Source organism: Brucella sp., assembly GCF_032066345.1.
GTDB classification, from domain to species: Bacteria; Pseudomonadota; Alphaproteobacteria; order Rhizobiales; family Rhizobiaceae; genus Brucella; species Brucella pseudogrignonensis.
In genome coordinates, this window is the sequence record NZ_DAMBKZ010000013.1 from 57672 (window position 1) to 147657 (window position 89986).

Here is an 89986-nt window from a genome sequence, read left to right on the forward strand (position 1 = left end):
GGACGAGTGTTTCGATAACCTTCATGCCTTCTTCGCTATCGTTGAGGCATGGTATATGGCTGAAATTCTCGCCGCCAGCCTCATGAAATTCTTCTGCCGCTTCGTGGCCAATTTCATCGACCGTTTCCAGACAATCCACCACAAATCCCGGATTGAGAACCGCAACGGATTTTATGCCCTGCTTTGCCAGTTCTACAAGAGTTTCGTCGGTGTATGGCTGCAACCATTCTTCCGGTCCGAAACGCGACTGGAAAGTCGAGCGGAACTGCTTGTCGTCCATGCCGAGGCGCGCGCGCAAAAGCCGTGAAGTTTCAAGGCATTGTGCGCGATACGGGTCGCCCTTGTCGGAATAGCTTTTCGGGATTCCATGATAAGAAGCGAGGATCACTTCCGGCTTGAAATCAAGCGTTGCCAGATGCTTCTCAATCGACTGCGCGAGCGCCTCGATATAGACCGGCTCCACTTCATAGGAAGGGATCGTGCGGACAGCTGGCATGAAACGCTTTTTCATCAGCACTTCAAAGAATTTATCATTTACGGTGGCGGTGGTCGTTGCCGAATATTGCGGATAGAGCGGGAACATCACGATGCGTTCGCAGCCCTGTTTCAGCAGCCGATCCGTCACTTCCTCAATCGAAGGCTGACCATAGCGCATGGCCCAGTCTACGATGACATTCGGATGATCTTTCAGCGCGACCGCAAGCTTTTCACCCTGCGCGCGGGTAAAGGTGCGCAGTGGCGATTCATTTTTCTCGCGGTTCCAGATGCGGTCATAGAGTGCGCCAGAGCGCTTTGGGCGTGTGTTGAGTACGATGCCATACAGGATCGGATACCAGAATAGACGCGGCCATTCGATCACGCGGCGATCCGAGAGAAACTCGGCCAGATAACGGCGCATCGGGGCATAGCTTGTGCCGTCCGGCGTGCCGAGATTAACAAGCAAGACACCGACTTTGGGTTGCTTTACAGCATGGCTGGCTGGGGTGGCGATCACTTTATCCGTCTCACTCATATTCCGACTCCTGCTTTGCCGGAAAACTAGAGAAAAAAAGGCAAATTACAATCCTAACAATGACTAAGGCAGTTGAATTGTCTGAAGATTACGGAAGTATCACATAAAAAAACGGCACACGCTAAAAGCGTATGCCGTCTGGAACGGGTAATCAGAAGGTTTTAGCCGCGACGGGTCAGCGAGAAACGCGATCCGGCGGACGAGGTGCAGTTCAGCTGGTTCTGTGCAACGAGAGCGCAGTTTACGCGGGACGACGTGCCACGCACGATCGAGCGCATGTCGATTTCGACAAGCTGTGGTGACTGGTAACGATAGTTACCTTCTGCGAGCTTCTCGTTGGTGTCGGTCGAGCGGGTTTCGAAAATGCCGCCATTGAAGGATGAAACGATACCGTTCGGATCAACCCAGGCACCGTCGATACCGGATGGCGCGCGATTGACGACAGGGACATTGCCACCACCGCCAGGGCCGGTTGCCACACAACCTGCAAGCGCGAGCGATACGATTGCCGTAGAGCCAATGATGCGGAAGCGTTTCATGTCCATTTTCTCCATAAGAGTGTTTCTCGTGTGATGTATGGAAATTTACACGATTACAAGCCCCTTTGACGACGATAGCCAAAATGTTGCGAAACTGCCGCAATCGAAATTGCCCGGCAAAGGCCGGGCAATCTGGCTCGTTTTAGCGAACCAGAATGTTGCGGAATTGCCAAGGGTCTTTGGTGTCGAGGTCTTCTTCGAACAGGACACCACGGCCTTCCAGCGGGTTCCAGTCTGTATAATAGCCTTTGACTGGTCCCAAATATGGCAGCTGCACTTCAAGGCAGCGGCGATAGTCCATTTCGTCGGTTTCGACGATGCCGCTTTCAGGGTTTTCCAAAGCCCAGACCATGCCCGCCAGAACAGAAGACGAAACCTGCAAGCCCGTTGCGTTCTGATAAGGCGCGAGTTTGCGGGCTTCTTCGACGCTCAGCTGCGAGCCATACCAATAAGCGTTTTTATCGTGACCATAGAGCAGGACGCCCAGCTCATCCGAGCCGTCGAGAATTTCGTCTTCTTCCAGCACATGCTGAACCGCCTGCGCACGTCCGCTGCCGCCAAACATTTCGTCAAGCGAGAGAATGGCGACATTGCTCGGATGATAGGCGTAGTTACAGGTCGGGCGATATTCGAGCTTGCCCTTCTTGCTGCGCACAGTGAAGAAGTCGGCAATCGAAATTGCTTCATTGTGGGTTACAAGCAGGCCGTACTGCGCGCCATGGGTCGGGCACCAGGTGCGAATGCGGGTATTGCCGCCGGGCTGTTCAAGGAAGATCGCAGCCTTGTTGCCCTTCTTCTGCTTGCGGGCGTTTTTAGGCTTCCAGTTTTCATGAGTGCCCCAGCCGAGTTCGGCAGGCTGCAAGCCTTCAGCAATGAAGCCTTCCACCGACCATGTGTTCCAGAAGGTGTCGAACGGCTTCGGCTCCTTGGCGCGCTGGGTGTCGCGTTCAGCGATATGAACACCCTTCACGCCGGCCTTCTTCATAAGCTTCGCCCAGCCCTGACGGTCATCGGCTGCGGGTTCTTCAAACTCAAGCTTGAGTTCGCCAGCGAGATCGATGAGCGCCTTTTTCACAAACCACGACACCATGCCGGGATTTGCTCCACAGCAGGAAACAGCGGTCGGGCCACCCGGATTTTTTTTCTTTTCAGCGCGAACGGTTTCGCGCAGCGCATAATTGGTGCGCGAAGCATTGTCTGCTTCGGTGTCAAAATAGAAACCAAGCCATGGCTCGACAACCGTATCAATATAGAGTGCGCCCTGTTCGCGGCTGTAGCGCATCAGATCGAGCGACCCGGTGTCGACCGACAGATTGACGATGAAAGGCTGGCCTTCGCCTTCCTTGATCAGAGGCCCAAGAATCTTCTTGTAATTGTCCTTGGTGATCGCGTTCTTGATGAAGCGGATACCCTTGTCATCCAGGATCTTGCGGTTCTTCTCAGATGGATCAATGACGACCAGACGGGATTTGTCGAATTTGAAATGGCGTTCGATCAGTGGCAGGGTACCGCGCCCGATCGAGCCAAAGCCGATCATGATGACAGAGCCGGTAATTTCGCCATAGACTGGCCATTTCGCTTTCGCCATTTTCTTTCTCTCTCCTGCTGTAAAGCTACAGCGTTGCACAATTCCCTGTTGAGGCTCAGGACCCACTAATTTGATGCAAATGGCACCCGAAATGACAAGATCTGCAAGGAAAGACGCGAAGAACGGGGTGGTTCCCCCGTCCGAGCGGCTTGACGAAACAGATCGCCTGTCATTTCGGTGTCCGGAGGATGTGGTCCATCCGCCCGGCTACTTTGTCGAAAAAGCTCGAAAATGAATCACATTTCCTTCACTTTTTCTCCTCGTATCCAAACGGATGGCCTCACACCATTTCCGTCAAATTAGTAGGTCCTGGACCTAAGAACTGCTAATTTCGCAACGATAGCACAGGTTCATAGAAAGAAAGAAACGTCACAACCCTATGACATGAATACGTGTTTAACGAATTTATATCGTAACCAGCTGAGCGCGGATCATTCCACGCAATGAATTGCCGACAAGAATGTTGCGCGCGCGGCTAAGATCATCCACCGTCACAACGCCTTCCTGAACCACGCTGTTGTTCAGAAGTTCGCGCCGCAGAACACCATCAAGCAGGCCGCAGGAAAGGGCGGGGGTGACACAGGTAGTGCCGCCAATATCTAGGAAAATCGATGTGATGGTGCCTTCGCACACTTGGTCGCGTTCGTTCAGCAGAATGACTTCATCCACCTCGGCTGACGAATATTCTTCACGGGCCGAAATATAGGCCTGACGCCGCGTGGTCTTGTGGCGTAGCAATGCATCATCGTGCTTCAGACGCGTTTCAGCCACTGCGATGCGCCAGACAGTCTGTGGCTGCAACGGCTCATAAGGAAAAGCCGCAATCTCGACGAGACCGTCCGGAGCAAGGGTCAGGCGCAGTTTGAGTGGGCTGTCCCCGGCACTGATCTCGGCGATCTTCTTATGCACCGTTTCCATGTTGTAACGGAAGCCAAGCTCTCTCGCGGAGTTTTCCAGCCGCGCCATATGAAGATCGCAACGCAGGATACCCGAAAGAGGCTCCCAGCGCATGGTCTCGATCAGCTGATAGTCTGGGTCCGCATGGCTGGTCGCTGTCCCGTCGCGAACCGTGCTTTCAGAAGACATTCCTCATACTCCGCTTGCGCTGTGGAATCGAAGACCACACCGCCCCCGACATTGAAGATTGCACGATTTTGCTCAAGAAGCGAGATCGTGCGGATGGCAACATTGAACCGCATACGTCCACCCGGCTCGATCCAGCCAAGCGAGCCGCAATAGATGTCGCGCGGGCCGGTTTCCAGCCTGCGCAGGATTTCCATCGCGCTTATTTTCGGCGCGCCGGTAATGGAACCGCATGGGAAAAGTGCCGCAAAAATCGCGCGCAGCGGCAGATTGCCTTTAAGCTTTGCGCGCACGCGGCTGATCATCTGGTGAACAGTTGGATAAGTTTCGACCCGGAAAGTTTCCGGCACATCAAGTGATCCGACTTCGCTGACCAGTGAAATGTCATTGCGCAGGAGATCGACAATCATGCGGTTTTCCGCCTGATTTTTGGGATCGTTCATCAAAAACTGGCGGTTCGCCTCATCCTCAAAACGGGTGGCACCGCGCGGCATGGTGCCCTTCATCGGATGGGTTTCGATAAAGCCTTCGCCATCCACTTCAAAGAAGAGTTCGGGCGAACGCGACAGGATGATCGGGCCACCGAGATCGCAATAGGTCGCATAGCGAACGGGCTGACGCTTTGCGAGCGTGTTGAACAGCACGAGCGGATCGCCGTCCCATTCAGCATGAACCGGAAAGGTCAGATTGCCCTGATAGCAATCGCCTTCGCGCAGATGCTGGTGAAGGCGTGCAAACTTCGGCTGGTAATCTTCAAGCGACCATTGGGCGATCGGTTCAGTTAAGTACGTGATGTTGTCATCGCTGCGCGTGTGCAAGGCTTGGTCTGATGGGCCATCGAAAACACCAAAGCATAAAAGCGGCGCTTTGCGACCTTCCGGCAGAAGCTCTTTCAGTTTGGGTTCAAGAAGATAGCCCGCCTCATAGGAGAGGTAGCCTGCAAGCCATTTGCCCGCTTCGTGGGCGCGTTGCATGGCCTTCCATGCTGCTTCGAACGTATCTGGCATATCGGCACGGATAATCGAAGACGGAGCCGCGAATAAAACATCGCGGCCCGCCTTGTCATCCCGAAAAAGGATTTGCGGCCTATTCAAACCCCTATTCAAACCCTTGTGGGTCACGAATTTGCTCAGTCTTCCATGGCTTCGAGTTCGTCGATGATGCCTTCCACCACCGACAGGCCCTTGCTCCAGAAATCCGGATCAGTTGCATCGAGGCCAAATGGCGCCAACAGTTCCTTGTGGTGCTTGGTGCCACCCGCTTTCAGCATGTCGAAATACTTCTGCTGGAAGCCTTTTTCCGAGTTCTGGTAGACGGCATAAAGCGAGTTTACCAGACAATCGCCGAAAGCATAGGCATAGACGTAGAACGGCGAATGGATGAAGTGCGGAATATAGGTCCAGAAGGTTTCGTAACCCGGATTGAGATTGACCGCACCGCCAAGGCTTTCGCGCTGCACGTCCATCCAGATTTCGCCGATACGCTCTGATGTCAGTTCGCCTTCGCGGCGCTCGGTGTGAACACGACGCTCGAACTGGTAGAAAGCGATCTGGCGCACGACCGTATTGATCATGTCCTCGGCCTTCTGAGCCAGCATGGCCTTGCGTTCGCGCTTGTTGGTGGTGCGTTCAAGCAGCGAGCGGAACGTGAGCATCTCACCAAAAACGGAAGCCGTTTCCGCCAGTGTGAGTGGCGTGGATGCCATCAGCGCACCCTGTTCGCCGGCTAACACCTGATGCACGCCATGGCCAAGCTCGTGCGCAAGCGTCATCACATCGCGCGGCTTGCCCATATAGTTGAGCAGCACATAAGGATGGGCGGAAGGCACGGTTGGATGCGCAAAAGCCCCCGGCGCCTTGCCCGGACGCACTGGCGCGTCAATCCAGTTCTTGTCAAAGAACTTCTTGGCGATTTCGGCCATTTCAGGCGCGAAGTTGCCATAGGCGGAAAGCACGGTTTCGCGCGCCTCATCCCACGAGATCAGCGCCTGCGGTGTTTCCGGCAGCGGCGCATTGCGATCCCAGTTCTCCAGCTTTTCGAGGCCGAGCCACTTGGCTTTCAACGCATAATAGCGGTGCGAAATACGCGGATAGGCAGCTTCGACGGCACTGCTGAGCGCATCGACAACTTCACGTTCAACGCGATTGGCAAGATGGCGGCTGTCGGCAATGTCCTGAAAACCACGCCAGCGGTCAGAGATTTCCTTGTCCTTGGCCAGTGTATTGGTAATCAGCGTGAAAGTGCGCAGGTTTGCGCCGAAAGTCTTGGCAAGCGCTTCCGATGCCTTTTTGCGCACGGCACCATCTGCATCCTGCAGCATGTTGAGCGTCTGCTCGATGGCAAGTTCTTCGCCATCGATTTCAAAACGCAGGCTCGACATGGTTTCATCGAACAGGCGGTTCCAGGCGCTGTAGCCGGTGATCGACTTTTCGTGGAAAAGCTGTTCCAGTTTGTCGTCAAGCTCATATGGCTTGTCGAGGCGCAAATCTTCCAGCCATGGGCGGTAGTGGCCGATCAAGGGATTGGAGGCCATCGCCTTTTCAAGCACGTCGTCATCGATGCGGTTGATTTCGAGGCTGAAGAAAATCAGCGGCGTGTTGGCGTCAGTCAGTTTCTGCTGCACATCACCGAACAGTTTCATGCGCTTGGAATCGGTGGTGTCGCCGTAGTAATAAAGGCCCGCGAAGGAAGCGATGCGGCCCATGAGTTCGCTTAGACCCTCATATTCCTTGATCGCATCAGCAAAATTTCCGCCATTGGCCTTTGCCGCTTCTTCACCGAGTTTGCCCTTCCAGCGGGTTTCAAAATCGGCTGCATCCTTTGCCGCCTTTTCGAGATCGGCTTTCAGTTCAGCGCTCTCGGCAGAGGGGTAGAGGTCAGCCAGGTTCCACTCGGGCAGCTTTCCAAGGTCGGCCTTCGTGGCAGTTCCGGTATCACCGGCTGGCATATGAGGCATAGTGTCGAGCGTGACAGACTTTGAAAAACGGTTCATGGCAAAGGTCATAGCATTCTCCTGTTGCCCTCTTCTCGCATGTCTTTTTCAAGACGCCAAGGGGCAAGGCGCTATCCTGGATCACAGAACTATTCTGAGGATGATGCGTAAATGTGTATGCATGAGGGCTTGCTTTCATAAGGAACGATGCTCCAAATGACGCGCCCGAAATATGACACATACTAGATATTGGGATGTTCCGAGACATATACCACTGGTAGTGAAGCACCCATGAGTACGCGTATTCTTATAGCGGATGATGATCCGATACAACGCCGCAGCCTTGAAACGGCTGTGCTGCGCATGGGGCATAGGACCATTCTTGCAGATGGTGGCACGAGTGCATTCGGTTTCATCAGCACCCGCAAAGACATTGCGCTTATACTTCTCGATCTGACCATGCCAGACATGGATGGCTGCGCTGTCCTGACAAAAATGCGTGAAGCGGGCATTAATATTCCCGTTATCGTGTTGGTGCAGAACGACGACCTCGAAAAAGCCATGCAGGCTATCAGACTGGGCGCCGTCGACTTTATGACCAAGCCCGTCGTGTTCGAGCGAATGCAGGTATCGGTTGCCAATGCTTTCAAACTCGATTCGCTGACACAGGAACTCAAGCGCACGCGTTCCTCGCAGAAATCACATATTCTGCTTTCCGATATGGTGACGAAGAGCCCGGAGATGGAGAAAGTGGCCATGCTGGCGCGTCGTGTGACGCCGCTTGATACGCCATTGCTCATCGAAGGCGAAGTCGGTACAGGCAAGGAAACTCTGGCGCGGGCTATCAGCAGTGGTGGAACACGTTGGCAGGGCCCATTTGTCGCCATCGATTGCCGTTCTCTTGCAAAAAGCAATGCCGACCAACTGCTGTTCGGGCATTCAGGAGCAAGACCAATCAATTCCGTTGAGACGCCAATCCAGATTGCGGGTAAAATCGCAGAGGCGCAGAGCGGAACTTTGTTTTTTGATGAGATCAGTGCGCTGCCTTATCGCACGCAGCTTCGTCTCTTTGAACTCATGCAAGCCTCGCAATATGTGACCGCTGGTGAAAGTGCCGATCTTTTGGCCAACACACGCGTCATTGCTTCAAACAGTCATTCCTTGGCCGAGCTTGTGCATATGGGCCGGTTTCATCCCGGGCTTTATCATCTCATTTCATCGTTTTCGATTGAGATGCCGTCGTTGCGAAATCGCATTGAGGATATTCCAATCCTCGCGCATCAGTTTCTGATGCATTTTGCCAGCGAAGAACGGCTGGGGCATATTACGGGCATCACACCCTATGCACTTGAGGGGCTGAAGACCTACGATTGGCCCGGCAATGTTCGGGAACTGAAAAATGCAATTTATCATGCCGTACTTCTGTGCGATGAACATGCATTAACGGTTCGACATTTCCGACATATGGGTCTCGATACAGGTATTGTTCGTGGACAGTCTACGGACGGTGGAACGTCGCTTCAGAACAGCAAAGTATCAAGTTCGGGCGCGATCAGCGGCACGACACGGGACGGCGAAGTTCGTACGCTTGCTGCAACCGAAGAAGAGATGATCCGCTTCGCAATTGCGCATTACGATGGCCAAATCAGTGAAGTCGCGCGCCGTTTGGGCATCGGACGGACCACGCTGTACCGAAAATTGAAGGAATATGGCATCGATGTGGCGTCAATAGCTGGCAAGGGTCGCGACGACGCAGATGACCATTTTGATGCCCAATCCGGCCGGTTTGCGAGCCGCTAAAACTCTTTAACTTATTGAAATTTAGTAATTTAAGAAGCAGTACCTGTTGGTGTTGCCAGAATGTTAGCATCGCGGAAGATTGTTAATAATTTTTTTACCATGACGAAAATAGATGCGCCTGTGTGTCTTTTTTGCCATGGTGTTTCCTCATTTGTTGTTCACTAAGCGTCCATTAACCATTAAATCCGACAATCAGGGCTCACGCATATTCGTTTCTACGATCTCTGATACGGCCCTTAGGGCGGACAACACGGTAAGGCGATATAATTCAATGAGCAGCATATCGACCATTAAAGCGCGCTTTGCGAAAGTCTGGACTGGATTGTCTGCTTCCGTATTTAAGGTTCGTTCTTCTGTTTCCGCCTCTCTGGTTGCAGCGGCGGTCGTGACTGCATTCGCACCGGCGCAGGCATCCGCCGAAACGCGCACGCTCAAGCTTTATTATGTTCACACCGGCGAGAAGGCCGAAATCACCTTCAAGAAGAATGGTCGCTTCCTGCCTGATGGTCTGAAGAAGCTGAACGTCTTCCTGCGTGACTGGCGTCGCAACGAGCCAACCAAGATGGACCCGCGCCTGTTCGATCTGGTTTGGCAGGTTTATCGTTCGACCGGTTCAAATCAGTATATCACCGTTGTTTCCGCCTATCGTTCCCCTGCAACCAATAACATGCTGCGCTCCAAGACCAGCGGTGTGGCCAAGAAGAGCCAGCACACGCTTGGCCGCGCGATGGACTTTTTCATTCCGGGTGTTCCGCTTGCAAAGCTGCGTGCCATTGGTATGCGTTATCAGGTCGGCGGTGTAGGCTATTACCCACGTTCCGGCTCGCCTTTCACCCATATGGATGTTGGCAATGTCCGCTCGTGGCCACGCATGAGCCGCCGCGAGCTGTTAGCGCTGTTCCCGGATGGTAAGACTGCTCACATTCCAGCAGACGGCAAGCCATTGCCGGGCTATGAGCAGGCACTTGCGATGATTGAAAGGCAGAAAGCCAGTGGCGGCAACGTCATGATGGCCAGCAACTCGGCACCACGTAAGAGCAAGACGCTGTTCGGCGCGCTCTTTGGTGGCGGCGGTGCTGACGAAGAAGAAGATAATGGCGATGTAGCGCCAGCTGCGGCCCGTCCAGCCCGCGCCGTTCCTGCACGTCAGGCTCCGGCACCTGCCGCACCAGTACAGACGCCACAGGCTGAAACCATGGTTGCAGCTCTGCCAGCCCGCGATGCGCCGGTGCCGATGCAGGCGCCACGTCCGGAAGCTGCGGTTGAAGCGCCGCAGGCTGAAGAAGTGCCAATGGCAGCGCTCAATGTGCCAATTCCAGCGCGCAAGCCAGCGACCGCTCCTCAGGATGCTGTAGCCCTTGCTGCCGCTGAACAGACTGGCGACGCAGCAGCTGCGGCGGCGCGTGCCGCGGTTGATGCAAACACGGCTCAAGTTGCTGATGCAGGTGCTTCGCCGCTGATGAACGGTTTTGTTCCAATTCCATCGACACGTCCTCAGCAGGCAGCCGATAGCGTTCAGCTTGCTTCTGCAGCCATCCCTTCGGCGCGGCCTGATCGTCCGCAGGATGCGATTGCCCAGCTCGTCAACAACCCGCAGGACGCGGCTCCAGCTGTCGCAGATGCAAGCGCAAGCGTGCCGCAGCCGGGTGAAACAGCAGCATTCCCGCTGCCAAAGACTGCCCCACGCGACGATACACAGCTTGCCATGCTTTCCCGCAAGGATGAGATTGGCGAGCTGATCGGACCGCCAGATGACGATTTCGACACGAAGCCTGTGGCCAATGCTGCATCAGAAGCTCCAGCTCCTGCAAAAGCTGCACATGATCGCATTGCTCCGGTGAAGACAGCTTCCGTTGCCAAGCAGGTCAAGGCTCCAACCCGTCAGCAGATTGCTGCTGCAAGTGATGCTGCAGCAACCGGCGTCCGAACGACTGCCAAGGGTGCTCGTCGCGTTGCAAAAGCAAGCGCTCGTCCAGGTGCTGTCGTGCAGCCGGCGGCGATGCCAACCTCGACCATTGCAATGTCGACAGATTCTGTCGCGCAGAATGCACCTGCAACCAATCCGGTTCTGCGCAACGATGCGATGCGATCGGCACCGGCAATGGTCTACACCGCTGGCTTCCAGCGTGGCGACCTGCCAAGCGACCGCTCAAATAAGTTCAGCGGCAATGCCGTTACCTTCCTGACGGTAGCGAAGTTCACCGAAACGAACTGATCGTCCGCGAGACCAAGATAAGAAAAAAGGGGCCGTAAAGGCCCCTTTTTTATTTGGCTGTTTAACGTTTAGCCCTTCAAGGCTGCGGCTTCCGCGGCAAGCTTGGTGATGCCGTCCCAGTCGCCCGCTTCCAGCAGTTCTTTCGGTGCAACCCATGAGCCACCGACACAGACCACATTTGGCAGCGAAAGATAGGTCTTCGCATTGGCAAGGCTGATGCCGCCGGTCGGGCAGAAGATTGTACCGGCCAGTGGCGAGGACAGGGCTTTCAGGAATGGTGCGCCGCCTGCCTGTTCTGCCGGGAAGAATTTGAGATGCGTGTAGCCTTCTTCGCGAAGGGCGAGCATTTCGCTCGGGGTGATGGCCGCAGGCAGCAGAGGCACATCACTGTCATCGGCTGCAGCGAGAATATACTTCGTCGCGCCTGGGCTTACGATGAAGCGCGAACCGGCCTTGGCTGCTTCCTCATATTGCTTTGCATTGAGAATGGTGCCTGCACCGACGATTGCTTCGGGCACTTCAGATGCGACTGCGCGAATGGCGTCGAGTGCCGCAGCCGTGCGCAGGGTGATTTCGATTGCTGGCAATCCACCCTTGGCCAGCGCGCGTGCCAGCGGAACCGCATGTTCAACCTTGTCAATCAGCAAGACGGGAATGACTGGTTGGCCTTGCAGGACGGGAACGAGAAGATCGGTTTTCTGCGGCATGAGCTTGCTCTTCTGCTTGAGTGTGCGGGTAAAAATCGATTTAAAGTGCATGGCCTTGTTTGTCTACCGCGCACATCAACACCGATGTGCGGGGCGGTAGCGTTATGCCGCTTGCAGTATATGACTGATGCTGCGGTTCCAGCGTTCAAAGGCTGCGGCCATGCGGCTATCATATTGATTGCGTGTGAAGGCTGGCCCGTTGTAGCGGCGTGCGAAATTGCGCCAGTCTTTCTGCTCCAGTGCTGTCTTCAACCCGGCTTTGTCGATGAAATTCAGCATCAGTCTGACCTGTCCACCGACAGAACTGCGTGCTTCCGCCACCAGTTCATCAATGCTGCTATAGCCCAGCCATTCCCAATGGGCGCCCATCACCTGACCAAGTCCCCATGAGGTGGATTCAAGCGCCGCCTTCTTATGGATAGACACGGCCCGCTCAAGCAAAAGCCAGCGTTCGCGCTGGGTCTTCGGATTGCGCACGCGCCCTGCCTCCGGCGCTGATAATCCGGCTTGACGCGCCTGATCACGAATACGGCCTGCAAGCCTGCGGTCGAAATAATGGCCTTCAAAGCGTATTGCCGGTTCTTTTTTGCCGTTAACGTCGAAAAGCGCGCGACCGCCACTTTCCACTTCAGCCACAGCCAGAAGCGCTGCCGGATCAATTCCGGCTTGCCTTGCCAATGAGATGATTTCTGCAAAACTTTCTGTATCGAACAACAGGTTTCTCCTCTTGCAAACCGCGTTTATCGAAGCCGGATTTTCGCTTGTCTTGAGAGGAGGGGGATAAATAACTTGAATTTGCCGCGTTCGAGGACTAGTTCGAAGGAAATTTGGAAGAGATCGAACGATGAGCAATCTGCCTTTTACTGTTGCTGCCCTTTATTGCTTTGCGCCGCTGCCGCAATATGAAAGCCTGCGCGAGCCGCTGGCCGAACTTTGCTGCACGAATGGCATCAAGGGGACGCTGTTGCTTGCAGCAGAGGGTATTAATGGCACGGTTGCAGGCTCTGCTGAAGCAATCGAAAAGCTCGTAAAATACATTACTGCAGTTCCCGGCCTTGCCAATCCGGAACTCAAATATTCCAATGCGACTGAAATGCCGTTCTATCGCATGAAGGTGCGTTTGAAGCGTGAAATCGTCACCATGGGCGTTGATGGCATTGATCCGCTGAAAAGCGTTGGCACATATATTGCGCCCAAGGATTGGAACGCGCTGATTGCCGATGAAGACACGGTCGTTGTCGATACGCGCAACGATTATGAATATGCCATTGGTACTTTTGAAGGCGCGCTTGACCCGAACACCAAAACATTCCGCGAATTTCCGGAATGGGTGGAGCAGAACCGCGACAAGCTTGAAGGCAAGAAGATTGCCATGTTCTGCACGGGTGGCATCCGTTGTGAGAAGGCAACGGCCTTCGTCAAGGGGCTCGGCTTTGATGATGTTTTCCATCTCAAGGGCGGTATTCTGAAATATCTCGAAGACGTGCCAAAAGAAGAAAGCATGTGGAACGGCGAATGCTTCGTGTTCGATGAACGCGTTGCAATCGGTCATGGTCTGACGGAAAGCGATATCGAGCTTTGCCGCGCCTGCCGCCGTCCGATCACTGCAGAAGACAAGCTTTCGCAGTTCTTCGAGGAAGGCATTTCCTGCGCTGGTTGTTATGACGAACGCACGCCGGAAGATCGCGCACGTTTCGCGGAGCGCGAAAAGCAGGTCAAGCTCGCCAAGCTACGTGGCTCAAGCCACAAGCACATCGGACGTTAAAATATAGGACGTTGCGGTTCTTTTGCCGCATCATTCTTATCAGCACTAGCCAAAGCTAATACTCCCCTTTAAGGTGGCCATGTTTTCGGAACGATATGAATTCGTTACGGAAATTCTGGGCGGCTTTTGGATGGACGCCCGTGTGAAAAGGGTCTGACGGCATCCGGGTCGCGTTTGCCTCCATCATACCCATCATCGCAAGTTGAGCATCTCGACAGGTCTTGATGCTCGAACAAACGGCGGCGGATTTTTTCCGGCGTGTGATGATGTTTGCCCGAAATACGGGCTCTATGGAGGTCGACAATGAAAAAACTTATCGCTGCGTTTCTTATTACGGTTGCAGCCGGTGCTGCATCGGTTGCTCATGCTGCCGAAAAGGTCACGGTCTTTGCTGCAGCCAGCATGAAGGATGTGATCGAGGAAGCCGCCAAGCAGATCAAGGCCAAGGACGGCACGGAAGTTGTGGCTTCCTTTGCTTCGTCTTCGGTTCTGGCAAAACAGATCGAGCAGGGTGCTCCGGCACAGATTTTCATTTCTGCTGATCTCGATTGGATGGATTATGTCGAGAAAGCCGACCTGATCGACAAGGCATCGCGCAAGGTGATTGCGGGCAACGCGCTGGTGATTGCAACGCAGAAGGAAACGCCGAAGGGTGAAGCCAAGGAATTGCTCAGCGCTGGCCGTTTTGCAATGGGTGATCCGTCGAACGTTCCTGCTGGCAAATATGGCAAGGCAGCGCTTGAAAAGCTCGATATCTGGAAAGACATCGAAAAGAACGCCGTTTTCACCGAAAACGTGCGCGTTGCGCTGCAATATGTGAGCCGCGCCGAAGTGAAGGCTGCAATCGTCTATGCATCGGATCGTGCGGCTGCGCCTGAACTCGTTGAAGCCTATCGCTTCCCGGCTTCGAGCCATGCTCCAATCCTTTATCCTGCAGCACTGATTGCAAAGAACGAAAATGATGCTGCCAAGGCATTCCTTGCGTTCCTTGAAAGCGATGCCGGCCAGGCGATCATCAAGGACAAGGGCTTTGTAGGCGCTGCAGAGGCCGCTCAGTAATGATGGAAGGCAATGTCTGGCAGATTGTTGCTCTGTCGCTCCGGGTTGCCGGGATCGCTATTGTTGTCGCTCTGCCAATTGCCTTTCTTGTTGCGTGGATTCTTGCCCGGTTTAATTTTCCGGGCAAGTCTCTGGTACAGGCTATTGTCACCATGCCGCTGGTTCTGCCGCCGGTGGTGACGGGTTATCTTCTGCTGATCCTGTTTGGATCGCGTGGTGCGCTTGGCGCGCCGTTGCAGGAATGGCTTGGCCTTTCCTTTTCCTTCCGCTGGACCGGTGCAGCTCTTGCTGCAGGCGTCATGGCGTTTCCATTGCTTGTTCGCCCTATTCGCCTTTCGATTGAAGGGCTTGATCGTGGGCTTGAGGAAGCGGCGCGCACGTTGGGCGCCAACAGGTTTATTGCTTTTTTCACGGTGATTTTGCCGCCCTTGCTGCCGGGCATTCTGGCGGGTGCGGTGCTTGGCTTTGCCAAGGCGCTGGGCGAGTTCGGCGCGACCATCACCTTTGTTTCCAACATTCCGGGCGAAACGCAGACCCTTTCGCTGGCGATCTATGCCCTATTGCAGACGCCCACAGGCGACGCCGAAGCTTTCCGTCTGATAGCGATTTCTGCAGCCATTTCCATTGCTGCCGTGGTGTTGTCTGAATGGTTGCAGCGCAGGCTTGCAGGAGAAGCGAAATGAGCGGTCTTGAAGTTTCCGTCGCTGGCCGCAATGGCAAATTTGCGGTTGAAGCAGATTTTGCCGCCCGTTGGGGCGTTACGGCTCTGTTTGGCCATTCGGGCGCTGGCAAAACAACGCTTCTCAAGATGATTGCCGGAACGCTGCGTCCGGAAAGCGGGCGCATCGCCGTCGGTGATTTCACGCTTTTCGATGCCGAAAAGGGTATCAACCTGCCACCTGAAAAACGCCGTATCGGCTATGTGTTTCAGGAAGCGCGGCTGTTTCCGCATATGAGCGTGAAGCGAAACCTCACTTATGCGCGCTGGGCCGGAAAACGCCAGAACAGCCGCAGCTTTGACGAGGTAGTAGCGCTGCTTGGTATCGATCATCTCTTGGATCGTCGTCCGGCAACTCTTTCGGGCGGCGAACGCCAGCGTGTGGCCATTGGTCGTGCGCTTTTGTCTGATCCGGCACTTTTGCTGCTGGATGAGCCGCTTTCCTCGCTGGATCATGCACGCAGGCAGGAGATTTTGCCCTTTATCGAGCGGCTTCGTGATGAAAGCCATGTGCCGATCGTCTATGTCAGCCACGAGATTGACGAGGTTGCGCGGCTTGCCGATGAAATCGTCCTTCTATCGGGGGGCAAGGTGAAAGCCAGCGGCGAGGCTGCCGAGATTTTCCCGCTGATTGATGGGGACGGCGAGGGCGCTGGTGTGCTGCTTGAAGGCTCGGTTTCAGCTTATGATGAGCGCTACAAGCTTGCCGAAATCGATCTTGGCGGGACGACATTCCAGCTCAGCGATGCCGGGCTTAAACAGAACATGCATGTGCGCCTTCGGGTTCGCGCACGCGATGTCTCCATTGCGCGCAAGGCACCTGATGCGATCAGTATCCGCAACGTGCTGCCGGTTTCCATTGTGGCGATTGAAGCGGGAGAAGGGCCGAATGCTCACGTCGCGCTCGACTTTCAGGGGCGGCGTCTGGGTGCGCGACTGACGCGACGTTCGGTCGATGATCTGGGCCTTGCAGTGGGCGATCATGTCGTAGCGCTCGTCAAAGCGGTCTCCGTGGATCGTGCCGCAATAAGAGAAAAATTAAACTGAGACAATAATCCGGTTTTCGTCATGCACCTTTTATGCTCCTGTCTCTATCAGATGGGAGCATAAAATGACTGATTTGCGAGATTGGACACCACGCCCGAAGCCTGAACGCAAAGTGCTGGAAGGCCGCTATGTGAGGCTTGAACCACTGGATGCCGCCCGGCACGGTGACGAGCTGTTTGCGGCCTCTTCCGTTGAAGATGCGGATCAGCGGTTTACCTGGCTGTTCGAAGTTCCGCCTGCAACGCGCGAAGCGTTTGAGCCGTGGCTCGAAAAGGTGTCGGGCAGCGAAGATCCTCTATTCTTTGCGGTCATCGACAAGGCCAGCGGCAAGGTTGCCGGTCGTCAGGCCTTGATGCGTATTGATCCGGTTCATGGTGCCATCGAGATCGGGAACATCTATTGGGGACCGCTCATCTCGCGTAAACCGGCTGCCACCGAAGCGCAGTTCCTGTTCATGCAGTATGTTTTCGATGAGCTTGGCTATCGCCGCTATGAGTGGAAGTGCAATGATAACAACGCGCCGTCCAAGCGCGCAGCGGAACGTTTCGGCTTCCAGTTTGAAGGCATTTTCCGCCAACATATGGTGACAAAGGGCAACAACCGCGACACTGCATGGTTTTCGATCATCGACAGCGAATGGCCAGCGCTGGAACAAGCTTATCAGGCATGGCTTGCGCCGACAAACTTTGATAGTGACGGTCAGCAGATCAGAAAATTAGAGGATTTTCGCATTGGCGGCTGAACCGAAGAAGAACAATCCGGCAATTGCCGCAGCCATTATCCTGGTTGGTTTTGGCGTGCTCGCTTATTACTTGCCAACCATCATGATCGCGCTTGGCGAACGCTCGCACATCGCCGCGGTTATTTTCGGGATACTCTTCGTACTCAGCTTCTTTGGCATATTCTGGCTGCGTTCGCGCCGCCAGAATAAGGACTAACCTACGAGTGCAGCACTAAGCAGCAGAGCGCCGGTCAGCGCTATAAACAGTGCTGCGCCTACTTCAATCGCCGCTTTCAAGCGACCGGACATGGCGCTGCTGCCTGCAAAGCGCAATGCCGTGTTCTTGGCGGTGACGGCCAGGGTTGCGAGAAATGCGACGGTCAGAAATGTGCCAAAGGCCATCGCAAAGACCGAGAGCAAGCCACCAACCATCAGACCATTGAGAAGCGCGAAGGTGAGCACGATCAGCGCGCCGGAACATGGGCGCAGGCCGACAGAGAAAATCGCAGACCATGCCGTCTTCCAGTTGAAATCGTCGCCGAGCGTCGATGGATCGGCAATATGGGCGTTCCCGCAATCGGCACAGATATCACCCTCACCGATGAAGACGTGATCGGCCGCGGCATTGGCAGGCTTGTAGTTGAGCTTGACCGTGTTGGTGGTGCCGAGCGCACGCGTGCTTTGTGAAACGCTGCCCTGCCAGGCTGGACCGCTGGCCATTGCCGTTTGAGGCGCTGCTGCAAAAAGCGCGCTCGTCGGGGAAGGCTCAGCACTGTCACGCTTCTTGAACAGAAGCGGCAATTTGCGTGCAAGCAACCACAGGCCAAAGAACAGCACCAGCGCGAAACTGGCAATTTCCATATAGCGCGCGGTCTGGTTCATCGAAATGCCGGTGCCACGCAGCACAAGCCAGGCCAGTCCCACGACAAACACCGCCATGATCGCCTGTAGCAGCGACGAGACGAAAGACAGGAAAATACCGCGTCTCAATGCCGTTTCATTGGCGATCATGTAAGACGAAATGACCGCCTTGCCATGGCCGGGACCAGCAGCATGGAAAATACCATAAACAAAGGAGAGGCCGATAAGCACGGATGCCTGCCATGGGTCTTCCCGCATGGCTTTGAGCGCGGTTGTCATGGCGAGATAGAAGTTGCGCTGCTGTTCATTCATCCACAGAATGATATGCGCAAAAGGTCCGGTCGGTTTCATGGCGACTTCATTGGCACCGATGCCCAGAGATGATTGCGCCCAAGCCTGGGCGGCGATCATCATGAGGCTGACTGTGAGAATGAAACGGACCGTTTTCTTCATAAGGCTGATTATCCTTTTTTCTCGCAGTCTATCTCAAGGCGCGTGGCGAAAATCTTCGACATGTCTGTGCCTGCCGGATCGTTGAAAAAGGCTTCGGTCAGTGTGCCCTGATTTTGCGCAAGCGCTTCATCGGGATTAGGGCGAATGACCTCAGACTTGCAGCCTGCAGGCAGACCTTTGACGACCAGCTCATTATCACTCACATAATCGATGGCCGTATAAAAGGTCGGATCGTAAACGCCGAAACTGACCTTGTGTCCGGGTTCAAGCTTGAGTGGTTTTTCAGGCTTGCTGGTGAAAACGATCATCAGATGATTGTCGGAGAAGTCAGCTGCCAGATCTTTCGGACGCGCCATTTTAACGTCCTTGCCATCGGCAAGCACGGTCTGAAAATATTTGAACTCGGCGATGGAGCTGTTGATGACATGGCCAAGGTCGATCAGCTCGTTCTTGTCGAGCTGCAAATCGCCATTCTTGTCAAACTCCATCAGAACCGTTGATGAAAACACATCATCAAAACGCCAGATATGGGCGAGCTGTTCAACCGTGCCGTCCGGTGCAATTGTCAGTTCCAGCCTTGCATCGGCAAAGACATGCGGGTGCGCTCTCGCGGCCAGAGGCGCAAACACTGTCGCCAGTGTTACGGCAAGGCCAAAGGGGCTTTTCAGCCATGAGCGCAAATCAAGCATATACGGGTTCCGTGAATTCATCTGCAAGGCATAAGGGTGAAGGCGGCAAAAGTAGGACAAGTGACGCAAGCGCCGCCTTTTATACCGTGATCTTTTACAGTTTTGTGTCGCCCTGCATTTCGCGTTCCTTGAACCACTGGGTCAGAAAGTCGACGAGAGCGCGGATTTTGGCTGGCAAATAGCGACGATGCGGATAGACCGCATAGATGCCGCCATCCCTTACGATGAATTCATCGAGGCAGGGAATGAGCCTGCCGCGCTCGATCTCTTCTTCCGCAATAAAGGCTGGAAGCGAGCAAAATCCAAGTCCGGCAATTGCGGCGGTCTTGGTCGCAACCGGACTGTTGACTTCGATTGGGCCATTGACCGTCACCGTCATCATCGAGCCGTCGGTATTGCGGAAATGCCAGTTGTTGCGTGAGCGGGCATTGGTGTCGATGATGCAAGGCTTGTCGTGCAGATCTTCCGGGCGTTCGGGCTTGCCAACGCGCGCAATCAGCTCTGGCGCACCGCACAAAACGGAATGGAACGGTGACAGCCTTTTGGCAATGAGCGAGGAATCCTGCAAACGCGTGATGCGGATTGCAAGGTCGAAGCCTTCTTCCACCATATCAACGAAACGATCATCCAGCCGCACGTCGAGCACGATTTCCGGATGGGCAAGACAGAAATCGATCAGCGATTGCCCGATCACCGCATCGGCAAAGGTACGCGGCGCTGAAAGCTTGATGCGTCCGCGCGCGTCTGAACTTGTTTCGCTGACGGCATCCTGAAGCGCGTCGATCTCGCGGATGATCTCGACAGCGCGGTGATAATAGGTGTGTCCGGCTTCTGTCAGCGAGAACTGGCGCGTGGTGCGGTTCAAAAGACGGGCGCCAAGCTCGTCTTCAAGTTCACGCACATATTTGGAAAGCAGCGCCTTGGAGCGTCCGATCTTTCGCGCCGCAGCCGAAAAACCTTCCGCTTCAACCACGTCGATGAATGCGCGCATACGTGTGAGGGTGTCCATGGTCTAGTCCTGCTTTTCGAGAATGTTTCGGCCAAGCGCAATAAGCGCCCGGTCGCTGCCGCGTGGGCCAATGAATGAGATGCCAAATGGCGCGCCGTGAACCTGTCCCAGTGGAACAGTAATCTGTGGCAGGCCGGATAGCACGGAAAGGCAAAGTAGGCGCAGAGCCTGTTCCCGATAGGCTTGCAGGCTCTCGAATGGTTCGTTTGCGAAAGGTGCTGCACCCGGTACGGTTGGCAGTGCCAGAACCGCGTTGTCACCGATGATTGTTCCCAATTCCTGTGTGAAACGCGCACGGCGGATGCGATGCCGGGCTACTGCTTCGTCGGAGATTTCCGAGCCGTACGCAAAACGGTCCGCAACGCCGGGGCCAAGCTTGCGATCACCGGATGAAATCCACGCACCATGCGTGTTCCATGCTTCCCAGCCCTGTATCTGGCGGAAGGTGAGATAGAGTTCGTCGATTGACAAGGTTGACTGGCTGGCAGCCTTAAGACTTGCAAAATGCGGACGCACTTTCGCAAACATGGCGCGATAGCTGTCTGTTTCAGGATGATCGAGCAGCAGATGCTCAAGAAGAGGCATATAAAGAAGCTGCGAGAAGCTGAAGTTCTGCTCATCATCGCCGAGCAGAACTTGCCCGACCTTTTCATAAAGCGCGATGTCGCGGGCAAACCAGCCGATTGTGTCGAGCGAAGGCGCAAGCGGCATGATGCCTTCAAGCGGAATGCGCCCATGTGTGGTACGCAGGCCGATCAGCCCGCAGAAGCTGGCAGGCGCGCGGATTGAACCGCCGGTATCAGAGCCGAGCGCTATATCTGCGATTTTTCCGGCGACCGACGCCGCAGACCCGGATGAAGACCCACCGGTAACGCGGTCGGGCGCTGCGGGATTGATCGGGTAGGGGAAATGCGAATTTTGCCCCATCAAAGAGAAGGCCAGCTCATCGGTCTGCGTTTTGCCGATCACTGTTGCACCCGCCGCGAGCAGCTTCTCGACGACGGGCGCCGATTTTTCGGCTGCAACTGATTCGGCCAAAATCTGCGGATTACCGCAGCCTGTTTTCATTCCTGCGACATCATAAATGTCTTTGACTGCCAAAGTTGCGCCCTGAAGAGCGCCATTGACCGAAGGTGCAGGTGCGATTTCAGCTTTTGTGATGAGGGCGTTGAAGGAATCGAGGCTGGTCATTGTTCACGACTTGCTGTCGAAATCAGCATTTATGGTTAAGAAAAGAGAAATTTATACGGTAGATTGTTTCACTAATATTGAACAATGGCAAGCACAGTGAATGCGTTGAGCCCCCTAAAAATTATTTTCGCTCGGCCCTGATTTGTCATTGAATGAACACATGTTTGGGATTATATCGCCCTTGCCCAAAGTCGCACGTGCCTGTGGGTGTCCGCCGATCCTCGAATGGTGAGGAATTCGGTACGGTACCTGGACCTAACCGCTCCAGTTGATCTGTAGGCCAACCGCCAGATCAAGGACATCTTGAAGCAACGACGGTGCGGGCCTTTCTAGTGTCTTTCGGCTGTCCAAAAGCCGGAATTACTGAAGAGGCACACCTTCATTGCCAGAAGTGCGGATGCGGTTCTCCAATTCCAATCCAAGGCAGACAAAGCGGAGTAACGCGGATTTAGCGTTGTTCCATCGCCGCATGAGTTTTCGCGTGACCTCAGCACCTCCAAAGGCTGGCCTCACCGCGGATGCGCTTATGCTTACTTTGTCTCTTAGAGAATTTTCGGGTCCATGGGGGACCCGGTCTGATTCCCTAAGTGTTTTTTCTGCGCAATTCCGAAAAGGGTTGCGCTCTAGATGCGGCCAATCAAGCCGCGCGGGAGAACGACCATGGCAACTCAGCGTATTATTGACTTCCTCAACACCCGCCGCCCAGATGGCCCTTGCCTCGTCGTGGACACTGACGTCGTGCGCGAAAACTATCAGAATTTTGAAAAGGCATTGCCTTACTCGCGCATTTTCTATGCTGTGAAGGCAAATCCTGCACCTGAAGTCCTGCGTCTTCTTGCATCGCTTGGCTCGTGCTTCGATACGGCATCGGTTGCCGAAATCGAAATGGCACTGGAAGCCGGCGCAACGCCAAACCGCATCTCTTATGGCAACACCATCAAGAAGGAGCGCGATGTTGCGCGTGCTTTCGAGCTGGGCATCCGCCTCTTTGCCGTTGATTGCGTTGAAGAAGTCGAAAAGGTTGCGCGCGCAGCTCCCGGCAGCCGCGTGTTCTGCCGCGTTCTGACCGATGGTGAAGGTGCTGAATGGCCACTGTCGCGCAAGTTCGGTTGCGTGCCTGCCATGGCTATCGACGTGCTGCGTCATGCAAAATCGCTCGGCCTCGACTCCTACGGTGTGTCGTTCCACGTCGGCTCGCAGCAGACGGACCTCACCGCATGGGATCGCGCTCTTAGCGATGCTGCATCGGTATTCCGCACGCTGGCTGACGAAGGCATCGTCCTTCGCATGGTCAATATGGGCGGCGGTTTCCCAACCCGCTACCTCAAGGATGTACCGACCGCACAGGCTTACGGCATGGCGATCTTCGATGCGCTGTCGAAGCATTTCGGCAACCGCATTCCAGAAACCATCATTGAACCGGGCCGCGGCATGGTTGGCAATGCAGGCGTGATCAAGACCGAAGTGGTTCTGGTTTCGCGCAAGTCGGACAACGACAATGTTCGTTGGGTCTATCTCGACATCGGCAAATTCGGCGGTCTGGCCGAAACCATGGACGAGGCGATCCGCTACCAGATCGTGACTCCACATGATGGTGGCGAAACCGAACCTTGCGTGCTGGCTGGCCCAACCTGCGACAGTGCGGATGTTCTTTATGAAAAGACGCCGTATCCGCTGCCGGTTTCGCTGACCATCGGTGATGAAGTTCTCATCGAAGGCACAGGCGCCTACACCACCACCTATTCGGCGGTGGCGTTCAACGGCTTCGAACCACTCCGATCCTACGTCATCTAACCGGCCGGGTTAGGTATGATCCCGAAAAGTGGGAACCGGTTTTCGGATTAGATCATACCGTTATAAGTCCGACCGATCCTCTCAATCTGCCCGGCGCTGAAAAGTGCTGGGCAGGATGTGCGGCTGCCCATTTTTAGGGTGCGATGTCATGAACGCAAATCTGGAAATTCAGGAAAATACCCTAGCCGGTCTTTCGCCGCTTTTTGTACCAGCTTTCACCATCGCGGGTGAAGCAGTGGAACACATCATTGCGCGTGAAGCTCTGCTTGATCGCGCGATGGGCGAAGGCCGTCGCAGGAAATCGTCGGAGAAACTGCGCCGTGGTCGTCTGCCCGCGGAAGGTCTGGCTTTTTCGGCGATTGATGACCATGGAATGCTGGCGGGCACTGTTCGGTTGTGGAATGTCCATACCGGTCTGGATGCGTTCGGCTTTCCGGTTTCAGCTCTGTTGCTCGGCCCGCTTGCAGTCGATCCATCAACTGCCGGTCGCGGTATCGGTTCGGCCTTGATGCAGCACGCAATTGCCGAGGCAAAGCGGCTTGGTCATGGCGCTATTCTGCTGGTCGGTGATCCGGAATATTACAGCCGTTTCGGCTTTACTGCCGAGAAGACCGGTGAACTTGCCATGCCCGGCCCGTTTGAAAAGCGTCGGTTTCTGGCGCTGGAGCTAAAGGTCGGTCATCTCGATGGCGCGCAGGGAATTCTGCGTGCCAGCGGACGCAAGATCTCGCGATCTTAACTGATACGCACCAGCCGTCCGAAGTTGCGGACGGCTGTTATTGCCAGACCCAGCATAAAGCCCGCAATCAGCCCTGCAATTACAATCAGCTTGCGTGTCGATCCGGCCGGATCAAGCGGCGGACGTGCTTCCGAAATCACACGAACATTGGTGGTCGTGATGCCTTCCTGTTCACTCGTTTCACGCGAGCGCAGGAGGAATGCTTCATAGACTGAACGCAACGTCGTTGCTTCGCGCTCCAGCTCGCGCAGCTTCACGCGATCATTGTTGCTATTGGCCTGTTGTGACTTGAGCTGCGCAAGTCGGGCGCTCAGGTCTTTCTCTTGCTGCACGGAACGCGCGACTTCGACCTGCAATGAAGCGCGAATGCGACGCAGTTCCGCATCAATATCATTGAGAACAGTCTGCTTCTGAGATTGAAGCTGAATGAATTGCGGATGGCGTGGGCCAAGCTGGGTGGACGCACCATTGGCGTTCTGGCTCGCCAGTGCATATTGCGCACGCAAGGCTGTCAGCGTGTTGGAACGCAAATCTTCCGGCAGGGTGCCGGAGATAACGCTGCCGGTATTGGCATCGCTAAGCACCTGTACCCGCGCCTGAAGCCGCATGGTTTCCGCGCGCTGATTGGTCAGCTGATCGTTGAGGCGCGACAAATCATTGTCACTGATAAGCTTGCCATCGACATCAACCAGATCGCGTGAGGCGCGATAATCTGCAGCTGCCTTCTCCGCATTCTCGACATTGCCCCGCATATCGGCGAGACGCTTTGAAAGTTCGTCCGCATTGCGGCGAGCCACATCTGACTGAAGCGAATCAAGCTCTGTCTGGAAAACGGAACCAATAAGATTGGCGATTTCAGCCGATTTCTCGGCATTTCGCGTCTTGACCGAAATCGAATAGATGAAGGTCTTGGCATCTCGACCGATGGTCAGACTATCATAGAGATTGTAGAGAACGCGGGTTTCAAGCGCCTGACCGTCACTGGCCGTTTTCGGCCGGAACATGGTTTTCAGCTGCGCGAAGAAACCGGCGACACCCGTAGGTACAAAACTACCATTAAACTCGGGGTCTTTGGTGAGATCTGCTTTATCAATAACTTTGAGAAGTACGCTGCTCGAATCAAGCAGGCGTGCCTGACTTTCAGCGATGGCCAAAGAGGCGTCGGTCGGTAATTGTCCCGGGGTGAGCTCGGTGCCAACAGACCGCACATTACGCGGATCGACGAGAATATCGGTGGAGGCCACAAACATCTGCGGAATGGTCAGCGCATAAAGCGTAGCCACTATGCCGCCGAGCAAGGTCGTGGCCAGTAGCAAGCGACGAGAACCCTTCACCACTTCGATCGCAACACGCGGATCGATCAGCGGTTTCCATTCATTGTCCGGTGCATCACGTCGGGCAGGCAGCGCAGTTTCGCCAGCGGCTGCTTCCTGTACTGGTTCAGAAGGCTGTGGCAGCGCATCTTTCGGTGACTTTTCACGCGCTTCACGCTCGGCAATCTTGCGCTCAAGCTCGGCTTTGATCGCGGCCATGCGACTGCGAAGCTCGGAAACTTCTTTCTCTTCTGCTGCTTTGTTTGCCTGCTGTGAGCGGAAAAGCTCTGCCCGTTCTTCAGGCGTTGCAGGGGGTGTCCATGGCGGCGCAATGGTCTGAGATTCGTTTTTGGACGCGTCAGATTCTTCGCGGCTCGTCTCGGGCGCGTCTGAAAATGCCAGAAGAGGCTTTTCTTCTCTTCCTTTGTTGCGCTTGTCGTCACCGCTCATCGTCAAAGATGTCCGTACCCCGAAATATCGCTTACTCGCATCGGACTATAGGTTTTTTATGGAGAACAAATGGTTAATTTGCATCGCGATATTCGCGTTAGTGCTTTTTAATTAAGTCTTTTTCGCTAAGTATCGATTTACGGTCGGCATGTACGACTAAACAAGCAACAGGTAATATAAAGACGAGGCCCTTGGGTGATCGCGAAAGCAGTCCAGAAATTATTGGGTAGCCGAGGCGGCATGGTGCGGGATTATTTCTCGCTGTTTTCGGGTTCCGCCGGACGGCTGGTGGTTTCGCTTCTTTATTTCATTGCACTTGCAAACACCTTGCCGACAGGTGACTTCGGTATTTTTGCCACTGCATCCGGAACAGGTGTGGTGCTTTCGCGTCTGGTCTCGCTTGGGTTCAGCTCGCCGCTTTATCGCATCTCGACCGTCAAGCCTTTGCTGCTGGGAACCTATACGGCGGGCTATCTGGTGGCGGTGCTGTTGTCGCTGCCGCTTTTCGCGCTCTGTTCCTGGATCGTCTATTTCATCTTCTTCAGCCGGGATATTTCATTCCTGCCCTTTGCTGTGGTGGTGGTTGCCGAAGCGTTGTTTTGGCGCTCAACCGAAATGATCATCATCGTCAATAATGGTCTGCGCCGCTTCGGCATCTCAGCGCTTCTGGTGATTTTTGGCACGACCACGCGTGCCATTGCTGCCGTGCTGTTCATGTTTCTGGCAGCTAACCATGATGTTGCCCATTGGGCATGGTGGTATCTGGCTGCCAATGCGGTGGCATTGCTTTTCGCGTTGCGCTTCTATCCGAAAGTGAAACTGCGTTTTGAGCCGCGCCTTTATTTGAGACGCGTTTCCGATTCCATCGCCGTGATGGGGGCGGAGCTGCTGTTTTATATCCAGAGCGAACTCGACAAGCTTCTGGTTCTGAGTATTGGCGGGCCGACCACGGCGGGTATCTATGCGATCATTATGCGCCTTGTGGACCTGACGGCACTGCCGATCCGTTCGTTTAATATGATGCTGGTGCAAAAGCTCATGCGCAATCCGAATATGCTGGCGTCGCTGCGCATCAGGGCAGGGCTGGAACTTGCGGTTTTTGCCGTGTCGGTTGCAGGTCTTGGCGCAATGGTCATCTTCCTGCAGTTCTTCCCGACAGCACTTGGTGCAAGCGTAGCGCCGATTGTCGGTCTTCTGCCACTGGTCCTGCTGGTGCCGGGCTTCCGCAATCTCATCGAGTATCAGACAGAAATTCTTTATGCGCGCGGTCAGTCTGGCCTGCGCACTATAAGCATGGTGCTGATGACTGCGGCCAAGGCCTTGTTCGTCTGGCTGCTGCTGCTTTATCACGGCGACAACAACGACTGGATTGCCGGGCTTAACTTCGTCTTTGCCGGCATCTACATCCTCTCGCTGGTTTTCACCTATACCAGCATGAGACTGCCTGCAAAGCGGGTATAAAAAAGCCCGGAGTTTGGTGCTCCGGGCTTTATTCTTCTGAATCCACTAGAGCGCATCCCGAAAAGTGCGAAGCGGTTTTCGGAAAAAGATGCGCGTAGAAACAAATGGATAGAGCATTTCCAATAACTCAATCAAAACAGGAAATGCTCTAGATCACGCGCCGATGATCCGGCGAATGTCATTCACTGACAGGCTCAGGAATGACTGCATACCAATGGCAACCTGATGCGGTTCCATCTCGGCAATGAAGGTGCGGAACTCTTCTTCACTCGGCGGTGGTGCAAACCACTGCATACGGCAGAGATCATGGGTATCGTGGAAATGGCCTGCGCCTTCCAGAACATCATCGACATAATGGCCGTAGATGAAGCATTCCGAGAAGCGGCGGACATTGCCGATTGCGGCAACCCAATGCTGACCGGTGTGCTTTTCGATCCGCTCGCACATGCCGACGACTGAATCTCTGCGCCAGGAAACAAGCTGGCCGATATAATCATTCAGCGCGCTTTTGCCGTTTTTAACGCCAAGCAGTTTTCCGGCATTTTCCGCCCAGACCGGATGTTCCGGCCATTCGGGATTGGCAAGTGCATTGGGCCGATAGAACAGGCGCAACTTATCGCCCTGCCAGAGTGTGCTGCAATCGAAGGGCTTCACGAAAGCAGTGTCTGAATCGGTATAAAGAAGACCGTCTTCTTCCACCTTGCTGGCCAGCGCAATGCGGCGCAACTGCTGCACATGCCAGCCGCGCAACGGCTTGGTTTTGAAAGAAAGCCAGACACGACGGCGACCGAGATAGGTGGGATCGGGAAATGGGCGGATCCATGAAGGCAGCAAATCACGCTCATCGATCACGATGCGGTTTGCGCTCTCAATCTGTCGGAAGAGGGCTACATCCTTGCTGTCGACAAGAATGTAATGCTTGGTGAAACCGGTGACATGCTTGTCCATGGTTTCGCACAAGAGCTTGCAGCGCTCAAAGTCCTGATCCCAGCTGGCGGTAACAATTGCTGTCTTCAAGGCTTACCCCCTGAGAGCTTTTCCTTAGCCACGCGCCAGAGGAAAACCGGATTGCCAACGAGGTAGCGTTTCGCAAGACGGCGTGGTTCCTGCAGCAGACGATGCACCCACTCCATCTTGACTGTGCGGACCCAATGGGGCGCACGCTGTACGCGGCCCGTATGCAGGTCGAACAAGGCACCCACAGCACTCGCAATGGTACAATGTTCTGCCGTGATATGCTTGTCGATGAACATTTCCTGCCGGGGAACGCCCATGGCGACCAGCAGAATATCCGGATGATACTCTTTAAGCTGGGTGAGAATGCCGTCGATATCGGCAGGCTTGAAATAACCGTCCGATATCACGCGGAAATCGTGCTGCGGGATCTGCTTCTTGAACAACTGTGCCGCATCTGCAGCAACGCCGGGACCGCCGCCCAGAAGCGCCACTTTCATCGGCCGCTTGATGTGCTGCATCAGGCCGGGAATGAAGTCCGTGCCGTTGAGATTGGCCGGGAATTTTTCACCGTAGGCGACCTTGCTTGCGATATCGACGCCAATACCATCCGGCAGGATCAGATAGTCTTTAAGCGCTGCCATATAGGCCGGGTCTTCATGCGCAATATTGGCATTGTTGGCATTCAACCAGCCCTGCTTCATGAATTCATGGTTTTCGATCCGCTTCTCAAAATAAGCGAATGAACTGTCCCAGTCGAAACAGACAACTTTGATGCCGAGAATATTTCGATATTCGAGTTTTTCGGATGAACTATTCGTCATATTCAGTCTGCTTTTCCTGTAACGTCCTGAAGTTTCTTTAAGCCTCGGGCGATAGCACTGTCCATGCCTGCGATTTGTGCCTGTTTGAAGGCTTTGCCATCAAGTCTTTGATCGTCACCTTCGTTGATCGCTTTTAGACGTTCAACGATGGCTGCGGCAAATTCTGCAGGCTTGTCGGCGATTGTGCAGTTCGCTGGAATATTGCCAATGCCGCGAACAGAATGCGCGGTCGCGACACTTGGCTTGCCCAACTCGAATGTTTCTATGGTTTTAAGCTGTACGCCTGTGCCAGCACGGCTGATAAGCGGTATCAGCTTGCCGCTTTCGACAAAGGCTGTGGCATCCGGCACTTTGCCGAGAAAATTCACGCCTGGCCATGCTGCAATCAGATCAGCCGGCGTGTTTCCGGCGATGGCGATTGAGACATCCTTTGGCAGAAGCGGCTTTACCTCACGCAGGAACCATTCAAGGCCAATGCGGTTCGGATGCCATGTCCATGTGCCGATCAGCGTAAGATCATATTTGGCTGCTTCTGGCTTTACGGTCTGGCTATTGCCGGGCATTACGAGGGGCAGGGTCGCAAACTTGTCGTTGTTGAGGCCCAGCGCCGGACCGTCATCTTCCGCAAAAGTGAAGACAAAGCTGGCCTGTTTGCAAAGCCTGTTCTCCAGCTTTTTGAGAATGCGCGCCTCTCGGCCAAACAGGAATTTCTGGACCTTGCCTTTGGCATCGGCTGCGTTTTCCTCTGCCGAGCGATACTCGACATTATGGGCAACGAAAAGCGACGGCTTGTCCTTAAAAATTCCTTCAAATGCGCCTGGTAGAGTAACGCCATTGAGCACGTAAGCATCGAATTCACCAAGTTCGGTGATCGCATTGTGCAATTCGATTGCCGGGATCACCCGTAACTTTGCCGAGGAAACTGTGAGGCCGGTCAGGAAAGATTTGAGCACCCATCCGATCTTGCGCTTGATGCCCGCACCTTCAGTGCGGACTTCGACTTCGCCGAGTACAATTGTGTCCTTGTCTTCCGCAGCCTTGTGGCCCGGCCATGTAAAGCCCAGAACGGTCACATGCGCGCCAGCACGGCGAAGCCCATCAATAACCGCGGCATTCGCGACTTCATAACCTGTTGAGGCGACTGCATGCGGAACAAGCGATGTCACGAAGACAAGACGAAACGGTTGCAATTCAACTCCTGACGGCTCTTAATGAATGTTTATTGAAGCTAGTGTCTACAGCCATGCGGTGAACTTTTCTTTAAGCGTTTATCAATAGTGGAAAGATAAACATAAAAACCTAAATCCTAGAAATAATCGGATGCTGTGATGCCAGATTTACCGGATCATATTGAAGTAATCGCTAAAACGCCTGGTCTTCCCTATGACGAGATCGACATCGTCGTTTCGCTCCCGACATTCAAGCGGCCAGAGCACCTGATACGCACACTCGACACGCTGAATGCGCAGACAACCAAGCGCAAATGGGCGGTTGTCGTGATCGAGAACGAAACCGAAAAGAAGGAAGGCGCAACCGTTGCCGCTCCGCTTTTCGAAGCCGGCAAATATCGTGGTATGCTGATCGGTGAATCCCACCGCGGCAACTGCAATGCCTATAATGCTGGTTGGTTGACTGCGACCAAATTTTTCCCGAACTTCAAATATGTCATCGTCATCGATGACGATGAGTTGGCCGATCCAGATTGGATCGAAAACATGGTTGCAACCGCTGAGCGTTACGACGTTAGCCTCGTTGGCGGTCCACAGTTTCCGATTTTTGAAAAGCCGAATTCGGAACAGTGGGCAAAGCACCCGGTCTTCCTGCCGCATTATACCAAGACCGGTCCGGTTCCGATCATCTACTCCTCGGGTAATCTGCTGATCGCACGCGCAGTTCTTGAGGCCCATAGCTATCCGTTTATGGATCTCAAGTTCAACTTCACAGGCGGCGGCGATTCCGACTTCCTGTCCCGCTCAATCGCCAAGGGCTTCAAAGTTGCCTGGTGTGCGGAAGGCATTGTGCGCGAAACTATCCCTGCACGCCGCCTGGAAAATGACTGGATCAGATCACGCGGTCTGCGCAACGGCGTTCTTTCGACGCTGATCGAACAGCGCAAGCGCAAGGATGAACCTTTCGGTCAGGTGCGCGTGTTCCTGAAGAGCCTTGCTCTGCTGGCTTACTCGCCGATCAAGGCAGTCAGAAGAGGTGTTGCTGCTGGCTTTGCACCTGTCGGCACCTACTTCATCCATATCGGTCTGGGCCGAGTGATGGCCCATTTTGGATATCTGAATGAGCAGTATCGCAACCCGGACAAGAACTAGTTCAGGTTCGTCCGATCCGATGCGGGTGACGATGCGCCAGATTGCGCTCGTCACCGCGACGGTTATTTTCTGCATTTTGCTGATTTCTTTCCGCCCGTTTTCCATGCCCGTCGCACCCGATGGGCCGCAAGCGGGCGACACCGTCAATCAGCTGGGCTTTGGTCTCGTTGGCGCAATAGCACTGGCTGCATTGGCCATGTTTGCTGATCCGCGCAAACTGATGCGGCTGGTCAGTCTCGGCTGGCTGCTCATGTTTGGCTTGTTGTTGGCATCTGCTTTCGTAAGTCCCGATCCGGGAACTGCCATTCGCGGGGTCATGCTGACACTGATCGGTGTTCTGGCAATTGTTGCAGTTCTCGCCCTGCCACAAGATGCTGACGGTTATTCCGTGATGCTGCTCACAGTAGCCTCTATCGTTATTGTCGTTTCTTATGCCGGTGTCGTGCTGCTGCCTAATCTTGGCACGCATGGCGTTGATGTGAGCGAGCCACAGAATTCGTTTCTCTGGCGTGGTGTTTTCACACACAAGAACATCGCCGGGCCAGTCATGGCGCTCTTCGCTTTTGGAGGCATCTATTTGTGGCGGCGCGGCTGGCGGGTCAGCGGTGCGGTTATTGCTTTGTTGGCGTTGTTCTTCGTGGCGCATACCGGCTCAAAAACTACGGTTGCTCTGGTTCCCTTCGCCATGCTTCTGGTCATTGGTCCGGGCGTGTTCGGTATCCGTGGACTGGCACCGCTCATGATCCTTGCCATTCAGGTGGTATTTGCGCTGTTTACCATCGGCACTGTTCTGTTCGAGCCGCTGCACCAGATCGTCCTGAAATTCTCCGTTGATCCAACCTTTACCGGGCGCACATCAATCTGGGCTTTTGCCGTCGAGGCGCTGCACAGCCGCCCTTGGATCGGCTTTGGCTATGAAAGTTTCTGGGGCACTGATCGCGTCAAGGAAGCAGCCCATCCTTATTATCTCGACTGGGATGTGCGTGGCATCGTGCATGGCCATAATGGCTATCTCGACATCACGCTTTCCATGGGCCTTATCGGTCTGATCTGCGCAATTTTCGTCATTATCATCATGCCGCTGGTGAACTACATGCGGTGCAGGCCGACACGCGAAAACCTGTTGCTGGCAGATTTCTTTCTGATGTTTGTGTTCTTCGGCACGCTCAACGCGATGCTGGAAAGCTTCTTCTTCCGTCGCATGGACCCGGTCTGGCTCATGCTCATCTTTGCGATTTTTGGCCTGCGCATGACGGCCAAAGTCACCATCCCAAAACGGTCTGTCTAGAGTTGTTCCTGTTGAAAGAGAATCGTAGGAACCGCTCTATCTTTATGTTTTTACGCATTATCCTAAGCAAAACCGCTTCGCACTTTTGCTGGAAATGCTCTAATCGGAGTTATCCATGAATATTGCGATCATTGGCACGGGCTTCGTCGCCGATTACTACATGACCACGCTGCGCAATTATCCGCAATTGAAGCTGCTCGGTGCCTTTGATCGCTCGGCTGAACGGCTCAAGGTATTTGCTGCGCATTATAAGGTGCGCGCTTATGAAAGCTTTGAGGCAATTCTTGCCGACAAAGACGTGCAGATCGTTCTCAACCTGACGACGCCGGAAAGTCATTATGCCATTTCACGCGCGGCTCTTGAGGCGGGCAAGCATGTCTATTCCGAAAAGCCGCTGGCGATGGATTTCAATGATGCCAAAGCGCTGGTTGAGTTTGCTGCGGCAAACGGACTGACACTGGCAGCCGCACCGGCCAATGGTCTCAGTGACGCGCAGAAATTGGTCTCACAGTCCATGGGCGAGATCGGTACGCCGCGCCTGGTCTATGCAGAAATGGAAGACGGCCCGGTTTTTCGCGATAAATGGGCGACATGGCGCTCGCAATCGGGCGCGCCTTGGCCGGGTCTGCATGAGTTTGAGATTGGTTGCACACTGGAACATGCAGGTTATGCACTCTCATGGCTCGTGTCGCTTTTTGGCCCCGTTGAAAGCGTGACCGCCTTCTCCTCGATCACCTTCCAGAACAAGGGACCGGGAACGGAGCATCTGCACATGGCACCGGATTTCTCCGTCGGTTGCCTGCGTTTCAAATCCGGTCTTGTTGCGCGTCTGACGTCCGGCCTTGCAATGCCGAAGGATCGCAGCCTGACAATCGTGGCCGACAAAGGTTCCATCACCGTCGATGATCTTTGGGATAACCGATCTGCTGTGCGACTTGAATCGACCACCAAAAAGCGTTCTATCCTGTCACGCGTCTTTGGTCGCGTGGAAGCAAAGCTCGGCAAGACTTTACCATGGAAACCGGCTGTCGGCAGCAAGCTCGCCTATCCAAAAGGCGCTGCGCTAAGCCTGCCGTCATTCCCATCGCAGATCGATTTCATGCGTGGCGTGGCTGATCAGGCGCGCGCCATTGAAACCGGTAAGACGGCCTTTTTTTCCGGTGCGGTGGCCCTGCACATCACCGAAGTAGCCCTCGCGCTCAATAATGCTGGCGAAAACGCTGCACCTTATAAGGTTCAGAGCAGCTTCTAATCAGGTTGCTTACTAAGCACAGTGCTGACGATGTTTGCCACCGCAGCACTGTGTTCAAGCGGCATGATCGGGCTTGAAATCTCGCCGCGTGTCACGGCATCGCGCACGGCTTGCGCCTGAAACTGCAATCCGTTTCCAGCAAAAGCATGGTGTTCAACCGTTCTGCCCGGCAAAGGCAGGCGGTTCAGAACCTTGCCAATCAACCCACCCGGTCCTTTCGGACCAAGGGCTGAATTCAGCACATTAGCGGAAAAAATCGTCAGACGCTGTGCTTTCAGAAACGGTGCGTGAATGAGGATCGCACCGTTTGTGCCTTCAATCAGCATCTGGTTCTGACCATCCCGATCAAAGCCGCATGAGAGCTCAGCTGTAGCATTTGCATATGTCAGCGTGATTTCCGTTCGCATGTCGACGCCGCTTTTGGCCTTGGTCCAGCGTCCGTTGACAGTGTCGGGCAGGCCGAGAAAACTCAACGCAAGCGAAACCGGATATACGCCGAGATCGAAGGCGGCACCGCCGCCAAGTGCCGGATTGAAAAACCGGCTTTGCGGATCTTCCGCACGGAAATAGGAGAGGTCGGCCTCGATACGCTTTACCGTCCCAATGCGACCGCTTTTGATATGCTCACGGGTGGCATGAATCGCCGGAAGGAACCGGCTCCACATCGCTTCCATGGCAAAGACATTATGCGCCCTGCTTGCGGATGCAATCTGGTTGCCACCATCTGCGTCGAGCGTCAGCGGCTTTTCCGTGAGACACGCTTTGCCCGCGACGATTGCCTGCAATGTCTGCGGCACATGCATGGCATTGGGTGTGGCAATGTAAACGGCATCGATATCAGCGCTGTTGAGAAATGCAGCGGCATCATCAAAGGCATTGTCCGCGCCGATGCGGGTTTTGAAGCTTGTCGCACTCTCCATCGAGCGCGAACAGACCGCCGTCACGCGCATGTCGCCGCTTGCCTGAATATCGGCTGCGAAGGCGCTGGCAATCGTGCCTGTACCCCAGATACCCCAGCGAAAATCCTTGCCGTCGCGCTGCTTACTCGTCATGGTTTTACCGCCAACCCCTTCGCGATACCCTTGTCATTCATCTGTTGTATATCGCATGATATGCGGGATTACGACCGGCTTTGCCTGCCGCGTCCTTCTTCATGTGATCAAGGTAAAAATATGGGTGGAATTGTTGTAGCCGTTGCGCGCGACGCCGAGCATCGTTTCTCGAAACAGCTGGTTTCAGAGATAAGCATTGTTGCAGGCCAGGGCGTTGAAGGCGACGCGCATAAGGGTGTTACCGTCAAACATCGTTCGCGCGTAAAGGCCGATCCGACTCAGCCGAACTTGCGTCAGGTCCATCTTATTCAGGCGGAGCTTTTCGATGAGCTCATCGAGAAGGGCTTTGACATTGCGCCCGCGCAGCTGGGTGAAAACATCACCACGCGCGGGATTGACCTGCTCGCACTGCCCAAGTCGGCCATCCTCAAAATTGGGTCCGATGTTGTTCTCGAACTCACCGGCCTGCGCAATCCATGTTCGCAGATTGAAAGCTTTGAAAAGGGGCTTCTTGGTGCTGTCCTCGATAAAACGGAAGACGGCGAACTGGTGCGCAAAGCAGGTGTCATGTCGATCGTTATTGCGGGCGGAAATGTGCAGGCTGGTGATAATATCGAGATTGAACTGCCACCGCTGCCACATGTGAAACTTGAGCGTGTTTGAGCATTTAAATCGGTTAGTATTTTAGAAAAAGGCCTATCAAATTTGCGTCATATGCCCTAGATCATCCAACAATAGGATACAGACTGTACGCGCTGGCGCTAAATACTGCGACAGCAGCAGCTAAGACAGTCCAGTCTGTCGGCTCTCTATTTCTGTATGACAAGCCAGTTGGCTGTGTTTCAAAAGGGCAAAAAATGGAAAAAGCAGATATCGGAATGGTCGGCCTCGGCGTGATGGGTTCGAACCTTGCGCTGAACATCGCCGAGAAGGGCTACACGGTAGCCGTCTATGACCGCGACGAGCCCGTCCTGCAAGCATTCATAGAAAAAGCTGGCGCGCTGCGTGACAAGATTATCCCTTGCGCCACTTTTGAAGAACTGGCTGACAATATCCGCAAGCCACGTCCAATCATCTTCCTGATCAAGGCTGGCGCACCAGTTGACGCTGAAACCACCCGCCTCAAGGCTTATCTTGAGCAGGGCGACATCATGATCGATGCCGGCAACTCCGACTATCGCGACACGATGCGTCGTCTGAAGGCACTTGGCCCGAACGATCCAACCTTTGTCGGCATGGGTGTATCGGGTGGCGCAGAAGGCGCCCGCAACGGACCATCGATGATGGTCGGCGGCACGCAGGAAGCCTATGATCGCATCGCGCCAATCCTTTTGGCTGCGGCTGCAAAATATAAAGGCGAACCTTGCTGTGCGCTGGTTGGCCCGGATGGCGCAGGCCATTTCGTGAAGACCGTTCACAACGGTATCGAATATGCAGATATGCAGATGATTGCCGAAATCTACGGCATTCTGCGCGATGGTCTCGGCCTTTCGGCGCCTGCAATCGGTGATGTGTTCGAGAAGTGGAATGCGGGTCCGCTCAATTCCTACCTAATTGAAATCACAGCAAAAGTTCTGAAGGCAACTGATCCTGAAACCGGCAAGGCGATGGTCGATATGATCCTCGATCAAGCTGGACAGAAGGGCACTGGCCGTTGGTCGGCGATTGAAGCACAGATGCTCGGCGTTCCTGCAACCGGCATTGAAGCAGCCGTTGACGCACGCTCGATTTCGTCGCTGAAAGCTGAACGTGAGGCCGCTGAAAAGGCTTATAAGCCTGCACCACGCACGCTTGATATTGCTGATCAGGCGCAGTTCCTTGCTGATCTTGAGCAGGGTCTGCTGGCGGGTAAGATCGTTGCCTATGCACAGGGCTTTGCAGTTCTGGCGGCCGCATCCAAGGAGCACGGCTGGAACATCCCGCTTGCAACCACCGCCCGCATCTGGCGCGAAGGCTGCATCATCCGTTCGCTGTTCCTCGACGATATTGCGCAGGCTTTTGAAGGCCAGGAAATCGAGAACCTTCTGCTGGTTCCTGCCTTTGTTGAACGTATGGGCAAGGCATCGAAGGGTCTTCGCAAGATCGTTGCACAGGCAGCACTTGCAGGTCTGCCGCTTCCCGCACTTGGTTCGGCATTGAGCTACTTCGACAGCTTTACGCAGTCGCAGGGTACGGCCAATGTCATTCAGGGGCAGCGCGACTTCTTTGGCTCGCACGGCTTCAAGCGCATTGACAAGGACGGTGATTTCCACGGTCCATGGGGCAACTAAGAGCTTAAACTTATGGCCCTGAGTGAGGATAATCACAAAAGGGCCATAATATTGACAGCGCCGGAACACAAGTTTCACAAAAAAGCCGCCCGTTTGGGCGGCTTTTTTGTGATGTCATGTAGCTTAATCGGCTAAGACGAGCAGATCATGCGATGCAAAATGCACCGTCACTTTGTCGCCACGCTGTGGTGGTGGCTGGGTGGGGTCATTGAATGTGTCGAATGACAACTGGTTCTTGCCAAGTGCCACACGCGTACGAATAACCGAACCGAGGAAGTGCACATCTTCGATGGTCGCATCGAGCGAAGTGTCGTGGCTCTTGCGCGCTTCCATGCTGACCGCTTCCGGACGCAGTGCGAGTGTGATCGCCTTGCCCTTCTGGTGATGGCTGAGCTCTTCATTCACCTTGATCGTGCGCCCGTCGAGGTCGATGCTGTTCTGGCCCGGTTCGGCAACCGATGCTTCAAGCATGTTGAGCGTGCCAACAAAGGAAGCAACGAAGCGCGATGCAGGACGGTTATAGATGTCGAACGGTGTTCCGATCTGATCAGCCCGGCCTTCATGCATGACGACGATACGATCAGAGATCGACAATGCTTCTTCCTGATCGTGCGTTACGAAAACCGTGGTGATGCCGAGCTTCTGCTGGATCGCACGGATTTCCTGACGCAGCGAGATACGGATCTTCGCATCAAGTGCCGAAAGCGGTTCATCAAGGAGAAGCACTTGCGGTTTGGTTGCAAGCGCACGGGCCAAGGCCACACGCTGCTGCTGGCCACCGGACATCTGATAAGGATAACGATCTGCAAGATGCTCAAGCTTGATGAGACTGAGCATTTCCTTGACCGTCGCGTCGATTTCGGCCTTCGACTTGCCCGAAACCCGCAGACCGAATGCCACGTTCTGGGCAACGGTCATGTTCGGAAACAGCGCATAGGCCTGAAAGACCATGCCGATATTGCGCTGGTTTGGCTTGAGATCGACAACATCTTTGCCATCAATTTCAATTGCGCCCTGATCGGCACTTTCAAAGCCCGCGATCATGCGCAGAACCGTGGTCTTGCCGCAGCCCGATGGGCCGAGGAAGGAAACGAATTCGCCCTTTTCGACAGCGAGGTTGAAATCGTGGACGACGGTAGTGGCGCCGAAGCTCTTTTTCAGGTGCTTGAGATTAAGAAAAGCCATGAATGTTACCCGGCGGTTGTCTTGAATTTGTTGAGGCGCGAAACGAGCTGCAACATGATGATGCTGAGCCACGTAATACCGAAGGAAATAATCGCCAGCGCGGAAGGTTCATAAGCGCGGTTTGCGCCGACGAGCTGGAGATAAGGACCAAAGGCAGGACGGTTGAGCAAGGATGCCAGCGTGAATTCACCAATGACGATAGCAAAGGTGATGAAAGCACCGCTCATGACGCCTGACATCACATTGGGGAAAATCACTTTGAACATGATCCGGCCCCAGCCAGCGCCAAGGCTCTGGGCTGCTTCGGTCAGCGTGCGAACATCAATTGTGCGCATAGCCGTATCGACTGCGCGATACATGTATGGCAGCGATAAAGTCATATAGCCGAACATCAACAACAGGTCGGTTGCACGCGTGGACGAGGTGAATGGCAGCCACGACGATGAGTTATAAATGCGCAGATAACCGAACACGATCACGATTGCCGGAATGACAAGCGGCATCAGCGTGATGAACTCGATTAGCGGACGCAGATGCGGCAGACGAAGGCGAACCCAATAGGCGGTCGGCACAACAAGCAGCACACCGAAGATGATCGTCAGGATGCCAAGCAGGATCGAATAGCCGAACGTTGCCTGGAAATTCGGATCGCTGAAAACCACGCGATAGGCGTCGAAGGAATATTCGCCACGACGCATACGCAGCGAAAATTCAAAGGTGCCGATCAGCGGAACGAGGAAGTAGATTGCGCCGATAAAGAAGGCGATCCATGCACCGATCTTCTGGAGGTTGAAGCCCTTTTTCATCGCTGCCACCTTTCGGCACGCATACGCAGCCAGATGTAAAGGAGGTTGGAAAGGCCAGTGATGACGATCATGCCGAGTGCCAGCGCGTAGCCCAGATTCTGGTTATGCAGAACGTCGCCTCTGATCTGCGCATAGAGCAGGATCGGAACGATGTTGAGCGACGAGCCGGTCAGCGCATAGGCGGTTGCAATGGCGCCAAAGGCGTTTGCGAACAGAAGCAGCGTTGTGCCGAGCAGGCTTGGCCAGAGAATCGGAAACGCAACCATGCGCCAATATTGAAGATTGGTCGCGCCCAAGATCGAAGAGGCTTCACGCCATTCTTTCTTCAGGCCGTCCAGAGCAGGCGTCAGAATGAGCACCATCAGCGGAATCTGGAAGAACAGATAGGTGATGGTCAGACCGAAAAAGCTCAGAAGGTTGAAGCCGGTCGAGTACAGATTGAAACCGAACCACTCACGCAACAGGATTGTTACGAAGCCGGTACGGCCAAGAGTCGCGAGAAACGCGAAGGCCAGCGGAACGCCAGCGAAATTCGATGCAACGCCCGAGAAGGTCAGAACTGTTGGACGCAGCCAGCGTGGCAGATTGCCAAGCACCACAGCCCAGGCCAGAAAGAAGCCGATCAATGCGCCACCGAGCGCCGATGCGAGGCTTACTTTGATCGAAATCCAGTAGGCACTCATAATTTGAGGCTGGAAGAGATCCTGAACATTCTGAAGCGTGAAATTGCCATCGGGGTCCTGAAACGCACCGATGATGAGATACATTGTCGGCCAAAGCAGGAACAGAATGGCAAACAAGAAGAAAGGCGCGACGCCAATCCACGATAGCGGCAACTGACGCTTTCGCACCCCGCTGACCGGTGCGGTTGTTTCGGCTGATGAACTCATGCGTTCTTTCTTTAAGGCATAATCCTGAAGAGCGGTTCGCTTTTTCGGATGTGATTATGCGTGAAGTAAAGAGACAATGATCTCTTTCGGTCCAGATTCAAAACAGTGTTTGCCGGGTCTAAAAGTTCAGGAAGCAATGCGACGACCATTTCTGGTCGTCGCATGCCATAACAGGGTGAGTTAAAGCGACTTTTGTGCGTCCAAGAGGGCGTACAGCGCTCTAAATCCGCTTACTGAACGTTTGCGCCAACAACGCTGTCCCAGTTCTTGGTGATTTCTGCCTGAGCGGCTTCAATCTGTTCAAGAGTTGGGAAGATAGCCTTTTCATAGGCTTCTGCTGGTGGCAGCTTGTCGAGCAGTTCCTGTGGGATCTTGCCAGCCTTCGCCATCGCATTGAAGCGGATCGGGTGGCAGTAGCCCTTCAGATAGCCAAGCTGGCCTTCGTCAGAATACAGGTGTTCCATCCACAGCTTTGCAGCGTTTGGATGCGGTGCATAAGCGCTGATCGCCTGAACGTAAACGCCAGCAACAACACCCGACTTTGGAATTACGGTTTCGATTTCCGGGTTGCCCTTCAGGGTGTCACGGTCTGCGAGAGCGTTGTAATCCCAACGGATGACGATTGGGGTCGAACCCTGTGCCAGCGAAGCGGCCTTGCCGATGACTGGAACGAAGTTACCGTTGGCGTTGAGTTCCTTGTAGAATTCAAGGCCCTTCTTGCCAGCTTCGGCACCTGGTTCTGCACCGCGTGCGATGCCTGCAGCGTGAACGCCGAGGATTGCCTGTGCGGAAACGCGTGGATCACCAGCCAGAGCAACCGAATTTGCGTAATCGCTCTTGAGCAGGTCTTCCCAATCCTGTGGGACGTCCTTAACGATGTCCTTGTTCACTTCGAAACCAAGAACGCCGTAATAATCGCCGTACCAGTAACCTTCAGGGTCCTTGGCGCTGTCTGGAATTTCGTCCCAGGTTGCGACCTTGTAAGGCTGGATCAGGCCGTCTTTCTTGGCGGTGGTGCCGAAAGCAAAGCCAACGTCGATAACGTCAGGAGCCTGTGGGCCCTTGTTGTCCTTGTTTGCCTTGATGGCTTCAATTTCGTCGCCCGAACCAGCATCAGGGTTCAGTTCGTTGACCTTAAGGCCGTACTTGTCTTTGAAGCTCTGGATGATTTCGCCGTAGCCGCACCAGTCGTGTGGCAGCGCGATGGTGGTCAGCTGGCCTTCAGCCTTGGCTGCAGCGATGAGTTCAGCTGATGGTTCAGCAGCAGCAATAGAAACCCCGCCAACAGCGATTGCAGTCGAAAGCGACAGCAGACGCGCAGTAAATGCAAGCATTGTTTGACTCCCCTGTTAAAGTCGGGCGAACGCTCCCGGTCGATTCCAGTGTTCGCGCACTCCCGATAGCCGTCCTAGATGACGGTTGGATGACAGTTTGCTTAATGTCACAAAATGTCAACGACAGAAAGTGAAACACGTTTTCAGGGACTTAGCAATTGATCCATAAGGTTGAACTGCATTTTTATGACAATAAATATGACAAAGGTTTCGTCACTGTCACAATTTAAAAAGACGCTTTTCCCAAAACGACAGGAGTTTGCCTGCGCGCGGCAAATGGCGAGCAGGGCTCATTCAAACGAAAATTTATGAAATACTCGCGAAGCAGATTCGGTTTCGTATGAAATCGAATCTGGATGCTTTATACCAAAGCTCCATGAGTATGACTCACGGAGCTTTGGTTAAGCCCGAGTGGCGATTGAACTTTTCAAGGCGTGGATAGCGTCAGCATCTTCGCGCCTTGGTATTAGTGACCGCCGCCACCGCCTCCGGCGGCTTGCTTTGGCTTGCGTAACATCACGGCACAAGCTGCGAGCGTGCAGAACATCATCGTGAGAATGAAGAATACGTCGATGAAGGACATGAGTGTTGCCTGCTGGCGCACCATGCCCGACATTTTGGAGATGGCGATTGTCGCACCATCCAGACCGGCCGCATTATACTTCGCAGTCAGGTTCGCCAGCATCTGTTCGGCTTCCGAATTGCCCCAGCGCACATGCTCGGCCAGACGCTCATAATGCATATCGCTGCGACGCGTGAGAATGGTGTTGATCACAGCCAGACCGACAGCACCACCGAGATTTCGGGTCAGGTTGAAGAGACCGGAAGCGTTTTTCAGCAGCGCAGGTGGCAAGGTTCCAAGCGCCAGATTGTTGATCGGCACCATGCAGAGCATCAGCGAACAGCCGCGCAGGATCTGCGGCAGCAGAAGTTCATAGAAATCCCAGTCCGCAGTCAGACCTGTGACCATCCATGTACCGGCAGCAAAGCCAAGGAAGCCGATCATCATCATCAGGCGCGGGTCCATGCGCGTGGACAGGAAGCCTGCGAGCGGTGCAGTGAAGAACATGGCAAGGCCGCTGACAAACAGCGCTTCGCCGATCATCAGGGCGTCGTAGCCGCGTATGCTACTGAGAAACAGCGGATAAAGATAAGTGAGGCCATAAAGGCCGACACCCATCACGAATGAGAACAGTGAGCCGAAGGCGAAGTTGACATTCTTGAAGGCACGTAAGTCCACAATGGGTTCTTCGGCTGTGAACGCTCTGAAGAAGAAGAGAATGCCGCCTATAACCATCACGCCGCTCAGAATGAAGATCGCTTCATCCTGCAGCCAGTCGTTGCGCGGGCCTTCTTCAAGCACATATTCCATCGAGCCTAAGAAGGCTGCCATACCAGCGAGGCCCCACCAGTCGAATTTGCTCAGAAGCGAGCTGTCGCCTTCGTCGAAGTCGATGAGGTTCCATGCAGCGATTGTGACGAGGATGCCGGGGCCGACATTGACCAGGAACAGCCAGTGCCAGGAAAACGCGTGGCTGAGATAGCCGCCGACGGTCGGGCCGATGGTTGGTGCAAGCGTCGCGACAAGACCGATCATCGGTGAAACGATGGAGCGCTTGGATGGCGGGAAGATCGTGAATGCGGCCGCAAACACGCTCGGGATCATGCCGCCGCCGATAAAGCCCTGAATGGCACGATAGACGATCATCTGATCGATATTGGTCGCAGTCGCACAGAGCATGGAGGCAAGCGTGAAGCCCGCGGCGGAAACGGTAAACAACACACGGGTTGACACAAGGCGTCCGAGGAAGCCTGAGAGCGGAATCATGATGACTTCCGCAATCAGATAGGATGTCTGAACCCAGGAGATTTCGTCGGAGCTGGCGCTGAGGCCTGCCTGAATTTCAGACAGCGATGCTGACACAATCTGGATGTCCAGAATGGCCATAAACATGCCGAACACCATCGCAAGAAAGGCAATCGCCTTCTTGGGATCGATGCGATCTTCTGCGGGAGCCATAGGCCCCATCGTGGTGTTTGCAGCCATGAAGGCGCACTCCGAATAGGAAGAGGAAAGGGGCGCGAAAGCTGTTCGCCGCGCCACCACATATTCTAATGAGCCGTTTTCACGCGCATACCGAAAGCTGTTTCACAATTTTCGGTATGCGCCCTCAAACGCAATCGCTTCTTTAGTTAGCCCTTAATTGGCCTTGTCTTCCGGTGCGGTGCGGGTGTCCACATCGACCGTCACGCTGAGACCTGCACGGATTTTGCCGGAATCGAGCGCGTCCTGTGGGATCATGATACGAACCGGAACACGCTGAACGATCTTGGTGAAGTTACCCGTCGCATTTTCAGGTGGCAGCAGCGAGAACACAGCGCCCGATGCCGGAGCAACCGATGCGACCTTGCCTTCAAAGTAAGGGCCGTCGATGGCATCAACATAGATACGTGCGGTTTCGCCGGTTTTGATGTGGCCGAGCTGCGTTTCCTTGAAGTTGGCATCGATATAGAGCGCGTTCACAGGAACGAGCGCTGCAATCTTCTGGCCAGCCGAAACGAGATCGCCCTTCTTGCCGGAAAGATTGCCGACAACACCATAAAAAGGTGCGCGCAGGGTGGTGAAGTTGAGGTCGCGTGCAGCCTTGTCGCGGGCGAGCTCCAGCGAACGCATGGTGCTTTCCGCTTCCTTATACTGCGCATTCAGCACTTCGATATTCGCATTTGCCGAAGCGATCTGCGCATTCGAACCGGCAAGCTTTGCCTTGGCCTGATCGAGCGCTGACTGTGCGTTGTCGAGTTCGGACTGTGCAGAGAAGCGCGTATCATGCAGCTTCTGAATTCGGACCATGGTGCTTTCGGCGTTCTTCAGAACGGCCTGCGAAGCCTGTTCGTCGGCCTGCGCCTGCTGCAAACTCGCCTTTGAAGCGTCAACCTGCGCATTGATGCGTGCAAGTGTCTGTTTCTGCGTGTTGAGCTTGGCTTCCGCATCGTCGAGCGCGATCTGATAATCGCCAGCATCGAGCTGGAAGATCACATCGCCCGCTTTAACGTGCTGGTTAGCGACAACTGGAATGTTTTCGATATAGCCGGTGACTTTCGGTGCAATCGAAGCAATGTCGCCCTGCACATAAGCATCGTCCGTTGAAACCATGAAGCGGCCAACGGTCCACCAGTCATAACCATACCAAAGGCCGCCAGCAACAGCGGCAATAAGAATGCCCGGAAGCAGCACGCGCTTTCCGAAGCCTTTTTTCTTGCCGTCCTTTGCGTCAGCAGGCGAGGCGCTTGGTGCTGCCGTATCCGGAGCAGTCTGCGGAGCGGGCCGTTCACCCAAGGGTTCGGCGTTCACTCTGGACTGTTCTCCCTGACCAGCAGGTGTAGGGCCAGCAGGGGTAGGGAATGGACGGATATCAGCCGTATCAACAGACTTGGGGGCGGACATAAGGCAAACTTTCTGTATAACCGCTTCAACGAACCGCTTGGTTCGATGTTGACTTAGAGCAATAAGTTGCCCATATCAAGTGACATCGAACCGCTTGGTTCGAAAAAAATGCGAGTTTTGTACAATGAATCGTGAATACCGCATATGTGAAGGTGCTGATGTTGCTGCAGAAGGCAGCGACACTGACGCGTTCGTGTGCGAACCTGATGCGGAAAGTGGGCGTACACGCCTTGCCGCCGGACAAGATCCAATCAAGCGTCAGCAAATTCTTGAAGGCGCGCAGAACGTCTTTCTGCGTATGGGGTTTGACGCTGCCAGCATGAACGATATCACGCGTGAAGCTGGCGTGTCCAAGGGTACGATTTACGTTTACTTCAACAGCAAGGAAGATCTGTTCGTCGCTCTGTGCGAGCATTACCGCATGACGACTTTCAGCAAGATGGTCGCCAAGATCGACAAAGGTTTCTCCACGCGAGAAGAACTGGCTGACTTCGGTGTAACTCTGGTTACACTCATTACATCAACAACGGCGATCCGTGCGCAGCGCATCATTCTTGGGGTCAGTGAACGCAAGCCGGAATTGTCGGCCCGCTTTTATGAACGTGGTCCGAAGCGCAGCCATCTGATCATGGCGGACTTCCTGTCCCGAATGATTGAGGCAGGCGAGCTTGAACCGTTTGACCCACTGGAAAAGGCCTACCAGCTGACGGACCTGTTTCTGTCCGGTCTCTATCGACCACGCCTTTTTGGCGTCTTGAGTGAGCCGCCATCAGAAGAAACTATTATCAAGAATGTCGAAAACGCGCTCGACTTCTTCTTTAGGGCTTACGGAAGTAAATGCCGGAATGTTTCAAAACAGAACATTCCCCCTGAAAGCTAAGAAATAGTTTTGCGGAAATTTCATTGGTAACGTAATTTTCACTTGCAAGAGCCTTTTTTCGACACGGTTCTTGTGTGTAATACATAGCAATCAATTTATTGCGGGTTGCATAGCGGCCCATTTTTTATGTGACTGATAAGTGATTGAAGGCCCGACGAAGCCGATTCGCCACCGATATTTTGTGGCGCCAGATGAAGCTCGTTTCGTGCTTTATTACCAAGGATATTATACAATGACTCTCGACTTGATTCATTTTCCGAATTTTAAAAAGACCTTTTTTGGCACATCTTTTCAGGGCGACACATTGGCGCTTTTAACGCGTATCCGGGATGAAATCGGATGCCGTTATATTATGCATACCTATCGCGGGCGTATGGGTGATTGCACGAAGATAAACTCATCGGATCTGACAGTTGTGATGACGTTTCCTTCCAGCTGGGCGACGCGATACTCGACAAAGAACTATTTTGTCATTGATCCTATTTTTCAGGAGGACGCCCCGTATTTCCGGAATGACACAAGTGGCATCGTCCGTGATCTCAAGGAAGATGCGAATGCTTGCCCTGATATTGCAGAAATGATGCAGGATGCCGAAAAGCACGGCCTTGGTAATGTGTTTATCGCTGTTTCCGCACGCAATACAAACGGCGCGGCCGGCTGTACGTTGTTTTGTTTTGAACGGGGTGAAGACGAAGCGCGTGACCAGTTTATTTCCAAGATGCGCCCGCGCCTGCTCAGTGTTTCCGGCATCATTCACAACACATTGTGCGGTTGTGAGCAGACAAAGCCTGTAGCATCGCTTCTGACGCCGCGCGAAATCGACTGCTTACGTTGGGCCGCAAACGGCAAGACAGATGGTGAAATTGCTGAAATTCTCAGTATCGCCCGCTGGACAGTGGTGACCTACCTTCAGAATGCGAAGATCAAGCTCAATTGTTCGAACCGGACGTCCGCGGTAGCGACGGCGCTTTCACTCGGCATTATCGAAATGCCTGAAGTCGCTCATTTGATGTAATGCTGCAATTGATGATGAATTTTTAACACCGGATGCCACAAGCGTCCGGTGTTTTTGTGCTGGCTGTATCATTGCCAGCAAAAGTGCGAAGCGGTTTTGCGTTGGACAATGCGTAAAAACAAACAGTTACAGCGGTTCCAACGATTCAGTCTTAACTGGAACCGCTGCAATATAAAATTATGCTTTAAATATAAAGTGTTAGATCGACCTTTGTGCGCCCGGAAGGGCACACGGTGCTCTAAGCAGTTTTCCGCAATGGAAGTCGGGCACTGTCGATCGCGTCGATCAGTCGGGTCGTATTCTGCGCAGGATCATCATCCGGGTTTTCAAATACAATATGGCTGAGCTCAACGCTCGCCGTCTTGCCTGAAAGCGTCAGCCGGAAATAGGCATAAACACCCTTGTTGCGGAACTCCATGTCGAGAACGATGGAGGGGGCGCTGAACCAGTCGCAGTGAAATTCGCCACCATGGCCCAGTTCAAGCGTACCAGGGAAGAAATATAGTTCGGTCGCCGAAGCAACAATGTCGGCAATGTTTGCAAACAACTCGCAGCGGATGAAAGCGATATAATCGGCAGGATCAACCAGCCGAAGTTCAGCAACGACTTCGCGGATGTTTTCGGCAATGATTGCCTCGCGTTCGTTTGAGAATTGAAGGCTCTTCATCGTGTCACCGCCGATCGGTAAGAACAGACTGATAATATATTAGAATATTCTAAAGTCATCTGAAAACCTATCATCGTATAGCATGCCGGGCATTGATGACGCGGATCAGTTCGGCGACCGCTTTATAGAATTCAGGTGCGATCATCTGGTCGACATTCACCTGCTTATAGAGGGCGCGTGCCAATTGTACATCCTCAAATACTGGAATGGAATTTGCGGTCGCTATTTCTCTTATCTTGAGCGCGATGAGATCTTGTCCTTTTGCAACAACGATTGGCGCTGCATCTTCATTGGGTCGATAGCGTAGTGCTACAGAAAAATGGGTCGGATTTGCGACAATCAGCGTGGCAGTTGGAACTGCGTTGATCATGCGGCGCCGAGCGCGGTCTCGCCCCAGCGAGCGCAGGCGTGCTTTAACCAGTGGATCGCCTTCCGACTGCTTAAGCTCGTCCTTCACTTCCTGCTTGGTCATGCGCAGTTCCTGCTTCCAGTGAATGCGCGACCATGCGAGGTCGAAGCCGGCAATCGCGGTGATCGCGAGGACATTGGCCACCAGAAGCCGCACCAGATTTTCACGCAGAAACTCGGGTAATGCACTCGGGTCGGTCGCTACCGCTTCGGTGAAGAGATTGTTGCCTTTGAAGAAAACAAAGAACACGATCACGCTTGCGGCAATGAATTTCGCCAATGATTTGAGAAACTCGACCTGACCGGCGCGACCGAAAATGCGCGACCAGCCTTTGAGCAGGGAAATGCGCGATGCTTGTGGGCGAATACGCTCACCGACAAATCGCGGCGCATTCTGGAAGGCGGATGCAGCAATTCCTGCAAGCGGAATGATGATGAAGACCGGAATGAGAGCTGCACCGACAGACAGCGCCAGAATGCCAAACAGATGGCTTGCATCTTCTGCGCTGTTAAGGGTCCAATCTTCCGGGCGGTCCATCAGTTCGCGCAAGAAGACAGCCAGTTTGGTTGTTGCGGGTGCCGCGACGAAGACTGCAATCACCAGAAAGGACGCGATACCAGCGAGGATCGGCGTTTCGCGAGAGAAGGGCATGTTACCCTTGTCCAATGCGTCGCGGATCTTCTTCTCGGTCGCGTCCTCGGTTTTGCTCTCTTTATCGGTATCGTCGGACATATGTCACACGCAAGATTAGAGCGCATCCCGAAAAGTGTGCAACGGTTTTCGGACAAGGATGCGCGTTAAAACAGATGATCAGAGCGCCGATTTGATCCAATCAGATTGGCGCTCTAATTCGGGTCTTCGCCTGAATCGAGGGTGATGATACCGCGCTCTGAAAGATCGATGGCGATGCGTGCAATTGCGCGCCGTGCGTCTGCGATGTTCTGGCTGGTGATGTTGCCTTGTTCGGCTGCCAGTTCGCTTTCGACCATGCGGCGACCGCGCGTGGAAAGCGAGGACAGCACCATTTCCTGAAGCGACGCATCGGCACCCCGCAAAGCGGTTGCGATCTGTTCGGTCTGGACTTCATCAAACAGCAGAAGACGGGCACGCTGCGAGAGGCGTTCAACATCTTCAAAGTTGAAGAGCTTCGCCTTGATGCGCGCGATGTCGTCCTGGCTGAGATCTTTGAGGCTCGACATGAGCTCTTCCATCTCCTGCCGGTCGAGCTGGTTGAAGATGTTGGCGATCTGTCCGTGATGGGCTTTGACCGGGCCTGCATCGCTGCGGCCAAGCAGATCGCGACGCAATACATCTTCCAGAAGATCGGCTGCAGCTGGCGCAACATTGCCAATATGCAGCGAGCGCTGCACGACGGCACTGCGCAGCTGTGGCGGCAGGCCTACAAACATGCGGGCGGCGAGATCCGACGGCAGTTTGGAGACGATATAGGCGATGATCTGTGGATGCTGATCGGCGAGATAGGCCTGCAGGCTCTCGACCGGCAGTCTCGCAAGCTGTACCCAGACGGATTCCTGAACGAGCTGCGGCTGAACGCGCTCTTCAAACACGGCATCGGCTTCGTCTTGTGGCAAGGCTTCGCGCAGCAGTCCTTCAAAGCGCTGTGCTGCTTCTGAAACGGGCGCGCCTTCGGCGAATGAATCTTCGAACTGCTTCACCAGATGTTCAAAATCGAGCGGAGAAATGGGTTCAAGCGTGCGGGCATGGCCTGCAAGCTTCCGCAAATCTTCGGCGTTGAAGTGTTTGAGCAGCCGTGAGGCGGAAGGGCGGCCGATTGCGACGAGGATCGCAGCCGCTTTCTGCGGACCGGAAAGAGTGTCAATCACTCCGCTTACGCTGTCATCGAGAGGCTTCTGCGATTCATTATCGGCCATGGTCGATCCGTTACTTACCGATGATTTCGGTGAGGCTGACGCCGAAGCGGGAGGAATCGTCTTCAAGAACGATCACTTCACCGCGCGCAATCACACGTCCATTGACGACGATATCGACCGGATCACCGATCTGCTTGTCGAGGGTGATAACAGCACCGCGACCAAGCTTCATCAGATTGGCAACAGGCATGGTCGTTCCGCCCAGCACGACCTGCACGTCGACCGGGATGCCCATGATGAGCTCGAGATTAGGCTTCGCTGCGCCTGTCTTTGCAGCGCGCGGCTTATCTTCCTGCAATTCTTCGATTGCCTCGTTGAGCTCATGCTGCATGTCTTCATCCTTGCTTTTCTTGCTCATGCCTGCCCCGCAATTTCAACGGTCGCCTTCTTGACGGCGCGACGTACGAAGACAGGTAGTGCGTTCTTTTCTTTTGGCGCAGGCTCGCTTACGGGAGCGAAAGCCTGCTCCTCAATACGGGCGACTGTTGCCGTAACATTGCGTGCCTGACGCACATCACGGGAAAGAGCCTTGCGCACGCGGTTCAGCTCCTCAATCGCTTCGTCCATTTCCCGACGAACGCGGGCGGTTTCAGCGAGACGGGCTTCAAGGCGGACGGTTTCATCTGCAAGATCGGTGCGCTGGTTCTGCAAAGATTTTGCAACGCGCTCCAGACCGTTGGAAGCCGCAGCCACGCGAAGCGTCAGCAGCTTGCCGAGCTTGATCGTCTCATTGGCCTTGCGCCCGACGATGATGAGCGCACCAAGCGAGCCGAGAGCCATCAGCGTGGAAAGTATGTTAGCCAGCAACAAGCTCATCGATGAGATCCTCTTCCTGATTGACCGGATCGCCAACCTTGACTGTAAAGTGAATGCCGGACTTGCCGAGCGTGCATTTGAAAAGCTGCTGATCACCGGCGCGCAGACGTACCTGTTCCATGGCGTCCATCGGGAGCTTCAGAACCTGACCAATTTCAAGCTTTGAAAGAGCGTCGAGCGTCAGGCTCCCCTGCTGGATGAAGGCTTCAAGCTCGATCCGTGCGCGGCTGACTTCGCTGCGCATTCTTTTGCTCCAGGCAGGATCTGCCTGATCCATCGGACGGCGCAGGAATGCAGCCACGGCATCTTGCATTGGCTTGTGCGTGCTGCGGGGCAGAAGAAGATGCACGGCCCCTGTCTTGCCTGCCGCGACCACATCGATCCGGCAAACGAAGAGGCGTGAGCGCTCGAATTCCTCGCTGTTGAACTCAGCCGCGTCTGCACATTCGCCAGCAGCAAACAGCGCCTGGGCGTTGTTTGAGAAAACCTGATCAAGCGCTGCTGCCATGTGGGATGTCAACAGGCTCGATATTTTGCGCTCCAGCATACCGAAAGGGCGTTCCAGATCGAAGCTTCCGAGATTTCCCTGTGCGCCAAACATGGCTTCAATCATGGAAAATACCAGTGTTGCATCGGCGGTTACATAGAGCGTGCAACCCCAGCGATCGGCTTTAAGCGGCGCGATAATCGCAGCCTTGTCCATGATGGCATTGAATGCTGCATCGTCCGCAGCCTCAACCTGGCCTGCTTCCGCATCAAATGCAGCAGCACTGCCCTGTTTGAGACGACCGCAAAAATGCGCGGATGCATCCTTGAACACATGCGCAAGCGACTTCAGATCGTCGCCCGACAATCCTGCCGCCCGCAACAGATTTTCAGCGAGCACGTCGTTTTTGCGGTTCTGGCCCAGTGTGGTCATATCAGGCTGCCTGCTGGATCGGCGTTGTCGCCATGGTTTCCTGCTCAACGACGTCGATGCTTGGACGTTCATAAGCGGAGATCGTCTTGCGGCCGTATTCGACGGCGATCTGCGGCAGCGAACCGTTCATATATGCAAGCAGGGTCTGCTTGACGACGGTGTAAAGACGGTTGTTCTTGTCACGCGTCGACTTGATCTTGGTAGCAATCGGACCAACGACACCATAGGAAAAGAAGATACCTGCGAAAGTACCAACAAGGGCCGCACCAATCAGATGGCCGAGCACTTCCGGGGACTGGTTGAGCGCACCCATCGCTTTAATAACACCAAGAACAGCGGCGACGATGCCGAGGGCAGGCAGCGCTTCGGAAATGCTGACCATCGCCTGATAAGGCTTGAGCTTGTCGCGTGAAAGGGTGTGGATTTCTTCATCCATAAGCGCTTCGATTTCATGCGAACGAACATTGCCAACGATGATGAGGCGGCAATAATCGCAGATGAAGTGGATGAGGTCGTCTTTCTTCAGGATGCTTGGATAGGCCTGAAAGATCGGCGATTCCTTGGGGTTGTCGATATGGACTTCCACCTCGTTGCGCGACTTGGCGCGCAGCTCACGCATCAGGCTATAAAGCAATCCGAGAAGATCGAGATAATCACGCTGCTTGGGCACTGCATTGGTAAAGGCCTCAACGCACGCTTTGCCCGTATCTTTCACAAGTGAAAACGGGTTGGCGATGAAGAATGTGCCAAGGGCTGCGCCCAGAATAATGACGAATTCCCACGGCTGAACAAGCACGCCGACGTGACCGCCCATGGCGATGAAACCGCCGAGCATACAGCCCAGTGTGATGGCGAGGCCGATGAGAATACCCAAAGCGCAAGACTCCCGTTGGTTCGAAGTTATTCTTACACTGTAGGGAATGCGCCTTGCGCGAAGCTTGTCACATGGCGCTTCAGCATAATTCCTTAAACTTAAATCAGTTTAAGGTAAAATTATGCTGCAAATATAAAGTGTTAGAGCGCGTTTGGGTCTGATTGGATCAGGGTGGTGCTCAAATCATTTGTTTTAACGCGTCTTGTTCCGAAAACCGTTTCGCCCTTTTGGGGATGCGCTCCAAAATGCATCAGCTTCGGACAAGCTTGAGACCGCATAAAGGGTGTGAAAAATCGCAGGGGGTTCTCGCATGGTCAACACGATGATGAGTTATCGGCTGATCGCGTCCGATATGACGCGGTCGTTGCAGCGCGTTTCGAAGGAACCGCTGGTCGAGCGAGAAACCGCCTATTACAAAGAGAATATCGGCAAGGTGAAATCCATTGATGATTTCATGTCCGATACGCGGCTTTATAACTACGCCATGAAGGCATTCGGCCTGGAAGACATGGCCTATGCCAAGGCATTCGTTCGCAAGATCCTGACCGAAGGCGTCAAAGATGATGACGCGATGGCAAACAAGCTGACCGACAAGCGGTATAAAGAATTTGCGACGACATTCGATTTTGCAGGCAAGGGTGAAAAAGCCACCGAAAGCACGGCTGCCCAGCAAGGTGTGATGGATAAATATATCCGTCAGACACTGGAGACCGAGGCTGGCAGCCAGAACGAGGGTGTCCGTCTGGCGCTCTATTTCGAACGCAAGGCATCCACCATTACCAATGCATACGAAATCCTTGGCGATAAAGCTTTGCTGACCGTTATGCAGACAACGTTTGGCTGGCCCTCGGTGATGTCGAATGCTGACATCGACAAGCAGGCCAAGATGATCGAGGCCAAGGTCGATTTCTCGAAAATGTCAGACCCTGACTATGTATCGAAGATGATCTCGCGTTTCACAGCCATGTACGAAATGAACAATCCAACCACGAGCAGCCCGGCATCAATCGCCTCGCTGTTGCTCGGTGGCACGTCGTCGGTCGGCATATCGTCGAGCATTCTGACCACTTTGCAGAACTTCAAGCCGGGCGGACGCTGATCGATGCAGAATAATTCCATCTATGTAGGCCTGTCTTCCCTCGTCACACTTGAACGGCGGATGGATGCCATTGCGCATAATGTGGCAAATATTTCGACGCCGGGCTTTCGCGGCGAAGGCACGAAATTCAATACAATCGTCTCGAACAAGGCCAGCGAAGACGTGAACTTCGCGACCGCAGGCAAGAGCTATATTCGCACAGAAGCAGGCTCAATGCTGGAAACCGGCAATCCTTTTGATGTTGCCGTTAAGGGCGATGCCTGGATGTCGGTCAACACCCCGCAGGGTGTTGTCTATACCCGCGACGGCCGCATGAAGATGATGCCAACCGGCGAACTTGTGTCTGTCACAGGCAATTCGGTTCTGGATGTGGGCGGTGCGCCTATCGTTCTCAATCCGGATGGTGGCGCGCCGAAGATTTCCAGTGACGGTGCGGTCTACCAGAACGGCGCACAGATCGGTGCAATTGGCCTGTTCTCGATCCCAGCAGATGCCGATCTCAGCTATGCAGGCAATTCCGGTGTCGTGCCAAGCAAGCCTGCACAGGCTGTCGTTGACGATATGAGTGTCGGCGTTGTGCAGGGGATGATCGAAGGTTCCAATGTTGATGGCATGACGGAAATGACCCGTCTGATCAGCGTCAGCCGGGCTTTTGAGCAGGTCAATAATCTGCTTTCACAACAGGAAAGTACAGTGGCTGAAGCCATCAGGACGCTGGGCTCCAAAAACGGATGACGCCTGATTTACCGCTCGCGCGGCTCGCCGCCTTTGCACGCCAACAATCGATAGCGCCAAAGTCTCTGACAGGTATTGGCGGTACGGTGAGCGATGTGTCGCGTTCGGCGATTGCGGTACGGGGTCTGTCGCGCAATGCGCGTTTGGGTGATGCGGTGGCTATCCGCGCCGACAGTGGTCAGAGCCTAGCCGAGATCATTCGTGTGGCTGATCATCAGGTGCTCGTGAAGCCGTTCGATGATCGCATAATTCCATCACTTGGCGCCGCTGTTTTTGAAGAAGGCCCGCTTCGCATTCGACCTGCGCCGGAATGGCGTGGCAGGGTCATCAATGCATTGGGTGAGGCGGTGGATGGAAAAGGCGCATTGCAACCCGGTTTGCGCCCCATGGCATCGGAAAACCTTGCGCCAGCCGCCTTGCGACGCGCACGCGTGGATCGCGGATTGCGGACCGGCGTCAATGTCATCGATATTTTCACGCCGCTCTGTTTTGGGCAGCGTATCGGCATTTTTGCAGGCTCAGGTGTTGGCAAATCCACCTTGCTCGCCATGATGACCCGCGCTGCCGATTTCGATACCGTCGTTCTGGCGCTGACCGGTGAACGCGGTCGCGAAGTGCGTGAGATGCTCGAAGAAACCATGGCGGGGCATCTCGATAAAACGGTAACGGTGGTTGCGACGGGCGACGAAAGCCCGATGATGCGCCGCCTTGCTCCCAATACTGCAACAGCAATTGCCGAATATTTCCGCGATCTTGGACAGAATGTCCTGCTGATTGTGGATTCCGTCACACGTTTTGCTCATGCTGCGCGCGAGGTGGCTATTGCTGCGGAAGAACCGCCGGTATCGCGGGGTTATCCGCCAAGTGTGTTCAGTCAGTTACCGCGTTTGCTTGAGCGCGCCGGCCCCGGCATTACCGAGGCGGGGGGCAGTATCACGGGCATTTATTCGGTGCTGGTCGATGGCGACGATCACAATGATCCGGTCTCCGATACCATTCGCGGTACGCTCGATGGGCATATTGTTCTTGATCGCGCAATTGCAGCTCAGGGACGTTTTCCGGCGGTCGATATTCCTGCATCGGTTTCACGTCTGGCAAAACATAACTGGACACCAGAACAGCGCAAACTTGCCACTCAGCTGCGCAGTATGGTTGCCCGTTTTGAAGAGACGCGCGATCTGCGTGCGATTGGCGCCTATCAGAAGGGCAATGACGGATTGCTGGATCAGGCTGTCGATTTTGTTCCGCGCATTTATGATGCGCTGCAGCAGTCGCCCGAGACAGGCCTGTCGGCTGACCCTTATCACGATCTTGCCGCGGCACTGCGCGGGGAAAAACAGGCATGAAGAACATGAAGACGGGTTCGCGCAAAACCATGGAAGAGGCCATTCTCGCTGATCTGGCAGCAGAGGTGGAAGCCGCGACTGTGAGCGAAACCAAAAAGCCGCAAAGTCAAGTTGACCGCTATCTCAAGATTGCAGCAATCACACTTGCTGTTGGCTGTGCGATGCTTCCCTTCGTCACCTATTTGCAACGTGTCGATCTGAGCCCGGATAAGAAGGCCGACAGCAAGATTGTTGATCCGCTTGACCGCTCCGAGCAGAAGACCGTGCGTCATTTTCCGTCCTTTCGCCCGAATGATCAGGTCGCCCCGAGTGAGGATATCGACACCACCACGACTGGTTCGGTCATGTCGAACGGCAAAGGCTTGCCGGGAACAGGCGCGGGTAATGGCGGTGAAGGCGGCGAGGGGCAGGCATTGCCAAAACCGGTATTCGCATTGCGCGAAGTGGTCGGCGGTATGGCGATGATCGAAGATACGTCGGGCTATTGGTTCGTCGAAAAGGGGTCGCTCCTGCCCGACGGCAGCCATCTGGTTTCTATCGGTCGCGGCAATCAGGCCGGTACGTGGAAGCTGACGACATCATCCGGCGATGTGATTGAAATGCGCAGATGAGGCCATGAGCTGGTCTTTATGAAGCTTGCGTCAGTCCGGCTTGCAAACAGTTTGGTTCATTTTTCAGAATCAAAACCACTGCTAATATAAGTATCTGATTTAAATATATTTTATGAGCGTTATCCGCATCTTGGAATGCTCTGCCCTTGCCAAACCTTGCTCCACGCAAGCTTGACGCAAGTTCCGACCTTTAAGTTAACGAACTATAAAGGCGGGATACTCAATGAGCTCCATTCATCTTTTCGATCTGGCTGCAAGGCAGGCGCAGTGGTTGTCGGTACGACAGGCCACGGTTGCGGGCAATGTCGCCAATGCGAATACGCCAGATTTCCGGGCGCGCGACGTTCAGCCCTTCGCTGATGTGCTGGACAAGACCCAGCTCACCATGGCTGCAACAAGCCCGCAGCATCTGGAAGTCGAGGCGAATGGCATCGCAGGCGCCCGGCTGCGCCCGGAGGATATCACCGAGCAGACCCATTCGGGCAATACGGTCGATGTCGAGCGGGAAATGATGAAGGCGGGCGAGATTTCGCGTGAATATTCGCTCAACACAAGCATCGTCAAAGCGTTTCACCGCATGATGTTGTCTGTGGCGAAAGGGTAAGCCATGTCGGATGCATTGCAAAATACCCTCAAGATTGCAGCGTCGGGGCTTTCGGCTCAGTCGACCCGTTTGCGCATCGTTTCTGAAAACCTCGCCAATGCGCAGGCGACTGCCAAGACTGCCGATGCCGATCCTTACCGCCGCAAGACTGTATCCTTCCGCACGGAAGTCGAGCAGGGCACGGGCGCTGCCGAAGTCCGAGTTGCTGAAGTCGGCAAGGATACCTCGGCCTTTATCGAACAATATGACCCAAGCCATCCGGCAGCGGATGCGCGTGGCTATGTGAAATATCCAAACGTCAACATGGTCGTCGAGATGGCGGACATGCGTGAAGCCAACCGTTCTTACGAAGCCAATTTGCAGGTCGTCAAACAGGCCCGCGAGCTGATTTCAATGACCATCGATCTCCTGAGGAGCACATAATGTACGACTCAATCATGAGTGTTTCGGCGCGCAACGCCCTGTCGCGTCTTTCTGAAACGGTTGCTGAAAAGAGCGTCGGCTCGACCTCGGCTCCGCAGGCTATTCCAACGACGCCCGGCGCGTCCTTCGGGGAAGTGCTGTCGCAGATGACGGATTCCGTTGGTCAGAAGCTGCAGGCAGCGGAAGCCAACTCGATCCAGGGCATCAAAGGCGATGCACCGCTGCGTGATGTGGTCAGTTCCGTCATGGAGGCTGAGCAGTCGCTTCAGACGGCAATCGCGATCCGCGACAAGATCGTGCAGGCCTATCTCGAAATCAGCCGTATGCCGGTCTGAGTGCTCTCACTGAATAAGGACCTGCTATGAAAGCCCTGACGATTGCCGCAACCGGTATGAACGCCCAGCAGCTCAATCTGGAAGTGATTGCCAACAACATCGCCAATATCAATACGACAGGCTTCAAGCGTGCCCGCGCCGAGTTTTCCGATCTTCTCTATCAATCGGAACGGACCGCTGGTGTGCCAAATCAGGCCAATCAGGCAATTGTTCCCGAAGGCGCGCTGGTCGGGCTTGGTGTTCAGACAGCGGCTGTGCGCAATCTGCATATTCAGGGCAGCTTCAATCAAACCAGCAATCCCTATGACGTGGCGCTGACGGGTCGCGGCTGGTTCCAGATCCAGAGCCCAACGGGCGAAACGCTTTACACGCGCGCTGGCGCATTCAACAAGAATGCCGACGGCCAGCTGGTAACGCTCGATGGTAATCCGGTCGAACCTGCGATCACCATTCCACCTGACGCCATTGAGGTCACGGTTACAGAGACCGGTCAGGTTTTTGCCAAGCTGCAGGATCAGGTCAACCAGGTTGATCTCGGTCAGCTGACACTTGCCAACTTCACCAATGAAGCGGGTCTGGAGCCGCTGGGCGGCAATCTCTACCGCGAAACGGAAGCCTCTGGCGGCCCATTGGTCGGCGTCCCGGGTGATCCTGGCTATGGCGCGATCAAGCAGGGTTATCTCGAAGCATCGAACGTCGATCCGGTGAAGGAAATCACTGATCTGATTACGGCACAGCGTGCCTATGAAATGAACTCCAAGGTCATTCAGGCAGCTGACGAAATGGCCGCGACTGTATCGAAGAATCTGCGCTAAAGCGTTAGAAATGCTCTCTTTTTGTTTCTACGCACATCTTGGTTCGAAAACCGGTTCCCACTTTTCGGGATGTGCTTCAACGGTGATGGCGATGAGTTATGCGAAGGCAATTTCCCGGAAAACAAGGCTGGCAGTCACTGCCGGCCTTCTGCTGTCCGCAGTAATGGGGGCTGCGACCACAGGCGTAAGCGCTGCCGACCGCATCGCTTTTGTCGTGCCTTCGGCAACCGTCTATCCCGGTCAGATCGTGAGCGATACCGCACTTCTGGAAAAGCAATTCTTCATCAGCGCACCGGCTGCAAGCCAGTATGTGCTGTCGCAGGATCAGGCGACAGGCAAGGTTGCCCGCAAAACGCTGCTTCCGGGCAAGCCGATCCTCGTATCTGCCCTTGGGGAACCATCGCTGGTCAAGCGTGGTGTTCCAGCTCCGCTGGTATTCACGTCTGGTACGCTTGTCATCACTGCGATGGGCACACCGCTTGAATCGGGTGCTGCTGGCGACTTTATCAAGATCCGTAATATCGACAGTGGGATCATCGTATCAGGCACAGTGCTTGCCGATGGCCGTATTCAGGTGGGGATGCAGTGAGAAAAGCACGCGCAGCCCTGATTGCCCTTCTGGCTATTGCACTGCAGCCTGTTGCTGGCTTTGCGGATGAATCTTCCAAGAACGCGCGCGAGTTTGGCTCGGCCGTGGAAGCCGACGCAGACTGGCTTGGTTCAGGTGGCGATCCGTCGAAAATGACTTATGCCGAACTGGGCAGAGGCAGCGCTGTTGCGCGCCTGAAAGACATTGCGACCATTCAGGGCGTGCGTGAAAATCAGCTCGTGGGTTATGGTCTTGTTATCGGCCTGAAAGGCAGCGGCGACAGTCTGCGCAATTCACCTTTCACCGAACAATCCATGCGCGCCATGTTGGACAATCTGGGTATTAGCGCACCGCGCAATTCGACCCGTTCCAAGAACACCGCAGCTGTTATCGTAACCGCCAATCTGCCTGCCTTTGCCGGCACCGGCTCCCGTATTGACGTGACCGTGTCTTCGCTGGGCGATGCAACATCGTTGCAAGGCGGTACGCTGGTGATGACACCACTGATGGGTGCAGATAATCAGGTTTATGCGGTCGCGCAGGGTAACATGATCGTCTCCGGTTTTTCGGCTGAAGGCGATGCTGCAAGCATAACGCAGGGTGTGCCGACGTCGGGCCGTATTCCGAACGGTGCGCTGGTTGAACGTGAAGTTGCGGGCAATTTCGGCAAGGACAGTGAAATGGTCGTCGAATTGCGCGATCCTGATTTCACCACTGCTGTACGTGCCGCCGATACGATCAATGTTTTTGCCAAGCGCCGTTATGGCCGCGGCGTAGCGATTGCACGCGATGCCAAGACCATCCGGCTTCAGCGCCCGAAGAACGTACCTGCCGCTCGCTTTCTGGCTGAGCTGGAAGGTCTGCCAATCACCACGGATGAAGTTGCGCGCGTCGTCGTGGACGAACGCACTGGCACGGTCGTCATTGGTGAGAAAGTACGCATTTCAAAAGTGGCGATCAGCCATGGCAGCCTGACCGTGCGCGTGACCGAAACACCGATGGTCGTTCAGCCCGATCCATTCAGCTACGGCGAAACTGAGGTTGAGCCGAATACTGATATTGCGGTCAATCAGGGTGACTCCAAGATCGGTATCCTGACGGGAGCCAATCTTGAGAACCTTGTCAAAGGTCTGAACCAGATCGGCGTTAAGCCAAATGGCATCATTGCCATTCTGCAGGCTATCAAGACGTCCGGTGCCCTTCATGCAGAACTGGTGGTGCAATGATTATGGCTAGAAACGTCATTCGCTTTGGTTCAGTTCTTGCCGTGCTTTTCGGTGCAGGTTTTCCGGCTTTCGCACAGCAGCCGCTTCCACCTGTTCCGGCACCTCAGCAGGCCGAAACGCCCGCCCCATCAACCGCTGCTCAGCAGTTGGCGGCTTCTGCACCAATCGGCAACCTTGATGAAATCCGCAAATTCTGCGGAAATATCGACGATCAGGCCGCTGATGCCCGCTATTCGCTGCAGGCCAAGCAGCTTGCCGATCTCAAGGCTGACGTTGAAGAGCGTATGCGCGCGCTGGAAGCCAAGCGCAAAGAATATGAGATGTGGCTGAAGCGTCGCGACGAGTTCGTGAACAAGGCACAGGATTCTCTTGTCGATATCATCTCCAAGATGAAGCCTGATGCGGCTGCAGCGCAGATGTCGCTGATCGGCGATGAAGCGGCAGCGGCTTTGATACTCAAGCTCAATCCGCGTGTTTCGAGCATCATCCTCAATGAAATGCCGCCTGAAAAGGCAGCCAAGCTCGCACGGGTCATTGTTGGCTCGCAGCGCACGACCGCAACGCCGCCGCCTACCAGGGAACAGCGCGCGCAGGCGGAAACCGGGAATTCGGTGCAATGACGAAAAGCATGAACAAAGCGCTCTTTGCAGCAGCAACCTTGGTCCTTTTGGCAGGCTGTGCCACACGGCCGGAAGAGATCGGCCGTGCGCCGGACCTTTCGCCGGTGGCGGCCAATCTCGGTGTCCAGAACAATCCGCAATATAGCGGCTATCCTGTCCGCCCAAGCAAGGCATCCTATTCGCTTTGGGATCAGCGTTCGACGAACTTCTTCAAAGACCCACGCGCCGCCGAGCCGGGCGATGTGCTGACGGTTATCATCTCGATCAATGATCGGGCGAACATGGATAACAAGACGGATCGCGAGCGTGTGTCGAAAGGTCTTTACGGCGGCGGCGCTTCGTTCGACACGAGCAGCCTTTCGGGTGCAGGAGCGGGTGGTACCATGGATGCGTCGGTCAATACGCGATCCAACAGTTCCTCCAAGGGCAAAGGCACGATTGAGCGCAGCGAAGATATCCGTCTTCAGGTCGCCGCCATCGTCACCGATACTCTGCCGAACGGTAACATGATTATTCGTGGTTCGCAGGAAGTGCGCGTTAACAACGAGTTGCGCGTGCTCAACGTTGTCGGTGTTGTGCGTCCGCGCGATATTTCAGGCAACAACACCATTTCCTACGACAAGATTGCCGAGGCGCGTATTTCTTACGGTGGACGCGGTCGCCTGAGCGAAATTCAGCAGCCGCCTTACGGCCAGCAGATTCTCGATCAGATTTCTCCGTTCTGAAGTTGAGCAGGTATGAGCGATACGGCAATCGATAAGGACGGCAAGGCAAAAGGCTCTATCGCGGGTCTGTTGGGCGCTGTTGCAGTTCTGACCGCAATCGCTGGCGGTGGCGGATGGTATCTGGGTGGTGTTATCTCCGCTGACCAGCAAGCCGCAGTTAAATCGACGACGAAGGAAGACAAGCCGAAACAGGGTGATTTTGAATCGCGTTCCATTGGTACAATCATCCCTCTGCAGCCGATTGTGACCAATCTTGGCATTCCGCAGACCACATGGGTCCGACTTGAGGCGGCGCTTGTTGCGAAGCCGGGTCGTGAAATTCCGCCTGCAGTTGCAGCAAGTGTGGGCGATGATTTTATGAGCTTCCTGCGGAGCGTCAATCTCATGCAGTTGCAGGGGGCCGCTGGTTTGGCCTATTTGCGTGCCGATCTTGAAGAGCGGGCGCGGATGCGTTCGGAAGGCGCGGTTGACCGCGTTTTCATTTCGACGCTGGTAGTAGAATGAAGAAGATTTTCGCCCTGAGTGGCTTGCTGACGCTGGCCTTTATTTCTGCTGCCCATGCACAAGCCTTGTCGCTGGATAATCTTCTGCCAGCCGGAAGTGGTGCAGCCAGCGGACAGATCGTTCAGCTGTTTGGCCTTCTGACGGTTCTGTCGGTGGCGCCCGGCTTGCTGATCATGGTCACAAGCTTCACGCGTTTTGCCATTGCGTTCTCGCTTTTGCGTTCGGGGCTTGGGCTTCAGACGGCTCCTGCAAGCATGGTGATGATCTCGCTGGCTTTGTTCATGACCTTCTATGTCATGGCACCAGTGTTTGATCGTGCCTGGAACAATGGCGTGCAGCCTTTGATGCGCAACGAGATCACGCAGGACGTGGCATTTCGTGAAATTTCTAACCCGTTTCGCGAATTTATGATGCGCGAAGTGCGCGATAAGGATTTGCGCCTGTTTGAAGATCTAGCAGATCCGGCATTCCGCACGGGTGAAGACGGCATTGTTGATTTCCGCGTGCTGGTTCCGGCCTTCATGATTTCGGAATTGCGTCGTGGTTTCGAAATCGGCTTCCTGATCGTTCTGCCGTTTCTGGTGATCGACCTCGTGGTCGCAACACTGACCATGTCGATGGGTATGATGATGTTGCCGCCGACGGTGATATCGCTGCCGTTCAAGATACTGTTCTTCGTGCTGATCGATGGCTGGAATATTCTGGTTGGAAGCCTGATACGATCATTTGCGTAAAATCGGGTGGACCCTATCAATTGCTTGTTAAGCATTCTGACTAGGTATCACCCCAGAAAATACCGTTCGTTAAAAACGATCGCATTATATTAATATATTCTTAACAATTGGGTTATAGTGCTAGCATCCATAGTAGGTCCCACGCGTTTCGTGGTGACAGGCATGATGCCGCTCTCCTATGCCGGTAATATTCAATCCGGCCTGTCCCTCAGTTTGTTTTCCCAAGGGGCAATTCAATGTCTAGCATTCTTACCAACTCTTCAGCTCTTACCGCTCTTCAGACCCTTTCCTCGACCAACAAGTCGCTGGAAACCACGCAGAACCGTATTTCGACCGGCCTGCGCATCGGTGAAGCTGCTGACAATGCATCTTACTGGTCGATCGCAACCTCGATGAAGTCCGACAACAAGGCCAACTCGGCTGTTCAGGACGCTCTTGGTCTCGGCGCCGGCAAGGTTGACACTGCATACACTGCAATCAACGACATCAAGGACCAGGTTGACAAGATGAAGTCGCTTCTGGTTAGCGCTCAGGGCGCCAGCCAGGAAGACCAGAAGAAGGTCGCGACCGAACTCAAAGCAATCCAGTCGCAGATCAAGTCGTCTGCCAGCAACGCGAACTACGCTGGTTCGAACCTGCTCGTGAACGACGCAGCTGCAACTTCGGACCTTAAGGTTGTTGCATCGTACAACCGTACCGGCACCACTGTAACGATCGACACCGTTGACGTTGCTGCTGCTGACGTACAGGTTTTTGCTGACGCTGCAGGCACCGGCGGTATCGCTGGTGATCTGGTCGCCACTGCTTTCTTCGATCCATCGACTGCAAAGCTTGACGACGCTGCAATCAAGACTGCTCTGGAATCGGTTGAAACCGCTCTGGACAAGCTCACCACCGGTGCAGCTTCGCTCGGTGCTGCAAAGGCACGTATCGACACCCAGAAGAGCTTCATTTCCAAGCTCAGCGACTCGGTTGAAAAGGGCGTTGGTACGCTCGTTGACGCCGACATGAACAAGGAATCGGCTCGTCTGTCGGCTCTGCAGGTTCAGCAGCAGCTGGGCGTTCAGGCTCTCTCGATCGCTAACTCGTCGAGCCAGTCGATCCTGTCGCTGTTCCGCGGCTAATCACTTAGCTGATACGGTTGATACTTTGAGGGGCGTGGAATTTATTCCGCGCCCTTCTTCTTTTCTAAAAAATCGCCTCCTCATTCAAGCCGACACTTTCGCGCAAGCTTCGCGATCTATTTTGTTCGCATCAGGATGGCGGTGGTATCGATGCAGCAGAATTTCCAGCAATTACTCGAACAGCTTAAGGGAACGCTCGGCAAGCTTGGCGCGCGAAAACTTATAGCGCTCGGACTTGTCGGAGCTGCACTGATGGGCGCTATTCTTTATACGAGCGTCTATCTGAGCCGCCCCTCCTATGAGACGCTTTATGTCGGCCTTTCGCGCGATGACGTGAACCGTATGGGGCTGGCGCTCGGTGAAGCTGGCATTGCTTTCGACGTGAAGTCCGACGGTTCATCGATCCTTGTTCCTGTCGGCAAGGCCGAACAGGCGCGTATGTATCTGGCTGAAAAAGGTCTGCCGACGTCAAACAACGCCGGTTACGAGCTTTTCGACAATATGGGCTCGCTTGGCCTGACATCGTTCATGCAGGAAATCACGCATGTTCGCGCACTTGAAGGCGAGATCGCGCGTACCATTCAGGCCATTCGTGGCGTAAAAGCTGCGCGCGTTCACATCGTCATGGCCGAAAAAGGCTCGTTCCGTCGCGGTGATCAAAAGCCGTCTGCCTCGGTTGTGATCCGCGCTGAAGGCGGCTTTGCCGCTGAATCCGCGCAGTCGATCCGCCAGCTGGTTGCTGCCGCTGTGCCATCGCTGGATGCTTCGTCCGTTACGGTTCTCGATACCAATGGTCGTCTGCTCGCATCTGCGGGAGAGGCTGCGAATGGTGCTGCTCTTCTGACCGCGTCGCTTGAACAGCAGGTTGCTGGCAATGTGGATGAGAGCATCCGCAAGGCGCTTGCTCCATATCTCGGTGTTGGTCACTTCCAGAGCAGTGTTCAGGCAACGCTTGATACCGACCGCCGTCAGACCAATGAAACACAATTCGATCCTGAATCGCGCGTTGAACGTTCTGTTCGTGTTGTGCGTGAAAGCGGAGACTCCCGCAACGCACGTAACGACAATGCCACCGGCGTTGAGCAGAACATTCCGCAGGAAGAAATTCAGAACCGCAACGGCGAAAGCTCGTCTGAAAAGACTGATCGTCGCGAAGAACTGACCAATTACGAAATGAACACCAAGACGGTGTCCACAGTCAGCGATGGCTACACCGTCAAGCGTCTGTCGATTGCGGTCGTCATCGATCAGGCGCGTCTGCTTGAAACGGCTGGCACCACGCCACCACCTGCCGATTTTGTCGATCAGCAGATCCTGAAAATCCGCGACCTCGTTGCAACTGCCGCCGGTCTCAATGCCGATCGTGGTGATGTGATCAACGTAACGGCTGTCAACTTCCTCAGCCCGGCAGGCGCAGATATGGAGCCTGTTTCGACGCCGTGGTCCGAGCAGCTGATGCGCCAGAGCGGTTCCTACGTCAATGCGCTGGCAATTCTTGCCGCTGTTGCGCTCCTGATCTGGTTTGGTGTCCGTCCTTTGCTCCGTGATCAGAACGCGAAGCCATCCGGAACAGAAGTTGCGCTGCGTGAACCGGGTGATGTCGCTGTGCCAAACTTTGTTGGTGATACACAGCAGGCCATCGCCGGTGAGGGTGCCAAGGCAGTGATCGGCGGACCAGAAGCCTATGCCGATCAGATGAAGACGAGCCTTAGCGATTTGCGTCAGCGTATGCGTATGCCTGCGAAGTTGCGCCTCGAACAGATGATCGAGATGGATGAAGAGCGCGTTGCCGCAGTTCTCAAGCAGTGGATCCACGAAACCGCCATCAAGCAGGAAGCAGCATCAAACCAGCGATCTGTAATGCCGGAGCTTGAGGCTGCCTGATTATGAGCACGCTCGCACTCAGCCGCTACCTTCCTGATTTCTCGACGCATCGTATCGCCGACGAAGCGGTGGAAATCATTGCGGCCCCCGTACAGCCGCAGCCTTTGTCGGAGCTCTTGCCGCACACCGATCCGCAAATGGCTGAGGCTTCGGAGAAGCCTCCATTTGCAGAGCAGGCGGAAGTCGCAAGCATCATCGCCATTGAAGAGGAAAAGCGGGCTGCATTTGAGGCCGGTCGCGAAGACGGTCACAAGGAAGCAGAAGCGCTTTATGAGGCCGAGAAGGCCAGATTGCTGCGTCAGCATGAAGCGGACATCGAAGCATTGCGTGCGAGTTTCTCTCGTGAGCAGGCCAATCTCCTGGCTGGTGCTTTGACGGAAGCTGTGAGCGGGCTTGAACAATCCATGTCCGCGCAGATTGCCGAGGTTCTCGCACCGTTGCTGGCAGCCAAAATCGAACAGGACGCGATTGCGGGTTTCGCACAGCGGATCAGCAAGCTGGCTCTGGAAGGCGAAGCACCTGAAATCTTCGGTCCAGCGCATCTGCTTGAGCCGCTCAAGGACCATGCCGACCTTCTGCCGCCTGGATGCCGTTTTACTGAGGATGCGTCCAGCGAACTCTCATTTTCCTTTGGCGATCGTGCGCTTGAAACACGCGTCGCGCCAGTTCTGGAAGAACTAAGGGCTGCTGCCAGATGAGCATCGATCCGGAAACCAAGCGCGAAATCATTATTGTCCGCCGTGGCAAGCACGATGATCATGACGGTCATCATGGCGGCGTCTGGAAGATCGCTTACGCTGACTTCATGACTGCGATGATGGCGTTCTTCCTCGTCATGTGGCTCATCAATGCGGCCAACGAAGAAAGCAAGGCGGCTGTCGCCAGCTACTTCAATCCCGTTAAGCTGATGGATCGTCATTCAAGCCCAAAGGGCGTGCAGGACATTGACGAACAGAACGGCAAAGTTCGCTTTGAGAGCGACAAGCAGATTGAAAACAGCACCAAGGTTATCAACGATAGCGCTGCTTCCCCGCCGATTGAGCAGGAAGAAAGCCGCATGTTCCGCGAGCCATATGCGGTCTTGTCCGAACTTGCGCATGAAACGGGCGTTCTGCAGAACCAATCCACGAAGGGCGATGGCGGCAGCGCACAGGCTGGCACGCAGACAGGCGCTGACGGCGGCGATGCCTATCGCGATCCGTTCAGCCCTGACTACTGGTCGAGCAAGGCTGCGGAAGAGCTGACGCCGCCGGAAGCTGCCCCTGCAACGCCGCCACAGCAAACAGCGGAAGCAAAAACCGAGGCAAAGCCCGAAGAAGCTGAAAAGCCAGCAGAGAACCAGGAAAAGCTGATTTCTGATTTGAAGAAGGCAGCAGACGGAGACGCATCGACCGATGGCAGCAAGGCGGCAAAGGCTGAGCCTATGCCGGATGTGACAGTCGTCCCGGTCGATGGCGGCGTCATGATTCAGCTGACTGATAAAGTCGATTTTGGCATGTTCACGATTGGCTCCGCCAAGCCGGATGCGCGTGTCGTGCAAATGCTTGAACGCATTGCGCAGGTTATCGCGCGTCAGCCGGGGGAGGTTGTCATCAGCGGTCACACTGACGCCCGACCTTTCAAGAGTGCGACCTATGACAATTGGCGCTTGTCTTCGGCTCGTGCGCAGATGGCCTATTACATGCTGGTGCGTGGTGGGCTGGATGAAAAGCGTGTCCTGCGTGTTGAAGGCTATGCCGACCGTCAGCCAAAGAACGCCGCCGATCCAAATGCCGCCGAAAATCGTCGCATCGACATCTTCCTCAAGTCCAACCCATGAAGAAACTGGTAAAGCGCTCCCTGCTGGCACTTGTTGCAAGCCTTCCGCTGGCAAGCGGAGGAGCGGTTTCCTATGGGCAGACACAAGCAGCAGAAGAGCCACGCAGCTTGCCGGTGCTTGAGCCTTATAAGCTCGTCCGTTCACTGCGCATGTTGCAGGATCAGCTGGTTTCCGGGAAGCCTGAAGCCGTTGTGATGCTCAACAGGCTGCTGATTTTTGTGAGCGCTGATATGGAGCGCGCTCCAAAGGAATTCTGGGACAAGCCTGAGAATATCTATGCGGCCATCATCTATCTGTTTAACGGCGGCAATCCTGATGCCGTGCGTAAGGTGCTTGCTGGTTTTGATGGCGAGACTGTTCCGCAAGAACTCGTCAAAGGTGCGCTTGCCTATGCATCGGGTCAGAATATTGAGGTGGTGAAGCTGTTCTCAGTGCCGCTCTCATCACAGCTGCCAGCCGAGCTGCGCTCTTCCATCGTGCTGGTAACGGCCGGCCAGATGACGGCTTTTGATCCGGCAACGGCACTTCTGCGACTTGATCAGGTGCGGCTCGATAGTCCGGGTACGCTTTTTGAAGAAGCGGCTATTCGTCGTTCGATGCCGATTGCCGCCAAGCTCGGTGACGCAGACAAGATCAGGATGCTATCGCGCAATTACCTTCAGCGCTTCCCGCGCTCGCCCTATATGCGCGATTTCATGAAGCAATTTGTGGATGCAGCGTTGAAACTCAATGATCGCATCGGCAATGCCGAACTGGTCAAGCTGATTGGTACAGCTGATCCGGTCATGCAATATTCGCTTTATCTGCAGATTGCGCGTGGCGCTCTGGTGGATGGGCAGACGGAGCGCGCGCGCTTCATGTCGGCCGAGGCAAGAAAGCTTGCCGATCATCTGAAAGCCGACCCAAGCAGAGCCAATCTTTATGCCGCGGCAAGTGATGTTGCTTCGGATTCCGCCAAAGATGCATTGCGTGAATTGTCTCAGATTTCGCCCGATCGTTTGCAGGAACGCGACAGGCAGCTTCTGCAGGCGGCAGAAGCGGTTGGCTCTGTGGTGACGCGCAAGCCTCCCGTTGAGGGCGCAACAAAGCCTGTCAGAAGCGAAACTGACATTCCGGCAATGCCGATTGCTGACGGTGATGAGGCGCCCGTCGTGCCCAAGGCCCCGGAGACCCCTTCGCCTGCTGCCGGTTGGAAGCCATCCCAGCCTGCAAAGCCGGAAGATGATGTGCAGAAGACCATGGATGATGCGCGGCGCAAGCTTGCGGAAATTGATGCCTTGCTAGGAAAGACTATTCAATGAGCGTAGATCTTTTGCTCACCACGGCTGGAAGACTGGCTTCACTTGCCAAAAGTACAGGCGCCCAACAGGGCGCTGTGGCAAAAGCCAATGGCGAAAATCAGGAACAGTCTGAACCGGCAAAGTTGTTTGGCGCATTGCTGGAAAAGTCTCAAAACAAGCTATCGCTTGAAGGCGAGCAGAAGGATGAGACGCAGTCGGAAGATAACGACAAAGCTGATCGCGATACGCCTGCTCAATCTTCGGTCTATGGTGTGTCGCAGAACCTGCTTGCACTTGCTGCAGGGTTCAACAATCCAAAAGATGAGGATCAGCTTGCTGCGCGTGATAATGCCACCAAGCAGTCGATGAATGTATCGGCGCTGGCCGATGCTGCTGAAGCTGCTGATCCCGCGCTGACGACTGCCGTTGCCGCTGACCTGCCTATGCCTGATGCAGAGCCAAAGAAGGATCAGAAGGAAAACGTTCAGGCAAACAAGCAGACGCAAGCAACAGCAGATTCCAAGGGTGCCGCAAAGCCTGAGAATTTGGCCAGCCACACTCCACCTGCTGCAACGAAAGATCAGCAGACTGAAAGCGCCACAGACGGATCTTCTGCATCGCCCAAGCCTGAGCTTACACTTCAATCCAGCAATGCCGCAGAAGCTGATCGTCCAAATGTTCAGCCGCAGCAGCAAACAGGAAAGTCTGCACCTGTTGCCGATGTAAAAGCGCCTACACCAGCAGCGCCAACTGCTGCTGCACGTATCGCGGATATCCAAGTCCTCTCTGAACGCAGCTTTGGTACTGTGAAAACTTTGCAGATCAGGCTTGATCCGGTGGAGCTTGGCGCAGTGACTGCTCGTATTCGTCTGGTTGCCGACAGCGTGGAAGTGCATCTGGTGGCTGACAAAGCTCATGCTGCCGAGGCGCTGGCTGCCGATCGTTCAATGATCGAAAAAGCTTTGAAAGTTGCAGGCATTACGGACGACACGAAAATTTCGGTCACGGTGACTGAACGCGGAGCAGTCAGTGCAGTTCAGCACAGCTCCGCAAGCCATAGTGCGGGGCAACAGCAGGCCAGCTCTCAACAGCAAGGCCAGCAGACTTTTGACATGCAAAATGGCTCGGATGGCCGGGGAAATGCGCAGGCGCAGTCTCAGGCGCAATTTATGGGTGGTGAGGGCAGGCAGAATGGCGAATCTGGCCAGGCAGACAGCAATAATGCACGCGCTCGCACATCGACTGAAGCCAATGAGCGCGAAATTTCTGGTCTTTCTGGCGGCCGGAATCGCGGCCTCGTCGTTTAGTTTAGCAGGCGCTAAAGCAGAGAATATTTGCGAACGGGAAATGCATCGAGCGTCCGCCCGCTATGATGTGCCACTCGGTATTCTTTATGCTGTTGGTCTGACCGAAACCGGGCGCAAAAACTCGCTCCAGCCCTATGCGATGAACATTGAAGGAAAGGCAGAGTTTTTCCCATCTCAAGCGGCCGCTTTAAGACGTTTCACCCAAGTACACGCCGAAGGTGCAAAACTGATTGATCTGGGCTGTATGCAGATCAACCACTATTATCATTCCAGCGAATTTCCGTCTGTCGGCGCGATGCTGCAACCAAGCCTCAATGTTGATTATGCTGCACGCTTCCTAAAGCGTCTGCGTGAGCGCGAAGGCAACTGGACAATGGCAGTCGCGCGTTATCACGCAGGTCCAAATAACGATCCTGCACAGAAGCGATATGTGTGTCGTGTGATGACAAATATGATCGCAACAGGCTTCGGAAATTGGACGCCTCAGGCAAAAAACTTCTGCGCAGGTTGATCGGGAATCCCGCAAAATTGCGGGTTGTAGAGCGATGCCATATACACGCAGTTTTTAGGTACTCAACCTGTAATTGCATATAGCTCGATAATGTATTTTAGAGGGTAAATTTTTAAGTCCTTGTAAAGAATCGTTAAACTTCGTGAGCGCGTTAACGACTTGTTAAGATTTTCAGACCAAGAGTGCCAGGCCGATGCAATCATGGCGATTCCTCTTAAATTAGATAATACTAAAATGCCTCCCAATTTATTGCGGGCAACTTTGTGTAATTGCCGCTGACTCCTCCTGCCAGTTACTTCTGTCTTGCTTGGGTTAACATATTGATTCGGAAGGCGGGCCGATGATCGTAGTCGTAGATGAGCGGAATATTGTGACTGAGGGGTACTCCTCTTGGTTCAGCCGAGAAGGCATCACGACAACCGGGTTCACGCCATCCGATTTCAATGAATGGGTCGAAAGCGTCCCCCATCAGGATATTATGGCTGTAGAAGCCTTCCTGATTGGCGAGTGCGAGGCTCAGAACGGTCTGCCAGCGCGTATTCGTGAACGCTGCAAGGCGCCTGTTATTGCCGTAAACGACCGCCCGTCACTGGAACACACTCTGGAGCTTTTTCAATCCGGAGTTGATGATGTCGTCCGCAAGCCAGTTCACGTCCGCGAAATCCTCGCCCGCATCAACGCAATTCGCCGCCGCACAGGTGCTTCGGCTGCATCAGGCAATGATGGAACCGAGCTTGGACCGATCCGCGTTTTCTCCGATGGCCGTGATCCACAGATAAATGGTGTGGATTTCCCGCTGCCGCGTCGCGAGCGCCGGATCCTTGAATATCTAATCGCAAACCGTGGTCGCCGCCTGAATAAGGCGCAGATTTTCAGCGCGATTTACGGCATTTTCGACAGTGAAGTCGAAGAGAATGTGGTCGAAAGCCATATTAGCAAGCTCCGCAAAAAATTGCGTGAAAAGCTTGGTTTTGATCCTGTTGATTCAAAACGTTTTCTTGGATACTCAATCAACATCGATTGAGATTCGTGTCCTTTCTATCGAGCTTTCAAAAGCTCAAATCCAGTAATTCGCGGTTTTTAAAGGTAGTCTTGTCCAGGCAACCCCTGAAACTGATTGTGTCCTCAGTAAAAGCGTAAAAAATCTTAAGGCTACAGTTTCACGCAAGCGTGGCCCGATAGCTTATCTGCGGATTCTCAAATTCTCAGGAGTTGCCAATGAGCCTCTACGGTATGATGCGGACCGGCGTTTCAGGTATGAACGCGCAGGCTAACCGCTTGTCGGCAGTCGCAGATAACATCGCGAATGCAAGCACGGTCGGCTATAAGCGCGCCGATGCGCAGTTCTCATCGCTCGTTCTGCCAAGCACCGCAGGCCAGTATAACTCCGGTAGCGTCGCGACCAATATCCGCTACGGCATTTCGGATCAGGGCGGCATTCGCTCGACAGCTTCCGCGACCGACCTTGCAATCGACGGCAATGGCTATTTCGTCGTCAGCAATGCTGATGGTACACCTTACCTCACGCGCGCAGGTTCGTTTGTGCCGGACCAGTTCGGCAATCTCGTCAATACGGCTGGCTATTACCTGATGGGTTATCCGGCGGATGCTAACGGCAATGTTAACACGGTCGCCAACAGCTTTGACGGTCTGGAACGTGTGAACGTCAAGCAGTCCGATCTTGTTGCAACACCTAGCACGTCCGGCAACTTCACCGTCAACCTGCCTTCGACGGACTCGGTTCCTGCTGCCGGCGAATTCAATCACAAGACATCGCTGATCGCTTACGACAATCTTGGCGGCAAGATCACGCTGGACGTCTATTTTACCAAGACCGCTGACAATACCTGGGATGTTTCGATTAAGAACGCCGCAGATGGTGTTGAAGTCGGCGCAACAACGCTGAACTTCGATGGCACAAACGGTAAGCTGCTTTCTGGCGGTGATGTTGCTGTCGATCTGACAGCCTATAATGGTCAGGCGCTGGACCTTAATCTCGGTTCGTCCAAGCAGCTGGCAAAAGACTATACGATCACTGAAGCTGTTATCAACGGTCAGGCCCCTTCGTCGATCAAGGGCGTTGATATCGGTAAAGACGGTTCGGTTGTTGCTCTTTATGAAAACGGTTCGCAGAAGCTGCTTTACCGTATTCCGCTGGGAACTGTGGCAAGCCCGGACCGCATGTCGGTAATCAGCGGCAACGTGTTCTCGCCAAGTGCAGAATCCGGCAATATCCAGCTCGGCTTCCCTGAAAACGGAGGCATGGGCAAGGTTTCGGCAGGGGCTCTTGAAGAATCCAATGCGGATATCGCGCAAGAGCTGACCGACATGATCGAAGCTCAGCGCAGCTACACCGCCAATTCGAAGGTCTTCCAGACCGGCTCCGAATTGATGGACGTGCTGGTTAACCTGAAAAGATAAATTGATGCGGTTCCGGGGAGGTGGTCAGTCTCCCCGGAATTGCAGTTTTAAAACTGGACTGTTTTCGCAACAAAAACGGTTCGACGTAGGATGGGGATAAGATGTCGCTTAGTTCTGCTCTTCTGACGGCCAAAAGTTCGCTTGCGGCAACGTCCAAGCAGACGTCAGTCGTCTCTCGCAATATTGCGGGGGTCAATGATCCTGATTACTCGCGCCGCACTGCGTCGCTGGCTTCGGGGCCGTATGGTTCGCTTTATGTCAATATAAGCCGATCCGCTGACGAAGCGTTGTTCAACCGCTTTATCCAGTCGAACAGCACGGCATCGTCGTCGTCCATTCTTGCAGGCGGACTTGACCGCCTTTCGTCGCTTTATTCGGCAGATAATTTTTCAGGTTCGCCTTCGGCGTTGATCGGCGATCTTCGCGATGCGCTCCAGACTTTTGCTGCCTCACCATCCAATTCGGCCCTTGGTGATAGCGTTGTTTCGACGGCGCAGTCGCTGGCCAATGCATTGAACGCTGGCACGAAGCAGATCCAGTCTCTGCGTACCGATGCAGATAATGAAATCGCGGACTCCGTTGCCAATATCAACGACGTGTTGTCGAAGTTCGAGAAGATCAACCAGCAGATCGTCAGCGGCACACGCGCTGGCAACGATGTGTCTGATTTTCTTGATCAGCGCGATTCACTGCTGAAGCAGCTTTCCGGCGAGCTGGGCATCACAACCATGGTTCGCGGCGATAATGACATGGTCATTTTTGCGGAAAATGGTGTGACGCTGTTTGAAACCACGGCGCGCAAGATCAGCTTCGAATCCTCCGGTGGTCTGGCGGCTGGTGTTGCTGGCAATGCCGTTCTTGTCGATGGTGTCCCGCTTACGCATGATACATTCGATCAGCCTTATGGTACTGGCCGTCTGAGCGGACTTCTGCAGCTGCGCGATCAGATTGCGCCGCAATATCAGATGCAGCTCGATGAGATCGCTCGCGGTCTGGTGTCGATGTTTGCAGAAACCGATCAGACTGGTGCAGGTCCAAAACTAACAGGCCTTTTCGGCTGGTCAGGTTCGCCTGCCGTTCCAGGTGCGGGTGTGACAGCTGGTCTCGCAGGCACGATCAATGTGTCATCGGCATTTGTTGCAACCGAAGGCGGCAGCTCGCTGCTGCTGCGCGATGGCGGTGCAAATGGCGCGAATTACAAATATAATTCAACCGGCGCCAGTGGCTTTAGCGATCGTCTGCGCGCGTTGAATGAGGCGTTCTCCGAGCCGCTGACATTCGCTTCTTCGGCAGGTCTCAGCTCAAATGCGAGCCTGATTGATTACAGCGCGTCGTCCATCAGCTGGCTTGAAGGCAAGCGCAAGACTGCGAATGCCAATTTCTCTTATAACCAGACTGTAGCAACTCAGGCCGATCAGGCTCTGTCCAATGCCAACGGTGTCGATATCAACACCGAGATGGCACTGCTTCTCGATCTGGAACATTCCTATCAGGCATCAAGCCGGGTACTGACGACCGTCAACGCCATGCTTGACGAACTTCTCAGAGCGGTGTGAGGCTTATGAAAGCGCAATCTATTTCTACATATGGTGCAGCTTCAGCCCTCAAGGTTCTCGTCGCAAAGACGAAGGCCGAGCTTGCAAAGGCGCAGCAGGAAGCCACCACAGGTACGGTTTTCGATGTTGGTTTGTCGCTTGGTTCCAAGTCTGGACAGACCATATCGCTGCGCAAGGAATATGATCGCCTTACCGTTCTGACCGATATGAACAAGCTGCTGCAGCAGCGCATGACGACGACACAGACTGCGACCACCACCATTATCGAGAGCACGCAGAATTTTCTGGGTGATCTGACGGGCGCAAACAGCACTATTGAAAGTGCGCAGACTGCTGCGAAGACGGCAAAGTCGTTGCTGGATTCAGTCACGGGCCTGCTCAACACCAGCTATAATGGCGAATATATCTTCTCAGGCGTGAACACCGACGTGAAGCCGATTGCTGACTACACGGAAGGCAGCCAGGCACAGAATGCGGTTCGTCAGGCATTTGAAGATCATTTCGGTTTCCCCATGAATGATCCGCAGGTTGCCAATATCACTGGCGATCAGATGAAGTCCTTCCTCGAAGGTGATTTTGCCGAGCAGTTCAACGATGCCAACTGGGATGCCAATTGGTCGAATGCTTCCGATACTGTGATCAAGAGCCGTATTTCGCCAACTGAAACGGCTTCGACCTCCATTTCGGCAAATGCTGATGGTTTCCGCAAGACCATCATGTCTGCAGTGATGGTGTCCGAGTTCGCAACGATCGGTCTGAGTAATTCAGCGTTTCAGGCGCTGACAAATCAGGCAATGCAGACCACAACGCAGGCAATTACCGAGACGACGTCTGAACAGACGACGCTGGGTCTGGCTCAGCAGCGCACCAATGCCGCGACAACACGGATTGGGGCACAGCAGAAGATCCTCAATGAATCGGTTCTGGATCTTGAATCGGTCGATCCTTATGAGGCTGCAACACGCGTCAATGCGCTGATGTCGCAGATCGAGACTTCTTATGCGCTGACTGTTCAGCTGCAGAATCTGAGCTTGCTCAACTATTTGAAATAAAACCATTTGAGCGCCATGCGCTCTCTTGGATGCATAAAGGTCGCTTTCAACTATTGGATCGACGCGTTGTGCCTCTAAAGCGGTTCCAGTTAAGAATGAATCGTTGGAACCGCAGCAACTGTTTGTTCTACGCATTATCCGACGCAAAGCCGCTTCGCACTTTTGCTGGAAATGCTCAAATACTGTGGGGCGCTCGCCCGCCCCGAAGAAGAACATCACAAATCGGGCAGCATGATGCGGTTCGTATGGGTGGTGCCGGAAAACGGAGACTACATGTATCAGCTGCGCTACGAAGACGTCATGAATGATGATATGGCGAGCGCCAAGGAACGCGAGCGGATGCTTTTTGACCGCTCGATTGAAATGCTCGCCGCCGCGAAAGCCCATGGTGCCGGATCGCGCGAAGGCATAGATGCTTCCTACTTCACAACCAAGCTGTGGACCACAATCATTGAGGATCTTGGTTCAGAAGAGAATGTGCTTCCAAAAGAACTGAAAGCCGCAATCATTTCGGTTGGAATCTTCATTCTCAAAGAGATCGAGCAAATTCGACAGGGTGAAAGCACCGATTACGACACGCTGATCGAGATTACTCAATCTATCCGTGACGGTCTGTGACATGACGACGAACGGCAAATCAGCGATCCGTCTTTCGCTGCGTGCAGGCGAAAAGATTTATATCAACGGCGCGGTTTTGAAAGCTGACCGCAAGGTTTCGCTGGAGCTTTTGAACGACGCGACATTCCTTCTGGAAAACCATGTTTTGCAGCCGGAAGAGACGACATCCCCGCTGCGTCAGCTCTATTTTGCGGCGCAGATGATCCTGATTGAGCCGGCTCTGAGGGAACAGGCGCGAAACACGTTTGCCCAGATGCTGAAGGGCATGTTTGCGACGTTCAAGGATGCGGAGATCCTCAATGCGCTCAAGCTCGTTGATGAGCTGGTGCATAACGGGCGCGTCTTCGATGCACTGAAAACAATTCGCACGCAATATAAGCGTGAGGCAGAGCTGATGGGTGAAAAAGACCTGTCGGTGCCTGCCAAACAAACAGAAAAGCCTATGGCAACGGCCCAAGAATCTAAGGCGGTTTTTGGAACCAGATCCGCGTAAAAACAAACAGATAGAGTATTTCCTATGATTCAGTTTCAACAGGAAATGCTCTAGAGCGTCCTTTGGGACAAACAGCGCTCTAAGGGGCAAGTCTATGACGACAACATCGACAGTCGGCGCCAACAATACGACCAACAACACGGCAAATTCGTCATCAAGCAGCAGTTCTGCTGCCGCAAAGGCGAGTGTGGATTACAATTCCTTTCTGAAGCTTCTCGTCACTCAGATGCAGAACCAGGACCCCACACAGCCGATGGATGCGACGCAATATGTCTCGCAGCTTGCGACATTCTCCAATGTCGAACAGGCGGTGCAGATGAACAGCAAGCTCGAAACGCTGATCACCAATTCGTCGCTTTCGCAGGCTGAAGGCTGGATTGGCCGCACGCTGACCAGTGCTGACGGCACGGTTACGGGTGTGGTCAAGTCTGTCACGATCCAGTCGTCGGGGATGCTTGCTGAACTCGAAGACGGCAAGACGATGCTGATCGGCCAGGGCGTCAAGATCAGTTAAACGATGTCTCCAAAGCCGGGTGCGGGTTTGGAGACAATGGCATGTGCTAAAATATGGATTGAGACGCAGTTTCGATAGTTCATCTGAACCGAAACTGCGCAAAAGCGCCGTGCGCTGAGGACCTTACCTGTGAACGAAGCTGATGCGCTCGATATCGTCAATTCGGCGATCTGGACCGTGCTTATGGCGAGCGGACCAGCCGTACTTGCGGCGATGCTTGCAGGTATCGGCATCGCGCTTTTTCAGGCTTTGACCCAGATTCAGGAAATGACGCTGACTTTCGTGCCGAAGATCATCGTTATTTTTGTGGTACTTGCCTTCACCGCGCCATTTGTTGGCGCGCAGATCAACTCTTTCACGCTGCTTGCTTATTCGCGCATCGAAAAGGGTTTCTAGAGCGCGTTTCGATCTGGTTGGATCAGATCGGCGCCGTAAGCCTTTTTATTTGAAGCATAATCTTATCGATCTTTGTTTTACTCCGAGAAGACTTTTGCTCTAACGCAGCCCTCGCGCAAGCTTCGTCGTTTATGTTCTGTCTGACAACAGGAGACGGACGTGCAGCAGGCAGCAGCTAAGCCATTGACAAAACGTGGAATTCTGACCGGTAGCGACATGGGTCTTGCTGCCGGTATCGTCATTATTCTGACAGTGCTTTTCCTGCCTGTTCCTGCGGTTGTTCTGGATATCGGCCTCGCTTTCTCAATTGCGTTCTCCGTCCTTATCCTCATGGTTTCGCTGTGGATTCAGCGTCCGCTTGATTTCTCGGCTTTCCCGACGGTGCTGCTGATTGCGACCATGATGCGTCTGTCGCTCAATATTGCGACGACACGCGTGATCCTGACCCATGGTAACGAGGGCTATCTGGCTGCAGGCCATGTTATTCATGGGTTTTCGCAGTTTGTGATGGGCGGTGATTTTGTCATCGGTCTTGTGGTTTTCACGATCCTCATCATCGTCAACTTCCTCGTCATCACCAAGGGTGCGACGCGTATCGCGGAAGTGGGTGCTCGCTTCACGCTCGATGCTATTCCCGGCAAGCAGATGGCGATTGACGCCGATCTTTCGTCGGGTCTGATCGACGAAAAGCAGGCACAGCATCGCCGTCGTGAACTGGAAGAAGAAAGCTCGTTCTTCGGTTCGATGGACGGCGCGTCCAAGTTCGTGCGCGGTGATGCGATTGCCGGTTTGATCATTACTGCCGTCAATATTTTCGGCGGGATCATCATTGGCGTTACCCGCCATGGTATGGATATTTCGGAAGCTGCTGACGTCTTCACCAAGCTCTCGGTTGGTGATGGTCTGGTTACACAGATTCCAGCGCTGATCGTTTCGCTCGCAGCAGGTCTTCTGGTGTCCAAAGGCGGTACCCGCGGTTCCGCTGATCAGGCGATCTTTGGTCAGCTCGGTGCTTACCCCAAGGCACTTTTGATTGCTGCCTTCCTTCTGTTTGTTCTGGGTATCATGCCAGGCCTTCCGGCTTTCCCGTTCTTCCTGCTTGGTGGTGCAATGGCATTTGTCGGTATTGCCGTGCCACGCCGTCAGGCGCGTCAGCGCGAGGCGGAAGAGGCAGAAGCACAGTCGAAGCAGCGTGACGCAGAAGAGCAGGAACGCAACTCGGTCAAGGCTTCGCTGGAAACCACGCAGATCGAACTTTGCCTGGGCAAGCAGCTTTCCGCACGTCTCATCGCTTCGCAGCAGGAGCTGGCGCACCGCGTCGCCAAGATGCGCAAGAAGTTTGCTCAGGAATATGGTTTCGTCATTCCAGAGATCAAAGTTACTGACGATATTTCGCTGCCGCCAAAGAGCTATCGCATCAAAATTCACGGTACCGCCGTTGCGAGCCATGAATTGCGGGTTGGTGAAATTCTCGTGGTGCTGGGCGAGCGTCCATTGCCATCTATTCCGGGTGAGGAAGTACGTGAACCAGCTTTCGGTATGCGTGCTTATTCCGTGCCGGAGACTTTTGCTTCAGATCTTCGCCGCGACGGCTATATGACTGTCGACAACTTGTCGGTTCTGCTCACCCATCTCAGCGAAATCGTGCGCAACAATCTGGCGCAGCTTCTCTCCTATAAGGATATGCGTATTCTGCTGGACCGCCTTGGTCCGGAATATCGCAAGCTTCTGGAAGATATTTGCCCGGCCAATATTTCCTATTCGGGGCTGCAGGCAGTCTTGAAGCTGCTGCTTGCGGAGCGCGTCTCAATCCGTAATCTGCATCTTATTCTTGAATCCATCGCCGAAATTGCACCTCTGGTGCGCCGACCTGAGATGATCGTCGAGCATGTTCGGATGCGGATGGCGCAGCAGATATGCGGCGATCTTTCAGACAACGGTGTTCTGAACGTGCTTCGTCTTGGCAATCGTTGGGACCTCGTGTTCCACCAGAGCCTCAAGCGCGACAATAAGGGCGAAATCGTCGAATTTGACATAGACCCGCGCCAGCTTGAGCAGTTCGGCACAGAAGCAACCACAGCAATTCGCAAACATTTCGATAGCGGCGAGCGTTTCGTCCTCGTTTCTTCGCCGGAAGCGCGCCCTTACATCCGCATGATTATCGAGCGGCTGTTTGCAACGCTTCCCGTGCTGTCGCATGTGGAGATTGCGCGTGGTGTCGAAGTGAAATCGCTCGGCGCGATTTCCTGACGGGGGAGTGAACCCGTTGTCCATCACGCAACTGCCGATCAATGAACTTGTCTTCGCGGCCATGCTTGCATTCTGCCGCGTTGGCGCATGTCTGATGCTGATGCCCGGCATTTCAAGCGGACGCATTCCCTTGCAGGTCCGATTGTTTATCGCGCTTGCGTGTTCTTTTGCGGTCTTGCCTTTGGTGATCCAGAACATTGCACCGAGCTTAGATGGCAGCCATCCGCTGGCGATGTTTCGCCTGATGCTCAGCGAAATGTTCATCGGAGGGGTGATCGGAATTCTGGCGCATATCTATTTCTGGGCATTGCAGTTCATGGCCAACATGATGGCAATGGCTGTTGGCTATTCGGGTACCCCGGCAGACGCGATTACAGAAGCAGAACCACAGGCAACGCTTGCGACCATTGTTACTTTCAGCGCGCTATTCCTGTTTTTCGTCACGGATATGCATCTTGAAATTCTGCGAGCGCTGCTGAGCTCCTATACGGCTATCCCTGTTGAGGGGCATTTCAGGCCTGATGCCGCGATGATCGACATCAGCGACGCGCTTTCCGCAGCATTTCTGGCGACGTTACGCATCGCAGCACCCTTTATCGTGTTTGCGATTCTGGTCAATTTCGCCATCGGTCTTATCAATAAGCTGACGCCGACGATCCCGATCTACTTTGTGTCGATGCCCTTCGTGCTGGGCGGCGGTCTTCTGGTTGTTTACTTCATCCTGCCCGAATTGCTGCGTTTTTTCACCGGCGAAGCTGCGACGCAGTTGCGCGATTTGTTCTGAGGATTGCATGGCTCAAACCAATGCCCGTAATCTGAAAAAGCTCATCACCTTGCAGAAGCTCGGCGCTGCACGGCTGGAAGCCTCGCTGGCTGCAACCAGCAACCGCAAGACTGTTCTGGATGAAGAACGTGACGCGCTGATCGCCATGCAGGATCGCCGTTATGACGGCGATGCCTTTACTGTCGATCCATCTCTGCTCATCAAACGACTGGGGGCGAATGCGCTCGCAACTGAACAGATTGAGCAGCAGCTCGAATCAGAACGCAGCGGCCTTTTGAAAGAACAACGTCGGGTAGAACTTTTGGAAGATCGGCTCGAAACTGTTCGCAATGATGCCGAAAGACGAGAGCTTGCAAGCCTGATTGAAGAGTTTGTTAGCCGGAAAACCACCGCGTCGTAGGGCTGTTAGTTGCGACCACAATCGAAAAATAGTAAATAAAATCAGTTAATTGCAATAAATCTGGTGAGTTTGCACCGGCCGCGTTGACCAAGGCTTTGTCATAAAATTGAAACTGATTCGTACCGCAAGCTTCAGTCAAGTTTGACAGATTAATGTGCAATCAAGAGATGAAGAAGGACAAGTTGTATGGCGATTAATCCGCCGTCAGATCTGGTTATGGACGTGGCGCGTGCGGCTGATCCGCAGGCGTATCGCCTTGCGGCAGAGCGTCTGAAATCCATATCGGCAAGCACTGGTCCGGTGGGCGCTGATACGGATACGGGATCAAACTTCGTCAGTTTTTCTGAAAGCCTGGCTTCAGGCGTTCGGTTCAATCCGCAAGGGGCGAACACGGTCAATCCGGCTTATCGGAAGTTTGAAGCTTTCATGCTGCAATCTTTCGTTCAGTCGATGTTTACAAGCGATACGACAGCGACCTTCGGCAAGGGCATTGCAGGCGAATACTGGAAATCGATGATGGCCGAAGCGATGGCGAACAAGATGGCTGATACCGGCGGAGTTGGTATCGCCAAAATGCTTGAAGCGCAGGCAGCGCAAAAGGTGCGCGCGGAAAACTCGTCAACCTTGGCCTTAGGAGGCGTGATTGACGATCTGGGACAGGGAATGAACACAGACGCAGTTTCAAAAGATATCGTTCACGGATTTGAACGGCAGCTCATTCAGAAACAACTGGGAAACAATGAAAGTGGAGATCGCGCTCGTAGCTGATGCTGAACATCAAGCACAGAATCGGGCGGTCAGGACAGCAAACCCTTCTAGGGCCTGACTGGCGAATAAAACCGCGACCTGCTGATACCGACAGCGGCTCCAGTCAAGAATGGTTCGTTGGAACCGCTGTAACTGTTTGTTTTTACGCATTATCCGACGCAAAACCGCTTCGCACTTTTGCTGGAAATGCTATATAATTGAGGAACCCGAAAATGACTGACACAAGCTCCGAAATCAGCCTGCTGCCGCAAGTGGCGGAAGCAGCACTGGAGGCAGACCCGGTTCAGGAACTGGAACAGCAGCCTGTACTATCGCCGGTCGTGCGTGCAATTCAGCGTCTTGAGGACGTCATTGATACTGAAACTCGTCTTCTGCTTGAAGGCGGTCATCCGGATCTTGCTGAGATTAATTCACGCAAGAGCCGTGGCCTGTACGACTTCAACAAGGCAATCAAAAAGGCTGCAAGCCTTGCTGAACCAGCGACGATGAAGGGATTGCAGCCATTGCTCGATAGCCTCAAGCAGAAGCTTGAGAAGAATTGTGAAGCGCTGCAGTTGCATCTGCGCGCTGTTGGCGAGCTGGCCGATCTTATTCGCGGCGCGCTTGAAACGCAGGATGCCGACGGCACTTACAGCATGCATAGCGCGAGGCTCGGTCACGCAAGATGATCCGCACAATCGTAATTGGTCTCTGGATCTGTGCAGTCGCTTTGGGCTCGCTGTTTTTCGCCGTTCGCCAGAATGATGGCTCATCTGGTGAGGTGAAAGCGGAGGCAGGAGGATTCGGCGGGCTCGATTACGTCAAAACGGATGTGATGAGCGTTCCGATCATCTCCAATGGTAGCGTTGCGGGCTATGTCGTGACGCAGCTGGTTTATACGATCGATTCGAATATCCGGAAAAAGATCACGGTTCCGCTCGAATATTTTATCAGTGACGAGATTTTCCGTAAGTTCTACGGCAGCTATTCGGATACGAAAGAAGTCGAGAAAGTAAAGTTCGAGGATGTTCGCGCATCGGTGATCACCGATTTGAATGCACGTTTTCCAGAGCCGGTCATCAAGGACCTGCTCGTCGAGCAGTTCAATTATATTTCCGCTGAAGAAATCCGTGCCATGAATATGCGTGGCGGTGCTGTATCACCGGATACAGCGGGCAAGCAGGCGTCGGCCGAACACTAATTCACAGCATTTCCTGCAAAAGTGCGGAGCGCCTCCGCAGGGAAATCAGTTCGCCGGACCGATTTCTTTTCCTGCTGCGATGCGTTGGATAATACAATAAAAATAAAGAGTTAGAGAGAATAGTACTTTCCTGCCAGCTGGCTTAGACGTTCGTCATCCAACGGGGGCAGGGATGGGTCTACAGTAAACTGGACGCCGACTTCACGTTTTTCACGCCAGACAATCTGCGCCAGAAGTGCGCGCGCATAGTGATCGTCAAATAGCCAGAAGCGTTCGGGAAGACTGGGAACTTCGGTGATTCTCAACCGTGCGCCGTGTGGAGCAATATCGCTGAACTGGCATTCGATAATGAACCGACCATCAAGATCGATAACCTTGCCTGATCGCAGCCGCGTACGCTGTCGCTCCTCCTTACGTCGCTCCTGAGACGGCTTGTTGCGTACCATAAATTTCTGCCTGCTGTTCCCCTTGAAGGGAAAATATAGCAGGCATCGCTTTAGTAAGCGTTACCTAAGTTCAATGCTCACCGCATTTTTCACAGCGACCACGCAGTTCCAGCGTGGTTTTGCGTGACTTGAACCCGCTTTGGAGGCTCCAGGCGCTAACGAGATTTTCGATGGCCGGATCTGAAAACTCTGTCACCTGACCGCATTGCTCGCAAATCGCAAAAGCAATCAATCCGTGCTGGTGGCATTGCGGATGAGCACAGGCAACAAAAGCGTTGAGGCTTTCAAGGCGATGCACCATGCCAAATTCGAGCAGCTTTTCGAGCGCCCGATAGACCTGAAGCGGCGCACGGAAACCGTCGTCACGGAGCTGATCGAGAATTGTATAGGCGCTGAGGGGACCATCCGCCTTGGACAGCACGTTGAAAACGAGCGTCTGATTGCGGGTCAGATCATGCGATGCATGGTTATGATGGTGGTGATGATTGCTCATTGGCCAGCGGTCCGTTTCAGTGATGCCTCCCCTTTATGTAGGGGCAAGAGGCTGAAAATGAAAATAGCAAGTGCGGCAACCACGATCGATGGGCCGGATGGCGTGTCGAACTGGACAGAGCCATATAGCCCGCCAATGACGCCAAGCGCACCAATCAAAGATGCGAGAATGGCCATTCTCTCCGGTGTGGAGGAAAAGCGCCGGGCGGTCGCTGCGGGAATGATCAGAAGCGATGTAATCAGCAGAATGCCGACAATCTTCATCGCAATGGCAATCACAATCGCCAGAAGCAGCATGAAGACGATCCGCGAGACGGCAGGGTTCATCCCTTCTGCACGCGCAATGTCCTCGCTGACGGTTGCGGCCAGCAAAGGGCGCCAGAGCCATGCAATGACACCCAGAACGAGAATGCCGCCGCCATAGATGAAGGCAATGTCGATCCGCGAAACTGCAAGCAAATCGCCGAAAAGGAACGAGAGCAGATCGATGCGCACCCAGGTCATGAAGGCCACGATCACCAGACCAAGCGACAAGGTCGCATGGGACAGAATGCCGAGCAGGGAATCTGCCGATAACGTATGACGTCGCTGCAAAAGCAGAAGAATTGCCGAAATCATGACGGAAACGGCAAAAACCCCGATCATCAGGTTGATGTCGAAGATAAGAGCAAGTGCTACACCCAGAAGCGCTGAATGGGCCATGGTGTCGCCAAAATAGGCCATGCGGCGCCACACAATGAAACAGCCAAGCGGACCCGTTGTCAGCGCCAGACCGACACCGGCAATAAGGGCGCGGGTGAAAAAGTCATCAAGCATGTGGCTTCTCCCCGTGATGCCCGTGATTGTTGTGGCCTTCGTGCCCGTTCCCACCGTGATCATGTTCATGATGATCGTGATGATGACCGTCATCGGCATGACAATGATCGGTTACAGAACCATCGGCATGGAGTACGCGGCCATCGGGCAGGTGGGTATGATCGTGGTGATGTTCATAGACAGCAAGCGGAGCGACCGCTCGGCTGCCGAAAAGTCGCGTATATTCGGGACTTGAGGTCACATCGCGCGGTGTTCCACTGCAGCAGACATGGCCGTTCAGGCAGATAACGCGATCTGTTGCTGCCATCACTAGATGCAGATCGTGTGAAATCAGCAGGACACCGCAACCGGTATCGTCGCGCAGTTTTGCAATCAGCTCGTAAAGTGCGGCTTCACCGGAAAAATCGACGCCCTGTACCGGCTCATCCAATACCATAATGTCGGGTTTGCGTGCCAAAGCGCGTGCCATGAGGGCGCGCTGAAACTCGCCACCGGAAAGATTGGCAATCTCGGCTTTAAGGAGATGCGAAATGCCGACCGCCTGAAGGGCATCCGCAATTTCACCTTTGCCGAGGGGACCAGTCAGCGTCATTAAACGCTCGACCGAGAGCGGCATGGTACGATCAATATTGATCTTCTGCGGCACGTAGCCGATGCGAAGGCCGCTTTTATGGGCGATTGCGCCCTCATCGGGCTTCAAAACGCGCAGAGCCATTTTGGCAGTGGTGCTTTTTCCCGCGCCGTTCGGTCCAATCAGCGTAACGATCTCGCCGCGATGGACGGTAAGATCAACATTGCGCACAAGCCATCGCCCGTCGCGATAAACGCCGGCGCCTTTCAGCTCTATCAATGGTTCCCGCTCTGAATGCGCGGGGAGGGCGGTCTTATGGGCCATTCTAATTTGAGCTTTCGCTGCCTTTAACGATGCTTTTGGTAAAATGAATCGTGCGTTCTAAAATTCTTGTCTCAAGAATTAGGGAGAGTATGCCGATTCGGGTCTGTTTGCCTTGGCCGTCTCTCGGCTGTGCACATTTCTCCAAAAAGAGGTTGTATCTCCTTATTGCAGACGTTATAGCATAACGCAAATGACGTAATAAAATAACATATCACTTATCTATGTTGTTCCCCTCGGCGAATTCTTCAAGAGAGACCCATGAAACATCTCCGCTCCCTGCTTATGGCATCTGCATTTATGGCGGTTTTCGGCACAGCGGCATCAGCCGCCGAGCGCGAAGGCGTCGTTATTTCCATCAAGCCGCTGCATTCGCTTGTCGCAGCAGTTATGCAGGGGGTGGGCGAGCCGAAGCTCATTGTTCAGGGCGCAGGCTCTGAGCATTCCTATAGTCTGAAGCCATCGGATGCCGAAGCCATTGAACATGCCAAGGTGATTTTCTGGGCCGGGCCTTCGATGGAAACCTTCCTCGACAAACCTTTCGACACATTGGGCGAGGGTGCCAAGGTTGTTGCGCTTGGCGAAGCCGAAGGGCTGACGAAGCTCAAATTCCGCGAAGGCGGCCCATTTGAGGCGCACGATCATGGCGGCGAGGAAGGAGAGCACGCGCATAACAATGAGCATGAGGGCCATAATCACGAAGCTCATGACCATGCGCATGAAAAGAAGCATGACGACCATAATCACGCCGATGAAGCATCAGAAAAAGCCGATGAGCACCACCATCATGGCGAGTATGATCTTCACTTCTGGCTTGATCCACAGAACGGCAAGGTTCTTGTCGGTGATATCGCCAAGGTTCTGAGCGAAAACGATCCTGAACATGCCGCGCAATATGAAAAGAATGCTGCTGACTATGCCGACAAGCTCGATGCGCTGACCAAAGATATCGACAGCGAACTCCAGCCGATAAAAGACAAGCCGTTCATTGTCTTCCATGATGCATATCAGTATTTCGAGAATCGCTTTGGCGTGAAGGCTGCAGGCTCGATCACTGTGAGCCCTGAAAAGGCGCCGGGTGCTGGACGCATCAAGGATATTCACGAAAAGATCAAATCACTGGGCGCTGTTTGCGTGTTCTCCGAGCCGCAGTTTGAGCCAAAGCTGGTCAATACGGTTATCGATGGAACGGATGCCAAAACCGGCACCCTTGATCCGCTTGGCGCGGAATTGAAGGACGGCCCGGATCTCTACCCGCAGCTCATTCGCAATCTGGCCGATTCCCTCAAGAATTGTTTGTCGAAGTAGCACTGGTCGCACCCTTGTTCTGGGGCCCCACCCAGAAGCGACCTGTTGTGGTGCCGGGCTGTCTGTATGGGCGGTCCGGCATCTTCGATAGGCGATGAATGCTTTGTAAAGCCGGGCATTCAAGAACAGGTCGGGATTCTGCAATGTATTGCCGCGACACAAATTCCTGCTCACGCGGGATCATCTGTCGAGTGTTTTTCTTATAGGATCTCTCAAAAGGTGGCTTTGCCGCCTCTTTTTAGCCAAACGAATGTAATGATATAACATTAATAGCCAGCAACGCTGCCACTGCAGCGTATCTCACAACCGCCAGCAAAGGAGTTGCCATGAAAAGGCTTCCCGTCACTGTACTCTCCGGCTTTCTCGGTGCAGGCAAGACCACCCTTCTCAATCATGTTCTCAACAATCGCGAGAACCGCCGTGTTGCGGTGATCGTCAATGACATGAGTGAAATCAATATCGATGCGGCCCTTGTGCGCGAGGGCGGGGCCGACCTATCCCGAACCGAGGAACAGCTCGTTGAAATGACCAATGGCTGCATCTGCTGCACTTTGCGGGATGATCTTTTGAAAGAAGTAGCCCAGCTCGCGGCTCAAGATCGTTTCGATTATCTGCTGATCGAATCGACGGGCATATCGGAGCCTCTGCCGGTGGCAGCAACCTTTGAGTTTCGAGATGAAAAGGGCGAAAGCCTGTCCGATCTGGCGCGCCTTGATACGATGGTCACGGTGGTTGATGCAGCCAATCTGCTGAAAGACTATTCTTCAAATGATTTTCTGCGCGACCGCGGTGAATCGCTGGGCGATGAGGATGAGCGTACGCTGGTCGACCTGCTGGTCGAACAGATCGAGTTTGCAGATGTCGTGATACTCAACAAGATTTCGACTGCAAGCGCGGAGGAGCGAGACCTTGCGCGCAAGGTGATCCGGTCGCTCAATCCAGATGCTCAAATTGAAGAAGTGGATTTCGGTCAGGTTGGGCTTGATGCGATCCTCAATACAAGACGCTTCGATTTCAATCGCGCCCATGAGCATCCCCTTTGGTATAAGGAGCTTCACGGCTTCAACGATCATGTGCCTGAAACAGAAGAATATGGCGTGCACTCTTTCGTCTATCGTGCTCGACGTCCCTTCGATCCAGCCCGCTTTCAGGCCTTTATCGATAAGAGCTGGCCGGGTGTTGTCCGCGCCAAGGGTTTTTTCTGGCTGGCGACAAGGCCTGATTATGTAGGAGAACTCAGTCAGGCCGGTGCGCTGGTCCGTACCAACAAACGTGGTCGCTGGTGGTCTGCAGTTCCGCGCAGCTATTGGCCGGCTGAACCGGAATGGCATCGCGCAATGCAACCCTATCTCGATGCAGAATGGGGTGATCGTCGACAGGAGATCGTCTTCATCGGCGTTGATCCAATGAACAGGGCCGCAATTACCGCCGAACTTGATGACTGTCTGGTGCCGGAAGAGGTGTTCAAACCGGAAAGCTGGCTACGCCTGAGTGATCCGTTTCCAAGCTGGTCGGTCGCAGCGTAGAAACTACTCAGCCGACAGCGCGGCGATTTCGGAAGCCCTGCTGTCGGCAAGCGTGCGATGATCGAGCACATTGGCGATTGCTTCACGCACGTCGAGCATCATGTGCCGCACTTCACATTCGGTCTCGTCGCAGTCATCGCAGGGCTGGTAGTCGGTCTTGCTCGCGCAGGCGATTGGTGCGAGTGCGCCGTCCAGTGCCCGGATAATATTGCCAATATGAATTTCACTGGCGGGACGCGCCAGACAAAAGCCGCCGCCCTTGCCTTTGCGACTCAACACAAAGCCCGCATTGCGCAGTTCGATGAAGATATTATCGAGAAACTTACGCGGGATGTGATGTCTTTCGGCAATCTCACTTGCGGAAACTAGCTGCCCATTAGACACACCGGCAAGATGCACCATGGCTTTCAGGCCGTATTTGCCTTTTTTGGTTAGCATAGCATCCCTGCTGCAATGTCCTTCGGACGATCCAATCCCAATGCGTATTCCCAAAAGAATTAGGGAGGAAAGCACCTTGCGGCAAGTTACTTTCGCGTCGCAGTCGCTTGATCTCTGTAGTTTTGTAAGGCCAGAGCCAAAGCGCCTTGCAAACTGTCGCCCTTTGCCGGGGTATAAAACTCTTTATACGGTAGCAAATCGAGCGCAGCATAAGATGCCGCCAAACCGCCGGTTATACTGAAACGCCCCAGTGCTTTGATATCTAAGGCGCGCAGGTTCCGCTCGATCATGACGCAGGCATCGGAAACAAGTTTCATGCCGAGAGGGTCCCCCTTTTCTGCAAACTCAAACACCATGGGGGCGAAGGCCGCATAATCAGCGGCTGTCGCCGTGCGGGAAAACTGCGTGATCCGCTTTGCTTCGTCACCAAACTTGCCGAGAGTTTTTCTGGTCAATTCCGTTTCGTCGTTGATTCCATCTGAAACCAGCAATGTCTGCTCAAGAAGATCACGGCCAAGACGGGCTCCGCCTGCATGATCGCTGAGCATAAAGCCGCGCCCGCCAATAACATCGACCGTGTCGCCGGTTCTTTTCACAAATGCCGAGCCGGTTCCGAGAATCGCAATGGCACCGTCGCCATTTCCAAGCGCGCCCTGCAGCGCTGTTACCGTATCGGAAACAATACTGCTTCTGCCGAACGGCAGTTGCTTATAAGCGGCGGCATGGTCGGTAAGTGAGTTCGCACCGGCAAGGCCAAGTACGGCAACGCTCGTTATATATATAGAAGAAGGCAAGCCGACCTGAAGACGCGCCTGCTCGGCTGCTTCCTTTATATGCAGGATGGCATTTGCCGTATCCGCTCCTATATTAGCGGGACCGGATACTCCCTTTCCGAGAATGGCTCCGTTTCCATCGGACAGCACTGCGCGGCATCCGCTGCCGCCGCCGTCGATTCCGAAGTAGTAATGCATTGGCTTGTCATTTCATTGTCGTAAAAATGGGAATCAGCCCGCCGCAGCGGTTGAAATTCAGTTAAAAGCCACCATATCCCCTGTGGAAAGAAACTTTGTATTTTTTTATGAATGAACGTTGACAGATTTGTTGAG

The 89986-nt window shown here is 54.2% G+C and carries 90 protein-coding genes and 1 pseudogene (1 of these 91 running past the window's edge); 55 read left to right on the forward strand and 36 right to left on the reverse strand.

Features of this window, described 5'->3' with window-relative positions:
* The 6 genes from hemH to RT142_RS16275 all read right to left on the reverse strand — a co-directional run.
* A protein-coding gene (hemH, locus tag RT142_RS16250) for a ferrochelatase (protein ID WP_064321397.1) crosses the window boundary here: on the reverse strand, window positions 1–1012 show its 5' portion. The gene continues 26 nt to the left of window position 1, outside the view; only the first 1012 of its 1038 coding nucleotides appear in the window; the start codon lies at window positions 1010–1012; the stop codon falls past the left edge of the window.
* 161 nt (window positions 1013–1173) lie between these two features.
* Complete coding sequence (omp10, locus tag RT142_RS16255) at window positions 1174–1551, reverse strand: outer membrane lipoprotein Omp10 (protein WP_007877140.1); 378 nt, start codon at window positions 1549–1551, stop codon at window positions 1174–1176.
* 142 nt (window positions 1552–1693) lie between these two features.
* The gene (locus RT142_RS16260; protein ID WP_313029962.1) at window positions 1694–3139 is read right to left on the reverse strand and encodes a homospermidine synthase; all 1446 of its coding nucleotides are present in this window, start codon (window positions 3137–3139) and stop codon (window positions 1694–1696) included.
* Between the two features lie 405 nt (window positions 3140–3544).
* Entirely contained in the window at window positions 3545–4225 is a 681-nt protein-coding gene (locus RT142_RS16265; RefSeq protein WP_113159799.1) for an aminotransferase class IV family protein, read from the reverse strand.
* Entirely contained in the window at window positions 4159–5316 is a 1158-nt protein-coding gene (locus tag RT142_RS16270; protein ID WP_409558584.1) for an aminodeoxychorismate synthase component I, read from the reverse strand. The genes RT142_RS16265 and RT142_RS16270 overlap by 67 nt, the downstream gene beginning before the upstream one ends.
* A 35-nt stretch (window positions 5317–5351) precedes the next feature.
* Window positions 5352–7226: a M3 family oligoendopeptidase gene (locus tag RT142_RS16275; RefSeq protein ID WP_409558585.1), complete on the reverse strand. Its 1875-nt coding sequence runs from the start codon at window positions 7224–7226 to the stop codon at window positions 5352–5354.
* Window positions 7227–7445: 219 nt separating this feature from the next.
* Here RT142_RS16275 and RT142_RS16280 point away from each other — a divergent pair, with 219 nt between their 5' ends.
* Together RT142_RS16280 and RT142_RS16285 are read left to right on the forward strand one after the other, a co-directional pair.
* On the forward strand, window positions 7446–8954 hold the full coding sequence (locus tag RT142_RS16280) for a sigma-54 dependent transcriptional regulator (RefSeq protein ID WP_313029966.1): 1509 nt from the start codon (window positions 7446–7448) through the stop codon (window positions 8952–8954).
* A 271-nt stretch (window positions 8955–9225) separates the two neighbouring features.
* A complete protein-coding gene (locus tag RT142_RS16285) occupies window positions 9226–11169 on the forward strand; it encodes a DUF882 domain-containing protein (RefSeq protein ID WP_313029969.1) in 1944 nt (647 codons plus the stop codon).
* A 68-nt stretch (window positions 11170–11237) separates the two neighbouring features.
* Here the strand turns inward: RT142_RS16285 and RT142_RS16290 are convergent, their stop codons facing one another.
* Window positions 11238–11876 carry a 2-dehydro-3-deoxy-phosphogluconate aldolase gene (locus RT142_RS16290; protein WP_113497818.1) on the reverse strand — a complete coding sequence of 213 codons (639 nt, stop codon included), beginning with the start codon at window positions 11874–11876 and terminating at the stop codon, window positions 11238–11240.
* 102 nt (window positions 11877–11978) lie between these two features.
* A complete protein-coding gene (locus tag RT142_RS16295) occupies window positions 11979–12590 on the reverse strand; it encodes an N-acetylmuramidase family protein (protein ID WP_313029971.1) in 612 nt (203 codons plus the stop codon).
* Between the two features lie 130 nt (window positions 12591–12720).
* Here RT142_RS16295 and RT142_RS16300 point away from each other — a divergent pair, with 130 nt between their 5' ends.
* The 6 genes from RT142_RS16300 (at window position 12721) to RT142_RS16325 (ending at window position 17403) form a co-directional block, all read left to right on the forward strand.
* On the forward strand, window positions 12721–13641 hold the full coding sequence (locus tag RT142_RS16300; protein ID WP_079213189.1) for a rhodanese-related sulfurtransferase: 921 nt from the start codon (window positions 12721–12723) through the stop codon (window positions 13639–13641).
* Window positions 13642–13944: 303 nt separating this feature from the next.
* Entirely contained in the window at window positions 13945–14700 is a 756-nt protein-coding gene (gene modA / locus RT142_RS16305; RefSeq protein ID WP_064321403.1) for a molybdate ABC transporter substrate-binding protein, read from the forward strand.
* Entirely contained in the window at window positions 14700–15383 is a 684-nt protein-coding gene (modB, locus tag RT142_RS16310) for a molybdate ABC transporter permease subunit (RefSeq protein WP_007877118.1), read from the forward strand. Before modA ends, modB begins: the two co-directional genes overlap by 1 nt.
* A complete protein-coding gene (gene modC / locus RT142_RS16315) occupies window positions 15380–16465 on the forward strand; it encodes a molybdenum ABC transporter ATP-binding protein (RefSeq protein WP_313029976.1) in 1086 nt (361 codons plus the stop codon). Before modB ends, modC begins: the two co-directional genes overlap by 4 nt.
* Before the next feature lie 64 nt (window positions 16466–16529).
* The gene (locus RT142_RS16320; RefSeq protein WP_313029979.1) at window positions 16530–17207 is read left to right on the forward strand and encodes a GNAT family protein; all 678 of its coding nucleotides are present in this window, start codon (window positions 16530–16532) and stop codon (window positions 17205–17207) included.
* Window positions 17197–17403 carry a hypothetical protein gene (locus tag RT142_RS16325; protein WP_313029981.1) on the forward strand — a complete coding sequence of 69 codons (207 nt, stop codon included), beginning with the start codon at window positions 17197–17199 and terminating at the stop codon, window positions 17401–17403. Before RT142_RS16320 ends, RT142_RS16325 begins: the two co-directional genes overlap by 11 nt.
* Here RT142_RS16325 and RT142_RS16330 read toward each other — a convergent pair.
* The 4 genes from RT142_RS16330 to RT142_RS16345 form a co-directional block, all read right to left on the reverse strand.
* A complete protein-coding gene (locus tag RT142_RS16330) occupies window positions 17400–18500 on the reverse strand; it encodes a nickel/cobalt transporter (RefSeq protein ID WP_313029982.1) in 1101 nt (366 codons plus the stop codon). The genes RT142_RS16325 and RT142_RS16330 overlap by 4 nt on opposite strands.
* An 8-nt stretch (window positions 18501–18508) precedes the next feature.
* Window positions 18509–19189: a DUF1007 family protein gene (locus tag RT142_RS16335; RefSeq protein ID WP_313029985.1), complete on the reverse strand. Its 681-nt coding sequence runs from the start codon at window positions 19187–19189 to the stop codon at window positions 18509–18511.
* A gap of 94 nt (window positions 19190–19283) precedes the next feature.
* A complete protein-coding gene (locus RT142_RS16340) occupies window positions 19284–20198 on the reverse strand; it encodes a LysR family transcriptional regulator (RefSeq protein WP_007877110.1) in 915 nt (304 codons plus the stop codon).
* A 3-nt stretch (window positions 20199–20201) separates the two neighbouring features.
* The gene (locus RT142_RS16345; protein WP_313029988.1) at window positions 20202–21389 is read right to left on the reverse strand and encodes an amidase; all 1188 of its coding nucleotides are present in this window, start codon (window positions 21387–21389) and stop codon (window positions 20202–20204) included.
* Between the two features lie 660 nt (window positions 21390–22049).
* On the opposite strand from RT142_RS16345, the gene odc2 reads away from it, so the two are divergent.
* Complete coding sequence (odc2, locus tag RT142_RS16350; protein WP_007877108.1) at window positions 22050–23183, forward strand: ornithine/lysine decarboxylase; 1134 nt, start codon at window positions 22050–22052, stop codon at window positions 23181–23183.
* A gap of 148 nt (window positions 23184–23331) precedes the next feature.
* A complete protein-coding gene (locus RT142_RS16355; RefSeq protein WP_313029990.1) occupies window positions 23332–23922 on the forward strand; it encodes an N-acetyltransferase in 591 nt (196 codons plus the stop codon).
* On the opposite strand, the gene RT142_RS16360 is transcribed toward RT142_RS16355, so the two are convergent.
* Window positions 23919–25685, reverse strand: coding sequence for a GumC family protein (locus tag RT142_RS16360; RefSeq protein WP_064321410.1), 1767 nt, complete (start codon window positions 25683–25685; stop codon window positions 23919–23921). The genes RT142_RS16355 and RT142_RS16360 overlap by 4 nt on opposite strands.
* Window positions 25686–25880: 195 nt before the next feature.
* Between RT142_RS16360 and RT142_RS16365 the strand changes: the two genes are divergently transcribed.
* Complete coding sequence (locus tag RT142_RS16365; protein WP_079213181.1) at window positions 25881–27146, forward strand: lipopolysaccharide biosynthesis protein; 1266 nt, start codon at window positions 25881–25883, stop codon at window positions 27144–27146.
* Window positions 27147–27299: 153 nt separating this feature from the next.
* Here RT142_RS16365 and RT142_RS16370 read toward each other — a convergent pair whose 3' ends face one another.
* From RT142_RS16370 to RT142_RS16380, 3 genes are read right to left on the reverse strand one after another with little or no spacing between them, the layout of a single operon-like run.
* Window positions 27300–28163: a DUF6492 family protein gene (locus tag RT142_RS16370; protein ID WP_079213180.1), complete on the reverse strand. Its 864-nt coding sequence runs from the start codon at window positions 28161–28163 to the stop codon at window positions 27300–27302.
* On the reverse strand, window positions 28160–28924 hold the full coding sequence (locus tag RT142_RS16375) for a WecB/TagA/CpsF family glycosyltransferase (RefSeq protein ID WP_079213179.1): 765 nt from the start codon (window positions 28922–28924) through the stop codon (window positions 28160–28162). Before RT142_RS16375 ends, RT142_RS16370 begins: the two co-directional genes overlap by 4 nt.
* Window positions 28925–28926: 2 nt before the next feature.
* Window positions 28927–30114: a glycosyltransferase gene (locus tag RT142_RS16380; protein ID WP_112814613.1), complete on the reverse strand. Its 1188-nt coding sequence runs from the start codon at window positions 30112–30114 to the stop codon at window positions 28927–28929.
* Between the two features lie 138 nt (window positions 30115–30252).
* Between RT142_RS16380 and RT142_RS16385 the strand changes: the two genes are divergently transcribed.
* From RT142_RS16385 to RT142_RS16395, 3 genes are all read left to right on the forward strand, one after another.
* Window positions 30253–31245 (forward strand): glycosyltransferase family 2 protein, encoded by a 993-nt coding sequence (locus tag RT142_RS16385; RefSeq protein WP_007877100.1) that lies wholly within the window; start codon window positions 30253–30255, stop codon window positions 31243–31245.
* Entirely contained in the window at window positions 31214–32533 is a 1320-nt protein-coding gene (locus RT142_RS16390; RefSeq protein ID WP_313029994.1) for an O-antigen ligase, read from the forward strand. Before RT142_RS16385 ends, RT142_RS16390 begins: the two co-directional genes overlap by 32 nt.
* A gap of 115 nt (window positions 32534–32648) precedes the next feature.
* Window positions 32649–33785 (forward strand): Gfo/Idh/MocA family oxidoreductase, encoded by a 1137-nt coding sequence (locus RT142_RS16395; protein ID WP_313029995.1) that lies wholly within the window; start codon window positions 32649–32651, stop codon window positions 33783–33785.
* Here RT142_RS16395 and RT142_RS16400 read toward each other — a convergent pair.
* On the reverse strand, window positions 33782–34837 hold the full coding sequence (locus RT142_RS16400) for a Gfo/Idh/MocA family oxidoreductase (RefSeq protein WP_313029996.1): 1056 nt from the start codon (window positions 34835–34837) through the stop codon (window positions 33782–33784). The two genes, RT142_RS16395 and RT142_RS16400, sit on opposite strands and share 4 nt — an antisense overlap.
* A 120-nt stretch (window positions 34838–34957) precedes the next feature.
* Between RT142_RS16400 and RT142_RS16405 the strand changes: the two genes are divergently transcribed.
* Both RT142_RS16405 and gndA read left to right on the forward strand, forming a co-directional pair.
* Window positions 34958–35500 (forward strand): MOSC domain-containing protein, encoded by a 543-nt coding sequence (locus tag RT142_RS16405; RefSeq protein ID WP_313029999.1) that lies wholly within the window; start codon window positions 34958–34960, stop codon window positions 35498–35500.
* Window positions 35501–35694: 194 nt separating this feature from the next.
* Complete coding sequence (gene gndA / locus RT142_RS16410) at window positions 35695–37107, forward strand: NADP-dependent phosphogluconate dehydrogenase (RefSeq protein ID WP_007877092.1); 1413 nt, start codon at window positions 35695–35697, stop codon at window positions 37105–37107.
* A 123-nt stretch (window positions 37108–37230) separates the two neighbouring features.
* Here the strand turns inward: gndA and RT142_RS16415 are convergent, their stop codons facing one another.
* The 6 genes from RT142_RS16415 to RT142_RS16440 all read right to left on the reverse strand — a co-directional run bounded on the left by RT142_RS16415 (window position 37231) and on the right by RT142_RS16440 (window position 44767).
* Window positions 37231–38292 carry an ABC transporter ATP-binding protein gene (locus RT142_RS16415; protein WP_007877090.1) on the reverse strand — a complete coding sequence of 354 codons (1062 nt, stop codon included), beginning with the start codon at window positions 38290–38292 and terminating at the stop codon, window positions 37231–37233.
* Window positions 38293–38297: 5 nt separating this feature from the next.
* A complete protein-coding gene (locus RT142_RS16420) occupies window positions 38298–39098 on the reverse strand; it encodes an ABC transporter permease (RefSeq protein ID WP_079213174.1) in 801 nt (266 codons plus the stop codon).
* A complete protein-coding gene (locus RT142_RS16425) occupies window positions 39095–39988 on the reverse strand; it encodes an ABC transporter permease (RefSeq protein ID WP_064321423.1) in 894 nt (297 codons plus the stop codon). Before RT142_RS16425 ends, RT142_RS16420 begins: the two co-directional genes overlap by 4 nt.
* 230 nt (window positions 39989–40218) lie before the next feature.
* Window positions 40219–41322 carry an ABC transporter substrate-binding protein gene (locus RT142_RS16430; protein WP_007877085.1) on the reverse strand — a complete coding sequence of 368 codons (1104 nt, stop codon included), beginning with the start codon at window positions 41320–41322 and terminating at the stop codon, window positions 40219–40221.
* A gap of 466 nt (window positions 41323–41788) precedes the next feature.
* Entirely contained in the window at window positions 41789–43369 is a 1581-nt protein-coding gene (locus RT142_RS16435) for a DHA2 family efflux MFS transporter permease subunit (RefSeq protein WP_064321424.1), read from the reverse strand.
* Between the two features lie 153 nt (window positions 43370–43522).
* The gene (locus RT142_RS16440) at window positions 43523–44767 is read right to left on the reverse strand and encodes an HlyD family secretion protein (protein ID WP_313030010.1); all 1245 of its coding nucleotides are present in this window, start codon (window positions 44765–44767) and stop codon (window positions 43523–43525) included.
* Window positions 44768–44891: 124 nt separating this feature from the next.
* Between RT142_RS16440 and RT142_RS16445 the strand changes: the two genes are divergently transcribed.
* Window positions 44892–45647, forward strand: coding sequence for a TetR/AcrR family transcriptional regulator (locus RT142_RS16445; RefSeq protein ID WP_200638422.1), 756 nt, complete (start codon window positions 44892–44894; stop codon window positions 45645–45647).
* A gap of 232 nt (window positions 45648–45879) precedes the next feature.
* Complete coding sequence (locus RT142_RS16450) at window positions 45880–46662, forward strand: helix-turn-helix transcriptional regulator (RefSeq protein WP_007877079.1); 783 nt, start codon at window positions 45880–45882, stop codon at window positions 46660–46662.
* A gap of 238 nt (window positions 46663–46900) precedes the next feature.
* On the opposite strand, the gene RT142_RS16455 is transcribed toward RT142_RS16450, so the two are convergent.
* The 7 genes from RT142_RS16455 to motA form a co-directional block, all read right to left on the reverse strand.
* The gene (locus RT142_RS16455) at window positions 46901–47329 is read right to left on the reverse strand and encodes a hypothetical protein (RefSeq protein WP_007877078.1); all 429 of its coding nucleotides are present in this window, start codon (window positions 47327–47329) and stop codon (window positions 46901–46903) included.
* Window positions 47330–47399: 70 nt separating this feature from the next.
* The gene (gene flhB / locus RT142_RS16460) at window positions 47400–48470 is read right to left on the reverse strand and encodes a flagellar type III secretion system protein FlhB (RefSeq protein WP_064321426.1); all 1071 of its coding nucleotides are present in this window, start codon (window positions 48468–48470) and stop codon (window positions 47400–47402) included.
* A 113-nt stretch (window positions 48471–48583) separates the two neighbouring features.
* Window positions 48584–49630, reverse strand: coding sequence for a flagellar motor switch protein FliG (locus RT142_RS16465; RefSeq protein ID WP_112814607.1), 1047 nt, complete (start codon window positions 49628–49630; stop codon window positions 48584–48586).
* A 10-nt stretch (window positions 49631–49640) separates the two neighbouring features.
* Window positions 49641–49988 carry a flagellar motor switch protein FliN gene (gene fliN / locus RT142_RS16470; protein ID WP_039860233.1) on the reverse strand — a complete coding sequence of 116 codons (348 nt, stop codon included), beginning with the start codon at window positions 49986–49988 and terminating at the stop codon, window positions 49641–49643.
* Window positions 49985–50446 carry a BAB2_0123 family type IV secretion system effector gene (locus RT142_RS16475; RefSeq protein WP_007877072.1) on the reverse strand — a complete coding sequence of 154 codons (462 nt, stop codon included), beginning with the start codon at window positions 50444–50446 and terminating at the stop codon, window positions 49985–49987. The genes fliN and RT142_RS16475 overlap by 4 nt, the downstream gene beginning before the upstream one ends.
* Complete coding sequence (locus tag RT142_RS16480; RefSeq protein ID WP_113159596.1) at window positions 50427–51365, reverse strand: FliM/FliN family flagellar motor switch protein; 939 nt, start codon at window positions 51363–51365, stop codon at window positions 50427–50429. Before RT142_RS16480 ends, RT142_RS16475 begins: the two co-directional genes overlap by 20 nt.
* Window position 51366: 1 nt before the next feature.
* On the reverse strand, window positions 51367–52239 hold the full coding sequence (gene motA, locus RT142_RS16485) for a flagellar motor stator protein MotA (protein WP_064321429.1): 873 nt from the start codon (window positions 52237–52239) through the stop codon (window positions 51367–51369).
* A 310-nt stretch (window positions 52240–52549) separates the two neighbouring features.
* On the opposite strand from motA, the gene RT142_RS16490 reads away from it, so the two are divergent.
* The 35 genes and pseudogenes from RT142_RS16490 (at window position 52550) to RT142_RS16660 (ending at window position 82962) form a co-directional block, all read left to right on the forward strand.
* Window positions 52550–53338 carry a DUF1217 domain-containing protein gene (locus RT142_RS16490; protein WP_064321430.1) on the forward strand — a complete coding sequence of 263 codons (789 nt, stop codon included), beginning with the start codon at window positions 52550–52552 and terminating at the stop codon, window positions 53336–53338.
* A 3-nt stretch (window positions 53339–53341) separates the two neighbouring features.
* Window positions 53342–54073 carry a flagellar basal-body rod protein FlgF gene (flgF, locus tag RT142_RS16495; RefSeq protein WP_064321431.1) on the forward strand — a complete coding sequence of 244 codons (732 nt, stop codon included), beginning with the start codon at window positions 53342–53344 and terminating at the stop codon, window positions 54071–54073.
* Entirely contained in the window at window positions 54070–55419 is a 1350-nt protein-coding gene (gene fliI / locus RT142_RS16500) for a flagellar protein export ATPase FliI (protein WP_007877065.1), read from the forward strand. The genes flgF and fliI overlap by 4 nt, the downstream gene beginning before the upstream one ends.
* 5 nt (window positions 55420–55424) lie before the next feature.
* Window positions 55425–56030, forward strand: a complete 606-nt coding sequence (locus RT142_RS16505; RefSeq protein WP_039860274.1) for a hypothetical protein — start codon at window positions 55425–55427, stop codon at window positions 56028–56030.
* A 223-nt stretch (window positions 56031–56253) separates the two neighbouring features.
* Window positions 56254–56634, forward strand: coding sequence for a flagellar basal body rod protein FlgB (gene flgB, locus RT142_RS16510; RefSeq protein ID WP_007877061.1), 381 nt, complete (start codon window positions 56254–56256; stop codon window positions 56632–56634).
* Between the two features lie 3 nt (window positions 56635–56637).
* Window positions 56638–57057: a flagellar basal body rod protein FlgC gene (gene flgC, locus RT142_RS16515; protein WP_007877060.1), complete on the forward strand. Its 420-nt coding sequence runs from the start codon at window positions 56638–56640 to the stop codon at window positions 57055–57057.
* The gene (locus RT142_RS16520) at window positions 57057–57392 is read left to right on the forward strand and encodes a flagellar hook-basal body complex protein FliE (protein ID WP_007877059.1); all 336 of its coding nucleotides are present in this window, start codon (window positions 57057–57059) and stop codon (window positions 57390–57392) included. The genes flgC and RT142_RS16520 overlap by 1 nt, the downstream gene beginning before the upstream one ends.
* 26 nt (window positions 57393–57418) lie before the next feature.
* Entirely contained in the window at window positions 57419–58207 is a 789-nt protein-coding gene (gene flgG, locus RT142_RS16525; RefSeq protein ID WP_313030020.1) for a flagellar basal-body rod protein FlgG, read from the forward strand.
* A 91-nt stretch (window positions 58208–58298) separates the two neighbouring features.
* Window positions 58299–58796, forward strand: coding sequence for a flagellar basal body P-ring formation chaperone FlgA (gene flgA / locus RT142_RS16530; protein ID WP_064322499.1), 498 nt, complete (start codon window positions 58299–58301; stop codon window positions 58794–58796).
* Window positions 58748–60022, forward strand: a complete 1275-nt coding sequence (locus RT142_RS16535; protein WP_235819036.1) for a flagellar basal body P-ring protein FlgI — start codon at window positions 58748–58750, stop codon at window positions 60020–60022. The genes flgA and RT142_RS16535 overlap by 49 nt, the downstream gene beginning before the upstream one ends.
* Window positions 60019–60642 (forward strand): MotE family protein, encoded by a 624-nt coding sequence (locus tag RT142_RS16540; RefSeq protein ID WP_007877054.1) that lies wholly within the window; start codon window positions 60019–60021, stop codon window positions 60640–60642. The genes RT142_RS16535 and RT142_RS16540 overlap by 4 nt, the downstream gene beginning before the upstream one ends.
* The gene (gene flgH, locus RT142_RS16545) at window positions 60639–61367 is read left to right on the forward strand and encodes a flagellar basal body L-ring protein FlgH (protein ID WP_064321432.1); all 729 of its coding nucleotides are present in this window, start codon (window positions 60639–60641) and stop codon (window positions 61365–61367) included. Before RT142_RS16540 ends, flgH begins: the two co-directional genes overlap by 4 nt.
* A gap of 12 nt (window positions 61368–61379) precedes the next feature.
* The gene (locus tag RT142_RS16550; protein WP_007877052.1) at window positions 61380–61871 is read left to right on the forward strand and encodes a flagellar basal body-associated FliL family protein; all 492 of its coding nucleotides are present in this window, start codon (window positions 61380–61382) and stop codon (window positions 61869–61871) included.
* Window positions 61868–62605 (forward strand): flagellar type III secretion system pore protein FliP, encoded by a 738-nt coding sequence (gene fliP, locus RT142_RS16555; protein WP_064321433.1) that lies wholly within the window; start codon window positions 61868–61870, stop codon window positions 62603–62605. Before RT142_RS16550 ends, fliP begins: the two co-directional genes overlap by 4 nt.
* Before the next feature lie 236 nt (window positions 62606–62841).
* Window positions 62842–63729 carry a flagellin gene (locus RT142_RS16560; RefSeq protein ID WP_007877048.1) on the forward strand — a complete coding sequence of 296 codons (888 nt, stop codon included), beginning with the start codon at window positions 62842–62844 and terminating at the stop codon, window positions 63727–63729.
* Window positions 63730–63864: 135 nt separating this feature from the next.
* Entirely contained in the window at window positions 63865–65613 is a 1749-nt protein-coding gene (fliF, locus tag RT142_RS16565) for a flagellar basal-body MS-ring/collar protein FliF (protein ID WP_064321434.1), read from the forward strand.
* Window positions 65614–65615: 2 nt separating this feature from the next.
* Complete coding sequence (locus tag RT142_RS16570; protein ID WP_313030027.1) at window positions 65616–66311, forward strand: hypothetical protein; 696 nt, start codon at window positions 65616–65618, stop codon at window positions 66309–66311.
* A complete protein-coding gene (locus RT142_RS16575; RefSeq protein WP_064321436.1) occupies window positions 66308–67432 on the forward strand; it encodes a flagellar motor protein MotB in 1125 nt (374 codons plus the stop codon). Before RT142_RS16570 ends, RT142_RS16575 begins: the two co-directional genes overlap by 4 nt.
* Window positions 67429–68500: pseudogene (locus tag RT142_RS16580) on the forward strand (chemotaxis protein); the annotation flags it as partial. The gene RT142_RS16575 and the pseudogene RT142_RS16580, both read left to right, overlap by 4 nt.
* 229 nt (window positions 68501–68729) lie before the next feature.
* Complete coding sequence (locus RT142_RS16585) at window positions 68730–70019, forward strand: flagellar hook-length control protein FliK (RefSeq protein WP_313030031.1); 1290 nt, start codon at window positions 68730–68732, stop codon at window positions 70017–70019.
* Between the two features lie 40 nt (window positions 70020–70059).
* The gene (locus RT142_RS16590; RefSeq protein ID WP_007877033.1) at window positions 70060–70530 is read left to right on the forward strand and encodes a transglycosylase SLT domain-containing protein; all 471 of its coding nucleotides are present in this window, start codon (window positions 70060–70062) and stop codon (window positions 70528–70530) included.
* Window positions 70531–70870: 340 nt separating this feature from the next.
* Window positions 70871–71554: a flagellar transcriptional regulator FtcR gene (gene ftcR / locus RT142_RS16595; protein WP_007877029.1), complete on the forward strand. Its 684-nt coding sequence runs from the start codon at window positions 70871–70873 to the stop codon at window positions 71552–71554.
* 194 nt (window positions 71555–71748) lie between these two features.
* Window positions 71749–72951, forward strand: coding sequence for a flagellar hook protein FlgE (locus RT142_RS16600; RefSeq protein ID WP_007877027.1), 1203 nt, complete (start codon window positions 71749–71751; stop codon window positions 72949–72951).
* A 101-nt stretch (window positions 72952–73052) separates the two neighbouring features.
* Window positions 73053–74507 carry a flagellar hook-associated protein FlgK gene (gene flgK, locus RT142_RS16605; protein WP_079213163.1) on the forward strand — a complete coding sequence of 485 codons (1455 nt, stop codon included), beginning with the start codon at window positions 73053–73055 and terminating at the stop codon, window positions 74505–74507.
* 5 nt (window positions 74508–74512) lie between these two features.
* Window positions 74513–75559 carry a flagellar hook-associated family protein gene (locus RT142_RS16610; RefSeq protein ID WP_200638392.1) on the forward strand — a complete coding sequence of 349 codons (1047 nt, stop codon included), beginning with the start codon at window positions 74513–74515 and terminating at the stop codon, window positions 75557–75559.
* A 273-nt stretch (window positions 75560–75832) separates the two neighbouring features.
* Entirely contained in the window at window positions 75833–76177 is a 345-nt protein-coding gene (flaF, locus tag RT142_RS16615) for a flagellar biosynthesis regulator FlaF (protein WP_007877021.1), read from the forward strand.
* A gap of 1 nt (window position 76178) precedes the next feature.
* Entirely contained in the window at window positions 76179–76670 is a 492-nt protein-coding gene (gene flbT / locus RT142_RS16620; RefSeq protein ID WP_313030036.1) for a flagellar biosynthesis repressor FlbT, read from the forward strand.
* Between the two features lie 94 nt (window positions 76671–76764).
* Entirely contained in the window at window positions 76765–77184 is a 420-nt protein-coding gene (flgD, locus tag RT142_RS16625) for a flagellar hook assembly protein FlgD (RefSeq protein WP_313030038.1), read from the forward strand.
* 129 nt (window positions 77185–77313) lie between these two features.
* On the forward strand, window positions 77314–77580 hold the full coding sequence (gene fliQ / locus RT142_RS16630; RefSeq protein ID WP_064321443.1) for a flagellar biosynthesis protein FliQ: 267 nt from the start codon (window positions 77314–77316) through the stop codon (window positions 77578–77580).
* Window positions 77581–77739: 159 nt separating this feature from the next.
* Window positions 77740–79830: a flagellar biosynthesis protein FlhA gene (gene flhA, locus RT142_RS16635; protein ID WP_007877012.1), complete on the forward strand. Its 2091-nt coding sequence runs from the start codon at window positions 77740–77742 to the stop codon at window positions 79828–79830.
* 16 nt (window positions 79831–79846) lie between these two features.
* Window positions 79847–80614, forward strand: coding sequence for a flagellar biosynthetic protein FliR (gene fliR / locus RT142_RS16640; protein WP_313030040.1), 768 nt, complete (start codon window positions 79847–79849; stop codon window positions 80612–80614).
* Window positions 80615–80621: 7 nt separating this feature from the next.
* Entirely contained in the window at window positions 80622–81014 is a 393-nt protein-coding gene (locus RT142_RS16645) for a hypothetical protein (RefSeq protein WP_064321444.1), read from the forward strand.
* Window positions 81015–81200: 186 nt separating this feature from the next.
* A complete protein-coding gene (locus RT142_RS16650) occupies window positions 81201–81782 on the forward strand; it encodes a rod-binding protein (protein ID WP_312470024.1) in 582 nt (193 codons plus the stop codon).
* Window positions 81783–81994: 212 nt separating this feature from the next.
* On the forward strand, window positions 81995–82450 hold the full coding sequence (locus RT142_RS16655; protein ID WP_313030044.1) for a flagellar protein FlgN: 456 nt from the start codon (window positions 81995–81997) through the stop codon (window positions 82448–82450).
* A complete protein-coding gene (locus tag RT142_RS16660; RefSeq protein WP_064321447.1) occupies window positions 82447–82962 on the forward strand; it encodes a hypothetical protein in 516 nt (171 codons plus the stop codon). Before RT142_RS16655 ends, RT142_RS16660 begins: the two co-directional genes overlap by 4 nt.
* A gap of 110 nt (window positions 82963–83072) precedes the next feature.
* Here the strand turns inward: RT142_RS16660 and RT142_RS16665 are convergent, their stop codons facing one another.
* The 4 genes from RT142_RS16665 to RT142_RS16680 form a co-directional block, all read right to left on the reverse strand.
* A complete protein-coding gene (locus RT142_RS16665; protein WP_079213157.1) occupies window positions 83073–83408 on the reverse strand; it encodes a PilZ domain-containing protein in 336 nt (111 codons plus the stop codon).
* A 70-nt stretch (window positions 83409–83478) separates the two neighbouring features.
* The gene (locus tag RT142_RS16670; protein ID WP_007877005.1) at window positions 83479–83901 is read right to left on the reverse strand and encodes a Fur family transcriptional regulator; all 423 of its coding nucleotides are present in this window, start codon (window positions 83899–83901) and stop codon (window positions 83479–83481) included.
* Window positions 83898–84779 carry a zinc ABC transporter permease subunit ZnuB gene (znuB, locus tag RT142_RS16675; protein WP_409558587.1) on the reverse strand — a complete coding sequence of 294 codons (882 nt, stop codon included), beginning with the start codon at window positions 84777–84779 and terminating at the stop codon, window positions 83898–83900. Before znuB ends, RT142_RS16670 begins: the two co-directional genes overlap by 4 nt.
* Window positions 84709–85611, reverse strand: coding sequence for a metal ABC transporter ATP-binding protein (locus RT142_RS16680; RefSeq protein WP_313030049.1), 903 nt, complete (start codon window positions 85609–85611; stop codon window positions 84709–84711). Before RT142_RS16680 ends, znuB begins: the two co-directional genes overlap by 71 nt.
* 258 nt (window positions 85612–85869) lie before the next feature.
* Here RT142_RS16680 and znuA point away from each other — a divergent pair, with 258 nt between their 5' ends.
* Entirely contained in the window at window positions 85870–86916 is a 1047-nt protein-coding gene (gene znuA, locus RT142_RS16685) for a zinc ABC transporter substrate-binding protein ZnuA (protein ID WP_313030051.1), read from the forward strand.
* 326 nt (window positions 86917–87242) lie between these two features.
* Window positions 87243–88442: a zinc metallochaperone GTPase ZigA gene (zigA, locus tag RT142_RS16690; protein ID WP_064321452.1), complete on the forward strand. Its 1200-nt coding sequence runs from the start codon at window positions 87243–87245 to the stop codon at window positions 88440–88442.
* 3 nt (window positions 88443–88445) lie between these two features.
* Here zigA and RT142_RS16695 read toward each other — a convergent pair whose 3' ends face one another.
* The gene (locus RT142_RS16695; RefSeq protein ID WP_007876995.1) at window positions 88446–88880 is read right to left on the reverse strand and encodes an RrF2 family transcriptional regulator; all 435 of its coding nucleotides are present in this window, start codon (window positions 88878–88880) and stop codon (window positions 88446–88448) included.
* 86 nt (window positions 88881–88966) lie between these two features.
* Window positions 88967–89851, reverse strand: a complete 885-nt coding sequence (locus tag RT142_RS16700) for a BadF/BadG/BcrA/BcrD ATPase family protein (protein ID WP_313030055.1) — start codon at window positions 89849–89851, stop codon at window positions 88967–88969.
* Window positions 89852–89986: the final 135 nt, after the last annotated feature.

What these genes read in the sequence shown, in the direction of transcription:
- omp10 (WP_007877140.1), bottom strand. Translation starts at nt 1,551, where the DNA reads ATGAAACGCTTCCGCATCATTGGCTCTACGGCAATCGTATCGCTCGCG.
- RT142_RS16260 (WP_313029962.1), bottom strand. Translation starts at nt 3,139, where the DNA reads ATGGCGAAAGCGAAATGGCCAGTCTATGGCGAAATTACCGGCTCTGTC.
- RT142_RS16265 (WP_113159799.1), bottom strand. Translation starts at nt 4,225, where the DNA reads ATGTCTTCTGAAAGCACGGTTCGCGACGGGACAGCGACCAGCCATGCG.
- RT142_RS16275 (WP_409558585.1), bottom strand. Translation starts at nt 7,226, where the DNA reads ATGACCTTTGCCATGAACCGTTTTTCAAAGTCTGTCACGCTCGACACT.
- RT142_RS16280 (WP_313029966.1), top strand. Translation starts at nt 7,446, where the DNA reads ATGAGTACGCGTATTCTTATAGCGGATGATGATCCGATACAACGCCGC.
- RT142_RS16285 (WP_313029969.1), top strand. Translation starts at nt 9,226, where the DNA reads ATGAGCAGCATATCGACCATTAAAGCGCGCTTTGCGAAAGTCTGGACT.
- RT142_RS16290 (WP_113497818.1), bottom strand. Translation starts at nt 11,876, where the DNA reads ATGCCGCAGAAAACCGATCTTCTCGTTCCCGTCCTGCAAGGCCAACCA.
- RT142_RS16300 (WP_079213189.1), top strand. Translation starts at nt 12,721, where the DNA reads ATGAGCAATCTGCCTTTTACTGTTGCTGCCCTTTATTGCTTTGCGCCG.
- modA (WP_064321403.1), top strand. Translation starts at nt 13,945, where the DNA reads ATGAAAAAACTTATCGCTGCGTTTCTTATTACGGTTGCAGCCGGTGCT.
- modB (WP_007877118.1), top strand. Translation starts at nt 14,700, where the DNA reads ATGATGGAAGGCAATGTCTGGCAGATTGTTGCTCTGTCGCTCCGGGTT.
- modC (WP_313029976.1), top strand. Translation starts at nt 15,380, where the DNA reads ATGAGCGGTCTTGAAGTTTCCGTCGCTGGCCGCAATGGCAAATTTGCG.
- RT142_RS16320 (WP_313029979.1), top strand. Translation starts at nt 16,530, where the DNA reads ATGACTGATTTGCGAGATTGGACACCACGCCCGAAGCCTGAACGCAAA.
- RT142_RS16330 (WP_313029982.1), bottom strand. Translation starts at nt 18,500, where the DNA reads ATGAAGAAAACGGTCCGTTTCATTCTCACAGTCAGCCTCATGATGATC.
- RT142_RS16335 (WP_313029985.1), bottom strand. Translation starts at nt 19,189, where the DNA reads ATGCTTGATTTGCGCTCATGGCTGAAAAGCCCCTTTGGCCTTGCCGTA.
- RT142_RS16340 (WP_007877110.1), bottom strand. Translation starts at nt 20,198, where the DNA reads ATGGACACCCTCACACGTATGCGCGCATTCATCGACGTGGTTGAAGCG.
- RT142_RS16345 (WP_313029988.1), bottom strand. Translation starts at nt 21,389, where the DNA reads ATGACCAGCCTCGATTCCTTCAACGCCCTCATCACAAAAGCTGAAATC.
- odc2 (WP_007877108.1), top strand. Translation starts at nt 22,050, where the DNA reads ATGGCAACTCAGCGTATTATTGACTTCCTCAACACCCGCCGCCCAGAT.
- RT142_RS16355 (WP_313029990.1), top strand. Translation starts at nt 23,332, where the DNA reads ATGAACGCAAATCTGGAAATTCAGGAAAATACCCTAGCCGGTCTTTCG.
- RT142_RS16360 (WP_064321410.1), bottom strand. Translation starts at nt 25,685, where the DNA reads ATGAGCGGTGACGACAAGCGCAACAAAGGAAGAGAAGAAAAGCCTCTT.
- RT142_RS16375 (WP_079213179.1), bottom strand. Translation starts at nt 28,924, where the DNA reads ATGACGAATAGTTCATCCGAAAAACTCGAATATCGAAATATTCTCGGC.
- RT142_RS16385 (WP_007877100.1), top strand. Translation starts at nt 30,253, where the DNA reads ATGCCAGATTTACCGGATCATATTGAAGTAATCGCTAAAACGCCTGGT.
- RT142_RS16390 (WP_313029994.1), top strand. Translation starts at nt 31,214, where the DNA reads ATGAGCAGTATCGCAACCCGGACAAGAACTAGTTCAGGTTCGTCCGAT.
- RT142_RS16395 (WP_313029995.1), top strand. Translation starts at nt 32,649, where the DNA reads ATGAATATTGCGATCATTGGCACGGGCTTCGTCGCCGATTACTACATG.
- RT142_RS16400 (WP_313029996.1), bottom strand. Translation starts at nt 34,837, where the DNA reads ATGACGAGTAAGCAGCGCGACGGCAAGGATTTTCGCTGGGGTATCTGG.
- RT142_RS16405 (WP_313029999.1), top strand. Translation starts at nt 34,958, where the DNA reads ATGGGTGGAATTGTTGTAGCCGTTGCGCGCGACGCCGAGCATCGTTTC.
- gndA (WP_007877092.1), top strand. Translation starts at nt 35,695, where the DNA reads ATGGAAAAAGCAGATATCGGAATGGTCGGCCTCGGCGTGATGGGTTCG.
- RT142_RS16415 (WP_007877090.1), bottom strand. Translation starts at nt 38,292, where the DNA reads ATGGCTTTTCTTAATCTCAAGCACCTGAAAAAGAGCTTCGGCGCCACT.
- RT142_RS16420 (WP_079213174.1), bottom strand. Translation starts at nt 39,098, where the DNA reads ATGAAAAAGGGCTTCAACCTCCAGAAGATCGGTGCATGGATCGCCTTC.
- RT142_RS16425 (WP_064321423.1), bottom strand. Translation starts at nt 39,988, where the DNA reads ATGAGTTCATCAGCCGAAACAACCGCACCGGTCAGCGGGGTGCGAAAG.
- RT142_RS16430 (WP_007877085.1), bottom strand. Translation starts at nt 41,322, where the DNA reads ATGCTTGCATTTACTGCGCGTCTGCTGTCGCTTTCGACTGCAATCGCT.
- RT142_RS16435 (WP_064321424.1), bottom strand. Translation starts at nt 43,369, where the DNA reads ATGGCTGCAAACACCACGATGGGGCCTATGGCTCCCGCAGAAGATCGC.
- RT142_RS16440 (WP_313030010.1), bottom strand. Translation starts at nt 44,767, where the DNA reads ATGTCCGCCCCCAAGTCTGTTGATACGGCTGATATCCGTCCATTCCCT.
- RT142_RS16445 (WP_200638422.1), top strand. Translation starts at nt 44,892, where the DNA reads ATGAATCGTGAATACCGCATATGTGAAGGTGCTGATGTTGCTGCAGAA.
- RT142_RS16450 (WP_007877079.1), top strand. Translation starts at nt 45,880, where the DNA reads ATGACTCTCGACTTGATTCATTTTCCGAATTTTAAAAAGACCTTTTTT.
- RT142_RS16455 (WP_007877078.1), bottom strand. Translation starts at nt 47,329, where the DNA reads ATGAAGAGCCTTCAATTCTCAAACGAACGCGAGGCAATCATTGCCGAA.
- flhB (WP_064321426.1), bottom strand. Translation starts at nt 48,470, where the DNA reads ATGTCCGACGATACCGATAAAGAGAGCAAAACCGAGGACGCGACCGAG.
- RT142_RS16465 (WP_112814607.1), bottom strand. Translation starts at nt 49,630, where the DNA reads ATGGCCGATAATGAATCGCAGAAGCCTCTCGATGACAGCGTAAGCGGA.
- fliN (WP_039860233.1), bottom strand. Translation starts at nt 49,988, where the DNA reads ATGAGCAAGAAAAGCAAGGATGAAGACATGCAGCATGAGCTCAACGAG.
- RT142_RS16475 (WP_007877072.1), bottom strand. Translation starts at nt 50,446, where the DNA reads ATGAGCTTGTTGCTGGCTAACATACTTTCCACGCTGATGGCTCTCGGC.
- RT142_RS16480 (WP_113159596.1), bottom strand. Translation starts at nt 51,365, where the DNA reads ATGACCACACTGGGCCAGAACCGCAAAAACGACGTGCTCGCTGAAAAT.
- RT142_RS16490 (WP_064321430.1), top strand. Translation starts at nt 52,550, where the DNA reads ATGGTCAACACGATGATGAGTTATCGGCTGATCGCGTCCGATATGACG.
- flgF (WP_064321431.1), top strand. Translation starts at nt 53,342, where the DNA reads ATGCAGAATAATTCCATCTATGTAGGCCTGTCTTCCCTCGTCACACTT.
- fliI (WP_007877065.1), top strand. Translation starts at nt 54,070, where the DNA reads ATGACGCCTGATTTACCGCTCGCGCGGCTCGCCGCCTTTGCACGCCAA.
- RT142_RS16505 (WP_039860274.1), top strand. Translation starts at nt 55,425, where the DNA reads ATGAAGACGGGTTCGCGCAAAACCATGGAAGAGGCCATTCTCGCTGAT.
- flgB (WP_007877061.1), top strand. Translation starts at nt 56,254, where the DNA reads ATGAGCTCCATTCATCTTTTCGATCTGGCTGCAAGGCAGGCGCAGTGG.
- flgC (WP_007877060.1), top strand. Translation starts at nt 56,638, where the DNA reads ATGTCGGATGCATTGCAAAATACCCTCAAGATTGCAGCGTCGGGGCTT.
- RT142_RS16520 (WP_007877059.1), top strand. Translation starts at nt 57,057, where the DNA reads ATGTACGACTCAATCATGAGTGTTTCGGCGCGCAACGCCCTGTCGCGT.
- flgG (WP_313030020.1), top strand. Translation starts at nt 57,419, where the DNA reads ATGAAAGCCCTGACGATTGCCGCAACCGGTATGAACGCCCAGCAGCTC.
- flgA (WP_064322499.1), top strand. Translation starts at nt 58,299, where the DNA reads ATGAGTTATGCGAAGGCAATTTCCCGGAAAACAAGGCTGGCAGTCACT.
- RT142_RS16540 (WP_007877054.1), top strand. Translation starts at nt 60,019, where the DNA reads ATGATTATGGCTAGAAACGTCATTCGCTTTGGTTCAGTTCTTGCCGTG.
- flgH (WP_064321432.1), top strand. Translation starts at nt 60,639, where the DNA reads ATGACGAAAAGCATGAACAAAGCGCTCTTTGCAGCAGCAACCTTGGTC.
- RT142_RS16550 (WP_007877052.1), top strand. Translation starts at nt 61,380, where the DNA reads ATGAGCGATACGGCAATCGATAAGGACGGCAAGGCAAAAGGCTCTATC.
- fliP (WP_064321433.1), top strand. Translation starts at nt 61,868, where the DNA reads ATGAAGAAGATTTTCGCCCTGAGTGGCTTGCTGACGCTGGCCTTTATT.
- RT142_RS16560 (WP_007877048.1), top strand. Translation starts at nt 62,842, where the DNA reads ATGTCTAGCATTCTTACCAACTCTTCAGCTCTTACCGCTCTTCAGACC.
- fliF (WP_064321434.1), top strand. Translation starts at nt 63,865, where the DNA reads ATGGCGGTGGTATCGATGCAGCAGAATTTCCAGCAATTACTCGAACAG.
- RT142_RS16570 (WP_313030027.1), top strand. Translation starts at nt 65,616, where the DNA reads ATGAGCACGCTCGCACTCAGCCGCTACCTTCCTGATTTCTCGACGCAT.
- RT142_RS16575 (WP_064321436.1), top strand. Translation starts at nt 66,308, where the DNA reads ATGAGCATCGATCCGGAAACCAAGCGCGAAATCATTATTGTCCGCCGT.
- RT142_RS16585 (WP_313030031.1), top strand. Translation starts at nt 68,730, where the DNA reads ATGAGCGTAGATCTTTTGCTCACCACGGCTGGAAGACTGGCTTCACTT.
- RT142_RS16590 (WP_007877033.1), top strand. Translation starts at nt 70,060, where the DNA reads ATGCATCGAGCGTCCGCCCGCTATGATGTGCCACTCGGTATTCTTTAT.
- ftcR (WP_007877029.1), top strand. Translation starts at nt 70,871, where the DNA reads ATGATCGTAGTCGTAGATGAGCGGAATATTGTGACTGAGGGGTACTCC.
- RT142_RS16600 (WP_007877027.1), top strand. Translation starts at nt 71,749, where the DNA reads ATGAGCCTCTACGGTATGATGCGGACCGGCGTTTCAGGTATGAACGCG.
- flgK (WP_079213163.1), top strand. Translation starts at nt 73,053, where the DNA reads ATGTCGCTTAGTTCTGCTCTTCTGACGGCCAAAAGTTCGCTTGCGGCA.
- RT142_RS16610 (WP_200638392.1), top strand. Translation starts at nt 74,513, where the DNA reads ATGAAAGCGCAATCTATTTCTACATATGGTGCAGCTTCAGCCCTCAAG.
- flaF (WP_007877021.1), top strand. Translation starts at nt 75,833, where the DNA reads ATGTATCAGCTGCGCTACGAAGACGTCATGAATGATGATATGGCGAGC.
- flbT (WP_313030036.1), top strand. Translation starts at nt 76,179, where the DNA reads ATGACGACGAACGGCAAATCAGCGATCCGTCTTTCGCTGCGTGCAGGC.
- flgD (WP_313030038.1), top strand. Translation starts at nt 76,765, where the DNA reads ATGACGACAACATCGACAGTCGGCGCCAACAATACGACCAACAACACG.
- RT142_RS16645 (WP_064321444.1), top strand. Translation starts at nt 80,622, where the DNA reads ATGGCTCAAACCAATGCCCGTAATCTGAAAAAGCTCATCACCTTGCAG.
- RT142_RS16650 (WP_312470024.1), top strand. Translation starts at nt 81,201, where the DNA reads ATGGCGATTAATCCGCCGTCAGATCTGGTTATGGACGTGGCGCGTGCG.
- RT142_RS16655 (WP_313030044.1), top strand. Translation starts at nt 81,995, where the DNA reads ATGACTGACACAAGCTCCGAAATCAGCCTGCTGCCGCAAGTGGCGGAA.
- RT142_RS16660 (WP_064321447.1), top strand. Translation starts at nt 82,447, where the DNA reads ATGATCCGCACAATCGTAATTGGTCTCTGGATCTGTGCAGTCGCTTTG.
- RT142_RS16665 (WP_079213157.1), bottom strand. Translation starts at nt 83,408, where the DNA reads ATGGTACGCAACAAGCCGTCTCAGGAGCGACGTAAGGAGGAGCGACAG.
- RT142_RS16670 (WP_007877005.1), bottom strand. Translation starts at nt 83,901, where the DNA reads ATGAGCAATCATCACCACCATCATAACCATGCATCGCATGATCTGACC.
- znuB (WP_409558587.1), bottom strand. Translation starts at nt 84,779, where the DNA reads ATGATCACGGTGGGAACGGGCACGAAGGCCACAACAATCACGGGCATC.
- RT142_RS16680 (WP_313030049.1), bottom strand. Translation starts at nt 85,611, where the DNA reads ATGGCCCATAAGACCGCCCTCCCCGCGCATTCAGAGCGGGAACCATTG.
- znuA (WP_313030051.1), top strand. Translation starts at nt 85,870, where the DNA reads ATGAAACATCTCCGCTCCCTGCTTATGGCATCTGCATTTATGGCGGTT.
- zigA (WP_064321452.1), top strand. Translation starts at nt 87,243, where the DNA reads ATGAAAAGGCTTCCCGTCACTGTACTCTCCGGCTTTCTCGGTGCAGGC.
- RT142_RS16695 (WP_007876995.1), bottom strand. Translation starts at nt 88,880, where the DNA reads ATGCTAACCAAAAAAGGCAAATACGGCCTGAAAGCCATGGTGCATCTT.
- RT142_RS16700 (WP_313030055.1), bottom strand. Translation starts at nt 89,851, where the DNA reads ATGCATTACTACTTCGGAATCGACGGCGGCGGCAGCGGATGCCGCGCA.